This is a genomic window from Cognatiyoonia sp. IB215182 (genome assembly GCF_033963905.1).
Taxonomy (GTDB): Bacteria; Pseudomonadota; Alphaproteobacteria; order Rhodobacterales; family Rhodobacteraceae; genus Yoonia.
This window is the reverse complement of the sequence record NZ_JAXBMB010000005.1, coordinates 55722-171064: the sequence shown is the minus strand read 5'-3', so window position 1 is coordinate 171064 and position 115343 is coordinate 55722. Positions and strand designations below refer to the sequence as shown.

The following is a 115343-nucleotide window of genomic DNA, read 5'->3' as shown; positions in this document are numbered from 1 at the left end:
TCGGCGTTTTGGTCGAGCCAGGCACGGAATTCATCCGGCGGCATCGGTTTGCCATATCCGTAACCCTGGCCGAAGGCGCAGCCACGACTTCTCAGGTGCTTGGCTTGTTCGTCTTCTTCGACGCCTTCAGCAATCACGTGCAACCCAAGTTCGCCCGCCAGTGCCAGGATCGCGCGCACAACACTGTCAGCGCTGTGATCCGGTAATGGTGCGACAAGCGAACGGTCCAGCTTGATACCGCTAAGCGGAAGTTGCGTGAGCTTTGAAAGTGAGGCGTAACCGGTCCCAAAATCGTCAAGCTCAAGCGCGATCCCGCATTCTGCAAGGCTATCAATGTTTATTGCGGCCATGTCATCCTTGCCTTCAATCAAAGTGGTTTCGAGCACCTCGATCACAACCTGGTCAGCCTCCAGTCCTGATTTCTGGAGTTGGAAGAGGAACCGTTCAATCAGATAAGGGTCAGAGATTGTGTCCGGCGCCGCATTAAGCGAGATGCAAGGCCGCCACAGGCTTTCGTGCTGCCAGGTCTGAGCAAGGTTCATCGCAGAGCGCCAGATGCTGTGATCGACGTCGACCATCAGACCTGAATGCTCTGCAGCTGGGAGAAACTTGTCGGGCGTTAACAGGCCCCGTTTGGGGTGGCGCCAGCGGGCCAAAACCTCTGCGCCGTGTAATGTGCCATCAGACAGCCGGATTTGCGGTTGAAACCAGGGCTCAATCTCTCCGTTTTTGATGGCGTCGACCAGATCAAGTTGCAACTGGCGCATACTGCCGATTTCATCGCGGAGTTGATTGTGAAAATGCTGTGACCGGTTGCCACCTTGGTTCTTGGCGACCTGCAACGCCAAGCCGAGATCTGCAATCACGCTTAGCGGATCCTGTTTGCCGGCGGAGATCTCCATGTAACCGATGCTCATCGAAAGCGGGATACGCCGGGCATTCACCTCAAGCGGCTCCGCAAATGATGCGCGAATCCGGCCAACCAATTCCAGTGCGGCTTCGTCGGAAATCAACACAAACTCATCACCGCCGATCCGCGCAACGACGTGGTCATCGTCGACACAACTTTTGAGAACAAGCGCCATCTCGCACAGGACGGCGTCGCCAAAGTCATGACCCGCAGAATCATTGATCGACTTGAAGTCGTCCAAACCAATCAGGATGACACTCATCTCTGGTCCGTCCTGATCGGAGAGAGCGGCCTTCAACGATGTCATCAGCGAACTGCGATTGGGCAGCCCGGTCAGCGGGTCATGGTTGATCATGTAATTCAACCAGCTGTTGGCATCTTGCAGCTCTTCACGCGATGTTTGCAGACGTTCGCTTTGCTTGCGAAGCTTTTGGATATTGGCCGTGACCGTCAGTTGTGCGGGGGCGAAGACAATCAGGATTTCGATGACCAGCATTGCAACGGACAGCTTGATCAGCGTCGCTTGCAGATCTGACAATCGGTCAATTTCTGCCCGTGCCGTGCTTTCGATCAGTTCCGTTGCCGCCCGCAATTGCCCTTTCAAACCACGAGCCGTGTAGCGTTCATTCAAGGCTCTCTGAACAATGCTTTGTTCAACCGGCCCGGCCGTCGGTAAGCGCTTTGCAAGATCGGCAAAGATCCTAACGCGGTCATCCAACGGCCGCTCGGATTCGAAGTAGTGGTTCTGCAATGCATCAGACCAGATTGGCGATGAGATCACGTAAGCATGCGCTTGCTCAAATGCAGCGATGTTTTGATCAAGCGTCTGGAAGAGCCGGGCGTCGTCGTTGATCGCAGCTTCGGTTTGCAGCAGGATATCGTAACCCAGAAGCACCTGATTGCTACCAACGCTCATCACAGTTTTTGCGGCGGTTCCACGTTCGGTGATCGTGCGATTGACCTGATCTATCGCAAAGAGCAGGGCAAAGATGATGGACAACGCAAAGGCATAGTGCATCCAAAGACGCTCGGCATTCCGGCGCGACAAAAACTTGAATGCACGACGTGCAATTGACGTAAAAAGCTGCATCCAACGGGATCCTGCGAATTCTCACCGGATAGACCCTGACGCAGATTGATTAAGTTAGAGTTGAGCCAATTTTGACTTTTCGGGGTCACCGCCCTGCGGCAGATCGTAGCGCTTGCGCAGACGGTCAATGCGCGTGCCGTCGCGCAAGGGAACGTCGTTGAGACGATCGTAATCCTGAAATCCCAAACCGCTGTAGTAGCGTAGACCCGGCACATTATCGGCGCGAATCGTGGCATCTATTTTCTCAACGCCAGCGGCCTGCGCGCTTGCTCGTGTCGCTGCGAAAAGGTGTTGTCCAACCCCCTTTCCGGCCACGTCCTGGGCCACAAAGGTCGCGATGTAAGCCCATCCCGCCAACTCCGAATTGCTTTCCGGACCTGGCCTCACCAATGACTGAAACCCGGCGACCCGACCGTCAATTTCGGCCACATGACAGGCGATGTTCATCTCGGGCGCAATGTATTCCACCTGCATCCGCTGGTCATCAAAGGGCCGTTGATGGGCGGTCGTTCCGCCTGCCGCGATGATTTCGTTCAAAAGGGCCGTCATATCTGCCGCATCAGAGGGTTTGGCCAGACGAATGATCATAGTGATGCCATCAATGTATGATGCCTGCGTGTGAAATCATCGCGGACATCCATTGGCGGGCGCAATCTGATCTGAAACTCCGCCACCAGAGCCGCGTCTTGTTTGCCGAAGAACTTGTTCGCCTCCGTTTGCGTGAAACCCGCGATTTGCACCGCTTCAAGCCAAGCGGACAGTTTATCCGCGCGTTTGATCTGCTTCTTGATCGGCGCGGGAAGCAGAGCTGGAAGACCAAAGCGGCGATGGATCGCTGCGGTCAAACGTTCGTCGAGCGCGCCGTAATCCGGCCCGACCGCCGCCTTTACCGGGCTGATCATATCGCCGATCACGTATTCCGGGGCGTCGTGTAGAAGTGCGGCAAGCTGCCATTTGGTCGGCGCCTGAGGTTGCTGCCGGGCAAAGATATCGGCCACAAGTAAGGAGTGTTCAGCCACCGAGTAGGCATAGTCGCCCTTGGTTTGCCCGTTCCACCGGGCTACAAACGCCAGACCGTGGGCGATATCCTCTATCTCGATATCCACTGGTGTGGGATCCAAAAGGTCCAAACGCCGCCCCGACAGCATGCGTTGCCATGCGCGGTGTTGTTTCATGCGATTGCCTGCATTGCGATGCTCCGCAACCAAGCGGGATTGTTGTTGGCAACATCAGATAGAGGCGATTTCACGGCGATCGACATGGGGTTGTCATAGGCTGATCAGGCCCAGGGTTGCCAGCATAAACTGCGTAGTTTTCGCGGCAAAGGATGATGCGCTTGCGTGCGGATTCGATAAATGGCGACAGGTAAGGTGGTAAGAAAATGCCCTTGCTGCACTTCGCACCCCTTGGTTGTTAGGACGACATTAACCGCGAACTGCAATCGATGCGCATGGAGCGCCCTCTGGGCGTGACAATGGCACCATTGCCGCACCAGCACGGCCCTGCTATCAGCGCCGCAACCCACACTGACACGGCCCAGGAGGCGGGAATGAAAGACTACGTTGTCAAAGACATCGACCTTGCAGATTTTGGTCGCAAAGAGCTCGATATCGCTGAAACCGAAATGCCGGGCCTGATGGCCCTGCGCGAGGAATACGGTGAGAAAAAGCCTCTGGCTGGCGCGCGCATCGTTGGCTCTCTGCATATGACAATCCAGACGGCGGTTTTGATTGAGACGCTGGTGGAATTGGGTGCTGACGTGCGCTGGGCCTCGTGCAACATCTTCTCAACCCAAGACCACGCGGCGGCTGCGATTGCTGCAGGTGGCACACCGGTTTTCGCGGTCAAGGGCCAGACGCTGGAAGAGCATTGGGACTACCTAGATAAGTCATTCATGTTCCCCGAAGGCCCCAACATGATCCTCGATGACGGCGGCGATGCGACACTATACGTTTTGCTCGGCGCGCGTATGGAAGCGGGCGAAGATGTGCTGGCTGTTCCAACCTCGGAAGAGGAAGAAGTGATCAAGAAGCAAATCCAAAAACGCATGGCCGAAAGCCCCGGCTGGTTTGCCAAGACCAAGGCCGCGATCAAAGGTGTGTCGGAAGAGACGACCACCGGTGTGCACCGCCTTTATGATCTGCACAAGAATGGGCAACTGCCGTTCCCTGCGATCAATGTGAACGACTCGGTCACAAAGTCGAAGTTCGACAACAAATATGGCTGCAAAGAATCGCTGGTTGACGGGATCCGCCGTGCCACCGACACCATGATGGCCGGTAAAGTCGCTGTGGTTTGCGGCTATGGCGATGTGGGCAAGGGCTCTGCTGCCTCGCTGGCGGGTGCTGGTGCGCGCGTGAAGGTGACCGAAGTCGATCCGATCTGCGCATTGCAGGCCGCAATGGACGGGTTTGAGGTTGTGTTGCTGGAAGACGTGCTCGACTCGGCGGACGTCTTCATCACCACCACTGGGAACAAGGACGTGATCCGCATCGAACATATGCGCGAGATGAAGGACATGGCCATTGTTGGTAACATTGGTCATTTCGACAATGAAATTCAGGTGGCCGCCCTCAAGAACCACAAATGGACCAATATCAAGGAACAGGTGGATATGATCGAGATGCCATCGGGCAACCGGATCATCCTTCTGTCCGAAGGGCGTCTTTTGAACCTTGGTAATGCGACAGGCCACCCCTCTTTCGTGATGTCCGCGTCCTTCACCAATCAGGTGCTCGCCCAGATGGAGCTGTGGAACAACGGCGACGCGTACGAGATCGGCGTGCATATCCTACCCAAGCATCTGGATGAAAAGGTTGCGCGCCTGCATCTGAAGCGGATCGGCGTGAAGCTGACCGAGCTCAAGAAAGAGCAGGCGGATTACATCGGCGTCACCGTCGAAGGGCCGTTCAAGCCAGAGCATTACCGGTACTAAGCGCCCATGCGGCATGCCAGACGTCAGGCCATGGCGCAGGATGCCGCGAAGCAGACGCGAAAAAGTAGGGGTCGCAGCCTTGCGCTGATCAGGGGCTTGGCTGCGTTTGCTTTTGTGGGAGGGGTAGGGTTTGGCCTCTATCAGCTGTTTGTCCATCCCGGCACGCCATTGCCACCGCATTGGAATCCGACCAAGCCGCTGGTAGTCAGCCAGCCGGTGACCGCGCTGACCGAGTGGAAGCTGAACCGGGCTCTGGCCTCGACCGAAAGCTGTCTTGCGACGATTAACGGGTTTGCGGCACTGCAGCCCATGTCTGATTTGCGGGAAAGTGATCAATGCGGCATCACGGGTCGGGTCAACCTACGCGCGGTGGGCGATACGCGGATGAGCCCGATCGAGACCCGCTGCGCCATCGCGCTACGCATGGCGATGTGGGAGCGCCACGGGTTGCAGCCCGCGGCGCGCGATACTCTGGGAACGACTCTTGCCCGTGTCGATCAATCGGGCAGCTACAATTGCCGCACCATCCGCACCACCTCCGGCCCGTCAGAACGGATGAGCACCCATGCCACCGCAGATGCCATTGATATCACCGGCTTTGCCTTTGCGGATGGACGCCAGATCAGCTTGCTGCGTGATTGGGATGGCACAGGGCCGGAAGCTGCCTTTCTGCGTGCCGCGCGAGACAGCGCTTGCGACTGGTTCCGTGTGACCCTTTCGCCGGATTTCAACGCGCTCCACGCGGATCACTTTCACTTGCAATCAGTGGGCTGGGGACTGTGCCGATAGCAAAAGGGCGCGAACTGTGCCGCGCCCTTTCTGATGAGGCTGCGACCGATATCAGAAGTTGAAAGCGATCCGCGCTTTCAGCGTCGTCACACCCACATCGATACCTGAATTGTTGTAATCCTCGAATTCGTGGTTCAGCAACTCGGCACCCAGATCGATGTTTTCGGTGATGGGAAAATCGTACCCGATTCCAACAAGATAGCCTGTATCATCACCGAGTTCAGGCGACGTCGCACTGACGAAACCCAGCGTACCGTAGACCAGACCGCTGCCAAGTTCGGTACCCAAACGCCCCTTGATCCGTCCGGTCGAATCCACTTCAACAGCACCATCGCCAATGTCATATTCGGTTTCGTCATAATCGACTTCGATACCAGAGACGAGACCGCCGCCAAGGTTGAACAGGTAGCCCGCAAAGATACCGAGTGAGTTGCCGTCACCGTCAAGTTCGGCACCGTCGTCAGTGTCGATTTCAGCGCTGCCCGCGGCAATACCCGCATAGGGGCCATTCCAGTCGTTTGCAAAGCCAGCCGCGGGGACGGTGACAATGGCCGATGCCAGTAAGATATTTTTAAGTGTCATTACGATTTCCTTTATCTTTCGTTGACCATCGGTTTACGGCGCGATCCATGGGATGGATTTGCCTTCTTCTGGAACGTTTTTGTGAGGTCTTTCCGGCGGCAAATTCCTGGATTTCTCATGCCCCTGACCTAGGCAGAGCCCAAAGCAAAACATCGCCGCCCGCTTTGGTTTGGGCTTTACCGGAAGTCGCATCTGCCATTAACGTGCCCGAGCGTTGCTTTGGGCAGCGGATATTGACCAATAACACGAACAGCGGGGGACACTCTCATGGGTAAAAGAGACGAGTTGATTGAAAAGTACGCGGACGACCTCAAGAACAAATGTGGCATGACGCCTGACATGGACCTTTTGACCAAGGTCACAATCGGCTGCGGCCCGGCGATCTACAATGCCGATGCATCCACGGTTGCGAGCAGTCAGCCCGCCGAACTTGAGACGGTAAAGAACAACTTTTTGATCAAGAAACTCGGTCTGAAAGACAGCCCAGAACTTGATTCCGCAATCTCATCTGTCCTCGACACTTATGGCCAATCAGAGCGCAACAAGTATCGCGCGGTCGTTTACTACATGCTGACCAAGCATTTCGGAAAAGAAGCCGTCTACGGCTAAGTGACACGCAGTTGCGCCCGCTAACGGATCGGCGGGCGCGGTTCGTCTCTGCCGCTCATTTGAATAAAGTTTTCAAGGCTATTTCATTGCGCCAGAGAGCTGAATTTTTGTATGAATGGCGCAGGGTCAGAATGATCCGAACCTAGAGATTTCTTTGCGTGTGGTGGCTTGGTACGCGCGGGGTGAAAGAGGGTTCGGAGTTTCTCCGGACCCTCGTTTCATTCAAAGCGCTATTAACACGCCGCCGATGATTGCGGCAGCAAGGGTCGCATATCCACCGTCGATGACGGCTAGTTTCCAGGGCCGATCAGAATAGCCGGTATTGATGAAAATCCATGGAGTGATGAAGAACAGCCCGATGCCAAGGCCGGACTGAACGCCCTTGGAGATTGTGTCGATCCCGGAAAGCGCCAAGGTGTGCCGCATCATGCCAGCCACCAGAATAATGCAGATGAACGACACGATGTAGGGTGTTGGATTGCTGCTATTGACTGGTTTGCCGTCATCACCAACGGCAATCTGTGCGGCTTCCATCCATGGCTTTGACAGTACCATGTAATAGACAGCGCCGAACACGAATGCAGCGAAAGCCGCAACCAGCACCGAAAGAATTTCCATAACTATCCCCCATCTTTTGGATGGGACTATGCCGCGCCGACTTGTCGCAGGCTAGGGCTTTGTCGCACCCATCTCGCAGATCAGCTGCCATTCGTCCGCCGACACCGGTTGGACGGACAGGCGTGAATTGTTGACCAGCACCATGTCTTTCAACCGAGGTTCGGCCTTGATCATCTCAAGGCTGACGGGTTTTTCGAACGGCCGTACCGCTTTGATATCGACGCATTCCCAGCGGTCGTCGTCGGTGGTGCTGTCAGGATGGGCCTCGGCGCAGACTTCGACGATCCCGACAATCTCCAGCCCTGTGCGGGAATGATAGAAAAACCCGAGATCCCCCAGCTTCATGGCGCGCATGTTGTTGCGGGCCTGATAATTGCGCACGCCGTCCCATTCCTCGCCAGCCTCGCCCTTGGCCACCTGTTTGTCCCAGCCCCAGACATCGGGTTCGGATTTGAAAAGCCAGTATGCCATCAGCCAATCACCTTCTTCCACGCACGCAATGTCACCTCTTCGAACAGGCCAGCCTTGGCATAAGGGTCATTCGCAGCCCAATCCTCTGCCGCGGCCATGTCGGGCACCTCAAGTACGATAAGCGATCCACACATTTGCCCGTCATCATCCAGAAACGGGCCCGCCAAATCCACCACGCCGGTTTCGGCAACATAGTCGAGATGCGCCGCGCGATTGTCCATCCGGGTTTGCAATGCGCCAGGTTTGTCTTTGGTCATCAGTGCAAAACGCATTCATTCTTCCTTTAGTGGGCGTGACAACAAAGCATTCAGCGCGGTCGGCACGTCGGTTTGGCCATCTGTTAGGTCGGCGACAACTCTGCAGATCGGCATATCAAGATCAAGCTTTGCAGCCAATTGGCGTACGGCGCGCGCCGTCGCCGCACCTTCGACCGTTGTGCCTACGTCGAAATCCTCTCCACGACCAAGTGCCAGGCCATAGCGATAATTCCGGGATTGATCGGAGGTACAGGTCAGGACCAGATCGCCAAAGCCAGACAATCCTGCAAGCGTATCGGTCCGTGCCCCTGAAGCCATGGCCAGCCGCTGCATCTCGGGAAATCCTCGGGTGATCAGCGCGGCGCGGGCGCTTTCGCCGAAGCCAGCTCCAATCGTGACACCGGCCGCGATGGCCATCACGTTTTTCAGGGCTCCGCCGAGTTCCGCCCCTATGGTATCGGTTGTCCGGTAGAGCCGCATGCCAGTGGTCGACAGGGCAGTTTGCAGGATCGCCCCCGCCGCCTCGTCATTGCAGGCGATGGTAAGCGCCGTGGGCAGGCCGCGCGCGATGTCTGCGGCAAAGCTTGGGCCGGTCAGCATCGCGCCAATGGCGTCCGGCACCACATTGCGGATCATGCTTGCGGGGCCGGTCATGCGGGTCAGATCGATACCCTTGCAGCAGGCGACCAGGTATTTGCCATCCAGGTGAGCCTTATGTGTGGTCAGGAAATCTCGCAGCGTCTGTGCCGGGATCGCAAGCAGGATGATATCGCAGGCAAAAAGGGGTTCTAGCGCCGCGGAGAACGTCATCGTTTGCGGAAGCGCGACGCCGGGCAGTCGCGCGTTAGTTCGCTCGGCCCGCATTGTGGCCACGGCATCGGCGTTCCGCGCCCAAAGCACGACCTCATTGTGATCAAGTGCGAGGGCAACGCCCAATGCGGTGCCGAATGCCCCCCCGCCTGCAATCCCGATCTTCACGCCTTTGCCCCCTTTTTGCCAAAGCCCAGCATGGGGGCAGCCTGATCATCCAAAGGCCAACGCGGCCGCGCGGCAAGGGTGAGGTCATCCACCCTGCCATGCATTATCTTCTCAATCCCTGCATAGGCGATCATCGCGGCATTGTCGGTGCAGAGATGCAAGGGCGGCGCGATGAACGCGGTGCCCGATGCCGCGCAAAGTTGCAGCATCGCATCTCTGATCGGTCCGTTTGCCGCGACGCCGCCCGCAATGGCAAAGCTGGGCCTTGCGGGGCTCTGTGCCAGATAGATGTCGAGCGCGCGACGTGTTTTTTCGCACAACACGTCGGTCACAGCGGCTTGAAACCCGGCGCAGAGGTCCGCTTGATCTTCAATTGTCAGTCCACCATTTTCGGCAACGATGCCGTCCCGTGCCCGCAGGATCGCGGTTTTCAATCCGGAAAACGATAGATCACAACCCGGTTGGTTCAAAAGCGGGCGCGGCAGAACGAACCGATTGGGGTCGCCTGCCTTCGCCGCTGCCTCCACCGCTGGTCCGCCCGGTTGCGGTAGCCCCAGAATGCGAGCGGTTTTGTCGAAGGCTTCGCCCGGTGCGTCATCTATTGTGCCGCCCAGCCGCGTGTAGCTGTCATGCTCATTAACCAACAGGAACTGGCAATGCCCACCCGATACCAGCAGCATCAGGTAAGGGTAGGCGATCTGATCGGTGAGGCGCGGTGTTAGCGCATGACCCGCCAAATGGTTCACGCCGATAAGCGGCAATCCTGTCGCGGCGCAGATCCCCTTGGCGCACATGACGCCCGACAAGACCCCGCCGATCAGGCCGGGCCCGGCGGTCACGGCCACGCCATCAAGGGCAGCAAAAGACAGATTCGCCTCCCTCAAAGCCGCTTCAACACTGTGATCGAGCTTCTCGGCATGTGCGCGGGCAGCGATTTCGGGAACGACGCCCCCAAAATCGGCGTGCAGGGCGGTTTGGCCATAGACAATGGATGACAAAATCTCTGTCCCGCGCACAACGGCCGCTGCCGTGTCATCACAGCTGCTTTCGATCCCAAGAAGCGTCAGGTCTTTGGTCATTACCATCCGGTTGCGTGTTCCCCGGTGGCAGGTAACATTGCCCGCCAGTGCAAACAATGGTGCCCCATGACCCCAACGCTGATCGTGACACGCCCTGAAGCGCAGGGATTGGGTTTTGCACGGGCCTTGGAAAGCCGGTGGAGTGGGCCGCTGGACATCGTTCTGTCGCCTCTGATCGCGATCAGTTTCCAACCGATCGTAGATGATCTTTCGGATGTCACCGACCTTGTTTTCACATCCGCCCATGGGGTGACCGCCGCTACCAATCTCGGCCTTGGTCCTGGTCTTCGTGCGTGGTGTGTAGGGCCGAAAACGGCCGAATTGGCTCGTTCGTCAGGTTTTGAAACCGTCACCGGCCCCGGAGATGCTGCGGCACTCGCCAATCTGATCATTGCACAGTCGCAGAAGGGAGAATTTGCGCATCTGCGGGGTAGGCATAGCCGTGGCGACTTGGTTTCAGAGCTTGGGGTTGCAGGCATCCCATGCCGCGATGTCATCGCGTATGACCAGATCGCCCAACCGCTCACGGTTGAAGCACAAGAGGTTCTGAATGGATTCCGGCCTGTTCTCTGCCCCGTCTTTTCACCACGCACCGTGACGATCCTTAGCAAACAAGGTCCGTTCTCGGCACCGCTTGATATCGTTGCGATGAGTCAGGCGGTTGCTGATGCCGCGTATAAGGTCGCACCACGCTCGGTCACAATCGCCGCCCACCCGGATGAGGACGCGATGATCGCCGCAACACAGGTACAGCTTCATCGCATTTCACATGATGATGACTGACCGTTGGATCGCTTGAGGGTTGGCAAGGGTCGGGATAACATAATGTGTCACTTGCCCACTGGCGGGTCGGGGCGCAAAAAGGGTGAAAACGTGGCAAAACAGCCAGCCAAGGGGCGTAAGGTGCCCCCCAAGTCAGCAGAATCGGCACCAGCGCCACAGAACGCGACCGAATCGGACAATGCGCAAAAGCCGCTTTTTGATGCCATTCCCGCCGAAATTCTGATCAAACCGTCGGTTGAAGCCGCGTCTGCGGCGCCATCCGTTCCGGTTGTTGAAAAAACCGCTGATGATGCCCGGGCAGATCAGCCCGATGCGGCACCGGTTTCGGCCGAAGCCGCGCCGCCAAAGGAACCAGCACCCGCGCCGTCAAAGCCTGCTCCGGCGAAGCAGGGTGGCGGGTTCATTCCGCTACTGCTTGGCGGTCTGATCGCGGGCGGGATCGGCTATGCGGTGGCACAAGTGAACATGCCGCAACCGGATACGGAATTGCCTGCGCAGGTTGCAGCCCAGGCGGATGCGATTGCAGCGCTGCAGGATGCCGTGGATAACCCACCACCACCCGTTGACCTGAGTGGCATTGAGGCGGCGCAAGCCGCACTTTCCGATCAGATTGCCGAGATGACAGATCAGATCGCCACGCTCGATGACCGGCTGACGGCGCTGGAAAACCTGCCGCGTGGCGAAGGCACTGCCTCCGTGCCCGCTTTGGCCAATTATGAGGCTGAGATTGCAGCGCTCAGGGAAGAGATTGCCGCAATGGCAGGGGCGGCCCAAACGCAGCTTGATACCGCACGGGCCGAGGCCGCCGCCATTGAGGAGAACGCCGCATCTGCAGCGCGCGCAGCCGCCGGGCGCGCCGCACTGTCCCGGTTGCAAACCGGCATGGAAAGTGGCGCCCCGCTTGGAGCGGCTCTCGCCGATCTGGAAGAGGCATTGGGCGCGCCAGCCCCTGATGCCTTGACGGCGGCACAAGACGGCATCCCCACCCTAGCCAGTCTGCAGGACACATTCCCCGAAGTGGCGCGCGCCGCTTTGGCAACGGCGCGCCGCGAAGGCGTGTCGGGCGAGGAGACAACCGGCATTGGTGCCTTCCTGCGCAATCAATTCGATGTCCGCTCGGTCACGCCGCAGGAAGGAACAAGCGTTGATGCGGTCCTGTCGCGTGCCGAAGCAGCGGTGCGTACGGGGCGTCTGGCCGATGCCTTGGCGGAAATCAGTGCGCTGCCCGAAGTGGCGCGTGCCGAAATGTCGGAATGGCTGGCCCAGGCCGAAATCCGGGCCGACGCCGTGGCGGCCATCGATATGCTTTTCACCTCACTCAGCGATAGTTAGGGGCGTTAGATATGCTTTGGTCATTGATTAAAATCCTGGCGTTCGTCGCAATCGTCACCGCCCTCACCTATGGCGGCACACAGCTGATGGAGGTCGATGGCGGCGCCACGATCAGCGTGATGGGCTTTGAATTCACGCTCAGCCCGCTTGAGATGGTGTTTGCCTTTGTCGCCTTTGTCGTGGCGGTCTGGTTGGGGCTGAAACTGCTCGCGCTGTGTGTGGCGACATTCAAGTTTCTCAACGGGGATGAGACTGCAATTTCGCGCTATTTCGACCGCAATCGCGAACGTAAAGGGTATGAGGCCCTGTCCGAAGGGATGATGGCGCTCGCTTCGGGAGAAGGTCATTTGGCAATGACCAAGGCGGCACGTGCCGACAAATATCTGCAACAGCCGCAACTGACCAACCTGCTGACGGCGCAGGCGGCCGAGATGACGGGCGACCGGCGCAAGGCGGAGGAGACCTATAAGAAGCTGCTTTCAGACGACAAAACGCGGTTCGTTGGCGTGCGCGGGATCATGAAGCAGAAGCTTTCTGACGGTGATACTGATACGGCGCTGGCACTGGCGCAAAAGGCCTTTGCGCTGAAGCCCAAGCATGAGGAAACGCAGGATGTGCTCCTGCGTCTGCAGGCCGAAAAGTCAGACTGGGTGGGTGCCCGCAAGACGCTGAGTGCAAAGCTCAAATCAGGTGGACTGCCACGGGACGTACACAAACGCCGCGATGCCGTGCTGGCATTGTCAGAAGCGCGCGATGTGCTTGAGGACGGCAAATCCATCGAAGCCCGCGAAACCGCGATTGAGGCAAATCGCCTGTCACCTGATCTGATCCCCGCGGCGGTCATGGCGGCGCGCAGCTATATCGGCGAAGGCAATGCGCGCTATGCGACACGTGTGCTGACCAAAGCCTGGAACGCGCAACCACATCCTGACATCGCCGCCGCATTCGCAGAAATCGCGCCCGACGAAAACGCCGAGGCACGCCTGAAGCGCTTCCGCACACTGACCAAGACAACGGCCGATCATCCGGAAACCAAGATGCTGATGGCCGAGCTTTACATCTCGACCGAGGATTTTCCAGCTGCCAAACGCGTGCTGGGTGATCTTGTAGAGACCGATCCGACGGCGCGTAGCCTGACGCTGATGGCGGCTATCGAACGCGGCGAAGGTGCGGACGATTCCGTTGTCCGTGGCTGGCTGACCCGGGCATTGACGGCACCGCGCGGCCCGCAATGGATCTGCGACAATTGCCAGCACATTCAGGCGGGCTGGGCCGCGACCTGCAGCAATTGCGGATCGTTTGACACGCTGACCTGGCGCAAGCCGCCTGAAGGGGATGTCGCAATGCCCACGGGCACCGAAATGCTGCCGTTGATTGTCGGGACGCCCAAGCAAAATGAGGTGACCGTCCCAGATGATGTCGTGGAAGAGGCCGAAATTCTGACTGCTGACCCCGAACCCATTGATGACGCCGTTGCGTCTCAGGCCCAAAAATAGGTCTTTCCCGGCGCAAGGCGCGATGCTATCAGACACGCCGTTAAGCCGCTGTAGCTCAGATGGTAGAGCACGTCATTCGTAATTAGCGGGTCCCCGCGAGAATGGCTTGCGAAACCAAAGAGTTCGCGGCAAAGGATGAAGACTAGTAGGGCCATGGTAGGGTCTACGATGCCTCAATAGCTCAGCTGGTAGAGCAGGTCCTTCGTAAGGACAAGGTCGGGGGTTCGAGTCCCTCTTGAGGCACCACTACCATCCAATACTCATGATTTGCGGCTAGTTTCGGCCCTAACCGGACGCTGAGTGTGCGCTTCAATGCTGCATCGCAGCTTCTCGGAAGCAGACATTGGCAGATGGTAGCGGATGCACGTCCTCAACCTTCAACAGTGCCTGGTATACCAAGCTGGCGCGATGCCTGTGAGGGTACAACGACAACCATTCATCTGTCTTGCCCTCCAAAACCAAGCCAACTTTGGCACAGTTTGAGAGGGGCAAGACAAGGGGTGCGAGCTTCGGTGTTCGAAGGCAATGGTGTTGGGGTTTTGATACGCTGGATCATGCGTGGACCGTCTTCAAGCTGCTGGTGACGAGTGCCGATGGCGCGACGACGGTGAAGACGCTGGCGGAATTGGGTATTGTCTCGATTGATCTGACGGCGGATGCGACCAGTAGCGAACCGCCCGTTCGCTCGGTCATAAACGGCCAGACGACCTTTGCCCGTGATGATGGCGCGACCGGGACGGTGGCGGATGTGAATCACGTTGCTGAGGCGGGTGGGTGTTGGTTGGCGCGGGCGGCAGGGTTGTGGTTGGGAAGGGTGTTGGAGGCGGGAGATGTGTCGTCGATGCAGCGGATGGTGTAGTTGATGTAAATCCAATTTGTTATCATTCGAACAACAATAGTGACTAAAGACATGCTTTGTGCGTGAAACAGAAAGGGGGCTTTACAGTCTAGCGAGTCGCCGTTAACGATTTGTTAATGAAGTTTGTTCGCCCGTGGGTTTATTTTGTTGCCAGATATCCAAATCAGGATCATTTCTAACTTTGACTTGCTACTCGCCATGCACATTGTATGTGGGAAATGACCAATTTGATTTTATGCAAAACTTGCCTGTACATCTGGAAGTTCGACCTTAAATAGAGGTAAGAATGAATTTTAGTCTTTCTATAGTGCTGCTTCTCATGTTTGTTTCAGCATTTTCTATTCTTTATCCTTTTTATGTATTCGCGCGACTTCTTATCAATAATCCCGGTATAATTGGGAACTTTCTTTCTGGTCGACTTGGTAGGAACGAATACCGCTTAATTCGAGTTTTTGTAGGCTGCGCATTTTTGCTAGGTTTATCAACTGCTGCATTGGAATACATGAGGTGAATTTTGGAAGAGAATAATGGTGTTTTGGGCTTGTCAAATGACGGCCTATGGTCCTCAGAAAGTCCTTTCGCTCCCGGTTCAAGTGTTACTTCATCAGGTGCAAGCGTTAGTTTAGGTCTTGGTGTTGCTGGCGGAGTCTCAATATCCATTGTTAGTTCAACCAACCCAGATGAAACTGGTGGTTTGTTTGGCGGGGGAATGGATATCGCAATCACCAGATCACATGGGATTGGATTTGACATTGGGCTCGACGGGCATTTCGGTGATGAGCAGTTGGCTGAAGATATTTACGGTCATTCGGTGTCTGCTGCCGGAGGGGTTTTTATTGGTGTTGAGGTATATGACCCTATTGCGCCTGGTGCTAGCAGCGATTTGTCTGATTACTACGGTGAAGTTACGTCCGGGCTTAGTGTTGGTGTCGCAGCCTATAAGAATAAGACTTTCAGTTTGGCTTCTTCGCTCGAAAACTTTGCTTCCTTGTTCGAGGATTACAATAATAGGTCATCTGATGAACCAGTATATTCAACGGAGTCGCGACTGAACCACGGGCCGAACAATTATGGCATGGGCTCAGAGGTAGTCGCAAACGAACTCGGCGAGACAGTCGTTCAAAACGCCGATGGGTCCGTTACAGTAGTTACAGAGGACGTTCTAACTGGCCAGCAAACCCAAACGACATTCGTGCAGACACCCAGTGGCCCCGCACCGGTTTCAGTTGTGGACATCGGTGTCGACGATGGTGGCTATTCCTCGGACGGGAACGTTTGGGGCAATGACATGTACGACCCGCGTACAAATGTCATGGGCCCTGTAGCCGCTGCACCTGCTTCAACGACGAAGGCCTCTACCAAGGATCGGGACCGCGATAGGGATCGAGACCGTGATCGTGACAGGGACGACGATAGGGGCTCAGGCGTAAGTGTCCGTGACGTTGATGCGCCAGAGGCAACCCGTGATACAGGTACAACGAAATCGGCGACAAAAACTGAAACGACGAAAACGAAGCCAAGAACCGATACCAAGGGGAGAACTGACGACGATCCAAACTTCGAGGGCCCGCGTCCGATCCTTTTCGACCTTGAGGGCGATGGCATTCAGATCACCGAGTTGTCCAATTCCTCCATTTACATGGACGCCACGGGCGACGGCTTAGAAAACCGGACATCCTGGGCGGGTGCTGGGGATGCTGTGCTTTTCATCCACGATCCGGACAATCATGGTGAGATCACGGAAAAGCGGCAATATGTGTTCACCGAATGGGACCCGACGGCCAATTCGGATATGGAGGCGCTTGCCTCGGTCTTTGATACCAACGGTGACGGGGTGTTGTCGGGGGCTGAGCTTGACGACTTCCGGTTAATGGTAACCAACGCCGATGGCTCAACCACGGCAAAGACGCTGACGGAGCTGGGCATCGTCTCAATTGATCTGACGGCAGATGCAACGAACATTGAACTGCCCGATGGCTCGGTCATCACCGGCCAGACGACGTTCACCCGCGACGATGGCTCCACCGGCACGGTGGCGGATGTGACGCTGATCGCCGAGGCCGATGGGCATCGGTTGGAGCAGGTGGAGACCTGGGATGCGAGCGGCACGCGGACCGAGGTGACGACGGGCTATGACGCGGATGGCTCGATTGCCTTTGTGAACACAACCGTGGTGAGCGCGGATGGCACGCAGATCGCCAACAGCTATGACGATAATGGCGATGGCGTTGTGGATCGCCTGCAGACGATTGATACGGTGACGCAGCCCGACGGGTCGCAGGTGAAGACCGTCACGAACGCGCTGGGGGCCGCGGCGGCGACAGCAATCCTGCTGAACCAGACGGTCACGACGACAAGTGCTGATGGCAACACGATCACGATTGAACGGGACTCGACTGGTGGTGGCTGGTTCGACCAGACCGAAGTGCGGGTGACGGCTCCTGATGGCAGCATGACGATTGTCACGACAGATCAGGGCCAGGATGGCACGGTGATCCGGAGCGTGGACGAGGCTGTCTCCGCCGATGGGATGACCCGGACGGAAGCCATCGACAGTGATGGGGACGGTGTTGCCGACGTGACGATGACCCATGCGATTGTGGTCAATCCCGATGGCAGCCGATCCGAGACGGTGACGGTGCTGAACCAGGACGGCTCTATCCGGTCGGTAGCGACCGAGACGGTGAGCGCAGATGGCCAGACCAAGACAATCCAGCGCGATGTGGATGGCGACGGCCAGGTGGATACGGTTGAGGATACTGATATCACGACCGGCCCTACGGGCAGCACATCGACGATGGTGGTGACCAATAGCGATGGGTCGCTGCGTAATGCGACCACCTATGTGCAATCTGATGATGCGCTGACCAAGACATCGACCTCTGACCTGGATGGCGATGGCGATATCGATGTGACCACCGTGGACGAGACGGTGATCAATCCCGATGGCAGCCGGGTCCAGACAATCACGTCCACGAACAACGATGGCTCCATCCGCGGCATGCAGCAGACGACGCTGGGTGCGGACAAGGTGAGTTCCGAGACTTACGTTGATCTGAACCAGAACGGTGTGTTCGAGGCGACGGATCTGGTGCGTGAGGTGACGGTCGATGGCGGCACCGGTGACCGGACCGCGACCACATGGGATCGCAATGCAGACGGGTCGGTGAATGCGACATCGACCTCGATTACGAGCGCGGATGGCTTGACCAGCAGCACAGCGACGGATGCGGATGGGGATGGCGATATTGATACCAATATCGGCGACATCACGGTTGTGAATGGGGCCGGTGAGGCGACCCGGACGATCACGACGACCAATCAGGATGGCTCCCTGCGGAATGAAACCGTGGCGGTGACCAGCGCTAATGGTCTGACCACAACCACTACCTTTGATACCGATGGCGACGGGAGCCTGGACGGGACCACTGAGGTACGCCAGACCAACAATCCGGACGGCACAATTGTGCGCGAAAGCTCTACCTATGCTGGAGATAGCGTCACCCTCTTGTCGCATAGCGTGTCAACTGTGAGTGCTGACAGGCGCATTGTGACCACCGAGACAGATGCGAACGGTGATGGGCATATCGACAGCCGTGTTGTCTCGACACAGGCCGCAGACGGATCGCGGACCATTGAAGAGACCAGCCTGCATGCCGATGGCACCATTGCCGCGACGCAAGTCACGACGATCAGCGCGAACGGGCTGGAAAGCAGCATTGCGACGGATGCCGATGGGGACGGTATGGTGGAAACCACCGCGACCAGCACGACCGTCCTGACGGCAGATGGCGGTCGGACGCAGACGAGCGAGGTTCGCAACAATGACGGCAGCCTGCGCAGTCAGAGCATTGCCACAACCAGCGATGATGGCCTGACAACCACATCTCAGACGGATGCGGACGGCGACGGTAGCTTTGAGCGTGAGAATACCGCCACAACCACGCTCCACACGGATGGCAGCATCGCGACGCTGGCACAAACCCATGCCGAGAACGGCGATCTGATCAGCCAGACGCTCGCCGAGACCAGCGATGACGGGCTGATCGTGACGCAGTCGTCAGATACAGATGGTGATAGCACCTATGATCTGATCAGCACCACCACGACGACGCTTGAGGTCGATGGCGGAACAACAACCGTCAATGAGGTGCGCGACGCGGCGGGTGTCCTACGCAGCGGCTCCACAATGACAGCCTCTGATGATGGGCGTCATGTGACCCGGTCCGTGGACGTCAATGGCGATGGGAATGCCGATCAGGTCAGCGTCACAATTGAAGCCGATGATGGCACGCTGACATCGACGACATCGCAACTTGCGGCAGACGGCACGCTGCAATCCGCCACCGAAACGGTGGTCAGCGCCAATGGCTTGGAAACCTCGGTGACCGAAGATCGGGATGGCGACGGGCTTGTTGATCTGGTGATGACCGAGGCCACGGTCCTGAACAATGACGGGTCCGTCACGCAAACGACCCGCGATGAAGGGCGAAACGGTGAGGCCTACAGCACGGCGACTGTGACGACGAGCGATGACGGTCGTACAACCACACGCCACAATGACTTTGATGCGGATGGCACGGTTGATCAGACTGTTGTTGCCGTCACCGATCTGGCCGCCGATGGGACACAAACCCAAACAACAACCCGCGCGTCAGCTGATGGCTCGACGTTAGGTGTCCTGAACGTTGAGACCAGTGCTGATGGTCGCACTATCACGACCACGAACGATACCGACGGCAATGGAAATGATGACCTTCGGTCTGTTACCACGTTGGCAGACGATGGGACACGCACCACAAACACCGAGTATCTATCGACCGGCGGCGTGCTGGAGAGCACCTATCAGATTATCACCAGCGCCGATGGTCTGACGACAACACGCCTGACAGATCGCAACGGTGACGGCGAAGTGGATCGGCGCACGGTAGAGACTTCTGCGATTGGCGCCGACGGCACGGTCACACGCAGTGTGGAACATCGTGGGCAGCATCATGTGCTCGAAGGTCGTGAAGAATATGTTGTGAGCGATGATGGCATGTCATCGACAGCTTCACTTGATCTCAACGGCGATGGTCTCTTTGATTATGTGACCGATGTCGAAACGACCTATCGGGATAATGGCGACATCGTCCGTTCTGAAAAGACCCGGAATGAGGAATCTGATATCCTGGGTGAGGTCACAACCACGACCAGTGGTGACGGTCTGACGACAGATATCGTGACCGACTATTCCGGCGATGGCAGCGTTGATCGGAGCACCTCGATTGTGCGGGGTCCGGATGGCGGCTTTACCAGCCTTATCCAGCATTACGGTGCAGGCTATCAGCTTCAACGGACAGAAGCGCAGACGGTCAGTGCGGATGGACGGACGAGTATCCAGACGATTGACCTCGACGGGGACGGATTTGTCGATCAACGGGTGGAGTCCGTCATCGATCTGAGTGGCAATACGACCACGACCTACGAAGATGTGCGGATCAACGGTGCGGTGACGGGTTCTGTCACAGCTTACGAGGCGGCAAACGGCATGCAGATGTCCTACGCCTTCGATGTTGACGGAAACGGCAGTTCCGACATCACCCGCACGACCCAGATCACGTACGAAGATGACGGTGATATGGTGAGAACCTTTACCGAGAGCTTCGGGACCGGTGCAGTTGCGTACGAAGAGGTCACATTGACTGCAGCCGACGGTCTGTCCTCAACCAGTGCTTTTGATGTGGACGGTGATGGAGACATTGACGGGACGACAACTTCCGTCACGACGCTGAATACCGACGGCAGCCGCGAGACGGTGACGGAAACACATTACGCGGACGGAGACTTGCATTCCCGGACTGTCGAGACGGTGAGCGCCGATGGGCGCACCACAACGTACGAAGCGGACTATGACGGTAACGGGATTGCAGACAAAGTCTCAGAAACCGTTATTGCGTCCGACGGATCCCGTGTCGAAACGGAATCGTCTTTCAACGAAGCAGGTATCCGCAACAACACCTTCATTACAACAACCTCTGCCGACGGTTTGACGACAACCGTCATGCGTCAAGGCAATGTCCAAACGACAACACGCTCGCCACTCGATAATGGCAGCTACACCTGGGACAACGGTGTGGAAGGTGCAGGCAGCATCACAACGCATCACTCCATTGATACTCTGGGGGTAGAACGATGGACCCTCGTGACACCGACGAAGTTCTTTGAGGTTCGGCTTGATGCGGCAGCGAAACAGCGTGTCTTTGATGAGGCGGAGCGAATCTATGACAGCGTTCTGGACCGCGGTTTGGACTCAGTCGAGCGGGAAACGCTGATCGAGCACATGGCCGACGGCCAGCTCGACAAGGTTGCGTTGATCGATCATTTGATGGCGTCAGGTGAATTCTCGACCCGCTATGGGACGATGTCCGATGCCGAGTTCATCAATCAGATGTCTCTGAATTCTTTCGGCCGTGCTCCCAGCATGACGGAACTGGCGCAGCATCTTTATGTGCTTGATACCGGTTACAAGACACGCGCCGAGATTGCGCTTGAAATGGCCGATTCCGTCGAACACTTGGTCGTTGGCAATGGCCATATGATGACCAACAATTTTGATGTGATCATGAATCCTGCCGTGTTCGAGCGCAGCCTCGATAAGGCCTATGTCGAGGCGATGGTCACAAACCTTGTTGACGTCGTCTATGACCGCGACCCCACCGCCCAGGAGCTCAGCTATCTTTCCGAGCTTCTGCTCGAAGGTGACAAGTTGCCTGATGATATCGCTGGCATTCTCATGGGCGTTGAAGGGGATATCCAGGGTGTGTCATCGGCAAGCTTACATGATCTGTCCGGTGCAAATCTCGTCACACAGGCGTTCCAGAACGCACTTGGGCGTGCACCAACACAGGTCGAACTGGATCGATGGGTCGGCAACATCTCGGGTGGCATCATTACTGCAGAGCAGTTCGTGGCGTCACTTGCGCAGAGCACCGAGCACCTTGAGACCGGAAATGAGCATATTGCGACAATTCTGCCGGATGTGAACGTCATAACCGGAACAAGCGCAGCGCAGACACATAATGGTAGCGCCGGTGTTGATCATTTTATCGGACACGAGGGCGACGACAGACTCGTCGGAGGTTCGGGCAGCGACACCTACGAATGGTCTGTTGGTGATGGCGAAGACACGATTGATGATCGTGTCGCCAAACAGAGCGAAACTGATACTCTGTACCTAACAGACGTGCTTTCAAGTGATGTCGCTTTGCGCCGCAATAACGCCAGCGACAATAGCATTCGAGATGATCTGAAGCTCAAGATAAAGAGTACCGGCGATTGGTTGACTATTTTGGATCAGTTTGACACCGCTGATGGCAAAGGGATCGAGCGCATCATTTTTGCTGATGGCGAGATCTGGGACCATTCGGAAATCCTCGCTCAAACAATAATACGGGGGATATCCACGGCGCAGGGTCAAAACGGCGATGACAACCTGATTGGCCAAGATGGGGTAGATGACATCTATGCCCGAGCCGGTGATGATGTTGTGGAAGGTGGGACAGGTAATGACACACTGAGGGGTGGCACAGGAAACGATACCTATATCTGGACGTGGGGTGACGGAAACGACAGAATTGACGAGGAAAGCGACGACGCGGCCAACCTTGCCAGCTATTTGACCGACATTGATACGCTCGTTCTCGAAGGTGTGCTTTCCACTGAAGTTACTCTGACGCGTGGCACAAGCTCAACTGAAACCAAGAACGATCTTTACATTGTAATCAACGGGTCTGGGCCGAGCGCACAAATCAACGTGTGGGACCAGTTTGACGCGGAAGGTGAAGGCATCGAGAAGATCGTGTTTGCAGATGGTGTTGTTTGGACACGTCAAGACATCATCGAAAATACAACGCTTGATGGCAACGACAACAACAACACCATCACCGGCCTAGAGTCTGACGACAACATCCACGGCCATGATGGCAATGATACGCTTTCGGGTGAAGAGGGTAATGACCATCTTTTCGGTGGAGAAGGTGTAGACACCTTGCGCGGTGGACTGGGATCGGACACCTATCACTGGTTTGTCGGAGATGGGGATGACACGATCGATGAAGTGAGCGGTGCATCAGCAACCGACTTCGATCTCTTGATCTTACATGGCGTAACTTCAGACCAAGTGATATTGATGCGCGATCCGACCTCGGATCAACACCTTCGGATTGAAATTGGGACAACAAGCGGCTCGGAAGTCGTCACTGTCAAAAACTTCTACGCAACACCTGGTCGTTTCCTCGAAGAGATACGTTTCGCTGACGGGGTCAGTTGGTTCGAAGAAGACATCCTGTCCCGGACGATGCTCACACATGGAAACAACATCAGTCACATCACGGGTAGTCACTGGCGGGACAACCTCTTTGGCCTTGCTGGTGACGATATCATTCGTGGCGAAAGCGGCGATGACTGGCTCTATGGCGGTTTAGACGATGACACACTTTACGGCGGAACAGGTAACGACACCTACGTCTGGCAATCGGGCGACGGCAATGACACGATCCGCGACACCGGCTCAACCAATGCCGAAACGGATACGCTGCGGCTGACTGATGTGGCGTCTGATGGTGCCGCGCTCTCAAAATCCGGCGATGACCTGCTTGTGACGATCGGCAGCGAAGTGATCACCGTGGTCGATCGTTTCGATGTCGGCACCAATGGAGATGGGGATGGCGTTGAGTTCATTGCCTTTAGCGACGGCGCGTTTGTTGAAGTGCTCGGCGGGGCCCTGGCGCAGACCATTACAACCGGAACGGATGCTGCTAACACGCTCAATGGCTGGGGCCTGGAAGACATCATCTATGGTGAAGCGGGCAATGACACTCTCAGCGGCCAGGGCGGCGACGACACGCTGATTGGTGGTGCGGGTGTTGACACACTACGCGGTGGATCAAATTCAAATCAGAGTTCAAACGGCAATGATACGTACGTTTGGGCAATGGGTGACGGCAACGATATCGTCGAAGATAGAGGCTGGACCGCGACAGAGACTGACACCCTTCTTTTGTCAGATGTTGCATCAGATGGTGTGTCCCTGCATCGCGAAGAAGGTCAGGACGACCTTATTGTCACCATCTTACAGACCGGCGAACAGATCAAAGTTCTGTTCCAACATCACAGCTCATATGATGGCCATGGTATTGAAGCGATCGCGTTTGCGGACGGTGTGGTGTGGTCGCACGAAGAAATCTACGCGCAGACCATTGTCAGTGACGATAATGGGAATGGAGCCGTTGGTGGCACCCGACACAAGGACGTTATCCTGGGTGGTGATGGCAACCAGATCCTCAGCGGCCAGGGCGGCGACGACACGCTGATTGGTGGTGCGGGTGTTGACACACTACGCGGTGGATCAAATTCAAATCAGAGTTCAAACGGCAATGATACGTACGTTTGGGCAATGGGTGACGGCAACGATATCGTCGAAGATAGAGGCTGGACCGCGACAGAGACTGACACCCTTCTTTTGTCAGATGTTGCATCAGATGGTGTGTCCCTGCATCGCGAAGAAGGTCAGGACGACCTTATTGTCACCATCTTACAGACCGGCGAACAGATCAAAGTTCTGTTCCAACATCACAGCTCATATGATGGCCATGGTATTGAAGCGATCGCGTTTGCGGACGGTGTGGTGTGGTCGCACGAAGAAATCTACGCGCAGACCATTGTCAGTGACGATAATGGGAATGGAGCCGTTGGTGGCACCCGACACAAGGACGTTATCCTGGGTGGTGATGGTGACGAGACACTGAAGGGCCTTGCGGGCAACGACTATCTTTATGGTGACGCGGGCAATGACCGCTTGGAAGGTGGCGATGGCAACGATCACCTGTTCGGCGGAGATGGCGATGATGAGCTGTACGGCGGAGCAGGCGAGGATTTGCTGTTCGGCGGGGCAGGCGACGACCTCCTGAGCGGCGGCAGCGACGCGGATAGTTTCGACGGAGGTGACGGCGTTGATACGGTTGATTTCACCTACTCAACCAATCCAAACACGGTCGATCTCAGTCTCGGCATCATTGATTGGTTCGAAACGACTGGCGGTATTGAGCTGATCAAAAATGTCGAGAACGTGATTGGGAGTAGCGGAGACAATACGATCATTGGATCCGATGATGATAACAGGCTCGATGGTGGAGATGGAGACGACATACTCGAAGGTGGTCTCGGTAACGACAGGCTTATCGGCGGAAAAGGCAATGACACATATGTGTTTGAGCGTGGGTACGGTGCGGAGACCATCAGAGATAGCGGTAGTTCTGCGTGGGGTAGCGACGCGAACAATCCAAGTGGTGACAGGATAAAGTTTGGCGAAGGAATACGTGTTACTGACCTGACGCTGCAAGTGGATGGAGAAGTCCTAAAGATCTATGTGGCAAACGGAACAAGCCCGTCTGACAGTTTGCCCCAAACCTCCGATGTCCTCTCGATATACAACTGGAGTTTATCAAATGGTCGAATCGAGTTACTTGAATTTGCAGATGGAACTTTGGTCGATCTGACACAAGTCAGTCACGACTCATTCGGCGCAGACCTCACAGCACCTGTCACAGACCCTTATCAGTCACCATATCAATACATCGCGTCTTACAATGACCTGATCAATGCTCTTGGCGCAAATGCGAGCGCTGGCCGAAACCATTACACGGATCACGGTGCAGCTGAGGGGCGGTATGTGACATTTGATGCGCTCGGCTACATTGCCTCTTACAATGGACTAATGGGTGCATTCGGTACCGATGCCGAACTTGGGGCAAGGCACTACATTAATCATGGGTATTCGGAAGGGCGCGAGATCACTTTTGACGCAGATCAATACCTAGCGAACTATGCCGAAGTCAGGAATCTCTACGGATACGATCCGGAAGCTGCGACAGCTCACTACATCGAAGTTGGTCGATTGCAAGGGCACACTTTCGAAGCCATTGAAGGTGCACTGAGTGGCGACGCATGGCACGAATTTGCTGTTCGCGAGGGGGTTGATGACGTTATTTCAGGAGGAAGCGCTGCGGATTGGATCGATGGTTTCATCGGCAATGACACCATCAATGGGAATGGTGGCGATGATATTCTGTTCGGTCGGGCAGGCACGGATGCTGTAACCGGTGGGGCCGGCGATGACACCATTATTGGCGGCACTGACAACGATACGCTCACAGGCGGAACAGGCGCTGACACATTTGTCTTTGATTTAGGTGACGGCCTAGACACCATCACCGACTTCGAGGACGGCATTGATCTGATCAGCTTCAAGGGGGCGGGCCTGACCTTCGCTGATCTGTCGGTCCTTACCCGCAGCGATGGGTTGACGATCGTGGGTTATGGCACCGACTACAGCATTCAATTGCAAAACACCGCTGGATTGATTGATGAGAATGATTTCGTGTTCAATTGATTTAGTGCCTTGTAGCCTCCATCAGCAGCAGATCTGCTATTAGTCTGACTAATCCATGGCGACCGCCAACCGTGTCAGCGGCCCATTGAGTACACTCTCCGCCAGGTGTATTGCCCCATGTCCCGACGCTTTCCGCCAATATACAAGCACTGTATCCATTTGCCGCTGTCCTGAGACCGCTTGTGGAGCCACAAGCCTTGACCGTCTGCATACCGTCCGGCTGCGGCTTTCTTAGCGGTCATTTGGGTTAGCGCATTGAATTTCATGGAGGGCCTCCAATTGACAGACCCCTGTCTGGCCCCCTGTAGAATGCGAGAAACAGGGAGATGCCGTGAAGAACTAAGTTCAGGTGGTCGGAGTTAACGTAATGAAATCACTATATCTTGTTCAAGGATGAGAAGCGTGTTGCGGTTCATTCAGCGGCACCAGTTCCTTCCGATCATGATCGACCGGCCTGCACTTCGCAAAGACGCAGCTGCACAGCCTGCAACACCTGATCACCGACAAAAGTCGGAGCGGGTTGCTGCAAACCAACGTATTTTCCGGTAGATCAAAGCGATCCCCTTTTCCATTGGACAAACCGATGCGCATGAATAGAAAAGGAAAGGTTCGTTCTCCTTGAAGGCTGGCATCACGGCGGTTTGTTGTAGCTTTTGGACGGTCCAAGCGCTGGTCGAATAGGTTTGAAGGATGCACTCATGTCCGGATTTGTCCGCGCGCTGTTTCAGTCACAACTTGATTTGACCCTCGCGACCGGCAAAGAGTTTGAGACCCGGATCGTTGAGCGACCGGGTTTGTGGATGTCCAAGGACGAGCTGGCGGACCTTACCGAAGATCTGGTCACGGTTGCATCTAAGACTTTGGCGCGCGGTTCGTTGACTTACGGCGTCTTCTCAGGCGATCCGGAGCGGCTGAATGCGACAATCATCACATTGGTGCGGCGCAAGGATACCGGGCAGCCCATCGCGTTCAACGCGCTCGCGTTGATGGAGATCGACACGATGGCCGAACCGATGGAGGTGCTGCATCTGGGGCTGGTTATGGTTGATCCGGATCAGCAGTCCCGCGGGCTGTCCTGGGTTCTTTATGGCCTGACCTGCATTCTGTTGCTGTTCCGCAATCAGATGCGTCCCCTTTGGGTGTCGAATGTGACGCAAGTGCCAGCCGTCGTCGGCATGGTCGCGGAAACCTTCGGCGCTGTTTTCCCGACACCGCAGCAGCCTAAGCAAAGATCGCTTCAGCATCTCCTACTTGCACGCACCATCATGGCGGATCATCGACATGTTTTTGGGGTGGGCCCCGATGCGGGATTTGATGAAGATCGTTTTGTCATCACCAACGCATATACTGGCGGTTCGGACGATCTGAAGAAGACATTTGATGAGGCTCCGCAGCACCGCGATCAAATCTACAATGATTTTTGTCAGGACCTGCTGGATTATGACCGGGGCGATGATGTCTTGCAGCTTGGCCAGATCGATCTGCCAACGGCGGCGGGATACCTGCGAAACTCCGTACCACGGGCATCACTTGCTGGTGTAAGCGTGACGCTTGCGGCGATGATGCTGCAGCGCTTGATCCTGCCCACAATCCATTGGTTCGACAGTAGCCGGTACTTTGGCACCTTGCGCCCGAGAAAGGACCCGGTTTGACCTTTTCTTACGATGCGTTCACGACACGAAACATCGGGTTTGTCTCGGTCGATGAACAAGCAAAGCTACGTGATGCGCAGGTCTTCGTTTGCGGAACCGGTGGTATGGGCGGCGCTTGTGTCTTTGCATTGGCCCGGATGGGGGTTGGACGCCTGATCCTTGCGGATATTGATGAATTTGAAACATCAAACCTGAACAGGCAAGCCTTTGCGTTTCGGGACACAATCGGGCGTCACAAGGCAGAGGCGACACGGGATCTGTGTTTGCAGATAAATCCTGAGATGGAAATCACCGTCTATCACGACGATTGGCCCGATCAGGTGCAGGTCGCGATCTCCGAGAGCGCCATCGTGGTTAACGGCACAGATGATCTTGGCGCATCGCTATTGCTTTACCGGACAGCGCGCGCCGAAAAGCGGGCGGTTATCGATGCTTATGCATCGCCGCTGCCGTCGGTCTACGTAACTCAACCGGGTGATCCGATGCCGGAGGAACGATTGCGCTATCCCACCTTAGGCACACCTTGGGACGCGCTGAGCCAGGAACAGCGGGACCAGTCCTTTTTTCAAGAGGCGACATATGTGATCGTCCATTCCTCATCGCGCCACTACATCGATCTTGAACTGGCGGGCGAGGTCACCGCTGGTAAACGTAGTCGCATGTCCTTTGCCCCCATGGTCATTTCAACCGGCATGCTGATGGCCTACGAAGTGGCAAATGGAATTCTGGGTCGTAAGCCCGGCGCGGATCATCGGGGGTGGTTTTTCAACCCATATGCGGCACGGGTCGAGCATCCGCGCAATGTCTTGACCGCCTCACTTTTGCGGCCGGTCGTCACGCGCTTTTTGCGACGCATGATGGCATGACAGGGCTCTCTCCGGAATTGATCGCTGACAGCGTCGTCACGCTGGCAAGCCTGATTGGCCTTGCACTGTTTGCGCAAGTTCTGCGGATGCAGAGGCCCCGAACGACAGTCACCAACCGCTTCCTTTTTGCCATTCAGGTTGTGGCGGCATTGCTTGCCATCCGTCTTGTTCAATGGCTGACGGGTGTTGATTGGATTGGCCGTCTTACCTTTGCCGTTGCGGGCCTTGTACCGCTCGCCACGCTTCTGGTGGCCGAGGCTTTGCTGCGCCGTCATGCGCCGCTCGCCCTGAAAGTCTGGGCCGCAGGGGGCGCTGTTTTCTTTGCATTGGTCGCGGTAGTAGCGCGCGCAGATCACGGCCTTTTGGCCCTCATATCGCTAGCCGTTTTTCAGGTGATTGCATTTGTTGCGATGAGCATCTTTGTCATGGGGCGCGACCGGCAGAGTCTGTCGATAGCAGAAAACACAATGATCGACCGCTTGTCACTGTCGCTGGTTTTGATCGTACCGCTGGCGATGACCGATTTCAGGACACCCTTGCTGGATCTGCCTGTGCGGCTATCGGGAATTGCCATTCTTGCGATGTGCTGGCTCGGTTTGACGCTTCGGCGTAGCGACGCTGCTCAATCCGAAGTTATCTCGGTCACCGCAGCGCTTGCCGTTGGTCTTGTCTTTGCATCGCTTTGCATCATGGAACTTGCGGCGCTTGATGTACGCACGACTGTTCAGGTTATGGCGCTGGTTGTAAGCGTGGGATTACTGGCCTTGATCTTCAATCAGAACCGCCTCATCAGGCGCGAAGACAAGGTTGGACGGGTTCTTGATGTTTTGGCGGATACGTCGCTGACTGAACATGATGCCTTTCTTGAGGCCTTGCAAACCCGGGCGCTGACCTCTGGCGCGTTGATCCTGGACACTGACGGCCTGAGGGATTTCGACGCGGCATTTGAAGAACACTTCACGCATCAAACTCTCGTATCGTCTGAGGATCTTCAGCAGATGAAGGATCCGCAGCTGGCCGAGCAATTCGCATGGTTCTTTCGCAAGTTCGAGGCGAGCCATGTGATGCTGGTTTCAAAGAACCCGTTCCGAGTAATGGCGCTGAACGTACCCACGCTGGCGCAATCGCGGCAACTGGAACAGGAACTGCGGATCGCGCAACGCATTGCGGCTCTCTTGGCCGAACGGGGCGCGTCACATGGTTGACGTCGTCGAGCGCGATTTCGCGTCGTTCTTCGACGTGCCGTTTCAGGCATATGGCGACGCCACGCCTTATGTATCGCCGATGAAGTCTGACCTGCGGCGTTTTTTGCAGGCTGGCACCAACCCACTGTTTCTAGATGAGGATGCGTTCACCTATTTTACCGCCAGTCACGACGACCGACCGTTGGGCAGGATCGTGGTGCACGCGCATGTCGCCTCTAACGAGCTGCACGGCACAAACCGCGCCTCATTTGGTTTCTTTGATTGCGCCGATGACGCACAGGTTGCCAACGCCCTTCTGGACAGGGCCAAGACCTGGGCGCGCGACAGGGGATATGATGAGCTGGTCGGCAATTTCAATCTGACTGCGATGCAGCAGATGGGCGTGCAGACGGATCATTTCGAACGCCCGGCCTATACCGATATGGTGGTGAACCCGCCGCATATTCCCGACTTGCTGCGCCAGAACGGGTTTGCGCCATTCTTTCCGGTGACAACGTTTGAATTGGACCTGGCCCAAGCAAAAATCCCGCCATCTGAGCTGGGACCCGATTACAGCTTTGCCCCGATCAAGCGCAAAACCTTTGCCGCCCGCATGGAAGAGGCGAGGCAGGTGTTGAATGACGGGTTTTCGGAAAATCCGATGTTTGTGCCTTTGACGGCTGAGGAGTTCACATTTCAGGCCGGCGAAATGATGACAATTGTCGATCCTCGGCTTTCGGCCGTTTTGAAGCAGAACGATGTGCCCGTTGGTGTTGTCATTTGCATCCCCGACCTCAACGGTTTTCTGCGGGCCACACGGTCACGTTTCTCGATGATGACCCCTCTTCATTTTCTGCGCTACCGGTTGCGCCGCAAGCGCGCGGTGATCATCTTTTACTCCGTTGCCAAGGCGAGCCATGGTAACGGATTGATGAGCGCCATTCTCGCCCGGACGCTGAACCAGCTGCGCAGCGCTGGTTACGAACGTCTTGGCGTGACCTGGATTGCTGATGAGAACCATGCATCGCTTCGGATGATGTCAAAGATTGGGGCGGTGCCGTTGCATCGTCTGCACCTGTTCAGTGCGGATTTGACATGACCCCTGATCTTTTTCGACACCTGGTTGCGCAGGCCAGTCTGGCGCCGAGCGTTCACAACGTCCAACCCGCCCGCTGGCGGCTTGTCGGCGATACGGTTTTTCTGTTGGAGGACAAGACGGTGCGCCTACCAGCCGCTGACCCGACCGGTCACGACGCGTCAATGAGCCTTGGCGCCGCGTTTGAGGGGATGGTCATGGCCGCGGCGCAAGAAGGTTTGCGCATAACGCATCAACCCGTTGATGAAGAGGACAACGGCGATTTGCGATCCATCCTGCGGCTGAAATTCGCCCCCGGCGCCGCGAAAGATCCGCTGATGCAGTATGTCGACAAGCGGCAAAGCTGGCGGGGCAAATTCGGTACCGCCACGGATGACGACAAGAAGACGGCGGAGGCGTTGAGGGATGACGATTGCCTTGTGGTTACCGGACCAAACACGATCCGCGTCATCGCCAAGCTGCTCGATATGGCCAGTTTCTTGTTTGTTGTGCGGGACGACTTTCGCGCAGAGCTTTTGTCATGGATGCGGCTGGGGCGCCGCCATCCGGATTGGGCGCGTGATGGTCTGAACGCTGATGCAATGCGCCTTGGGTTCTTCGAAAAGATCGGAGCGGGCATTGTCATGGGGCGCGGCTTTCGGCCTTTGCTATTGTATGGGATCGCCGAAAAGCTGTTGTCGGAAGAGGAAAAGACGGCTGGCGCAACCGCCATCATGGTCTTTCACCGGCCTGAAGGTGAAGACCCATTCGAAAGCGGTCGCGCGTTCTATCGTGCATGGCTGCGGATTGATGCAGCCGGTTTTGGCGCTGCAGTTCTTGCCGCCCTGGCAGATGACCTCTCAAGCGCCGAGACCTTGGCTGCAATGGTGGAGTTGCCGAAGGGCCGGCGCATCGTCTCTGCGTTCCGGATCGGTCGTCGCCCGCCACACAAGCCGTTTCCGGCCGCAAGGCGACCGTTGGATGAACTGATCGTCTAAAGCTGCTTTAGAAATTCGATCAGCGCCGCTTTGTCGCCATCGCTCAGCGCCGCGCCAAAGTCGTGCCCTTGGTTGCCGAGACCGGACTGCGTTGTGTCGAGAATGACCGGTTGAGAGAAGCGTTCGTAATCCGCCGGATATCTTCTGTTATCCAACCGCACTCCCACGCGCGTGAAATCGAGCATGTGCCCGCCCAGTTCAAACGTCTCTGGCCGTGCATCGGGCGTGAGAAGATGCCATAGCGTTGGCACCGAGCCGTTATGTAGGTAAGGCGCTGACGCCCATAGACCGTCCAGGGGTGGAGCGACATAGGCGCCGGTCCGCGCAACGGCAATCTGGTCGCGATAAGGCGTATCCTGAAACGTTTCGACAAGCTCCTGTGTAAACGCCTGCGCCCGAAGTGGGTCCGTGCCGACATCACCCATCCAGTTCGGGAAAGAGACAAGTGTTAGGCGTTCATTCTGATGTGCGTATACGCCGTGGCACGCGCTGCACTGGTCGGCATAAATCGTCGCTCCGGCGAGCGCCAGATCGATATCAATGACACCAGGAAAGGGTTGTGACTGGTAGGCCTGATCCAGAAACGTATAGATGTCTTTTGCCACCGGTATCGCCTCAATGGCTTTATCGGGATGTACGCCCATGCTGGGCACGGTGAAGAATGTCGTAATCGTCGCTAGAGCGGCCCGTTTATCAGCTGTGTTGTCAGCGGCAGTTGTCTCTGTCTGCCGCTCGGTTTGGGGTATCGCATAAGCTCCGTCCGCCAGCAGAGAACTGCGCCAATGCCGGTGGCCAAGATCGGGGATGGACACGATCCCTGCATCGCCCGGCCCTCCGCCAAGAAGCGGCACATCGAATACATATTTGAGCGCCGCAACCCCGTTGGTGCTGCCTGGGACACCATTGGAAAACGGCAGCGGGCGATCACCAGTGATGTCATCCAGGCGTGCGCCCACCATCGGCAGGATGACCCATCGCAGCGTCTGGCGTTCGCGCCAACCCATCTCGGGGTAAAGCGTCGTCACTGCCTCCATCAACTGATCAGGCGTTTGTTGATAAGTCTTTAGCGTTTGGAAAATCGCCTGTGTATAGGCTTCGAGGTTAAGCGACGTGTTCGGCGCGCCGATCCATGCGGTTTTGGGGTCGGGTCGACCTTCGGCGTTGTAGGTGACACCGGCATGGCATGCAGCGCATCCCATATTCGCCACTTGCACCGGCATGCCGGCCATTGGAGAGATCGTACCGTGCGTGACGCCGAGCGGCAGCGTTTCGGGCCGATCCGACACACCAACAGGCATGTTTTGCACCCGCGCCTGCACAAGGAGCCCGAAGGCGCCCAATGCCTTGTCCAGCGTGTCCTGATCCAATGCCAAGGTTGGATCGCTATCCACCGCATCCAGCACCAATGCCGCTGTGACGAGTTTCCACGGCACGGCATGGCTTTGCAGCGTTTGCAGGCTCAGACCACCAAAATCCGCTCCGACAAACGCGGCCGCACCCCGTTCCACCGCGCCCGCGGACGCATTGACAACGGGCATCGCTTCCGAGCCGACCTCATGCCGCGCGCCGAACCAAAGACCAGCCGCGACTATCGCGATAAGTGCAAATGCCCGAAGTATGAGTTTCATTGGGTTCTCTGCCTAGAACGACGGGTCATAATACTTTTGGTGCTTTTCCGGGACACATGTTCCAAATCTGCTTTCTGTGAAGCCTTGCTGCGAGAATTGGATTTGAAACGCCCTTGCGAACATAGTGCGAGATCTACGGATGTGCTAGAAAATTAAGATTGATGTATTGTACTGAAATCGTCCCATCGGACCTTGGGCCGATGCACACATCCTTCGCAATCCACGCCCTGAACTGCGGTGCGCCGCGCAATGTGCTCCGGAAATGGATGGGTCACGTCGATATAGGGACAACCGCGATCAATGCGAACGCCTGTAGGGTTGACGAACAAGCAATTGCAGCGGAGATGTGGGTAGACCACTAGGGCAAACCTCAATTGGCGTAACCGTGAAAAACGGCCATTTGTAGGTTTTGGGCAAAGAAACCGAAAGAGCCGATAGTATTCTCCAATTCGTCAATGCATGCTTTCGGATTTCGTCCCTTCTGAGATTTGTTGTCGACCTTGTTCTCTTAGATTGGGGTCAGGACCCATTGAATTCCGATTGATGGCACGGTTCACGGTTCGAAAACGGGCGCTGAATATATCTGATCTTTTCTGGCTGACAGATGCGCAGATGGCGTGCCTTGAGCCTTTCTTCCCGGAGTCCCACGGTAAGCCAGGCTTCGATGACCGGCGTGTTCTGAGCGGGGTTATCTTCACCCCCGATCGAAATCGACGCAAGACAACTGCGAAATACGATAGGCGGCGGTACAATCGTCGCAACCGGATCGGGATCATGTTCGGCAGGCTCAAGGACTGGCGGGGCGTGGCAACCCGATATGCTAGATGCCCGAAGGTCTTCCTGTCTGCCATCGCACGTGCAGGAAGCGTCATCGACTGGTTACAAGTCCTGACCCTGGGCTGCCAAGCCGAAAAAACGGTCCCACCGAGCTGGGCAGGAGTCTACGCTGTGCCAATTGATATGGAGTGTCATTCCAGACTAGGCATTGAGCTTCTTGAGATTGGAGCAAGCGTTTTGGATGTGGCCGCAGCAACTAACAGGAGTCGATCAGGCGTGACCTCTTGCATCTAGGGCCGCTTATTTGGCGACGTTATCGGCTCCGCCGCGTTACGCTGGATGTCTTTCGAAGACGACGGCCCAAAACAGTCACTTGTCACGACACCAGATTGTTGCGTTTTTAGTCCTCGTTCCGCAGCTTCGCGACCGTTCCAAAATCGGGAGCAGATTGAACTTAGACGAAGCGGCACTGAGCAGATGTATGACCAGATCAATCGATCTGAATACCGATGCCACCGGACCCAATTGAGAACTTAGCAATAAAGGCACGAAGGCTCGCTCCACATACAATCACAGTTTTACCCAGCCCGCGTTCTTTGCCGAACTCCGTACACAAGCATCCACGAACTGCACCCCCTTTAGACCATCTTCGACCGTCGGAAAGACGACTTCTGGCTCGACCGCATTCAACTTTCGTTGCGCCAATATCGCCTTCGCGGCCTCGGTGTAGATATTTGCAAAACCTTCAAGATACCCTTCCGGATGACCGGGGGGGATGCGGCTCATCCGGGCGGCGGCATTGCCGGCACCGGCGCCACCGCGGGTGATCAGGCGCTTTGGCTCGCCGAAAGGCGTGATCCAGAGATAGTTGGGGTCCTCTTGCGCCCACTCAAGGCCACCCTTTTCGCCGTAGACACGAATGCGTAGCGCGTTTTCATTGCCCGGCGCCACCTGGCTTGACCAGAGCATGCCCTTGGCACCGCCCTGGAAACGCAGCATCACGTGAGCGTTGTCGTCCACCTGGCGACCGGGAACGAAGGCCTCAAGATCGGCGGCAAGCTCTTCGGCTTCGAGCCCGGTGATGAAGCATGCAAGGTTATATGCATGGGTGCCGATATCTCCGGTCGAGCCGCCTGCGCCCGACCGCGCCGGATCGGTGCGCCATTCGGCTTGTTTGAAATCCTGTTCTACGGTCAGCCAATCCTGAGCGTACTCGACCTGAACGACGCGGATCTTTCCGACCTCGCCCACTGCAACCATTTCACGTGCCTGACGAACCATCGGATAGCCCGTGTAGTTGTGAGTGAGAATAAAGAGCGCATCCGAGCTTTCGACGGCCTTCACCATCTTCTTTGCGTCCGACAATGTCGAGGTCAGCGGTTTGTCACATATGACGTGAATACCGCGTTTCAGGAACTCGCGCGCGGCCTGATAGTGAATGTGGTTCGGCGTGACAATCGACACGGCCTCTATCCCGTCTTTGCGGCGTGCCTCACGGATCGCCATTTGCTTGAAGTCGTCGTAGATGCGCGGCAGGCCCAGTGCCTCGCCGCTGGCCCGCGACTTCTCGGGCGTTGAAGACAAGGCGCCGGCAACAAGCTCGAAATGATCGTCGATGCGTGATGCAATTCGGTGCACGCCGCCGATAAAAGCATCGTTGCCACCGCCAACCATGCCCAGCCGAATGCGTCCGGTCAGGTTCTCGTTTCTTCCTTCAACCATTAGTCGATTCCCAGCATGTTGCGGTTACCTGCCTCATCTGTTCCACCGTCGGCAAAGTCGTCGAAAGCAACCTCGGTTGGACGGATGATGTGATCGCGTACGAAGGCAGCACCTTCGCGAGCGCCGTCTTCAGGATGCTTGATAGCGCATTCCCACTCGACGACGGCCCAGCCGTCAAAGCCGATTGCCGTCAGTTTCGAAAAGATGGCACCAAAATCCACCTGCCCGTCACCCAGCGAGCGGAACCGGCCCGCCCTATCGACCCAGCTTTGATATCCAGAATAGACACCTTGCCGTCCAGTGGGATTAAACTCAGCATCCTTGACATGGAACATCCGGATCCGGTCGGCGTAGATATCGATGTGATCCAGATAATCCAGACACTGAAGCACGTAATGCGACGGATCATACAGCATGCAGGCACGGTCATGATTGCCGGTGCGCTCAAGGAACATCTCGTAGGTCACGCCATCATGCAGATCTTCGCCGGGGTGGATCTCGTAACAAACGTCCACGCCACAATCTTCTGCGTGATCAAGGATCGGTTTCCAGCGGGCCGCCAGTTCGTCGAAGGCAGTTTCGATCAGGCCCGCGGGGCGCTGCGGCCAAGGATAGATGTAGGGCCAGGCCAGCGCACCGGAAAAAGTCGCATGTGCCCCGATCCCCATATTCTTTGATGCTGATAGTGCCTTTTTGACCTGATCAACCGCCCATTCCTGTCGCGCCTTTGGGTTGCCGCGGACACTTTCTGCCGCGAAGCCATCGAAAGCAGTATCGTAGGCCGGATGGACCGCCACAAGCTGCCCTTGAAGATGGGTCGAGAGTTCGGTCACTTCGACGCCGTTGGCCGCAGCGACACCTTTGAACTCATCACAATAGTCTTTGCTTTCAGCGGCCTTGGCCAAATCAATCAGGCGTCCGTCCCAACTGGGGACCTGCACACCGACGTAACCGCAATCTGCCGCCCATTTTGTTATGGAATCCCATGAATTGAATGGCGCGTCATCTCCGGCAAACTGGGCCAGAAATAACGCGGGCCCCTTGATCTGTTTCATCGCATCCTCCCTAAAATATTCAATTCATGGACGGTAGATTTTCGCGGATCACGATCTCGATCCGGATGTTTTCCTGGCTTTTGATGACAGGTGTATTGTCGCATTTCGCACGCAACACGCGCAGGGCGCTGCGGGCGAGATGACCGGTGTTTTGCGTAATCACGGCGTCAATGACACCATTCTGCAGAAGCCTCGCCGAATTCTCCGTCAGCTCATGATCGATGAGAACTGGACGGTGCGCCAGCTTTGCAGCGGCGATCGCTCGGGCGACGCCTTGAACGCTGGCCCCTACGGAATAAACTCCGATCGCATCCGGGTTTTGCTGCAGGGCGCGCAAGGTGACGCGTTCGGTATGCGCCGGGTCTTCTTGTCCCTCGACGCTCGGCAGCGGTTCAAGATGCGGAAATTCTTCGCCAACAACCTGATCAAATCCATGCCGTCGCTCGATCATGTCGCGCGACTGCTTGTTGGTGATGACAACCACGACCTTGCCTTGCTTGCCACCCGTAAACCGGCCCAAGAGCGTCCCGGCGGTGCGCCCGGCCGCGATATTGTCGATCCCGACAAAATGGTCACGGTCCGAGTTGGGCTGGTCCGAAACAAGGGATACGACAGGAATGCCACGTTTGCGCAGGTCGGCGATTGCGTCCCGCACCAACGGTGTTTCCTTCGCCATGATTGCAAGGCCATCGACTTCGGCTGGGTCAAGATCGCCCAGTGTCGCCACCAACTGTGTGTGGTCGTGATTGGGTACGCGGATCGTGCGCACTTCGGTTCGGTTTTGCGGGGCGTTCATGATGATTTCCGCGATACCCTGTTCGAGGCTTGCCAGAAACTGCCCCTTCCAGTCCGGCAGAACGAACACGAAGCGGTACGTTTTCTGCCGCGCCAGATTGGCCGCCGCGGTGTCGCGAACATAGCCAAGCTGATCGATGGCCGCGCGGACCTTCTTGATCGTGACCGAGCGGACGCCCGGTCTCTCATTCAGCACTCTGTCCACTGTCGCAAGGCTCACGCCGGCCACCCGGGCAATGTCATTGACCGTTGGTTTTGCGACGACGGTGAGGCTAGGTTTCGTCAGTTTAGTCCACCATTTCCTTTGCTAGCGCACCGAAGAGAAGTGCAACCGCTTCGGCGCCCGGATCGTTGTGGCCTCTCAGGTTTTCTTCGGGCACATATGCCGCGCGGCCAGCCTTGGCGCGATGAATAGCCGCCGTGCTGTCGGCGCCCGCGCGGGCGGCTTTGGCCGCTGAAGCAATACCGTTTGGCAAGGCGTCAAGCGCGGGGGAAAGGGCATCAATCATCGTCCGGTCGCCAATCGACGCGCCGCCAACCTGGCTTACACGATCCAGCCCATCTGAGAGCGCCTTTTGCACCGACGCCCCATTCGCGGAGGCATCACCAGCGGCATTGAAGTAGATCGCAAGGATCACGCCTGAAGAGCCGCCCATGGTCTGGCTCAGTTCGTTTCCCAAGGCCGGGAAAAGCTGTGTCAGATCGGCAAGCGGCATGCGGTCAAGGCTGGATTTGAGCGCGCGTGCCGCTGTGGCAAGTGTACTGCCGGTGTCGCCATCACCTGATTTGGCATCAAGCGCGTTGAGCTTTCCTTCTGCGGAGATCAGAAGGTCGGCAACCTTCTCAATGACTGCGCGGGTCTTTTCATTCTTTGAAGGGATGGGTTCAATCGGGGTCAGACCGTCAGGCAAGCCAACAACGAGTGGTTCCACGACTTCTGCCATACCTGGCCATGCGGACATCGAGACTGGTTTGGCCAGCGCGTCGTACTCAGCAGATGTTGCGTCCATGATTGACACGGAAAACCCGTGCATATCCAGTGACGTCATCAATGGCGCCGGGCCAATGATCTGTTTGACCAGACCAGAGGCTGTCAGGGCATGCGTCAGAACCGACATCTCCAGCGGTGTCGTCGATCCGAGGTTGTTTACGATCGCAACGGCATCTCCCGAGGAGTAAGTGCGAAGCTTGTCGACCACTGTCGTCATCGCGCTCATGGCGGTCGAAAAGTCCACCTGCTCGACACCCGGCTCACCGTGAATGCCAAGGCCAAGCTCTGCCTTGCCCGCCCCGATGCGGTTTTCCTTGCTAGATCCCGGTATCGTACATGTATCAAGGCTCATGCCGATGGATGCGACCTTGCCGATGACGTCTTTTGCGGCCTGCGTGACAGTCGCAAGGTCCGCGCCATCCTCGGCCAGTGCACCTGCAATCTTGTGAACAAAAAGCGTTCCGGCAACACCACGCGGCTGTGGCAGATCCGGGAGCGCGATATCATCGTCGACGACGACCATTTCAACCTTCCGACCAAGAGCGCGGGCGCGCTCGGCGGCAAGACCGAAATTCAACCGATCACCGGTGTAGTTCTTTACGATCAGAAGGCAGCCCGGATCGCCTGTAACCGCGAGGATGCCAGCGAGAACGGCCTCAACCGAGGGCGATGCGAAAACTTCGCCGCAGACCGCGGCCGTCAGCATTCCCTCACCGACAAACCCGGCATGGGCAGGTTCGTGCCCCGAGCCACCGCCGGAGACGAGGGCTACTTTGGATTTGTCCCAATTCGACCGGAACACAACCTTGATGTGGGGATACCCGTCCAATCGCGAAAGCGCGCCTCCGGATGCGGCGAGAACACCGTCGATGGCCTCGGTGACCAAATCCTCTTTGGCGTTGATAAACTGAACCATGGTGGTCCTCCCTTAAACGATCCGCGCACCGTTGGCGTCGAAGTAAAGTGGGTTAAGCGGGCATATTTTTATGATCGTGTTGGCAGAATAGTCTTGATGGGGGTCGGTCAGCGTCGTGATCGCGTGTCCCTTCAGGTTAAGGTGCAGCCGCGTCTGATCGCCCAGATGTTCGGCGCGAACAACAGACGCCTCGATCCCATCACCCTGCCGGATGTTCTCCGGGCGAAGTCCGATTTGCGCACCCTTGTGCTGTCCGGGGAAAAGCTCCGCTGGCAGAATGTTGATGCGCGGCAATCCTAACCGACTGGCCACATAAACGCTCTTGGGGTTCTCGTAGATCTGTTTGGGCGTTCCATACTGAACCAGCCGTCCCTCTTCGAGAACACCGATATGGGTGGCCATTGTCATAGCCTCAATCTGGTCATGAGTGACATAGAGAAGCGTCGACCCAAGGTCAGCATGGATACGTTTCAGTTCGACGCGCAAGTCAGCACGCAGTTTTGCATCCAGCGAGCTAAGCGGTTCGTCCATCAGGTAAATCTGCGGATCACGCACCAGAGCACGACCAATAGAGACCCTCTGCATTTCGCCGCCTGACAATTCGGTCGCCTTGTTGTCGAGTTTGTGGGGGATCTGCAGAACCTCTGCGATCTTTTTGACCTTCTCGGCGATCATGTCTTCAGGCGTTTTCAGGATCGGGGACCGAAGCGGAAATGCGAGATTGTCGCGCACGGTCATGTGCGGATAGAGCGAGTACTGCTGGAACACCATGGCGACGTCGCGCTGGGCAGGCGTCTCGGCGCCAACGTCCCGCCCGCCGATAAGTACGCTGCCGCTGTCGAGCTTTTCGAGGCCCGAGATCAGACGCAGCATCGTCGTTTTGCCCGCGCCGGTCGGACCGAGAAGAACGACGAATGCACCGTCTTCAATTGTCATTGAGATATCGTCAACGGCCTTGGTTTTGCCAAAGGCCTTTGAGACGTTTTTGAGCGCAACCTCAGCCATGGAGCACGCCCTCGTTCAATTCGGATTTCAGCGCCCGGCCGGTTTGACGATCGAAGAGCGTGATCGTGCCGGGGTCAAAGTCGAGCCCTACCGTTTCACCCATCTTCGCTACCTGCGTTGACGGCACGCGGGCTTTGATTTCGCCGCCCGCAGTATCAAGCGTGACGATTTGGGTGGTGCCCAGGTATTCGGTTGCCAAAATCTCTGCCCTGAAGCTTGCGTCATCTGACAACCTGATATGCTCAGGCCGGACGCCGAAGGCCATATCGCCTTCGAAGGGTTCGCGTGTCTGAGGCACGGCGAATATGCTGTCATGCATGGCCACGTCACTTGCGCCGCTTGCGATTCTTCCATGGAATTTCAAAAAGTTCATGGAAGGTGAGCCAATGAAATCGGCAACAAACATCGTGGCGGGCTTGTCGTAGATCTCCTGCGGGGTGCCGAATTGCTCGACCACGGCGTTGTTCATCACAACGATCTTGTCGCCCATTTGCATGGCTTCCAGCTGGTCGTGTGTCACGTAAACCGTGGTGGCACCCATGCGGTCGTGAAGCGCACGAAGTTCTTCGGCCATATGCTCGCGGAACTCGGCATCCAGCGCGCCAAGCGGTTCGTCCATCATAAATGCCTTTGGCTCTCGTACGATAGCGCGACCAAGGGCAACCCGCTGCCGGTCACCCCCGGACAGGCCACCAACCGGACGATCAAGGATGTCTTCGATGCCGAGTATCTTGGCGACCTCGGCAACCTTGGCCTTTACCGCATTTCGCGACATGCCCTGACTGACCAGCGGATAACTGATGTTCTTGCGGACGTTCATATGCGGATAGAGCGCAAACATCTGGAAAACGAAGGCGATGTCCCGTTCCGAAGGCGGGCGCTGCGAGATCTCCTCGCCATCAAGAAAGATATCGCCCGACGTCGGAAGCTCAAGCCCGGCGATCATCCGGAGCGTCGTGGTCTTGCCGCAACCCGAGGGGCCAAGAAGCATGAAGAACTCTCCATCCTCAATCGTGAAGGAGCTTTCGCGAACGGCAGTGAAATCGCCGAACTGCTTTTTGAGGTCCTTGATAACGATCTGCGCCATTCACTCGTCCTCCGGGAAATGGCTGACGATGATGAACATCACGGTCCCAATCAAAGTTACGATGAAAGAATAGGTGAACGCCCAGATGACGAAAGGCTGCATCAGCATGAAGACTCCCACCGCGATGATGATGGTGGCCACCATTTCCCAGGGGCCGCGACGAAGGTGGAGTAGACCGTTGAAGAATCTGCTCATTTGCGAACGGCTCCGAATGTGATCCCGCGCAAGAGGTGTTTGCGCAAGAGGATGGTGAAGATCATAACCGGCAACAGGAAGATAGTGACGCCCGCGGCGATGGCGGGCCAGTCGAGGCCGCCGATGCCAATGATGGTCGGGATGAACGGCGGCGCGGTCTGGGCGTTGGCCGTCGTGAGAAGCACGGCAAAGGCGTATTCGTTCCAGGCGAAGATCAGGCAGAAGATCGCGGTCGAAGCGATACCCGTCGCGGCTTGCGGTAAGACAACTTTGTAAAACGCCTGGAACCGGGTGTAGCCATCGATCAGCGCAGCGTCTTCGTACTCGGTTGGGATGCCGTCGATGAAGCTTTTCAGAAGCCAGACGGCGAGCGAAATGTTCACGCCCGTATAAAGCAGGATCATGCCCAGATGCGTATCCGACAGACCAAGGTTACGGTACATCAGAAAGATCGGGATCGCGACCGCGATAGGGGGCATCATCCGCGTCGACAGGATGAAGAACAGCAGATCATCGGCTAGCGGGATCTTGAAGCGGCTGAAGGCATAGGCGGCGAGCGTGCCGAGAAAGACACTGAGAAAGGTCGAGCCAAACCCGATGATGACCGAGTTCAGAAAGCGTTCACCGAACTTCGACGGACCAACGATGACCATATCGTACTGGCGTACTATTTCGTCGGCCCAGTTCTCGGGCGGGTTAGCATCGAGAAATTCCTGCGTCTGCCGCGTACGGGTCGTAAAGAGGTTCACGTAGCCTTCGAGCGTCGGCTTGAAGCCCGCCTCGCTGTCAGAACCAATGATATATTTCGGCGGATAGGCGATTGCGTCCGAGGGGCTTTTGAACCCGGTGATCGCAATCCAGACCAGCGGGATCATCGTGATGAGCGCATAGAGGATGACCAGCGTGCCTGCGAACCATTTCGTTCGGTTCGAGGGTTCATTGACGGAGAAACTGCTCATCTCTCTTTCACCTTGTTCAGGGCCTTGACGTAGATGCTGGCCAAGCCGAACACCGTCACAAATAAGATGATCGCATAGGCCGACGCATATCCCGTCCGCCATTTCTCGAACGCTTCGCGCTTGAGGTTGATCGATGTCAGCTCTGTAACAGAACCTGGTCCGCCGCCGGTCAACTGCACGACGAGGTCGAACATCTTGAAGTTCTCGATCCCGCGGAAAAGGACGGCAAGCATGAGGAACGGCAGGACCATCGGGATCGTGATGGTGAAGAACTGCCTAAGCTTAGACGCCCTGTCGATTTCGGCGGCCTCATAGATGTAGTCTGGAATACTTCGGAGCCCTGCCAGACAGATCAGCATCACGAAGGGCGTCCACATCCATGTGTCCACAATGACGATTGCCCAAGGCGCTAGATTCACCTGTCCCAGCATCTCAAAGCTGGACGGATCTTTCCCCGTGAAGAAGGCAACGATGTAGTTAAAGAGGCCAATTTGCGGTTGATACAGGAACTTCCAAAAGTTGCCGACTACGGCTGGCGACAGCATCATCGGCAGCACGATAATCGTGGTCCAGAGATCGTTACCTTTGAATTTCTTGTTGATGAGCCAGGCCAGCGTGAAGCCAATCAAAACCTGAAAGAAGATTGTCCAGAACAGAAAGTGCGCCGTGGCCTGCATGTTCAACCAGATGTCGCTATCCGTCAGGATTCTTTCGTAGTTCCTGAGCCCAATGAATTCCGGCTCCCGGTTCAGTCGGTTCGCGCGATAGTTGGTAAAGCTCAACCGGATCGTCCAGATCAGCGGAAAGATGTTGATCGCCAGCAAAAGGAAGATCGTAGGCGCCACGAAAATCCAGGCGATGGCCCGATCCGAAAGCCCCCTGATTTTGCGCGCAACTGGGGCGGGCGTTGCCGTCGCAACGCGATCTATTGTCCGGTTCGACATAGTGTTGGCCTGTTACTTCAAGTGGCGCCGGGACCGGAATGACCCCGGCGCGAAATGTCCACCGCGCGCGACCCCACGAGCCGCGCGCAGAAGGAGATCAGAGCTTGCCTTCGTCTTCGAAGACCTCGGTCCAGTCCTCGATGAGCTTGTCGAGTGCTTCCTGTGCTGTGCCCTGATCGGCCACGACATAGTCATGCACGCGCTTCTGCATCGCAAGGAGCAGTTCGGCGTAAGCCGGCTCCTGCCAGAAGTCCTGAACGCCGTCCATGGCCTCAAGGAAGTCGCCTGCGAATGGCTGGCTGTCGACAAAGCCCGGGTCCTGAAGGACGGAATTATGCGCCGAGTAGCCGCCAAGCTCCCACCATTTCGCCTGCACGTCCGGCTGTGCGAACCACTTGATGTATTCAAGTGCTGCGTCCTGTTTGTCGGAATAGCTGACGACCGAGATACCCTGACCACCGAGCGTGGACGCCGCGATGTTCTGAGGCGGGTTCACGAAGAAGTCGATCTTGTCGCCGCCGGTGGCGGGATCAGCGTAGAGACCCGGGAAAAAGGCGAACCAGTTCATGGCCATCGCCACCTGACCCGACTTAAAGGCGTCCAGCGATTCACCCATATAGGAGTTCGTGTAGCCCGGCGGTGTCGCAGTCTCATAGAGCTCCTTGTAGAACTCCAACGCTTCGACGGCTTCAGGTGAGTTCACCGCGCCTTCCATGTCATAGGAGCCGGGCTCGTTCTCGTACTTGAAACCCCACGCATAAAGCGCGCCTGTCGCCCCCATTGTGATACCTTCTGAGCCACGCTCAGTGAAGATGGCAGCACCATAGACCGTCTTGCCGTCGATCTCTCTCTCCTGGAAAAACTGCGCGATCTGCAGGAGTTCCCGCTGCGATTGCGGCTCGCGAAGTTCCTGACCGGTCGCGTCCTGATAAGCCGCCCGGATGTCTTCCCGCTCGAACCAGTCCTTGCGATAGAACCAGCCGTTCGCATCGCCCATTGCGGGCAGAGCGTAGTAGTTCGGCGTTCCCTTCGGCCAGGTCGAATACGCATAGACGGTCGCCGGAGCGAAATCGTCCATGGAAATGCCTTCGGCATCGAAGAAGTCGTTCAGCTTGACGTAATGGCCGTTCTCGGCACCGCCGCCAATCCATTGGCTGTCGCCGATCAGCAGATCACAAAGCTTGCCGCCCGAATTCAGCTCGTTCAACATTCGGTCCGCAAAGTTCGGCCAAGGCACAAATTCAAAATTCATCGTGTGACCCGACTGGGCCTCGAATTCCTTGGACAGCTCGACCAGCGCATTGGCTGGGTCCCAAGCAGCCCAGCAAAGTGTCAGGTCTTCGGCCTGTGCCGTCGATGCGATGCTTGTGGCAGCGATTGCGATGGCACTGGCGGTCGCCAGTTTCGATTGTAACATTCAATCCTCCCGTTTCTTCGCCGCACTGCGTCAAGACGAATCGCGGCATATACTGACGCTACATGAGGTACGCACCTCAAGTCTAAGAATTTCTGAGGTGCGTACCTCATTAATACTTTTATTTATATAAAACAATAAGTTATAAGCTACCCTCTGACATCCTGCTGTTTCTGATGGAATTGAAGGCGCGGCGGATTGATGCCTCTACTCTCACCTAAATCGGCCTCCTCGGAGAATCTCTCTGAGCCGTTTCAGACTGGATGTTGGAACTCTCTTTCAGTCAAATGTTAGAACACTGAACTCATGCAAAAGTGCGAAATCTGACTTCTGGGTTGGTCTCGGGCTGGACCTTTCTGGTCGATGCAAAAGGCGAATACCTCGAATGCGTCATACGTCTCGACATTCTGGATTTGACCGCCTTCAGTATCTTGGCCGTGGCATCTGATCTTGCGGAATGGGTTGCAGAAAATTTCCTTCAACAAGAAAAAGGTGACCTCGCCATTCGATTGTCAAACTCTCAAATCGTTCCTTTTGATGATGATCTTGGACTTGGCTAAGACGTTGCGGGTCAATTGATAGATTGCATGTTGATCTAAGGACCGATAGCGATACCTCAAAGCCGCCTATTGGGCTTCCCCCAATGCGATAGCAGCCATTGCCACGCATGCCGGTGAGGCACGACACCAACTTGTCGTCCTTTCGAAGGAGGTCCCTCAAGTTCTATCAGGTTGTTTGGCCCGACAGCTGGTCGGTCACACCCTCGTCGACGCGGTGTTGTCGACGGAATGTGCTGGGACTGTGCCCGGTTTCGGCCTTGAACGCAGCGTTGAAGGTTGAACGGCTGTTATAGCCCACTGCCAGAGCAATTTCGCTGATTGCGGTGTCTTGATGAAGGAGCAATCGCTTAGCCTCTTTGATCCGCCAATAGTTGAGAAACGCATAGAACGACATGTTCATCTGGGTGTTGAGGACTTGCGACACGCGGTGGGGGTTGGAACCAATGTGCTCAGACAATGCCGGTAAGCTGAGAAATGGGTTCTTATACATTTTTTCGTTGCACATTGCTGTGTGCAGCCGCTTTTTGATCCGGTCAGCTCCAATTGAATTGAGTGCTGACTTTGCATAGCGCGCTTGCGTGACACCTGCCCCACTCGGTTCTGCAAGATCTTGCGGCTCGGTACGATCCGGGGATTGCGTGGTGATCGCAACAATGATGTGCATCGATATCTGACCAACAACGAACCAAAGCGAAATCTCAAAGAGATCCACTGGCACGGGCATCACCAGTGGAACGCCGTAGAAAGCGTTCAGTGTGTAGTTCACGATCTCCGAGAAGACCATCAACAGATAAATGACACCGAGGGCAAGAAACAGTTTGAAGGCGCGTCGCGGCTTGCTGTCATCGCGGAGCCATAGGCTTGGTCTCCGCCAGTCGGTCGACAGGACCGAGAATGCATGGGCATAGAAAATCAGTGTGAATGGTACAAAGCAAAGTCCCATCGTCAGGAAGATCAAAAATCCTGCCGCACGCAATCCGCCCAAGATCGTCGGGTCGAGATCTGATAGCAAGCCCGCCGCGTCCGCAAAATAGATCAGTACGCAGGGCAAGAGAAGGAGCAACGCAATTCGCAAGAACCAATGACCGCGCAGAAGCTCTTTGAACATCTGCGGTTTCCCGTCGGCTACAAAACACTGGGCACAGAGCAAGACGATGGGTCCGAACAGGTATCCGATCGCTAGCTGCGCCGACTTCAGAGCGAGGAATGCCGCCTCGTCGTTCGTGAACAGGCTCGAGAGATTCACGATGTCGACAAGGACGGAGTATGCGCATAGCGCCGATAGCGCCGTCAGCGCGGTCGAGCGCTTGTGTGCCAAGAAGGCAATGCCCGTTATAATGAACAGCTTTAGAAGCACCTGCAGCAGTATTGCAGCTGTTTCAAAACTCACGGGTTCACTCCTTGCGGCCAGATCGCAGTATTCTTCGCTACTCTATGGTGAGACCAACACCAGTTCCAGCACATGGCCAGCACCCGCATTCCAAATGTCCGAGCCCATTGGCACGTCAGTGCATCTGTTGCGATTGGCATTTTCCGGGCTTAGCCATTTTCGCAAGAGGCGAGCAACACATCGCTTGAACTGAGCCTGTCCAGTGAATGGCCTGAATTGGAGAAGAACGTGCCAACACAATGCCCCGGCCACCAAGGCGCGCTTGACAGGTTTGAGTATATTTACATTTCGAACGGCTTTCCGTTCGGCGCAACAGAGGTGCCTTTCGCCGTCATCCGAAGCGCCAAAGCACTCTTATCATCACGCAATTTCGAGAGAGGATCTTGGGTTTTCCAATGCAACTGCTTCGTTTTCGTTTCGGAAGTCTGACCAGCAAACTGATGCTGGCCATCGCTTTGTCTGGATGTGGTGATCCGTTGGTGACATCACAGAATACAACGCCTGTCATACCAACCTACAAGCCGGCAGCGCAGTCTGTAGGTTTGCGTAGTCTTGAACTTGTTCCGTTCCGTGCATTCGATGCCAAAGGGGATGAAATCACGGGTGCAATTTGTTCGGTCGATACCGCATATTTCAGCCTTACCCTCTCAACGCCCGCTGTTGCGAACCTGCCAAGCTTTGGGCCCGAGACACCGCCGCTTGAAGTCGAATGCCGCATCGACGAACGATCTGTTCAGGTGACAGTGCCAACGTTCAACCTATCGGCAGAGCGCCGCGCGGTACGTGCTGCTGGTCTGGTCGGTGGTGCATTCGGGACCGTCGCTGGTGGGATTGCAACTGAGAGGGCCCTAAACTCCGGCATCCGAACGAACGACATTCTGTCCTACAAACCTGTCTCGATAACATTTCCCTAAACTAAGCATGGAGCGCAAAATGCGGTTCTACATTCCTTCCATCGCTGGTTTGCTGCTGGCCGGCTGTACCGGAACAATATCCGGAAGTGGCCTAACGAGCCAAAACGAAACAATCGCCGCCGTTGGTATCGAAGGTGGATCTAATACCGATGCGATCGAAATCTCATCAAACAGTGGCTGGTCCTGCCGCGGTGATCTGACCCCTGCGCAATCACGGCAACTGGGCGGTAGCGTGACCGTCCCACTTGATTGCAGTGATGGACGCACCGGGACAACGGCCATGACAACAAGTCTATCAGAGGGAAATGTTACTGGGACATTCAGATTGTCCGATGGCACGACCGGCCAGTTCATCCTGAACGTCGCTCGATTTGATTCTTGAGGCAGCTTCAGTCCTTCCTTGACTAGCCAGTCGGTCCAACCAATCCAACATTTCCGAGTAGCGGTCGCTTCTGACTGAAATGCGCTCGTTGTCTTCAGCCCTCAGATGGTCAGAGGGGATTCGACCATCTGCTTCATCCGACTGACGGTAACGACAAGACTGAAACAATATCGCGTTACCCAGGGGCGGTCATAGAATGGTAACGGCCTTTTGCGCGCGATGATCATAAGGTCGGCAGGGTGAGGTTCGATCAGCAGGGCGACAAACGACGCTAAGGGATTGGGATATCGTTCGGTGGGTTAGTGACTGAACAGGTGTTCCAAATCGGCCAGACTGATGCCCAAAAATCATTCCATCCGCGATCACCGTCCGAGCGTTTTGGGTGCAGCATGTAACCGAGCGTCGATCTCAAAAATCCAGAGTCGATTTAACAAATCAGAACGATTTTCCGTATAATCTAATCGTTCTCACATAGAAAAACAGTGAATATAGCAATATTTTTAACATTTTTCTGTACAAGCGTGGTCCATACCGATACCAGAATCTAAACGTTTAGATTCGAGACGATGAATGGTAAGCCTCAGGGACGTTAGCAAGAAGGTAGGGTTGTCGACGGCAACGGTCAGCCGCGCGCTAAACGGTTTCGATGATGTCCATCCCAAAACGCGCGCCCGTGTCGAGGAGGCCGCCCGCGAGCTTGGCTATGTCGCGAACCGTGCGGCGAAGCTGCTGGTCTCGGGCAAATCCAACATCATCTGCCTGATCGCTGATCTGGAACTCGTCCGCAAAACGCGGGATGCGGGCAGCCCTGATTTCCTCGAGCTGATCTCGCGCCTTTCGTGCGAACTGGCAGAGCGTGGCTTTGACCTGGTCTTTTCGGTCAAGTCGCCCAACGAAACCGCCGTTGCCAAATATCAGGACATGATCAAGCGGGGCATTGTCGATGCATTCATCGTCGGCGCGCCGATGCAGGACGACCCGCGGATTGCTTTCCTCAAAGAGGTCGATTTCCCGTTTGTCGTGCATGGTTTACCGCCGGTGGGCGCTGATCTGCCGTTCGTATCTGTAGACAACGCCCAGATCGTCCGCGATCCCTTGCTTGCACTCCTTGATCTCGGCCACAAACATATCGCGTTCGTACAGGGGCCGCCCGACACCACGCATGCCGTCCAGCGCCACGACACCTATCGTGAGGTGCTGAATGAGGCGGGGCTCGCGGCGGATGAACACATGATCATCATGGATGGGGACAATCCGTCAAAGCTGAAGGCGCAGCTCTTGGGGCTGTTTTCGGGCCGCCTTGGGCCGAAACCCACCGCGATCATGTGTGGGTCTGTCGCGCTGGCCCAAGATTGCGCCAACATTCTGGTTGAACTGGGCCTGAAGGTGCCAGACGACGTATCGCTTGTCGCCAATGATGATGGTGGTGATCCGGTGCGCCTTGATACCAGTATCCCGGAACTTTGCCGTACTTACTTTGATTGGAGCGACACAAGCGGTCCGTTGGCCGAAGTCGCAATCAATGTCAGCCAAAAGGGAATGAAGCCTGGGCCCGACCAATGTCGGAACCTGGCATGTGAGATGATCTTCGGAAAGTCGATCGGACGACCCAGCCCGGGTCTTGGAGGGGAAGCTTAGGGCAACGCACTAAGGGAGGGAATTTCCGCAAGGAGATGAAATCAACAGCGTCCGTCAGGACGCTGACCGATAGGTGTTGCCTGCGCTCCCCCACCGCAAACACATCCGGAAAGCCGGATCACATTGGAGGAAAGAATGAAAAGAATACTCACGGGAACAGCGCTTGGTCTGGCCATGCTCAGCGGTGCGGCGGCGCAGGCCGAAGTCAGCTATTCACAGACGGGCTATCTGCGGATAGGCGTTGGCGAAAGCAATGGCGGCGACTTTGCAGAGCTGCAGCTGAACGGGGCCTGGACTAACTATCGCCTTGGCAACGAGTCAGATTTCTACGGCGAATTTGGCGTCAACCTGACCAATGAGCTGAAAAACGGCAGCAAGATCGTCGGCGGCGTTCGCTACCACCTCTCCGGTGACAGCAATGATCTGCGCGTCAGCGGTGAAGTGGATGCGAACCTTGCGCTGAGAGAGGCTTGGCTCGGTTATGCGGGCATCGGTGATGGCGCTTTGAGCGAAAGCACTATCTGGGCCGGACGCCGTTACTACAAGCGTAAAGACATCCATATTATCGACTTCTACTACGAAGACTATTCGAACTTCTCCGGCTTTGGCGCGGGTGTTGAAAACGTCAAACTGGGCTTTGGTGATCTGTCGGTTGCCGCGTTCTCTGATCAGGACTCGACCGTTGTCACACTGGATTCACGGGTTGAAAACATCGCACTGGGCGAGGATCTGTTCGGCGAAGTGGGGCTGGCTTATGCCGTTGTTGATGAGGATGAGCCAGGCGAAGACGGATTTGCCGTGCGCGGTCACCTGCAGCGCAACAACTTCTTCGGCGGCTTTCTTAAGGCTGGTTTGATGTATTCCGAGGGGGCCGCTTGGGGCTTTTTCGGCGATGGCGCCTCTTTTGCGACCAGAGATCGTTCGCTGACACGTGCGCAGGTCCACGGTCTTGTCCCGCTCAGCGAACGGCTTGAGATGTTCTTCGTGGCACTGCATCAGATCGATGACGACGACGGTACGCAGACCGCGTGGAGCTCGGCTGGGGTCCGTCCGCAATACACAATCAACGATAATTTCGCCGTCGCTGTCGAGGTCGGTTTCGACTATGTGGATGACGAAGCCGCGGACGAAACCCGTGACCTGACAAAGGCCACCATCGCGGGCATCTACACCTTCGGCAAGCCAGGCTTCTGGTCGCGGCCGCAACTGCGCCTTTTTGCAACGCAAGGCAGCTGGAGCGACGTTGGCGCAATCAGCAATCAGGCCGCGTTCGATGACGATACCACAGGCACGACTGTCGGTGTCCAGTTCGAAACCTGGTTCTAAGTCAGCCGCTGTTTGATCGCTTTATCGATAGCGTCGCGTCACCCGAACGAATGCAATCGGGTGACGCCCCCCTTAAAAAAAATGATGGAAGGAAAGATCAGATGCGTCTTCGTGCAATTCCACTGAAGCTTCTTTTCATCCCCCTATTGCTGGCCTGCGCCGGGCCAACCCTTGGCGAGAGTGAGGGTGTCGCGGCCGCCGCAAGCTCGGACTGGAACCGCGAGATTGTCTACTTCGTCATTCCGGACCGCTTTGCCGACGGGAAGCCAAATGCGCATGAGGTTGACCGCAGCCAGCCGGGTTACTTCCACGGTGGCGATTGGAAAGGGCTGACCGATCAACTGCTCTATCTCGATGATCTGGGGGTCACCGCCCTTTGGATCACACCGATTGTCGACAATATCGACGGTTTCGTGGATGGCGTCGGTTTCCCGGACTGGGCCTATCACGGCTATTGGGCTGACGATTTCAACGCATTGGACGACCGTCTGGGGACAGAGGCCGAACTCAAGGCATTGGTCGATGGCGCGCATGCACGAGGCATGAAGGTTATCGTGGATGTGGTCTTTAACCATGTCGGCTATGACAGTGACTTTCTGGGCGCGCATCCCGATTGGGTCAGACAAGGTGTGCAATGCGGTCAGGATGACCAGACTTCTTGCTTGTTCGGTCTGCCGGACCTGCGCACGGAGCAAGCAGAGGTGACCGAACATGTACTGGCCGCACACGCGGATTGGGTGGAGCGGATCGGCTTTGACGGATACCGGATCGACACCGCCAAACATGTGGCACCTGCGGTGCTCGCACAGAACCAGCAGCTGGTGACCCAACGGTTCGGAGCCGATTTTCTGACCCTGGGCGAGGTCTGGGGTGCGAATGCCGCCACGCTCTCATCACAATACTTCGCCCCGGAGTTGATGAATGGCGGCATCGACTTTTCATTCCGTGGTGCGACCCGTGACTGGCTTTTGGGGCGGGGTCGGACCGTCGCCTACGGAAAGGGGTTCCTGCCCCGGCGTCATGCACACACATCCGGCGCTGTTCTGGGCCATTACTTGTCGAGCCATGACGAGCCCGGATTGCTGCTTGAGCTAGGCGGCGACCGAGAGCTGTTTAGACTTGCCGCTGGTCTGCAGATGACATCGATCGGCATGCCAATCATCTTTTATGGTGAAGAGGTGGCGCGTGATATCGGCGACTGGCCCGACAACCGCTCTGCCATGCCGTGGGGTGATCAGGGAATTTTGCCCGGTGCAGGGATCCCGCAAGACGACGACATGCTTGTGTTTTATCGCGATCTCATCGCAATCCGGCGGGCGACGCCCGCGCTGTCCATGGGAACTTATCGCCCGGTCTCATACGATGGTGACCTGCTGGTCTTTGCCAGAAGCTGGCAGGGCGAAGTGGCACTTGTGGCGGTCAATCGCGGTGCTGCCGAACAATCAGTAACCCTGACCGATGCAGCGTTTCAAGGTCAGGACAGATGGACCGAACGCCTGACCGGTCGTGATCTGATCGCCTCGGATGGACAGTTGTCACTTCAATTGCCACCACGCTCCATTTGGATCCTGACGCCAGACAGTGAATGAACCAAGGGAGATCGCCATGAAACGCGCCATTCTTGCATCCTTATCCGCATTGCTTTTGTCGACTGCCGCAGCAGCCGAAACCGTCTCATTCACTGATCCACGTGGCGACGATCATGGCGATGGGGCGTTGGTTTATCCAACCAATCCGGTTTTCCGACCCGGTGTCTTTGATCTCGTGACCTTCAAGGCAACGCCAGAAGGCGATGGGCTACATCTGGAATTCGAGATGGCAGCGCCGATCCGGAACGAATGGAACATGGCAGGTGGGTTCGATGTGCAGATGTTTTTCGTCTTCATCGACACCCAGCCCGGTGGGCATAGTGTGGGTTTGCCCGGATTGAACATCGCATTCGCCGAAAATAGCGGCTGGGAACGCGCAATCGTCGTCTCACCGCAACCTTTTGAGCGCGTCGTTTCAGAAATCCGGAAAGCAGGCGATCTGGCACCGAATGTCATTCCGGTCGAAGGCGTCTCAGCCGCTGATCATACAATCAGCGCCTATGTACCGCTGGACAAGCTCCCTGACTTGCCGCTGGAAAATTGGGGTTTTCAGGTGGTTGTTCAATCGAATGAAGGCTTCCCGGAAGACAACGACCTGCTGACGCGGCGCGTGAACGAATTCGAAGGTGAGTATCGCTTTGGCGGCGGCGTTGACGGGAATTGCGACCCCCATGTCGTCGATGTCTTGGGGGGCTCTGGGCAGCTGTCCTACGATTGCGGAACCACGATGGCGACAATTCAGATGATCCGTGCAAGCGATGGATAACGGATGGGTATTCATGCGCAGAGCTGAGGTTCAGTGACCCGCCTGATCATAGTCGAAGACAACGCGTGGGGATTTGACGAAAGACTGGCAGGTCAGCACATATCCCTGCTCGACCTCGTAATCCTCAAGCGCGTGGTTGGCGGCCATCTCAACCTCGCCCTCTTGCACCTTGGCCTTGCAGGTTGAGCAGACACCGGCGCAGCAGGCAAAAGGCGCATCAATCTGGTTTTTTCGCGTGGCTTCCAACAGGCTTTCTGACGGGTCCATTGTAAAACTCCGTGTCTCTCCGTCCAGCGTCACACGGGCGGTGATCCCGGCAGCGGTCGCTGCGCTGGGCTTGGGGCGGTTCTTGGCGCGTCCCGGTTGCGCGCTCGTGAACAGCTCTCGCCGGATTTTTTCCTTTGGTACGCCGTGGGCATGCAAGGCCCGCGTGACCGCGTCGGTCATCCCTTCAGGACCACAAAGATAGGCCATGGAGATGCTGTGTACATCAATCCACTGGCGGAAGAGTTCGGTACACTTCGCTTCGGTGATGCGCCCCTTAAACAGGTCGATATCCTCTGATCCATCTGTCAGGATATGCAGCACACTAAGCCGCCCCATGTAGATGTCTTTGAGATCCGCCAGCGTCTCGCGGAACATAATCGAGTTGATGTTGCGGTTGCCGTAGACGAGCGTGAACGTTGCCTGCGGGTTCTCATCGAGTTCTGTGCGGAGGATTGACAGGATGGGTGTGATGCCCGACCCCGCCGCGAAACCGACGATATGGGGGGCATCCACCTTCGTGGGTGCGTGAAAGCTGCCAACGGGTGGCATCACCTCTAGCGTATCACCAACCTTTAAATCGGTGTTGGCCCATGTGGAAAAGCTTCCGCCCTCGACCCGTTTGATCCCGACCTGCAAGGTGCCGTCCCCGCGACCGGAACAAATGGAGTAAGACCGGCGCAGCTCCTCGCCATCAAAACTGCGGCGAAACGTGAGGTGTTGGCCTTGGGTGAAGCTGAAATCAGCATCGTCTGTCGGGGTGAGCGACACGACGACGGCATCACGGGTCGTCTTCTCGATCGCAGTCACCTTCAGATCATGGAAGCTGGGCATCGGTGCGCCCTCCTAAATGCATTTGAAGTAGTCGAAGGGTTCGAGGCAGGACCGGCAGCGCCATTGTGCCTTGCACGGGGTGGAGCCGAACTGGCTGACCCGCTCGACGTCTTTCGACTGGCAATGCGGGCAGCGTTCCGGGCCGCCAGCGGGTTGCGGCGGGGCGATGCCGTAAGACTCCAGCCGCGCCCGGCCCTTGTCCGACAGCCAGTCGGTGGTCCATGCGGGCGCGATGCGGGTTTCGATGGTCAGGTTCGCGACGCCGCGTTTGGCAAGCTCCGTCTCAATATCGAGCGCGATGATCGCCATGGCCGGGCAGCCGGAATAGGTGGGCGTGATCGTCACCGTGACGCCCGCTTCGGTCACCGATACGCCGCGGATCACCCCCAGATCGACCACCGAGATTACTGGGATCTCCGGATCAGGCACGGCTTCGAGCCAGTCCCAGACCTGCGCCTCGGTCGGTTGATCAAGCACCGCCATGACTACCAGACCGCACCCGGATAAGAACGATGCAGCACTTGCATGGTTGCCAGCATATGGCCCAGATGCTCGGTGTGGCGGAAGCCAGAGCGCCCGCCGGAATGAGCAAAGCTGCCTTCTGGCGCGGTCAGATGGGCCTGCGTGAGCATATCGGTCACAGTCTGTTGCCATGTGTCGCGCATAGCGGATGGCAGCGGCGCGACCTCCGCCGTCTGCATGGCCGTATCAGTGGCGTCATCTGCAAACATCTCGCCCGTGTAAGGCCAAATGTAGTCCAGCGCCGCTTGCATCCTTTTGTTGCTTTCCTCGGTGCCGTCGCCAAGGGCAATCACTGTTTCGGCAGAGCGGTCCAGGTGATAGAGCGCCTCTCTCAGCGACTTGGCTGCGATATCGGCAACACGTTGGTCGGATGAGGTCTGAAGTGCCGTGAGCCACGGCACCTGAAACGCGTCGAAGAAAAACTGCCGCAAGAGCGTGCGCCCGAAATCCGCGTTCGGGACCTCAAGCATCAGCAGGTTCTTGAAATCATAAGCGTCTCGGCCAAAGGCGAGATCATTGGCGGTGCGGCCAGCGCCCTCAACCTCGGCTGCATAGCCCAGCCAAAGCTGGGTCTGACCGATCAGGTCCAGCGCTGTGTTCGCAAGCGCGATGTCCTCTTCCAGCGCGGGTGCGACGCCGCACCATTCAGAGGTGCGATGGCCGAGCACAAGCGCGTTGTCACCCTGCCGCAGGAGGAATGCGAAGAGGTGATCCATCACATTTTCCCCACATCCTTGGGGATGTCGTAAAAGGTCGGGTGGCGGTAGACCTTGTCGCGGGCGGGATCGTACATCGGGCCCTTGTCGGAAGGGCTGGATGCCGTGATCTGCGCGGCCTCCACCACCCAGATGCTGACGCCCTCATTGCGGCGCGTATAGACATCGCGGGCGTTTTTGATTGCATGTTCGGCGTCAGCGGCGTGGAGCGAGCCAACATGCCGGTGGCTCATCCCGTGCTGACCACGGATGAAAACTTCCCAAAGGGGCCATTCCTTGCTCATTCTGCAGCAAGCGGCGGGCACCGCTCCTCCCTCCAGCGCGTCGCGCCGGGCAAATCCGCCCAGCCAAACGCGGCTTCGCTCGGTCCGTCTTGTTCAAGTGTAGCGAGCTTGGTCGCTGACTCTTCTGGCGTCGGTCGATGACCTGGCGGCACCCACCACAAGGCGAAATGCATGGAGCCGAGCGCATCGAACCATTCCGCCCGGCGATGATAGAACTGGCGGTGGATCGTGCCCCAGACAAAGGTTTCCAGCGCCGCGGCATCGCGCCAGGTCGATGCGTTGTAGATCACCAGCGGATCATCATGAACCCGCGTTTCCGTTGCATTGCCGGTCTCGTCCACATGACGCCAGACAAAACCATCCATCCGCTCGGCAAGGGCATTGACGCGGTCGAGCGCGTCGACAAACTCCGCCACAACGGGTGAGCCGACCGGGGCCTTCAGCCTGGCAAGGTTGACCTCGGCCAACTGCCAGTCCGGGGAAGGGGGATTAATCATTCCGCTGCCACCTTTCGCGCACGTTTCTTTTCGGCATGGGCCATCATTGCATCGCGCACCCAGGCGCCGTCATTCCAGGCCTTCTGGCGTGCATTCAGGCGGTCGGTGTTGCAGGGGCCGTTGCCTGCGATGACGTCGAAGAACTCAGACCAGTCGGGTTCGGCAAAGTCGTAATGACCCGTCTCGTCATTCCATTTCAGCGTCTCATCGGGGATCGTCAGGCCCAGATACTCGGCCTGCGGTACCGTCTCATCCACGAATTTCTGGCGCAGCTCGTCATTTGTGTTCATCTTAATCTTCCAGGCCATCGACTGCGCCGAATGCACGCTGTCCTTGTCAGACGGGCCGAACATCATCAGCGCAGGGAACCAGAACCGGTTGAGCGCGTCCTGCGCCATGCGTTTCTGGTCAGCGGTGCCGTTCACCATGGCCATCATGATGTGAAAACCCTGCCGCTGGTGAAAGCTTTCTTCCTTGCAAATACGCACCATCGCGCGGGCATAGGGCCCGTAAGATGTGCGCTGCAGTGGCACCTGGTTCATGATGGCCGCCCCATCGACGAGCCAGCCGACCGCACCCATATCGGCCCAAGTCAGGGTCGGGTAGTTGAAGATGGAGCTGTATTTCATGCGTCCGTCGAGCAGCATCTCGGTCAGCTCATCCCGGCTGACGCCGAGGGTCTCTGCCGCGCAGTAAAGGTAAAGACCATGCCCCGCCTCGTCCTGCACCTTGGCCAGCAGGTTGGCCTTGCGTTCCAGTGTCGGCGCGCGGGTGATCCAATTGCCTTCGGGCAATTGGCCGACAATCTCGGAATGGGCGTGCTGGCCGATCTGGCGGATCAGCGTCTTACGATAGCCTTGCGGCATCCAGTCTTTCGGTTCGATCTTTTCGCCCGCATCGATGCGGGCCTGAAAGGCGGCGAGTTTTTCCGGGTCGTCCGGCGTCGCCTCGGATTTGATCATTTGTGCATACATGTCTCAGATCCTTTCCAAAATCAGTGCGACACCCTGGCCGACGCCGACACACATGGTGCAAAGGGCATAACGCCCACCCGTGCGGCGCAATTGGTAGGCCGCTGTCATCACCAGCCGCGCGCCCGACATGCCCAAAGGATGCCCCAGCGCAATCGCGCCGCCATTGGGGTTCACATGCGGCGCGTCATCGGGCAAGCTCAATTCGCGTAGCACGGCCAAACCCTGGCTCGCGAACGCCTCGTTCAATTCTATCACATCCATCTGGTCGAGCGTGAGGCCCGTCCGGTCCAGCACCTTGCGCACCGCAGGAACGGGGCCGATGCCCATGACCCGTGGTGCAACACCGGCGGCCGCCATGCCAACCACGCGCGCGAGTGGTGTGTGTTCCTTCGCCGCAGCCTCGTCCCCCAGCAAGAGGGCTGCGGCACCGTCATTGACGCCAGACGCATTGCCGGCGGTGACTGTCAGGTCAGGGCCATTCACGCCGCGCAGTTTGGCGAGCTTTTCGGTGTCGGTGCCGGGGCGCGGGTGTTCGTCTGTGTCGAAGGTGATCGGATCGCCCTTTCGCTGCGGGATGCTGACCGACATCAGCTCATCCGCAAAGAGGCCAGCCGCGGCAGCGGCCGCATACCGCGCCTGCGAGCGGGCCGCGAATGCGTCCTGATCGGCGCGGGACACACCGTAATCTTCAGCGACATTGTCGGCGGTCTCGGGCATGGAATCCGTGCCATATGCGGCCTTCATCTTGGGGTTCACAAAGCGCCAGCCAATGGTTGTGTCATAAACCGCGTTGGCGCGGCCAAAGGCGCTTTCCGCCTTGGGCATCACGAAAGGCGCGCGGCTCATGCTCTCAACCCCGCCAGCGATCACAAGCCGATAATCCCCCGCTTTGATCCCGCGCGCGGCCATGCCGACAGCGTCCATCCCCGATGCGCAGAGCCGGTTGATCGTTGTCCCCGGCACGGTTTCAGGCAAACCAGCGAGGAGCGCAGCCATGCGGGCAACATTGCGATTGTCTTCGCCCGCTTGGTTGGCATCCCCAAGGATCACGTCATCCACTTGCGCAAAATCGATACCTTCATTGCGCTTGACCAACTCGGCAATCGGTAGAGCCGCCAGATCATCGGTCCGGACGGACGACAATGCTCCGCCATAGCGACCAATCGGGGTGCGTACAGCGTCAAGGATGTAGGCGGACATTGATTCCCTTCTCCCATGGGATGTTGACACTCTAATACGTTACGTAAATCCACATCAAGAGAATTGTAGTAACGCTTTGGCCATTACATACCACTGGAAGGCGTGGGTTGAGTCTGTGCGAAGAACTGAACCATCGCCGCATGACATCGCGCCATTACCCCGTCCGGCATCAAGCCAATATGTGCCCATGTGCCAGGGCGCAAAGCCATCTTGCGCCAGAGGTGCAGGAACATCAGCCTCAGATGCGTGCCGTCATGACCCGCCGACAGATGGTCTTGAAACTTGGCTGTCAGCTCGACCAGCTCTCCTGCCTGCGCGCGCATATGGTCAGGCACAAGACTGGCTTCAATCCAGGTTGGCAACGCACCCGTCGGCTCAAGGATCAGGGCATCAGCAAGAATGTTCTGGCGCGCTGGCACAACATAAAGCCCTCTATCAACGGTCACATGCGGCCCCTCCGGCGCGGTCGCGCCCGGCGGCAAAACTGCGATGATCCAGCCCTCGTCCGCAAATTTTGCATCCCTGCGATAGACGTCCTCGCGCGCAGTGGTGGTCTCGGCCCGTCCATAGGGCGACAGGCTGTAGATCACCTCCCGCCCGCTTTTTTCAGACTGGATCCAGCCGTCTTTTTTCAGACGATGAAGCGCCACACGCATTGCCTCGGGCCGGATACCAAGTGGCCCAAGCAGGGCCCCGAGGTCTTTGCCGGATATCCGGTCCCCGTCCATGTCGCCGAATACTGTCACAATCAGTGACCATGTCTTGACGGGCTCGAGGCTAAGTAGCTGTGCGACGAGAGAGGGTTCGGGCAGGTCGGTCATTGTGGCCGAGCATAGCTCCGCCCCCTCTGATCACAAGTCAGCCCATGGCGAAGGCATTCATGGTCAGCAGATCATATTCCGCAACCAGATCGGCATCCTGATTGGTCAGCGTTACATGCCAGCGCACCTCGCCATATTGGTCATTGCGCGGGGTTTTATGCTTGACCGTCAGGCGGACCTTGATGCTGTCGCCTGGCACAACCGGCTTCATGAAGCGCAAATTATCGAGGCCTGTATTGGCCAGAACCGGCCCTTCATCGGGCTGCACGAAAAGCCCTGCCGCAAAGCTTAGCAAGAGGTAGCCATGCGCCACGCGGCCCGGAAAGAACGGGTTCCGCTTGGCCGCGTCATCATCCATATGCGCATAGAAGGTGTCGCCTGTGAATTCGGCAAAATGCGCGACATCGTCGCTTGTGATCTTGTGTGCAGGCGTATGGAAGGTTTCACCGATTTGCAGGTCATGGAACATGCGGGTGAAAGGGTGGGCGTCATGCGTGATCTCGGTTGCGCCGGGTACCCACTTTCCGCCAATGGCCGTCAGAATGTCAGGGCTCCCCTGAATAGCGGTGCGTTGCATATAGTGCATCACGCCCCGCAACCCGCCCATTTCCTCGCCCCCGCCTGCACGGCCCGGGCCGCCATGGACCATATGCGGCAGGGGCGATCCGTGGCCGGTACTCTCTTTCATCGACGTGCGATTGTTGAAGTAGAGCCGCCCGTGGTAGGCCCCGGCGCCAAGCGCGACTTGTTGGGCCACCGTGCCGTCGTTGGTGATGACAGATGCCACAAGGCTGCCCTGCCCGCGATTGGCGAGCGCGATGGCATGGTCAAGGTCGCGGTAGGGCATGATCGTGGAGACGGGGCCAAAGGCCTCAACCTCATGCACCATATTCGCCCCGTCCGGATCGGCACAGTGATAAAGCATCGGCGGCAGAAAAGCCCCATCATGATCTGCGCCTTGAAGGTCAAAGTTTTCCGGGTCGCCGAAAACGCACTCGGCCTCTGTCGCGATCTGGTCAGCCTTGGACAGCACATCAGCCTTTTGCGCTGCTGAGACCAGCGCACCCATCCGGGTCGCCGCGTCCCGCGGATCGCCGATTGTGGTCTTGGCAAGCTGGGTTTGTAGCGCCTCGATCACGGCGGGCACTTGTGCCTGGGGCGCGAGGATGCGGCGGATAGCCGTACATTTCTGCCCGGCCTTTGTTGTCATCTCGCGCGAGACTTCCTTGATGAAAAGGTCAAACTCCGGCGTGTCGGGCGTCACATCTGGCCCAAGAACAGAGGCATTCAGGCTGTCTTGTTCGGCAATGAAACGGATGGAATTGCGCAGGATATGCGGGGCTGACCGGAGCTGCAGCGCAGTATCTGCCGAGCCAGTGAAGCTGACAACATCTTGCGTCGTCAGGTGATCAAGCATGTCGCCCAATCCACCCGAGACAAGCTGTAACGCACCCTCAGGCAACAGCCCGCTATCGAGCATGATCTCGACAGCCAGTTCGGCGACGTAGCAGCTGGCCGTCGCGGGCTTCACTATGGCGGGGACACCAGCCAGAAGCGTTGGCGCCAGCTTTTCCAGCATCCCCCAGACGGGGAAATTGAAGGCGTTGATATGTACGGCGACACCTTGCAGTGAAGTACAGATGTGCTGGCCCAGAAACGTGCCGTTGCGGGACAACTGCTCGACCCCGCCGTCAAGATAGATATGGGCATCGGGCATTTCGCGCCGCCCTTTTGAGGCAAAGACCAACATCGTGCCGATGCCGCCGTCGATATCGATCAGATGATCTTTCTGCGTTGCGCCGGTAGCGAAAGAAATCTCATAAAGTCGGTCTTTATGCTGACCAAGATGCAGCGCGAGCGCCTTGAGCATACGCGCCCGTTGATGAAACGTCATCGCGCGCAAGTTCGGACCGCCAATCGAGCGGGCATGGGCCAACATCGCTGCGACATCAAGGCTGCCATTGCCTGCCCGTGCGATGACGTCACCTGTGATGGCCGAATGGATTTCACGCGCGGCATTGTCGACACCAACCCACTGACCGGCAACGAAACTTCTAATGTCCTGGACTGTCATGGCGCTCTCCTGCTCGTTCTAATTGTGCCCGTTCTGGAATGCCTTGGCGCGTTGCCACGAGCCGGGGCTGGCAGCCTCAAGGGCGTCTAGGGCGGAGCGCACCTCGGACATCCCAATGGTTTCGGCCCAGTGCATTGGCCCCCCGCGCCAACGCGGAAATCCGTATCCTGACGTTTTGACGACATCGACGGCAGCGGCATTTTCGGCGATGCCTTCGTCGACGATGCGTGCCCCCTCATTGGCCATGGCGGCCAGAAGCTGCGTCTGAATATCCGTTTCCGAGAAGCTGCACGGGGTCAGACCATTCTCATGTCGGTAAGCAGCTATGAGTTCGTCAACCAAGGGGTCTGGTTGACCCGTCTTTGCGCCATCGGGGTAGGCGTACCATCCTGCGCCGGCGCGTCGGCCGAAACGTCCCATGTCGCAAAGCTTGTCCGAAATCGTGACGTAACGCTCATCCGGGTTGCGCGTCGCATCCTGCCGCTGGCGATTGGCCTGCGCGATTTGCAATCCCGCCATATCCTGCGCCTCGAACGGGCCCATTGCCATGCCGAACGCGCGCATGGCTGCGTCAATCTGCTGTGGCAGAGCGCCATCTGCCAACATGTATTCTGCGGCCCTGCGATAGGCCGAAAGGATGCGGTTCCCGATGAAGCCGTCAAAGACGCCAGCGAGAACAGGTGTTTTGCGCAACTTGCCGGCAAATGCAAAGGCGGTTGCAAGGGCATGATCGCCCGTGTGGTCGGCTTTCACCACTTCGACCAGTTTCATGATGTGTGCGGGTGAGAAGAAATGGATGCCGAGGCAGCGCTCGGGCTTGTCAATGCCTGCGAAGATCGCATTCGGATCCAGGTAAGAGGTGTTGGTTGCCAGCAGTGTCTGCGGCCCCACGACCCTGGTGAGCGCTGCGAAAACAGCGCGCTTGGCGTCGAGGTCCTCGAACACCGCCTCGATGGCAAGATCGGCGTCAGTGGCGGCTTCATAGGTGTCCGTAGTTGTGAGGGCATCAATTTGCGCATCAAATGCCGATCGCGTGATCTTTCCCCGATCCAGTGCGCCCTGTAGGAGCTTCGTCACCGTAGCGCGGGCCGCATCAGCGGCTTGCCTGTCGCGTTCGATCAGCGTGACTTTGTAACCGGCGATCAGGCTCGCCGCTGCAATCCCGCTTCCCATCAGGCCGCCGCCGATGATGGCAATGTGCGCCAGGTCGTGCGGCGCGATGCCTTGCAGTGTCGCGGGGCGTGTAACAGCCCGTTCGGCAAAGAAGATATGGCGCAGCGCGATGCTTTCCTCAGATTTGCGGAGTTCAAGATGCAGCGCGCGTTCCTTTGGTTGCGCCTCAGCGAAAGGTTGGCTGGCCCATGTCAGCGCCGTCAGATTGTGCAACGGCGCCGCGCGTCCCTTGGCGAATTCACGGGCTTGCGCCTTAAAACGCGCGATTTCTGATGGTGGAATTGGCGCGATAGCGCGCTCTGACACCCGTTCTGGTGTGTGCCCCTTGAATTGGGCGATAGTGGCCTCGGGGTTGTCCGCGACGAGATCAATCGCACCGGCCGCAAATAGCGCCTCAGCAGTGAAGGTCTTGCCCAGGCAGGCCATCTGAAATGCCATCTCCCAACCCAGCAGGCGTGGCGCGCGTTGCGTGCCGCCAGCGCCGGGGATCAGACCCACATTCACCTCGGGCAGCCCAAAGCGTGTTCCGGGTCGTGCCACGCGAAATGCGCAGGCCATCGCAATCTCGAACCCGCCACCCAGCACATTGCCGTGCATCAGCGCCACAAAAGGCGTCGCGCTGTTTTCCAGTGCTGTTGTGACATCGGGCAGGTGCGGTTCTTGCGGTGGTGCGTCAAATTCCGACATATCTCCACCCGCGACAAAGGTCTTGCCCGCGCAACTCAGGACGGCCAATTCACATCTTTGCACCTTGCCGACAGCCTCCAAAAGCTCCGCGCGCACAGCCGTCGAGGTGGCATTGACCGGCGGGTTGTCCAATGTCACCCAGCCGATGCCATCCCTGATTTCGGTGCGCACAAGATCGGACAAATCGCGCCTTTCTTTCATTGACCAACCGGTCGGTTTATGCGAGATTGATTAGACCGAGGCCGGTGGGATTGCAAGGGAGAGTTCGGTGTCAGGGACGATTTTGTCGGTTGATCACGGCAACTGGGTCGAGGTGACGCTGAACCGGCCCGACAAGCTGAACAGCTTTAATGACGAGATGCATCTGGCTCTGCGGGCAGTGCTTGAGAGCGCGATTTCTGGTGGCTCCCGCGCCATTTTGCTTACTGGGGCTGGGCGCGGATTCTGCGCAGGTCAGGATCTGGGCGATCGCGATCCTTCCAAAATGGACGGGCGACCGGACCTGAGCCGCACGCTGACCACCTTCTACAACCCGCTGGTACGGTTGATCCGTGAGGCGGAGCTTCCGGTGGTCTGCGCCGTGAACGGTGTGGCAGCTGGCGCGGGCGCGAATATCGCGCTGGCCTGCGATATCGTGCTGGCGGCGGACAGCGCCAAATTCATTCAATCCTTTGCGCGCGTGGGTTTAGTGCCCGATGCAGGTGGGTCGTGGAGCCTCCCACACCTGGTCGGTCCGGCCCGGGCAAAGGCATTGGCCATGACTGGCGCGCCCGTGACGGCGCAGCAAGCCGCGGACTGGGGGATGATATGGCAGGCTTTGCCCGACCACACGCTGATGGAGAATGCGCGCGCGCTAACCGCGCAACTGGCCGATGGCCCGACAAGGGGCCTGGCCAGCACCAAGGTTGCGATCCACGCGGCTTCGGCAAACACGCTTTCGCAGCAACTGGAACTAGAGGCGCAGCTGCAAAAGCTCTGCGGCGAAAGCGCGGATTATGCTGAGGGCGTCTCTGCCTTCCTGAACAAGCGCGCCCCGGTATTCCAGGGAAAATGACCATAACACCCCAAGATAGGGCCGCACGATCCGCGCAGGCCATGTGGTCGGATGACAGGGCAAGTCCGTGGTTCGGCATGGAACTGGTGAGCGTGGGTGAAGGTACGGCAACGCTTTCGCTGAAGGTACAGCCGCACCATACAAATGGTCACGGTATCTGCCATGGCGGCGTGACCTTTGCGCTGGCCGACAGCGCGTTCGCCTTTGCCTGCAACAGCCGCAATCAGGCGACTGTCGCGCAACACAACACGATCACCTATATCGCGCCAGCCAGGTTGGACGACACGTTGACCGCCACTGCGCGTGAGGTCAGCCTGAACGGCCGCAGTGGTCTTTATGATGTGACTGTCACGCGGCAGGATGGTGAGGTGGTCGCGGAATTCAGGGGCTGTTCGCGGGCGATCCGCGGCACGCTTTTCGAAGAATGATTGGGAGGATGAGATGAAAGACCTGACCCCGAACCAAACATCGCTTGATCCCATTGAGATCGCCTCCACCGACGAAATCCGCGCCTTGCAGCTGAAGCGCATGAAGTGGTCATTGCACCATGCATATGACAATGTCCGCATGTTTCGCGACAGGTTTGATGCGGCGGGCGTGCACCCTGACGACCTGAAGTCTCTGGCAGACCTTTCCAAATTCCCGTTCACACAAAAGAACGACCTGCGTGACAACTATCCTTTCGGCCTGTTTGCCGTACCGCGCGAACAAATTGTGCGGCTGCATGCATCCTCGGGCACGACCGGCAAGCCAACGGTGGTGGGCTACACACGCAATGACATCGACATGTGGGCCGATATGGTTGCGCGGTCCATGCGTGCCTCGGGCACCCGGCCGGGGGACATTGCCCATATCGCCTATGGCTATGGGCTTTTTACCGGCGGGCTCGGCGCGCATTACGGGGCAGAGCGGTTGGGGTGTTCAGTCGTCCCGGTCTCCGGCGGGATGACCGAGCGACAGGTGACGTTGATCGAAGATTTCAGGCCGACAACGATCATGGTGACCCCGTCCTATATGCTCAACATTCTGGAGCAGTATCGCAAGGCAGGCATCGACCCGCGCAATAGCTCGCTTCAGGTTGGGATCTTCGGGGCAGAACCCTGGACAAACGCGATGCGGGCCGAGGTGGAAGAGGCGTTCGATATGCACGCCGTCGACATTTATGGCCTGTCCGAGATTCTTGGTCCGGGGGTGGCCAACGAATGCGTTGAGACCAAGGATGGCCTGCATATCTGGGAGGATCACTTCTACCCAGAGATCATCGACCCGGTCACCGGTGACGTTCTGCCCGATGGCGAAATGGGAGAGCTTGTGCTGACCACGCTAACGAAGGAAGGCCTGCCGATGGTCCGCTACCGCACCCGCGATCTGACCCGGCTTTTGCCCGGAACGGCGCGCAGCATGCGGCGGATGGAAAAGATCACGGGCCGGTCCGACGACATGATCATCCTGCGCGGCGTGAATGTCTTTCCGACCCAGATTGAAGAGCAGGTGTTGGCACTGCCCGACCTTGCGCCACATTTCCAGATACAACTGGTTCGTGAAGGGCACATGGATTGCATGGATGTCCACGTCGAAGCCTCAGAGGCCGCTGCGTCGGAAGATGCCCGGACACATGCGGCAGAGGCGCTGCGCAAGAAAATCAAGGATGTCGTCGGCATCTCGACGCGCGTGCATGTCGGAGTACCGGGCAGTGTCGAGCGTAGCCAGGGCAAGGCGCGCCGCGTGATCGATAACCGACCGAAAGGATAACGACTTGGCCAGAACGATTGCGAAAGACTACGATCAAAAGCGCCAGCACATCCTGACGGTCGCGGCCGAGGTTTTTGCGCGCGAGGGCATCGCGCGGGCGTCGATGAATGAAGTGGCGCGCGCCTGCGGCATCTCAAAAGCGAATATCTATCACTATTACGCCAGTAAGGACGAACTGGTCTTTGATATCCTTGATAGCTACCTCTCTGAGCTGCGCGACATCGTGGTTGCGACTGATCGAGCGGGCCAGACCCCAGCAGAACAGCTACACTCCATCACGCGCACGATCCTGTTGGCCTATGATGGGATGGATAATGAACACAAAATTCAAAGCGAGGGTCTGCCCCTGCTCGACGAGGCACAGCAAGAGGTTCTCAAGGGCTATCAGCGCGCCATCGTCGACGAGGTTTCGACGATCTTGAAAGACGTTGCACCATCAACGCTTGGGGCAGATGCGAAAGCATGCCGCCACGTGACGATGTCGGTGTTTGGTATGCTCAACTGGTTTTACATGTGGCATCCAAAGGCCACGCAAGACGCGCGCATCGACTACGCAAAATCCATCGCCAATCTGACATTGAACGGCATTTCACAAGGAATGCGGTAGCGCGAGACCAGGGGCAACACTATTGACCGACCGGTCGGTTTGTGAGAGTGTCGCACCCAGGATTTGCGGTATTTCGGGAGTTATTAGGGAGGACTTCATGAAACTAACGACTTTGGCATTTGCTGCCATCACGACTGTCGCGACAGCTACTTCGGCCATCGCGGAAAAAGAGATGATCATTTCTTCTTGGCTGCCGCCCAGCCATATCATGAACGAGATCGTCTGGCCCGAGTTCATCAACCGCATCGAAACCGCGACTGAAGGACGGGTGACCGGAAAGGTGGAATACCAGTTGGCGTCCCCACCTTCACAGATCGACCTTGTGGAGGATGGCGGCGCAGATGCGACATGGATCTTCCACGGCTATAACCCGGGGCGGTTCGTCACCACAAAGCTGATCGAAATTCCCGGCCTTGAAGGCGACAGCGCTGCGGCGTCAGCCGCACATTGGCGCGCGCACGAACAGGTCCTGGGTGCCGCAGACGAACACGAGGGCGTGGTGCCCGTGGCGATGATGGTCCATGCGCCGGGAATGCTGCACCTGTCGCAGGAAATCAGCTCTCTGGATGAAGTTTCCGGCCTGAAAATCCGGTCTGGCGGTGGTGTAATGGGCGACGTGTTGGCAGGCCTTGATATGGCCGGTGTTCAGGTTGCTGCGCCGAAGGTCTACGAAACTGTCGCAAATGGCGTAGCTGACGGCACGTTTTTCCCCGGTGACACGATTGCCATTCTGCGGCTGACCGAGGTGCTGCCATACACGTACCGTGTGCCGGGCGGCTTTTATCGCGGGTCCTTTTCGATCGTGATGAGCGAAGAGTTTCTCGACAGCGTTGGCGAGGAAGACGCCGCAGCCATCAAGGCAGCGCTGGGCGAAGATTTCTCGGCTTTTGCCGGAACCGCCTGGGATGAAGGTAACGAACGCGGCATTGCCGCTCAGACAGAGACGGGGCAGGTCATCGACTTGACTGCCGAGGGGGCTGCCAAATTCAGTGACCTCGTCCCGACAATCCAGGCATCAGTGCTGGAAGAAGTCTCAGCACGCGGCGTTGACGCCGAGGCCGCACTCGACATTATCCGTACTACCATGGCCGAATACAGCAGCCGGTAAACCATGGCCAAAACACTGCAGCGGGCGGGCCAATGGCTCGCCCTCCTTTGCGTCAGCCTGAGCGGCATCTGCCTGATCGCGCTCATGCTCTTGACCGTGGCCGAGGTGATTGGCCGCTATGGCTTTAACGCGCCAATCTTCGGGCGACAGGACATCGCGCAGATCCTGCTGGCCTGTTCGATCTTTCTGGCGTTTCCGGTTGTCACGCTGCGGGGACAACAGATCGATGTGGATCTGATGGACGGTTTCTTTTCTTCGGGCGTCGCCTTCTGGCGGGATCGTTTGATCCAGCTCTTAACCGCAGGCACGCTGCTAACAATGGGGTATTGGCTTTACCTGCGGGGCGTGCGCATCGAGAGACAAGGTCTAACGAGCGACCTCTTGTTCCTCCCTAAATATCCGCTGGTTTACGGCATTGCTGGGGTTGTCTTCACCACGGGCATTGCCTTGGCCATTTACGCTGTGGTCATCGCGATTAAGGGACGGCGTCCATGACAGTCGCGCTGATCTGCTTTGCCATCGTAATTGCGTTGGTGCTGGTCCGGGTTCCTATTGGGATCGCGATGGGGCTGGTTGGCGCCATCGGCTTTGTTTTTCTGCGGGACTGGCGCTGGTCTGCCGGGCTGGGACCCGCGGCGGATTCCATTCTGGATGTGACCCAGAATGACGCGCTGTCGGTCATTCCGCTGTTCATTCTGATGGGGATGTTGATCGCGCAAAGCGGGATGGCGCACGACCTTTACCGTGCCGCTTATGCCGCTGTTGGCCGTTTGCCCGGCGGCCTTGCCATGTCCACGATCCTTGCCTGCGGTGGGTTCTCGGCGGTATCGGGGTCGTCCCTCGCGACGGCGGCGACGATGTCGCAGGTCGCGTTGCCGTCGATGCGCAAATATGGCTATCACGACACGCTTTCGACTGCATCCGTCGCGGCGGGCGGAACGCTGGGCATCCTGATCCCGCCCAGTATCATCCTGATCATCTATGGGTTCCTGACCGGCCAATCCATTGGCAAGCTTTTCCTGGCGGGCATCCTGCCGGGCATCCTTGGTGTCGTGCTTTACCTGATCGCCGTGGCATTCGTCGTCTGGCACAAGCCCGAGGCAGGCCCCGCAGGTGCGCCCATGGATGCAAAAGAGGCGCGGCAGAGTATCATTCGGGTGATCCCCATCCTCATCCTCTTTGTCATCATCATCGGCGGCATCTATGCTGGCATCTTCACCGCCGACGAGGCGGCGGGTGTGGGGGCATTTGGTGCGATTGTCATTTCGGTCGCAATTGGGCGTTTCAGTTGGTCCGGGCTGGTCAAGGCGGTCTCCCAAACCGTGACGACATCGGTGGGGCTGTTTGTCCTTCTGATTGGCGCAGACATTTTCAACCGCCTGATCATCCGCACCGGACTGCCTGATGACCTGCTTGCCCTTGTCAATGACAACGGTTTTGGGCCATTTACCGTGCTCGCGATCATGATGCTGATCTATCTCGTCCTTGGCGCCGTTTTCGAAAGCCTGTCGATGATCACGCTGACGGTGCCGCTCTTCGCGCCGCTCATCGCTTCGCTGGGGTTCTTCGAAGGGGACGTCAGCGGAGAGATGGCGCTGATCTGGTTCGGGATCATCGTGGTGGTCGTGACAGAGATATCATTGATCACGCCGCCCATCGGGCTGAACGTCTTTGTGCTGCGATCCGTGGTGCCGGATGTGTCGACTGGCACGATCTTTCGCGGTGTGACGCCATTCTGGCTTGCAGATATCGTGCGGTTGATCATCTTGATCGCGCTACCCGCATTCTCGCTTTTGTTGCCGCTCGGCGTAGTCGGCTTCGGTGGGCTTTAGACACAGAGGACAAAACATGGCCAAAGCATTCGCATCCCAAGGCGATATGACCGAGAAGACGATCACCTTTGACGAGGTGGGCCGCGATCTTTGGGCCTTTACAGCGGAAGGCGACCCGAATTCGGGCGTGATCATCGGCGATGACAGCGTCATGGTGGTAGAGGCGCAGGCGACGCCCCGCCTGGCCGAAAAGGTCATCGAAAAGGTCCGCTCTGTCACCGACAAACCGATCAGCCATGTAGTGCTGACGCATTATCACGCGGTCCGTGTTCTTGGAGCTTCTGCCTACGGCGCTGATCAGATCATCATGTCAGAGGCGGCACGCGGCATGGTCGAGGAACGCGGGCAAGAGGATTGGGACAGCGAGTTCCAGCGCTTTCCCCGTCTGTTCGAGGGCCATGAGAGTATTCCGGGCCTGACCTATCCCACCACGACCTTCAGCCATGGGATGACGGTCTATCTCGGCAAACGTAGGGTGGATATCAAACATATCGGCCGGGCGCATACGGCGGGTGATGCTGTTGTCCATGTCCCCGATCAGAACGTGATGTTCACCGGCGATATCGTTGAGGATCATTCGGCCTGCTATTGCGGTGATGGGCATTTTGCCGATTGGGGCAACACGCTGGATGCAATCAAGGCCTACGATGTGGATGCAATTGCGCCGGGGCGTGGCGGAGCGTTGGTCGGCAAAGATACGGTCGAGCGCGCCATCGAAAGCACCCGCGACTTTGTCTATTCGACCTACAATCCCGCCGCCAAGGTCGCGGCACGCGGCGGGTCGCTGAAAGAGGCATGGGGTGCCGTGCGCGACGCCTGCGACCCCAAGTTCCAAGACTACGCCATCTACGAACATTGCCTGCCCTTCAACGTCTCGCGTGCCTATGATGAGGCACGAGGCATCGCGCATCCCCGCATCTGGACCGATAAGCGCGATCTGGAGATGTGGGCAGAGTTGCAGGGATAGGGACATCAGACATGGTTGCAGTGCGCTACGAGACGGCATTTCAGCTTTATCCTTATGAAAAGGTGCCTGCACAGTCGGCACCGGCGGTGCGGCACCCGGTCGTGATTGTGGGTGGCGGGCCCGTCGGCCTCGCACTCGCGCTGGACCTCGGTAAGAAGGGCACCCCAGCCCTGGTGCTTGATGATCATGACGGGGCAGGGTTGGGCAGCAAGGCAATCTGTTTTGCTAAGCGCACGCTCGACATCGCCACCCGTCTGGGCGCTGCAAGGCCAATGGTCGAAAAGGGTGTGGTGTGGAACCTCGGACGCGTTTTTCATGGCGACGGTCAGCTCTTCCAGTTCGACTTGCTACCTGAAGAGGGGCACCGCAACCCGGCCTTCATCAACCTGCAGCAACCCTATTTTGAGCGCTTTCTGGTCGAGGAAATCCGCGCCGCGCAAGCGCAAGGGGCGCCTATCGAAATTCGTGGCCGCAACAGGGTCACGGATATCGAACGGCATCAGGATTATGTCGTCCTTCAGGTCGACACGCCCGATGGCCATTACCAGATCGAGGCGGATTACCTGATTGCTTGCGATGGTGCCCGCTCCGGCCTGCGTGATATGATGGACCTGTCCTTTGACGGGCGCGTTTTTGAAGACAATTTCCTGATCGCTGACGTGCGCATGAAGGCGGATTTCCCGACCGAGCGCTGGTTCTGGTTCGCCCCACCTTTCAAGAACAGCGGCACTTCAGCATTGCTACACAAACAGCCTGACGATATCTGGCGGATCGACTTTCAGCTTGGCTGGGACATCGACCGTGAGCTTGAAATGCAGGAGGACCGCATTCGCGCACGCGTTGACGCGATGCTGTCGAGCCAGACCGGCACGGTGCCCGAATACGATCTGGTCTGGACATCGATTTATACGTTTCAGTGCCGCCGGATGCAGGCGTTTCGCCATGGGCCGGTCTTCTTTGCGGGCGACAGTGCGCATCAGGTTTCGCCCTTTGGTGCGCGCGGGGCTAATTCCGGGGTGCAGGATGCGGATAATTTGGCGTGGAAGCTGGATCTTGTCTGGAAGGGCCTTGCCGATGACGCACTCCTTGACAGCTACCATGACGAACGCGCCTTTGCCGCTGATGAAAACATCGTGAACTCATCCCGCGCGACGGATTTCATGACGCCCAAATCGCAGGTCAGCCGGACGTTCCGCGATGCGGTTCTGGCGCTCGCCGGTCGCTACGCCTTTGCCCAGCCCCTGGTCAATTCGGGTCGTCTTTCGACGCCCAGCACATATGCTGACTTTCCGCTCTTTGGTCCGGATGAAACGGGTGGTCCGGCGGTCAGCCGCCCTGGCGCGCCTTGCCCGGACGCGCCTGTCGGGAACGGGTATCTCCTCGAACACTTGCGTGACGGCTTCACCCTTTTGTGCCTCGGCGCGCCTACTGCCAATGATGTCACGACGCATGGTATCACAGCAGAGGTAGTTCACATCGCAGAGCCCTCTGCCGCGTTGCGCGCGCGCTACCTGGGTGATGGGACTGCAGCCATTTACCTCATCCGTCCTGATCAACACGTTGTTGCCCGTTGGCCGGCCTTTGACGCAGCGGCTGTGCATCATGCATTATGCAACGCTATCGGGAAGGAAGCCCTATGAACCTTATCCTCGCGCCAAACCTTTCTGACCCCGACGGCTTTTACGACGCGCTTATTAAATCTCACGAGGGGCTGAGCGATGAGGAAAGTGCTGCATTTAATGCCCGACTGATACTTATCCTTGCCAATCAGATCGGCGATATCGCTACCCTTGAGGCCGCGCTGAAAGCTGCGCGGGATATCGAAGAAGGTGTCTGATACATTGCTTTGCAGGGCAATATAACCGCGGGCATCAGACCAGCTTGAGTCGGGCCTCCGCCAATCCACGTGCAAGCAGGTCAAACACGATCCGGATGCGTCGGCTTGTTTGAAGCTCTCGATGGGTGACGAGCCAGATCGGAAACTCCAGCGACGGGAAGTCGGGCAACACCTTTTCCATGCCGGGTTCCCTATCGCCAAGGACCTCGGGCTGCATTGAAACGCCGTAGCCCGCCTTCACCAATTCCCACGCCACCACGCCGCTTTCGCTAGACATGACGAACCGATCGGCGTGGACAGGTATCCCCATGTTGTGAAGTGGCGCCATCAGGCGTTCGGGGTCGGCATTGCCTACAAAATCGTAAGCGGCGACGTCTCTGGGAACCTGAGGGCGCCCAACCCGGTCCAGATACGATGTCGTGGCATAAAGGTTCGCGCGGAAGTCGCCGACATGGCGGGCGATCAGGTCAGGTTGCTCCGGGCGCACGTGACGGATCGCGATATCGGCCTCACGCTGTGTCAGGTTCTGCATGTCGGCAGAGGCGACGATCCTGACCCTGATGCCGGGCGCTGTTTCGCGCAGCGGAGCAAACAGCCCCGGAAGCACTGAGGCCGACAAAAGGTCGGTTGCCGTGACGGTGACCTCACCCGTCACCTCTTGTGACTTGCCCGTGGCCACCATTGAGATGAGCGTCGCGGCGTCGCCCATTGCCCGCACATGATCGAGAAGATCGCGCCCCGCCTCCGTGAGCGACGGCCCCCGCACGCTGCGCTCCACCAGCGTGACGCCAAGCTTGGTTTCAAGTTCGGAGATCTGACGGCCAATTGTCGGCTGCGTCGTCTTCAATGCCCGGGCGGCACCGCTAAACGATCCTTCCTCAACCGTGGCAAGGAATGCGCGGACCTGATTCCAGTCGAAAGAGATCGCGTCCCAGTTCATATATGGGCGTATATCAAATGTAGAAATTTGGGCAATCGCCTGTTTGCCTGTGAACATCTAGATCGGCGTCAACCAAGGAGATGCCAATCATGCAAACCGCAATTTCTTACAACGATGCAGCACCATTTTGGGACAAGATCGCCCCAAAATATGCCAAGAAACCGGTCGCTGACCCAGCCGCTTACGAGGAAAAACTCGCCCGCGTTGGAGCGCTTCTGCGTGCCGAGGACCGGGTTCTGGAAATCGGATGCGGCACCGGCAGCACAGCCCTTCGGCTCGCCCCGCGTGTCGCGGAAATCACCGCGACGGATATCTCGAACGAGATGATAGCGATCGCCGAAAAGAAGCGCGCGGACGCTATGGTTGCCAACGTGTCGTTCCGAAAAGCGGCAGCAAATGAACGGCTGGTCGAAGCACCGTTTGACGTCATCACAGCGTTCAGCCTCTTGCACCTTGTTGACGATGTGCCGGAAGCTCTTGATGCCGTCTTTGCCCAAATAAGACCGGGCGGGCTGTTCATATCCAAAACCGTCTGCCTTGACGATGCACCTGTTTTCCTGCGCCTCTTTGTCCGAGCGCTACGGCTCATCGGGATTGCACCGAAGGTCACGATGTTGAGCAAAAATGATCTTCACAAGGCACTTGTCAAAGCGGGCTTTGACATCCTGGAAAGCCGATACTTCGGCAAAGGTCGCCTTAATCCCTTCATCATTGCAAAGCGGCCGATCTAAGCTGCGTCCTTCACATCGAAAGCTCTAACGATGCAAAGTCGAACACCTCCACAGGATCCGCGAACACTGCTTTCGGCGCTCTGGGTCTTTTTTCTGATGAACATCATCTTCCGGGACATCCATCAGTTCTTGTCGCCAGGCTATATGGATTGGGTCATCGCAGGCGAGATGTTTGGACGGCAGATAACCGACGAATTGCTGCTTTATGGCGGTTTTGCCGTTGAGGTTATGATCATCATGGTGATCGTGCCGCATATCCTGCCAAGACGGGCGGTGCGGATCGTCAATGCTGTTGCGGCGGTTTTCACAGTTGCACTTGTGTTGTTCACGCCGCCGATTGACCCGGATGACGTCTTCTTTCTGGTCGTCGGCCTTGCGACGCTGGCAGCAATCCTTTGGTTTGGATGGACGAAGTTCTCGCTTTCCATTGAGGAAACCAGTCCGTCCATGCCGCGCACAACCTGATCTGAGTGCTCCGTACGGCGGAGCGCCACCTACCCCACAATCGCAGGCAATCAACATGACCTTGGCCCCGACATATCAAGATCTGGCCGGCCTCTACGACCGGCTTGCCCCCGACTACGACAAGCTGCACCACCGTTGGTTGCGCTACGCGGGTGGTGAGGCGCAATCGGCGCTCGAAGCGGCAGTGCGCGTCCTTGCTTCTCCTACGACGCATATTCTGGATGCGGGCTGTGGCACCGGTGCCTTTGCGCGAAGGTTGTTTCGGGAAAAGGTGATTGCACCCCATCAGGTTTCTTTGATGGATCCGTCCGATGCAATGCTGCTGCGTTGCGCTGACCTGCCGTGCCTGAAAGCGCGGGGGCGGTTGGAGGCGATGCCGTTTGAGGATGCCAGGTTTGACCTGGTGACCTGTGCCTGGGCGCTTGAGACGGCGACGCATCCTGCGGCTGCTATTGAAGAGATGTATCGGGTCCTGCGGCCCGGCGGCACGCTCTGCCTTGCGTTCTGCGCAGATCAACCTGCGCGCGGGGTGGTTCAAAAGGCCATTCGCCAAACGCTCAGCCTTCGCGGCACGGGTCGGTTTCTTTCGTTGAAGGCGGTGCGCGCGGCAATCATGGCTACCGGTGCGGGCCATGTTGTTTCGGTACCGGTGACAGGTCCGGTCGCAATGCTTGTCGCCAAGCGCGAGGGCTGAGGCAGAAGGTGCAGTTCCCCGAGTTCGGGCCAATTCTGACGGAGGTCGATCTGCTCTCAATTCCCATTTGGCTCGTCAAACACCGGGAGCTTCGGACAAGCCGGCGGATCAGGGTTGTTTTTGATTTTTTGGCCAAAGAACACGCGCCATAGTAAAGCTGCGGCCTACTCAGGGCATCCACAACTCAAACGGTGTTCGGCCGCGATTGATACCAAAAGAAGTTCGCATGACCTCTGAAATCACATTTGTCCGGCTGTCCGAAATCCCTCCCGAGGAGATTGCCGCGCATATGTCCGACCCGCGGGTTGCGGAGCACATGCCGCTTTTGACGTTTGCATGGGACGCGGGGACCGCAGCCAAGTTCATTGCCAAAAAGGAGGAGTGCTGGGCGCGTGACGGCCTCGGACACTGGGCGTTTCTGGCTGACAACAGATATGTCGGTTGGGGCGGCTTCCAGAAGGAAGGGGACGAATGGGATTATGGCCTCGTCCTGCGACCGGACGCTTTCGGTCTCGGCAGGCGGATTTCGAAGAAGGCAATTGATTTCGCCGTCGCGGATGAGCGGATTTCATATGCCACATTCCTCTTGCCACCATCTCGGCAGAATCTGGGTGCGCTCAAGCGGCTTGGCGCCACGCATGTCGGTGATGTTGAGTATGGCGGTGCGGCGTTCCGCAAGTTTCGCCTGGAGACGGTCTGATCGGGGACACGCTTATTGCGGTCTGGGGCGTCAAACGAAGTCTTGCGGGTCACTATTCTGCAGGTGCCACCGCACGCTGATAGAGGTGCCACGTCGTGTGACCAAGGATGGGCAGCGTCAGGATCAGGCCCAGAAATGCCGGAAGTAATGACAACAGCATGGTGACCGAGACGATCGCCGCCCATGAGAGCATGACCACCGGGTTTTCCATGACGACGCGAATAGAGGTGATCATGGCAGAGACGAAATCGATCTCGCGCTCGAGCAGCATTGGCATGGCGATCACGGTCACCGAAAACAGGACAGTGAACAGGAATGCGCCGACACAGGTGCCAATCACAAGAAAGGTCCAGCCCTCGGGCGTGAAGAATACCGTGTTCAGAAACCCGTCAAGATCCGAGAAGGATGCGTCCTGGAGGATGATCACTAGCAGGGTCCGAAACTGGTAAAACCACACCCAGAGAATGAACAGGGTGACAAAAGCCATCCAGCCCATTTCGCGCTTGCGTTGATTGGCCATGACGGTGAGGATTTCGGACCAGCCGAAGGGCTCTTCCCTTTGCAGTCGGCGGGACATCTCATAAAGTCCGGCTGCCGCAAATGGCGCGACCAAGGGAAAGGCGACCGTTGCAGGAATAATCATCCAGATGCTGCCGAGCCAAAACAGGCACCAAACAAAAAGGATTCCGAAGACTGCATAAAACAGGCCGAAGAAACCGCTCATGAGAGGGCGCGCCAGAAAGTCAGCGTACCCTGCCTTCAATGACATGGTGATATCGTTGGCAGTCAGCACATTTGCCTGAGGCGGCGTTTGTTGCCGCGTCAGCTTTTCGGGTGGCGTTGGTTCTGCCTTCTTAGATGTCATTGCCTCGCTCCCCAAAGACATCGCCGCGCTGCTCAGACCAGCAGCCGACCTTGCGGTGATACAAGCCGTCCTCCTTCTCCGCGAAGCTTGCATCAGCAAGGCCCGAGGGGCAAGTAACGGAGCAGACCACCATCTGGCACCTATTGCGTTTACCTCGAATGCCTGAGCAGTGGTGTCTGTTCTCACTCGCGCGTTGCGTAAGAGACGGGGCGAAGTCCGGCAGCGCTGTTCAAATGCGTATCCGCCCCCTCCACACGGTCTGTGTTTTGGCAAGAGACGATGCGGAATCCGCCCGGTTCACGGATTGTAACCATGGAGATGACAGCGATGCGTCGCCCGGCCGAAACCTCATTCACGCTCGTCTGACCGTCCAACGTCGAAACGGTGTGCACAATGTGAATGTCAGTCGTCAATTCCCGAACTTTCAGTTCCATGATCGTGAGCTGTGCGTTCTGGAATATGCGCCGGAAGCCATAATCATGCGCCTTGCGGATCTGACGGGCAGAGGTCCACCAGATCCCGACGACGTTCACAAAATCAGCGTCCGGCGTGAAAAGACTGGCAATGGCATCAGCATCGCCAGCATTCCAAGCGTCAAAGAATGCGCGCGCGACGGTTTCACCTGTTGGATAATCAGTTGTCATCGCGTGCCTCTGTTACTCAGTCGGTCCAGTCCAATCTGTGCGAGTGGCCTTATACTTCCTTCTTCGCAGCTAGGTTCAGATGACCGGGCAAATCACTGTCGTCTCATAACCTATGCCATGTCATTTGGCGGGCGGCCACATTCGCCCAAGGGGCGTTCCATGGTTCTGTCCCAATTTCCTGTAGTGGCGGCTGCATCGAAGGTTGATTGCAGAAACGACATCAGCACATTGCCGGGCTCATCGGCGTCTCGCACGACTTTGTAGGGAAGCAGAAACTCACCGAGTTCGGCATGCCAAAACGCGCCCTTCGGCAGAACGTTCTGTGTCGAAAACCCTTCTGGAACGGGATAGGCGTAGGAGTAGAACATCGGCTCACCGTAGCCATTGCCGGGCCAGAACCCTGCTGATGACACCTCGTGGCTGTAAGCCTCGCGTGTAATCGGATCCGGCAGGAAGGGAATGCCACCCGGATGCGGAGGTGCCGCACGACCCGAGAAACGCGTCACCGCGAAATCGAATGACCCCCAGAACAGGTGAGCGGGCGACACCTTGCCGTGAAATCCTGTTCGAAACCGGTTAAACACATCATGGATCCGCAGAAGCGCCTGATGAAATCTTTCCACCGCATCCGCATCGTAGGGGCGTTCCACATGATCCTCGAGGAACGGCGTTGGGTCGGGCAGTTCATTCGGGCGCCCATGAATGCGGCAATCACCGCCGACAGCCTCGACAGATTCTCCGAACTTCTTTCGAAAGTCCGCAACGCTCATCGGCTCAAGGTCAAAATCTTCGACCTGCCCGCCCGCCGCTTCGACCTTCAGTTTGTGATCACAGAAGTCGAAAGTTGCTGTAACGGGCGCTACCGGGTCGGGTATGGGGCCAGTTGTCAGGCCGCGCGCGGTTACATAGAGGGTCGCATGCCAAGAATGGTTGACCCAGAAAGAGTGTCTCAGCCGATATTTTCCGACAATCTGACACCAAAGATGAAGCGCCTCGCAGGTATCCTGCCACGGTGCGAATGGGATATCCGGCCAGCTCAGCTCTTTGCTTGTCGTCATCGCGTCCGTTCTCTTGCTACCGCCTGTTTGCCGAAAACCTCACACCTTATGACAACAGTTCCATATAGGTTTGCCCACACAATCATTGTGATCAAGGACGAGCCATGACCGCGCTTGCGCATCAGCCGCTGACAGCCCCCGGTTACCTCACCACATAGACCGAGCAGTTTGAGTGGCGCACAACGCGCGCGGCATTGGGGCCGAGAAGGTAGTCCTTCAAGTCAGGGCGGTGGGCGCCAATCACGATCAGATCTGTACCGGCATGTTGCGCGGTTTTGAGGACCTCTTCATAGACGCTTCCCACCGCAACGATGTGTCGGACCTTGTTATCAGCATCCTTTCCCAGTGTTTCCGCGATAAATCCGCTCAGGACTTCACCGGCACTATCGCGTGCGGTGTGCACGTGATGCTCCTGAAAGTAGGCGCCGACCACGCTGGCGCCGAAATCGGGCACAACCGTGATCACATCCAATTGGGCCCCATCGAGATCAGCCATGCGTTTGGCAGTTTCCAGAACGCGCGTTTCCTCCTCCGGACGGTTTACATCGACGGCACAAAGCACACTCTTAATCATGCCAATTCTCCTTGCGGTTCACGCACCGGTTCGGCGCGGCGGCTTTGCAAAAGCGCGATGAACGCCAAAAGCAGAAGTGCGGGGATCCAGATCAGTTCTTTGGGCAACTGATCTGATGTTGCCTGCACCGATGAAATCGTCACCGGATCATCCCCGTAGAAGTCGAACGATGACAAGGCATCGGCCAGTTCGGTACCGAAACCGGGTTCATCCATCTGCTGCACGTCACCGTCCGGGATGATGATGAAGCCAAGCGCATCAAGACGCGCATCGCCCCCTTCCACCTCAGGCACAGTCAGCGGCACGGTGATTTCCTTCATCTCAAACGTATCGAAATCGGGGCCAGAGATCACGGCGCGCAGGGTGCTGCCAGGCGCGGCCTCGCCAAGCGCCTCGGCGAAATTGGCCGGAGCGATATCGGTGAATGGCGGCTGGATCTGGTTCACGAAGAAACCGGGCCGGAAGAGCGCAAAGGCAATGGCGAGCATCGCGACCGTCTCCCAAATCCGGTTTTTGGTCAGGAACCAGCCCATCGTGGCCGCCGTAAACACAAGGATGCCGATGGTTGAGACAATGAAGACGATAATCCCTTGTGTCCATGTCACATCGATCAGCAGAAGGTCGGTGTTGAAGATGAACACGAAAGGCAGTGCCACGGTCCGCAGGCTATAGAAGAACGCGGTAAAGCCTGTCCGGATTGCGTCGCCGCCAGAAACGGCAGCCGCCGCAAAGCTCGCCAGCCCCACCGGCGGCGTCACATCGGCCATGATCCCGAAGTAGAACACAAAGAGGTGGACAGCGATCAGCGGCACGATCAGACCCGATTGTGCGCCGAGTTCCACGACAACGGCCACCATCAGGGATGAGACCACGATGTAGTTCGCCGTTGTGGGCAGCCCCATACCAAGGATCAGCGAAAGGATCGCCACAAAGACCAGCATCAGGATCAGGTTGCCGCCTGACAGGAACTCTACGAAATCCGCCATCACCTGACCGATGCCCGTCAAGGATACCGTGCCAACGATGATACCGGCCGTCGCTGTTGCGAGGCCGATGCCGATCATGTTGCGCGCGCCGTCGATCATGCCGTTGATCAGATCGATCAGGCCATCCTGCAGACGGCTGATCGCGTTTGCCTCACCCCGGAACATTGCTTTCAGCGTTTTCTGGGTCAGCAGGATGCCAAATAGCAGGAATGTCGCCCAGAAGGCCGATAGGCCTGGAGATTTACGCTCAATCATCAGGAAGTAGACCAGCACGATGATCGGCAGCAGGTAGTAGAGCCCGGATTTATAGATCTTCGCCAGATCCGGCAGTTCGACGACATCGGCGTTGGGGTCATCTGGCTCAAGGTCTTCGGTCTGTGCTGCAAGGTAGATCAGCGCGACGTAAACCAGCCCCAAAAGCCCTGCGAGGATCCAGCCAGAGCCTTCGGGGAAGAGCGAGGTCACAAACCTGACGGGGTATTGCGTCGCGTAACAAAGCAGTGCAAAGCCTGCGAAGAACGCGAACATGCCGCCAATGGTGCGGCCCATGCTGACCACCTTGTTGCCGATGGTCGGCATGTTGTTCTTCACCGCTTCGAGGTGAACGATATAGACCAGCGCGATGTAGGAAATCACCGCAGGCAGGAAGGCGTGGGTGATCACCTCAACGTAGGAAATGCCGACATACTCCACCATGAGGAACGCCGCCGCCCCCATGACCGGTGGCATGATCTGGCCGTTCACGGACGAGGCAACCTCGACCGAGCCTGCCTTTTCTGCCGTGAAGCCCACACGCTTCATCAGCGGGATCGTGAATGTCCCGGTCGTGACCACGTTGGCGATGGACGAGCCAGAGATCAGGCCTGTGGCGGCAGAACCAACAACCGCTGCCTTCGCAGGGCCACCCCGCAGGTGGCCGAGCGCACCAAAGGCCATCTTGATGAAATAGTTCCCGGCCCCCGCCTTATCGAGCAGCGCGCCGAACAGGACGAAGAGGAACACGAATTTGGTCGAAACGCCCAATGCGATGCCGAACACGCCCTCTGACGTGATCCACATATGGCTCATCGCCTTGCGCAGCGATGCACCCGCCCAACGGATTTGGTCCGGCACCACTTCGGACGAGCCGAAGAAAACGTAGCCGAGGAAGACCACCGCGAGGATCACCATGACCGGGCCCAAAGTGCGGTAAGCTGCAATGAAAAGGAAGATCAGACCGGCCAGACCGAAATAGGCATCGGTCGTGTCGGCAAGGCCACCGTTCTGCACGATCTTGTCGTAAAAGAAATATCCGTAAAGCGCCAGAAATGCGCCGCCCACGCCGAGGATCCAGTCATACCATGGGATGCGATCGCGCGGGCTTGATTTGAAGAGCGGATAGGCCATCGCGGCAAGGAATACGGCAAATGCCAGATGGATTTGTCGTGAGTTGTTGATCAGATCGCCTGGGAGGACATAAGGCGCAACCGGTGAGGCAAGCAGGACCTGAAAGATCGACCAGATCAGTGCCGTCACTGCGATCATGGTGCCAATGGCACCTGTCGGACTGCGCGCGCCGCTGTCGCTGGCGGCAACGAGTTCCTGAAGCTCTTCTTCGCTGAGCTGGCGGTTCTCTGCGTTGGTCATATGTCCCCCTGTCACCGGTTCCCGGCTGATCATTGTTGAGGTCCGGGGCCAGCACCGCCGCCCCCGGAATTGTCACGTGCGGTTGTGGATTACTCCATCAAACCCGCTTCTTTATAGTAACGTGCTGCACCATCATGGATCGGTGCAGACAGACCGGCAGATGCCATTTCGGCTGGTTCCAGATTGGCAAATGCAGGATGCAGGCCCTTGAAGTCGTCGATATTGTCAAAGACCGACTTTACCAGTGTGTAGACCACGTCATCAGACACGCTGGCAGAGCTTACAAAGGTCGCGCCAACACCAAAGGTGGTCACATCACTGTCGTTACCGCGATACATCCCACCGGGAATGGTGGCGGAGCGGTAGAATGAGTTGTCGGCGATCAGCTGATCAACAGCCGGACCCGACACTTCGACAAGAACAGAGTCGCACGCGGTTGTTGCTTCAGAGATCGAACCGGATGGATGGCCAACAGTGTAAACCATCGCATCAATCTGGTTGTCGCAAAGTGCTGCCGATTGCTCTGCCGCTTTCAGCTCGGTTGCAAGCGCGAAGTCGTCCATCGTCCAGCCAAGCGCACCCATCAGCACTTCCATCGTGCCGCGCTGGCCGGAGCCTGGGTTGCCGATATTCACGCGCTTGCCCTTCAGATCTTCGATCGTCGTGATGCCTGCATCAGCACGGGCGACAACAGTAAAGGGTTCTGGATGGACCGAGAAAACGGCGCGGAGGTCTTCGAATGCGCCATTTTCCTCAAACCGGGAGGTGCCGTTAAAGGCGTGGAACTGCCAGTCAGACTGGGCCACGCCGAACTCCAGCTCACCTTCGCGAATGGTGTTGATGTTGTAGACCGAGCCACCGGTGGACTCGACCGAGCAGCGGATGCCGTGGTCGCGGCGGCCCTGGTTCACCAGACGGCAAATCGCGCCACCGGTTGGGTAATACACCCCGGTGACACCGCCGGTGCCGATGGTGATGAACTCTTCCGCCATCGCGGCGGGTGCCATCATCGCGGCGGTCGCCACCCCGGCTGCAACAATTCTTAACTTAGCAAACATCGTGTTCTCCCTTGTGATGTGTTGGTTACTCTTGCGCTACTGGTCCCATACTTCGGCCAGCACTTGCGTTGTTTGTTCGACCTCTGCGATGCGGGCCTTTGCGGTATCCCCGGAGCGGCTGACGATCAGGCCAATCAGCGCCTCAACGAAAAACAGCGTCGTCACATAAGACGAATAGAAATGCGGGCTGGTCGTTGGCAAAACGAACCCTGCACTGGCCACCTGCAAAGCAGGGCATCGATGTGTGTCAGTAATGACTATGACATAGACCCCCCGGTCACTTGCGAACCGCGCTGCCCTGATCGCACGATCAGAAAATGGCGGCTTGGTCACAATCAGAAGGGCATCACGGTTGTCGAGCCCCGTCAACCCGCCACCGAGTGACGCCCCCATGCGACTGGCCATTGACCAGTTGTCAGCGCAGAAATTAGCCATGTAAGACAGGTATTCGACCACGCCGGTGGACCCAAGTGCACCCATTAAAACGACTTTCCGAGCCTCGCTGAGTTTCAGGGCCGCCCGTTCCAGCAATGCGCGGTCGATCTGCGCAACCGATTCGAGATTCGCCTGGCAGGCCGCAAGATGAGCATCGAAAAAGCTGCTCGTATCCGCATGGTATTGCTGCTGCAGCCGCTCTGCACGATGCGCGAAATTGTCAATTTTACGGGTGATCTTATCACGAAATTCATCGCGCAACGCTTCGATATCGTCGTAATCCAGCGCCCGGATGAGCCGCGTGAATGCTGCCGGGGACACTCCACTTTCCTTGGACACCGCACGCAGTGGGCGCGTCGCGACGTCGACCGGATTATCTTCGAGATACCGCGCCGCCTGTCGCAATGCCTCTGACAGGCTGTCGTATCGCTCTGCCAGACGCGTTTCAAACGACATCACTGTTTCCCCTGATTCCACACTTGAGTGTTTCCTTTGTTTCATACAAAGTCAAATAGCGTTTCATCTGTTTCAACGCTTGCTCGAACAGGATTCCCGATGTCTCACGTCTTTGCCCGGCACTGTCGCTCTGCCCTGCCTGTCGCCACGCGCGCAGAAGGCGTTTACGTCTACGATGCGCAAGGTAAGGCTTATCTAGATGGCTCTGGCGGTGCCGCAGTCTCTTGCCTGGGCCACAGCGACCCTGACGTGATCGCGGCGATCCAAGCGCAGGTCGAGACCCTCGATTTTGCCCACACCGGGTTCTTCACCTCCGAACCAGCCGAAAAGCTGGCCACAAAACTGATCACCCACGCGCCCGAGGGAATTGAACGCGTCTATCTTGTCTCTGGCGGGTCAGAGGCAGTTGAGGCCGCACTGAAACTCGCCCGGCAATACATGATCGAAATCGGTCAGCCCGACCGAATAAGGTTTATTGCCCGGCGCCAAAGCTATCACGGCAACACGCTTGGCGCGTTGGGAACTGGAGGCAACATGTGGCGGCGTGCCCCGTTTGATCCGGTGATGGTCTCTGCCAGTCATATCGCGCCCTGCTACGCCTATCGTGATCAGGGCCCTGATGAGAGCCTTGCAGCATATGGAGAGCGCGTCGCAAACGAGCTGGAAGCCGAACTTCTGCGCCGCGGCCCCGAGACGGTGATCGGCTTTCTGGCCGAGCCCGTTGTCGGCGCAACTGCTGGGGCAATCCCGGCCGTCCAAGGCTATTTTGGCCGTATCCGCGAGATCTGCGACAAATACGGCATCCTCTTGATGCTTGATGAGGTCATGTGTGGCATGGGCCGGACGGGTACGCTCTTTGCCTGCGAACAGGACAATGTGCGGCCCGATATCGTCACCATCGCCAAAGGTCTGGGGGCCGGTTACCAGCCCATCGGGGCGATGCTCTGCAGCGGCGCGATTTACGATACAATCGCGAGCGGCAGCGGCTTTTTCCAGCATGGCCACACATATCTTGGCCATCCGGTTGCTTGTGCGGCGGCACATGCGGTTGTCACGAAACTCACCGATGGCGGTCTGACGACGCAAGCGGCAGAGCGTGGCGACTACCTTTTGGGCGCGCTGCAATCCACCTTCGGCCAGCACCCGCATGTGGGCGATATCCGCGGACGCGGCATGTTCCGGGGCCTGGAATTCGTTGCTGACCGGGAAACCAAGACGCCCTTTGCACCGGAAAAGAAGCTAGCCGCGCGGCTTAAGGGGGCCGCCATGGAAAACGGGCTTATCTGCTATCCGATGAACGGAACCATTGATGGCAAATCCGGGGATCATGTGCTGCTGGCACCGCCATTCATCAGTACTGAGGCGCAGATCGATGAACTGGTGGACAAACTGGCGGCTAGCCTCGCAGCAGTCATCTGATGCGGTTGCCGCAAATCATGGTCGCGCCAAATGGCGCACGCCTGCAGAAAGCTGATCATCCCGCACTTCCGGTCACGAACGGCGAGATTGTCGCCTGCGCCAAATCCTGCTTTGCCGCTGGCGCTGGCGCCATCCATGCCCATATTCGGGACAATGAAGGTCAACATATACTGGACAGTGGCGCCTATCGCGAATTGGTTGCTTCACTGCGCGAAGCCGTGCCCGACATGGCCGTGCAAATCACAACCGAAGCTGCTGGCCGATACGTCCCGCAGCACCAGATGCAGGTTGCGCTAGATGGCGGGGCCGACATGGTCTCTGTCTCCATCCGCGAGATTTGCCGGGCATCTGCCAGGGAAGTGACGCATTTTGTTCAGGAATGTGCGCAACGCCAGATCACGCTGCAATACATCCTTTATGACCGCGATGACTGCGCCTTGCTTGAACAGACATTGCCAGAGCAAGACGTGAGCGATCCCGACTTGCAGGTCCTGTTTGTACTTGGCCGATACGGGCGGCGCCCAGCGCAGCCGACAGATTTGGCCCCGTTCTTGGACTGGATGGAAACACGCGCATTGGCACCCGACTGGGCCGTGTGCGCCTTCGGTCCGCGTGAACCGGATTGCCTGAAAGAGGCAGCCGCGAAGGGTGGGAAATGCAGGACAGGGTTTGAAAACTCATTGCACCTGTCGACGGGCCGCATCGCGTCGGACAATGCCGACAAGGTCGCAGATCTTCGCACATTGCTAAGCAATTCAGGGGAATTGATGCAAGGGCATTAACTCTCCAAACGCGTCTTCTATTCTTGGTCGCCTCAACCCTTCCCCAGATCGGGTGATGGCTTTGGGACGGCACCACCTGCCAGTGTGCCGCAGACAAGCGCCAGTTCTGACCCTTGCTAGCAACAAGAGATTTAAGACAATGGAAATTCATTCATCGGTTGCGGAACCCATGAACCCGAGGCACCGCACATGAGCGGGGCAAATCATGCCGTCACGTGTTGGGATCCGATCCTGGGCGAGGTTCAGGCCAAGCCGCCGATCGAAACAGCCGTAAAGGTCCACCGGCTTGATGGCGTCGTGCGTGCACTGAACGGGCCCGTAATTTTGGTGATGTTGATCGGTTTTGGCGTCGGAGTTCTCAGCGAGACGTGGCGTTTTTACGGGTTGGGGGCCTTTTGTCTTGGCTTCGTCTACTTTTTTCTGGGCGATCAGATCACTGGTGCCACACGAAACAGCCATGCCCGCATCCGCAACGCGGTCGCCGCGAATGGTCATGTTGGTGGAACGAAGATCGCCGAGACAAAGATGGGGGCCTTCGCTCGCCGTATCCGCAGCCTGATGGTCTTGCGTTTTGGTGGCTCGATTCCGCTGGTCATTGATCACGAGCTATGGGGGAAGACGGATGCCGGTATCCCCTTTTGGATGGGTCTGTCGTTATCGCAATCTGCCGTCTATGGCAGCGGGCCCAGCGCGAACATTCGTACCGCGGGGTCGAGTGCCCATGGCGAATTCGCATCGTTTCTTGTGGCCTATAAGCTGGATCGTGACACGCGCGTGCGTGCCGAGATTATGCCGGAATTTGCGACTGCCATCGGCCCTCTGGATCGCGACATCAAAACCGAAAGCACCGAATTCAACGACAAATACAACATCCGCCTGACTATGAATGTGGGTGAGGAGGTGCGGGCGAATGATGCCACGGCAGAGCTGTTGCAAGTTCTGACCCCCGCCTTTCAGACTGTGATGATCGGGCTGGCGGACACCTATGCCGCACGGGTCATTATCGACCACGACACTGTCTTTTTCGGCGGTTACCGCAACCTGCAGACCACGCTGGAGGATGAATTGGCCGCGCTGCTGAAGCAGGCCATCACCGATTTCGCCGATGCGGCCACCGCCTTCAAAGCTTACGCAGAATAACGGATTTTCAGATGTTTCTTACAATTCTCATTCTTGTCATTATCGGCGTGCCCGTGACCTGGGCCATTTGTCAGAACGGGCTGGTCGCAGCGCGTGAAAAGGTGTCCGAAGGTTGGTCAGGGATCACCGTGCAGCTCAAACGTCGTCACGCATTGATCCCCAATCTGGTGCAGGCCGCCCAGACCGCGATGAACCATGAGAATGAGATTTTCGATAAGCTGCTAGAGGCTCGCACGACGGCCGCAGCCGCGCTGACCTCAGGTGCCCAGGACGAGGTCAATCAGGCAGAGGCTGCGCTGACAGCGGCACTTAGCCAGTTTGCAGGTTACGCCGAGGATACGCCCGAGATTACCGCCAACGACAACATCCAATTGCTGCAAAAGCAGTTGGAAGAGACAGAGGATCAGATCGCCGCTTCACGCCGCCTCTACAACGGCAATGTGGCCGCGTACAACACACGGCTTGACCAGATCCCGTGGAGCTTCGTGGCAGCGCGGGGCGATTTTGCAAAGGCGAAACTGTTCGAGGTGTCGCAGGCCGAGATGGAGACAATTTCGCAAGATGTGGCGCTGTCTGATCTGGGTTTTGGGGCGAAGTCATGAGGGCGTTGCTTGCCGCGCTACTGCTTACACCGGTTGCCGCTCATGCCGCCTGTACGAACGATTTGCCTGGATCCGGTGTGCTGAACTTTCATCCTAACCCGACATCGGACGGGGTTATCGGCGGCGTCAGTCCCAACCAGTGCGGGATCGAGGTCACCGATTTCTGTGAGGCTGGCCGCTGTCTTGCCTTTTACGAGGGGCTGAGCGGTTACATCGACGTCACCGGTCTGCAAAGCGGCACCATTGATCCTGCGCCAACTGCCTTTGTCTATGACGTGACCGGCGCGGACGGTACGATGACCTCACTGGGCCAATCCACGCCCTTTGCGTGGGAACCGGGTCCACCGATCCGCATTGAACCGGGCGCCGATCACGTGAACCTGTTCCTGCCGCACCCTTTTCCCAAACCGATCCGCATGGAAAGCACCGGCAGCAGCGGGTGGGAGGCGGTGCTGCCTGATTGGGCCGGTGTTCCGATCCCGGTTGTGATGTATTTCGACAAGCTCGGCGCGCAGTCGGCCCGGCTGGAGATGTTTACCGATGACGAGATTTTCCAACTCGACGCGGTGCTGTTCCTGCAGCGGGTGATGGGCGACACCGAAGATGTGATCATCGGGGCTGATGGCCCGCCGCCTTGCGTTCTGGTCAACGATATGGCGCAGCGCGTCGGCGCGATCGGGCAGGAGCAGATGATCGATGACTTTTACACCGCCGTGGACCGTGCAGGCATCACCGATTGGGACAACATGACCCCGGGCATGTGTGCGGTGTTGCTGGATGAATTGAACGCGGTTGCGATGGAACTGCAGATCGAGGTTGCGGAAGATTACGCCGCAACCGATGGGCAGTAGAAAGGACAGAACACATGATACACAATTTGACCAAGGCTGTCGTTGCGCTTGGAGCCTGCCTTGCCACGCCCGCGACCGCGGAAGGCTACAACACCTTTGTGATCACAATCCCCTACGAAATCTCGCTTCCCTCAGAATATGTCAGTGTAGAAGTTGAATGCTGGTATCAATTTGACGCCACCGATGCGTCAGGCCAAATCATTGAAGACGGCAATGTAGCTGTTGAAATCATCGACCTTACGCAGGGCCAAGCCTCCGGAACGTTGAAGTTCGGCTACGATGTTTTGGGGCAAGAGCAGGGCTTACTTGATCTGGGAGACCGCGAGCAAATACTACGCGAAACCGTGGCTTATCCCGATTTCGATGTAGAGCTAAGTTGTAGCCATAGAAAGGCTAGAACGGCCACCGACACATTGTGGCTGTTCGAATCTGGCGGCGTCTACTCGCTTCGCAGTAACCGAAATCATGTTCTCCATCTTGACAACCATCCCAACGCACCAGCGTTTACTACAAACTTTAAAATGGCCGACAACCAATTCCAGCGGGGAGTAGAAGGAACACTGGCGGTTCCCAATACGCTGACGGTCCCCAACACCGTGCCATCACAGTCGGATGGGCTGAATAGCCTGCGCACCATTCTTGACGGGCAATGATCATCAGGACGTTTGCTTTTCTGTTGGCTTTTGCAGCGGATCAGGCATGGGCGGAGAAGTTCACCGCCCGCGCACTCGATCTGCGTCTTGCGGCTGAGGCCTCTCGTTACGCGTCTGAAACGCCCCTTCTTCGGCTGTCTTCGCGCAGCCACCGATTTGCGGCGACCACACCTGCATTGAGTCTGCAATCGGACAGCGCGCGCTTTGTCGCGACAGCGCCACCGCTCACGCTGACCGCCAGGTCCCAACACTTTGCTGCGACAACACCAAGGCTCAGCCTGAACACAACATCGCAAGGTTTCGCAGCCCAAGCCCCCTTGTTGCAACTCACTGGCACAGGTCGCCAATTTGTCGCCGACACACCGGCCTTACACCTGGGTAGTCGAAGCCGTCAGTTTGTTGGAGCAACACCGATCCTGCAGTTAAATGCCCGACAAACCGGCTTTGCGAAGACGACACCCGTGCTGGCGCTACGGGCAGAAGGGATTGATGACAACGAGACCAGCGACAGCGTTGAAACGCTCCTCAATTTTGACCGCTGCATCCCGCTTGAAAACTACGCCATTGCCCTCGAAGAACGTGCAAATGCGGGGGTGAATACCGACTGGCACGAACTGCGCCTGCCAATCATCCTGATGGGCGCAAATCATCACATGTTTGCCGGGCGCATGGATTTGTGGTGCGACCATGTTGTCGCACGCCTGCCTCCACTGCCTTAAGATGCGTTGACCTAGGGTTAACGATTACTAAGCTAAGCGCCTGAGATACCGCCTTGCGAATATGCGGGGCCGAGTTGGATGCGCGTGTGAACCTACCTACAGATCCTGAACGGGATGTCGAAAAGAATGTTTTTGAGGATGACAGCACCCTCGACGTAGTGCAGGCCATGATCCAGATGGTCTATCAGGTTGCGGTTGATCCAGATAAATTCGAAGACCTGCTCGCAACCTGGGACACGTTTTATGCCAAGGCAGCCTCGTCTTCGAACTTTCTGCTTCTGGCCACCCATTTCGAACAGGCGATTTCTATTGCAACGGATCCGAAACTGGATCGATCGCAAGATTTGCCAGCCATTCTCGACATGATCACGGCTCCGGCAATTCTGGTGGATAAAGAGGGTCGGTATCTTTTGGCGAATGGTCGAGGCGAGGCTTTATTGGCGGCGCATAAGCCCAACGACCCGCTTGCACCGTTTTTCGTTGGCGACTGGCAGCCAAAGTCAGAAACGGATACGCCCCATTTTCAGTTCAGGCGCGAGAACGACGAACTTGCCATGGCATCGAGCCGCCTGATCCCTTTGCCCAACGGTGGCGCACCCCAATGCCTGATCCTGCTCGCGGCCTCTGGCTGGACCGACGCGCTGACGGAAACACTACGCGACAGCTACGGGCTGACCGATGCAGAAATCGCTGTCGCCCGTCTTTTGCATCAGGGTCAGTCAGCAGTGGATATCGCCGAGGCGCGTGAGCGCAGCCTCGAAACGATCCGCACCCAGATAAAATCAATCATGGTCAAAACCGACACGCGCAAGCAGGCCGGATTTGTTCAGTTTCTGTCGCACCTGCAATACGTCGTCGGCATGCCAACAGCGGACATAACGCTGCCACCAGCCAAAGCCGCTGATCGTACCGCATTTGAAAGGCGCAGCATCGCCATGCCATGTGGGCGCAGCCTGTCTGTGTTCGAATACGGTACACGACACGGCAAACCGGTCATTTATTGCACAACGTCCAGCCGGCCTGAGGAAACGGCAGAATGGCGCGAGGCCATTTTTGACGCCAATCTGCGGGTCATTGCGCCAAACCGTCCTGGCTTTAGCGGTTCTGATCATGTTGGGCCTTGGGATGATACTGCGGCCTATCTTGCTGATGCGTGCCGAGATCAACTTGGTCTCGATAAAGCCGAACCCACACTATTTGTCGGCCACCGCGAAGGCGGTATTCTCGCGGCAGATGTTGCATCCCGACTTGCCGATACGCAGTCCATTTCCGGCGTTGTTCTTATTTCAACCGGTGCGCCTGGCAGCGACGTGTCAACGCACACGATGCGGCGAAACCGACATGTTATTCATACGATGCCTGCTGGCCTGCGCCTTGGATATTCGGCGGCACGTCGCATATTCGCGTCTGGTACCTTGGGCGAGCGGCAGATCGTGTCGTTCTTCGTCAAGGATAGCCCCCGCGATCAGCTCGTGATCAGAGACCCGCAGATGCATCAGATACTCAGAGACAACATCGCCTATTGCTTTCAGGACACCGATATCATTGTGGATGACGTGGCCCGATGGACATCCAATTGGGCAGAGCCCATTCGCAAGCGCGGTCAGCAACCGCCTTGGCTGTTCATTCATGGTGATGCACATGATTTCATGCAGTTGAAAGAGGTCGAAGCCTTTTGCGCAAACCACGACAATTGCAGCTTTCATGCTCTTTCCAATGCAGCGCAAATGATGCTCTACACAAATGGCGCCGATATTGTGCAGCACCTTGAGCGCACGAAGCCAGCCACTGGTGATTGATGAACTCTATTCGGGCGCCATGGCACAGTCGCTTGGGAAGAAAAGCTTTGTACACAATGTGTAACCCGTATCAGGGATCAGGGTCACATCGATAGCTTGGCCAGCCGCCGGACGGCCAATGCTTTGCATCGCGACAACCTTGTTATCCATGCGCAAGCTGACCGCGAATTCAAGATCGGCGGGGTCATTTGGCAATGGGGCGAAGGGTAGCACAGCGCTGGTCCCACCTTCGATACCGTGTGTTGTGTAGGGAAAACCGCGGTCGCTCGCTTCAACCACCTGTACCTCGGGCCAACGCGCATCGGTCATGTCGATAGCCGAAAAGTCAACGTTCACGCGGGCGTAGTCCCAGTCAAAGTTTTCTGTCTTCGCTTCGGCATCCAGCGTCACGTTCGCTGGCAGGGGCGGTTCCATCACACCATCAGCGTTTAGACTGACCACGTAGTCACCATACACAAGTCGATCAAAGACGGCGCGACCATCCGCCGTCAGTAGTACCTCGTCCAGATAATCCCCGTCAGGGGTCGAGAGCGTCGCCCGCCCACCGGGCAGGGTAGCATCCCAGTTGGGTAGTGCGACGGTCAGCTCTCCCTGACGGAAATCCAGCGTGATCTCTTCGATGACACCCTCAGCCAGATCGACATTGGCGCTGACATCAGTCACTTCATCGGTCACGCCGACACGATAAGCGCCAGCAGGGACGGCGACATAAGTGGGCTCGTCCGGTGCGATCCCACCGCCAATGCCGCCACTGTCGTAATCAACGTAGAACCGCATGTCGTTCATATCGCCGCCAATGACAGTCACTTCCAAAAGTCCTGCATTCAACGTGAATGTCTCGGTTGTCTGGCTTCGTGTAGTGGGTGTGATGCGCTTTTCGTAAGGTTGAAGGCCAAGGACCACCGCCTCGACAGTGTGCAAGCGGCCACCACTTACTGCAAAAACATTGGGTCGGTCAGGCTGGGGCGAGACACGCTCCACATCCGACATCGCAAAACCGTCGACCGCATCCTCGGCAAGCACCTCCAATACGGACCAATGCACCTTGTCGGTTACGTCCAATCCACCAGCGGTCAGCTCTGCCCGCAAGGTCAGTTCGGTCGGACGGGTGAAGTACCAGCCTGCCCCGCCCGCGGCGACCAGCGCAGCAACAATCAGAATAGTGCGACCCAAAATACGCTCCTCTCAAATCATGTTCTCGGGGCCAGGATGCTCTCTATCGCCGAACTCAACCATCACCCGTTCGGGTGAAAGGGTCACGATACCGCCACGTGCCAGCCCTTATGAGCCGCTTGATCGCGGCGCGTCCCCAGATGTGGTGATTTATCGACATTGCCATCTACGCGACCTTTCCGAAACCCGACGCAGCACAGATTTCGCGTTGCCAGATAGGATAGAGACGGAGCCTTTTTCATGTTTTCCAAATGCACCCATTGGCTCGCTATTTTCGCGATGCTCTCAACGGCAGTTCCACAACCTTTGGTCGCGCAAGACCTGTCGCCGGACCTGCGCGAGCAGTTGGAAGAGATGACGGATATATTGGCCGATATTGCCGACGTCACGTCTGATGGTGCGGATCTGCCGGGGGTGGTCTTGCAGGCGGTAGGCACCGATGCAGCGGCACTGGTGGACTACGTGGGCTCACGGATCGCCTATGTCCCCTATACCGGTGTGCTGCGCGGCGCCGACGGCACCCTGCGCAGTGGCTATGGCAACAGCTACGATCAAAGCCTCGCGCTGATCACGCTCCTGCGGCGGGCAGGCTACGAGGCGCAAATCCTGGTCGGGCCGGAAACCGAGGGTGCATTCTCGACAACCCGGCAGGACTTCCCGGTGCCCGACAACAACGCCGAGGTGCAGGACCTGATCGCAGAGCTTGAGGAACTCACCCAGGAACTTGTTGACAGCGGAGCTGTGGATGCACCTCCTGCACTTCCAGAACCCGAGGTTGCCGCATTCGACACTACAATCGCGCCGCAGGCTGCTGCTGCCGCTGTTGATCTTCTGGACCTTACCCCGGTAACACCAACGCCCGAGGCCGCAGACATCTACGCTTTGGTCCGTTATCGCCAGGGACCGTCTGATTCCTGGGCCTATGCGGATGCGGCGAAGAACACGGTGTTCGAAACCTTGGACACCGAGGCCTACCTGAAACTGAACGAACAGGTCCCGACAGAGCATCAGCACAGGACTAAGGTCACGGTTGTGGTGGAATCAGCCTTGGGGTCAGTGCCTGTCGCAACTTTGGAAGCACCTTCCGCAAACATCGCGGATCGCCCTATCAGCTTTGGCTTTGCCCCGTCAGGTCGTGTCTTCGGGGTCGAGGGAATCTCACCATTTGATCCGTGGCAGGATCTCGTCTTTATGTCCGATACCCTGCCTCAATCCGTGATCACTTTGGAAGGTCAATTGATCCCGCTTGATGTTGCAGCCAACGCCATGGCCGGGGTCTTTAAGACCGGCGCTGGATTGCTAAACGATGCCGCAGCATCTTTGGAGAGTGGTGAAGAGCAAATGCGTCCATTGCTCGACCGGATCACCTTTCGCGTTACGACCATTGCACCAGGCGGGCAAGACATACGCGGGGCTGAACGCATCCTGATCGACCGGGCCGGCGTCCTGGAACAGGTTGAAGAAAACGACGAAGCATTTGTCCGCTCCACAATGCTGGCGGCGGCAAGTGGGACTGTCATGCTGTACTCTGGCGTCTCACCGCGGACAGAAGCAGAGCGTGAAGCGGATCAAATCCAAGCTCTGACCAAGTTTATTGCTTCGCTACTTAATGACCCGGATGACACCCAGTTTTCACGATTTGCTGCAGAATACATGAACGTCGTTCTACAAGAAGCACTCGCATTTTTCTTCGCTGACGAAACAATTGCCGTACATGTCTCCAGTTCGGTGGCGGCACTACGAACCGTGTCAGTTGTGACCTCACAAAGCGAAATTCTCGAGTTTGCATTAATGACCGATATCCTGATTGATGGTCGACTAGCAAAGGATGTTGATAGTGCCCTTAGCTTGGCAGTCGAAGCGGCAGGCCGGGAGCACGAGATAGTTACAAGACTAGCGAGAACACTGGAGTTACCGAGCTCGAGGCTCGGAAGTTTTGAAGCACTTCAATCAGCAATCGGGAATGAAACGCAGCCTATCTCACTCTCCAGTTTCGTTGATGATATGCCTTCCAACCCTAATTATGAGCGGCAAGCCCAGATAGACTTTCTATTGTCGCAGGAGCAGGCCGGAAAAAGTATCTCGATCTGGCCGGGTGCCACTCCGGAAGAAACCGTCTGGCTGGAATTCGATCAAGCTAATGGCACTGCGCGTCTTGCGTCCGGTGGTGGCGCTGGGAACGCAACCGAAAAAATCGCTGTCACGACCCTAACTGCATTGGCTCTCGTTTCCGCCCTCTTCATTGGAATTGCGAAATGTTACAATGCGCCAGGTGGTCCGAAAGTGGGGTGTGGACGCTGCGTTATGGGTGCATTTGTGCTCGGCATAGGTGCTCCAATCGCTGCTTCCTTTGGCGTAGCCGCGTCCGTCATTAAGGCAGTTGGATTTACTGGCGGCAGTGTCCTACTCGCGGTCTGCTGATGCTTGGTATACGCTTATTACTCGCTTGGGCCTTGCTGCCGGTATCGAGCCTGCAAGCGCAGACCGTCAATCTAAATGAAACGTTGCACATTGGCGGTGACACCCAGCCCGCCAAAACCGTTACAGAGAGTCTAAGTCTCGATCTCGCAGGACACCCCCTCGTTGCCGAAAATCCAGTCACTTTTGAAGTCGATGGCGTCTTTTTCATCCCGCTTGACCCTTCAGCAGCAGGTCAGGTTTGGACGGTGACCATCGACCGGGAGCCACGTACACGGGTCGCGGTTAGCCCTTCGTTATTCGAAACCACAGATGACGGGCTGATCGCGGATATCGAGACGCTCGACAGGGTCTCGACCGACGAAGCTGCACCGCCATTCGACCTGGCGATCCCCTCTCAGGCAGAGCACCTCGAAATCGCGACCTCTGGACCGGCAACCATCACCCTGACGCCGCGTGCACCCATAGCCGTTGGTTCGCCAACTCTCGACGTGACGTTCGGGGCGCAGGCGGCCGCGCGAGTGGAATTCCCGATCTCCTATGACGTCCCCGCAGACCGCATCAACCTCAGCGCCGAATTGGGGTCTCCCGCGAACTTGAACGCCGTCGTCGAAATGCGTGTGGCTGGCACTTGGCTGCGCTACGCCCCCGGCACGGCACTTGCCGCCGATGATCCCGTCACTGATATTGCCATCCGCTTTGATCGGGCGCGCGCCTTTGCCGATGACCCCTGGCCAGTCGTGCCCCTGACACTTGCTTTAGCCCCCATCGACACGGATGAGGTCGAGCCAAATCAGGACTTTGCCACCGCGACGCCCATCGACTGGCCGGACAGCAAACGGCGCACGCGCGTCGACGGGCGTCTGGCCGATGGTAACAACTTTGATATCTGGCGGCTGGATCACAATCGCGATGATGCTCTCGAAATCTCGCTGGAGCTGGGGTCCGGATCTGCGCGTCTCGCCCTTTTGGCAGAGGACAACACGACCCTGACTGAGACCTTCGGCGGCGGAACCCTCGAAATCGCTCCGGTTGTCTTGCCCCAAGGTACTTATTTCCTACGGATCGATGGCGGGCCAGAGGCATTCACCCGCTACAGCCTCAAGCTGAAATCCCGCCGCGTGCCGGGAGCAGACAATGAAATCGAACCGAACGACGTGCTTGCACAAACCCAGTCCTTAACGGTGGATGAGACTGTTGCTGGCACCCTGTCTCGCGGGGATATTGATCATTTCAGCTTTCATGTGACAACGGCGGGGCGGATGTGGGGTGCCGTCACACCGGGCCGTGCGGAGATGCGCCTGATGACCACATCCGGCGTCGAAATCACCAAGGGCGAGGTGGATGCCACCGCCAACGTCATGCGCCTGCCCGCGGTGGCTTTGCCAGTCGGCACTTATGTGATCGCGCTGACTGGCGCTGGCGAATATGATCTCACGCTACGCGACATGGGACCAAAGCCTGAGGATTGGGAGGATGAACCCAACAGCGATGTTCATGCCTCGAACCATTTGGCGATTGGCGACCAGATGCGCGGACAGCTCTCCGATAATGACAACGACCACATCCATTTCGATGTGCCCTCAGACCAGTATGTCGGTATCTACGTTCGCACCCCGGATGATGCGGAAATGAATGTCGCCCTGCTTTATCGTAACACTGAAGCTTTTGAGCGTTTTCGCACCGGCCCTGGCGACGAGATTGATCAGGTCTTCTGGCTGGAAGCGGGCGAATACACCCTGCTGCTGAACCGATGGAGCGAGGGCATCTCGCAGGATGCGTGGATCGTGAGACTGTCTGCGCCTGACGCGGCTGAGGTCTCCGCGTCCGAGATCGAACCAAACACGCGCGTCTTTGCCCGAGTGACAGCGGGCGCTCGGATCATGGGGCAGAATTTCGGCATGGACCCTGCTGATGGATATGCCGTGCCGCTTCCTGCGGAAGTAGGCGATGTGTTCTACAATTGTCGTCAGGCAAGCGGAGATATCACCTGGGGGATTGGGCCGCTCGCGGCGCGAGGTGACGAAGTCCGTCGTGAAACGCACCGAAATGATGTACTGCGAACGCTCACCCATGACGGCGCAGCGGACCAAGCGCTGTTTGTCCAGCATCGGCCCGGCAATGGTCTCGATTATGACTGCGCGGCCCATTGGGCCACGGCGCAGACGCGGGATGTGGCGCTGGGTTCGCTTCCTGATTTGGAAGTGCCCTGGGCTAGCGGTTTTGGGATGGGAGAACCGCGCTTCGTCAGGGCACCTGCGGGTGTTGGGCTTGATTTCACTGCTGAAACGCCTCGCCAGATCATTTCCCTTGGCATGCCGCAGCCCGGACAGATCACGCTGGTTTGCGATGTACCGGATTTGCAGGCCGCGATCTACAACGCAGCGGGCCAGCGGCTGGCATCAGGCCGCCCTACGGATCGCCCACTGACCGCCGATATCGACATGGCCGGCGGCTACCTGACATTTTTCGCGCGCATCACTGATCCCCTGACTGCTCGCTGCGACGTCACAATGGATGACACTCCAGTCGATGGACCGCCCATGCCGGCTGGTACGCCTTTCGCCGACCGCCCGGTGGTCAGCGTGAGCACGCCGGGCACCTATGCAGGGGACATCTTGCCGGGGGATTTGTTAACACGACCGGAATTCGTTCTTGAGTTGGATGACGTTAACGCGGTCTTTTCCCACTGTGCGCTTACCAATGCGGATGGGGAGGTGATCCAGACCGAAGATGTTATTGATACGCGTAGGCGCCAAGTCATCCGCCCGGACATTGCGCAGGGCCTAACCAATTTCGCTTGCAGTTTCGCTCCGCTCTCAGACCTGCCAACCTTACCGCTCACCAATACATCAATGTCAGATACTGCATTGCCTGCTGTCACGTATGAAACGCGTGATGGCTGGCAGGTGCCGACTTCTTTCGCTGGTGGTCTCAACGTCGCGCTGTCCCGCTTCGGGGGCCGCATCTCGGCAGTGGGCGACAAGCAGTTAACCGATGCTGACACAATCCTGATTGACGGCACCGCGCCATTCGGTGGCATGCCGCGTGTGGCAGATGGGGTCGATAGCATTACATTTGATCTGGCGGGTGACGCGGCCTGGCCCATTGTCGGGCTGCATTACACACATCGCGGGCCCACTGTCTCGCTGCATGATCCGATGCGCGCTGTGATTGTTGCGGCATCCACCGACGGGGCAAACTTTGCTGAGGTTGGCACCTTCCCCCTCTCGATCCAGGCGCACCGGCAATACCTGCCCTTTGCCGCGCCTGTCGATGCCAGTCATATCCGCGTTCAGGCCGCTGATTGCGATGTGCGGTTCTGCATCGCCATGTCGGAACTTGGCGTGATTGCGGTGCCGGGCGCTTATCCCGATACACTGTCGTCAACGCCAAACATCGCTGACCCCGCGTTGGGAGGGCGACTTATCTCGACCACTGCCGACATCGGGCTGCGTACGGAACTGGAGATTTTCAACGACCGGACATTGCGGCTCAACGTTACCGAAAAGCAAGCGCTGGACCCAACCGATATCATCATCGGCTTCTGGCGTGACCGGATGGCGCAGATCACTCGGGTTGAATGGGCAGTCCCTGCAGATAAGGAATTGTTGGAGGTCACATCATTCGAGGTGCTGGCCATCGATAGCATCCTCAGACCCCCGATCTCGCTGGGTACGCTGGCAGCACCGGCGCCGGGCAGTGTCGGCACGCTGGAGCTGCCCGTTGGGACCTCAGCCCGCTATCTGATCCTGCGCGCCGACTTGCCTGAGGGGCGCAATCACGTGGCCGGTTCCATTCGCGTGATCGAAGCGACAGCGGAAGAGGGTGGCTATCGTTCAATCCTCGGCACGTGGGATGAGGACGACCCGAAAGGCCCGGTCGACTGGTTCGACGGGCCGGAAAGATCGCCGTTGCCTGACAAGGTTCGGTCCAGCGCGACTGATCCCGCCCTTTTGCCCAGTCAAGAGACAGCAATGTCGGTGACGCGGAAGGAAGATGACCCCGACTGGTACAGCCTGCCGCCGGGGGAAGCTACGACAGAGGAAGTCTGGCGGGTTATCACCCTCAGCGCACCGGAAATCGTTGAGGTTGGGATGACCTTGTTAGATCCAAGTGGTGCCGAAGTCCCTCTGATCCCGCTCACGACCTTGCCCGAGGAACTGAAAACGCTGGAAGAGGATATCGCGGCACTCGATTTTCCCATTCCAGAGGGCTGGCAGGACAACCTTACCTTTCTGGCCCGTCTCAATCCCGCCCAGTCCTACCAGTTGCGCGTCGCAGAAGAGGCGCGGCTTTTGATCATGCGACGTGAACGGACCGACATGCTCAGCAATGTCGATGTTGCGCGGCAGCGGGCCTATGCAGAACTCGCCGACATCCTTGGTGACGGGAAAGACGCCATTGATATCGGTGTGCCCTCAGTGACCGGCGAGACGTTGCTGCGCGGGCGTGAGAACATCCTGCTCGGCATGACCCGTCTGCCCGATCCCAACCAGGATGACGGTGTTGGCACCGCTGATTTCGGTACGGCGGTTGCCGCCTCCGCCGAAACCCTGCGGCTCTGGCCCGGTGGCAAAACCCTGGTCTATTTTGGCATGGGGGCGGGAATGATGCAGATCGAGGACATGGATTGGGTTCATCAGGTGCAGGATGTACCGGTGCGCACGATCTCGATCTTTGCGCCCTGCAACGAAGGGTCGTTTTTCTGTCCCGATCCAGCAGTTGCCGAATTGAACCCCATGACATTCGCCGCAAGCACCGGGGGCAGTTTTGTTCGCACGACCTCTAAATCCGAACTGCGCGATGCGCTATTTGACGCGGCACTTGGGATGCAGGAACCAAAGGCCTATGCGGTGGGATGGCAGGATATCCCGGCACAACCAGCGATGGCGACACTAACTGTGCGTCTTGCTGAAACCATCACCGAAGAAGTGCAGGAAGCGGCCTCCGCCGGCCCGCCCGCGCTTGCGCTGATCCTTGATGCCTCCGGGTCCATGCTCAAGCGACTGGAAGGGGAGCGACGGATTACGATCGCACAATCGGCCTTGGTCGATGTTGTCGAGAATGGTGTACCAGATGAAACGGCAGTGAGCTTCCGCGCCTTCGGATTGGCGGAGGATTCTTGCGACACGCGAAACCTCTCGCCCCTGTCGCCGCTTGATCGTGCCAGCTTGCGCGCAGCGATCAATGACGTGGCGGCGATTAATCTGGCCAAAACGCCCATTGCGGCAAGCATCCGCGCTGCAGCTGCGGAAGACCTTGCAGATGCAACGGGCCCGCGCGCGATCATTCTTTTGACCGACGGTGAAGAAACCTGTGACGGCGATGTTGCTGGCACACTGACAGAATTACGCAATCAAGGCATCAATATCACGCTCAGCATTGTGGGTTTTGCCATTGAGGATGACGCGCTGAAAGCCGATTTCGACAACTGGGCGGCGCTTGGCAACGGCGCCTATTTTGATGCCGGCGACAGCGACGGGCTGCAAGCAGCACTTAGCGCCGCCCTTGAAACCGTTGCAGCTGAACCCGTGCCAACCATGGTCGAAATTCATCCGCTCAGTGATGCAGTGGCGTCAGAACGTGGCGTGCCGCTTGGCGAGACCGTCAGTCTGGCGCCAGGGCGATATCGGATCACATTGGATACCGGCCAGTTCCACGAGATCGAATTGCAGCCAGGACAAGTGACTGAAGTGCGGACAGATGCGTTTCGGTAGTTTGCAGCGCCTCCTTGAAGGTCGCGAGGGACCCGGATAACCCACATCCTGAATGTGGCTTGCTGAACGGGTTAAATCAGAATGGCTATACGAACTGTTGTTCTTGCGGGCGGAGTAGTCCTGGCGCTTGCGCTGACCATCGCGCTTGTTCTGATCCAGCCAGCATCGGCGCCTGATGCAAGTGAAGACCTCGCAGCGAAGAGCTGCGATCTGGTAGACGATGGGCGTCTGAAACCGATCAATCAAGTACGCTTCACGCCGAGCCATCCGGAAAGACAAAGTCGCATGTTCGGTGTCGGCATCACAGACAGGCTTTCCGAGGCTTGCAATACGCTGCTAGACGCCGGGTTCACAGTGCGAGACCAAGACAACGCGCGTGTTCGGATCAACGATATCGGAGAGACGGAGGCCGTATTTGCAACCTACACCAATGTCGTGATGCTAGATGGTTCTGCCATCAATCCCTTGGATGGATTGCCGTCAGAGGTCGCCGTAACCTTGGTTGCATCCTCCCCCGCGACTTATGGGTCGGTCGAATACTTTTCGGTTTCGTTTACGCATGCGGAGCCTATCCCACTTGAGCAATGGTCCGCCGCGCTTGACGACTATTTCGGAGCGGCGACCCCGTCGGAGGCGGGTTACTCACCTTATTGGATTGTGTCCGGAAACGCGTTGGATGACGAAGCCTCTCAAGAGGAATGCGATCCAAGACTGTTCAATTCGCGCGCCCGCTTTTTTGATGCGCTGCCTCCCATCGATGTCAGAGCGGATTTCGAAGGGAGTATCCCTGCACATGATGGGCAGAAGTGCACTATCTTCGTGGGTGCCGAACCGGTCGGCGGCGATCAAGCTGGTGTCGATCGTACCATGATCTTCTTTGCGGACCTGCAGTCGATTTCAGCAAATCGCCGTGCCGAGAATGCGCATGTTAGAAGACTGCTATATCCGGTTGATTAACCCGTCTGGCCCCACTCAGCACCCCCGAGCATTGGCGGCTGAGCGAGCAGAGTTTTCACGCCGCGCGGATTGTTGGATGTCCGGATTGGGCTGAAATGCCCTGGAAGAGGGCAGTGTCAAGGCCGTGTCAGTCTTGCCCGGCAAACAATCGGTTACATTTGATGAGGGTTCTGGGCGCTTTCTGACTATTTTTATCAGAAAATCTTTACAGTCCTGAAACAGCCGCTAAAACACTTTCCTGAGTAAAACACTCATAAAAGGATTCGACAGGATGACCTCTCTGACAAACAAGGCAATACTTGCTGCGACCGTCTCGATCATGGCGACAAGCGCCGTCGCTGAAGGTGTGCTAAACCTCTATTCATCGCGTCACTACGACACGGATGAGCGGCTTTACTCCGACTTTACCGAGGCAACCGGCATCACCATCAACAGGATTGAAGGCAATGCGGACGAATTGATCGCCCGGATGCAGGCCGAGGGGGCAAACTCACCAGCAGATATCCTATTGACTGTCGACACATCGCGGCTTGAGCGCGCGAAGGCGGCGGGCATTCTGCAACCTGTGGAAAGCGCGGTTCTTGAGGCGCGCATTCCCGAGGCCCTGCAAGACGATGACAACCAGTGGTTCGGGTTCAGCCAACGCGCGCGGATCATCTTTTACGACAAGAATGATGTGACGAACCCGCCGCTTGATTACGTGTCTTTGGCTGACCCGGCTTATGAAGGCATGGTCTGTCATCGTTCTTCGACCAATGTCTATTCGCAGACGCTGCTATCTGCTGTGATCGAAAATCATGGTGAGGAGGCTGCACAGGCATGGGCCGAAGGCGTAGTCAACAACTTTGCCCGCGCGCCGCAGGGCGGGGATACAGACCAGTTGCGCGGCCTTGTGTCGGGCGAATGTGATATCTCGATTTCAAACACCTATTACTTTGCCCGTGCATTGCGCAAAGATGTTGATGGCCTCGGAGCAGAGGCGCTGGCTGATATCGGTTGGGTCTTTCCCGCCCAGAACGCCGAAGGGGCACACATGAACCTGTCCGGCGGCGGCGTGGCGGCCAATGCCCCCAACCGTGAAAACGCGATCGCGTTTCTTGAATACCTCGCCTCCGATCAGGCGCAGGAATACTTCAGCGCAGGCAACGACGAATATCCCGGCGTGCCCGGCGTCGGTCTGTCACCGTCGGTGGCGGCCCTTGGTCTCTTCCGCCCCGATGCGGTGGACCTCAGCGAGGTGGCCAAGAATGTCCCCGCCGCGCAGGTCATCTTTAACGAAGCTGGCTGGGAGTAAGCCGCATAATGACATACCCAACCCTGGGCGCGGCTTCGGCTGCGCCCTTTTTTACCGTGCCTCGCGTCCGATGCGGCGGCAAAGCAGGATGACCGGGATCAAGCCGATTGCCGCAATCACGAGGCTTGGCACGGCAGCGCCGCTGAGGCGTTCGTCAGAGGCCAGACGGTGCGCCTGCACGGCCAGTGTATCGTAGTTGAAGGGCCGCATGATGAGCGTTGCGGGCAGCTCCTTCATCACGTCCACAAAGACGATCAGCCCAGCGGTCAGCAGGCTGGTCTTCAGCATCGGCATGTGAACGCGCCGCACCATCCCCGGCATGTCCTGGCCCAAGGTACGTGCGGCTGCGTCCATGTTCGGCCCGACGGCAGCGATGCCCCCGTCATAGGCCCCGATGGCGGCCGCCAGAAAGCGGATCATGTAGGCGCAGATCAAAAGCCAGATGGAGCCTGTGAATAAAAGGCCGGTTGAGATCCCGAATTGCGCCCGCATCCATGCATCGAGCGTGTTGTCGAAAAGGGCAAAGGGCACGAGCAGGCCAACCGCGATCACCCCTCCCGGCACGGCATAGCCGATACGGCCCATGTAAAGTGCGAATGCCGACAGCCGGGTGGTATGTACCCGATGCACGGTCCCAAGCAGAAGGGCCGCCATCACCGTTAGTATTGCAGCAATCCCGGCAAGTGTGATCGAGTTCTGGATAAAGCCGAGGTAACGGGGGCTGAGCAGGTTCTGCTCTGACCCGATGGCCATTGTCCCCAGCGTGATCACTGGCACCAGCACGCCCAGCGCCACGGGCACGGCGCAAAAGAAGAAGGCAATTGCCTGTTTTTGCGGGCCAAGTGCGATGCGCTGCATCGGTGCCTTTTTGCGACCATCCGTGTAGGCCGCCCCGCCACGGCTCGTCCGTTCAAGAAACGCGATCAACAGCGCAAAGGCGAGAAGTCCCAGCGCCAATTGTGCCGCCGCTGCGCGGTCAGCCATTGTGAACCAGCTTGTGTAGATGCCCACTGCAAAGGTCTGCACACCGAAATAGGCGACCGTGCCAAAGTCAGCGATTGTCTCCATCGCGACCAGCATTACGCCCGAGGCGATGGCTGGTCTCGCCATGGGAAGTGACACCGTCAGAAAGGCGATGAACGGCGATTTGCCCAGCACCCGCGCGGCAAGAAAAGCGGTCGCCCCCTGTGCTGCGAAAGCGGCGCGCGCCAAAAGATAGACGTAAGGATAAAGGACAAGCGTCAGCATCGCCGCAGCACCACCCAGTGACCGGATTTCAGGAAACCAGTAGTCTCGCGGCCCCCAATCCATCACATCGCGCAAGGTCGATTGCACGATACCAGGATGATCAAGGATATGGGTATAGCCGTAGGCCAAGACATAGGCCGGAAAGGCAAGCGGGATTGCCAGTGCAATTTCCAGCCAGCGCCGCCCCCAGAAGTCTGTCATCGTCACGAGCCAGGCCGCCCCTGTGCCGATCATTGCGCTGCCAATCATGACGATGATCAATAGGGCAAATGTCGTGCTCGTGTAGCGAAGCAGCACTGTCTCGGCCAAATGCAGCAGCGTATCGAATGAGCCTGTCAGCGCCGCTGCCAGTACGCCCAGATACGGCAGAACACATATCGCGGTGACAAAGCCGACAATCCCGTAGATTGCGGGTGTCAGAAGGCCGCGGAACGAACGGCGTTTGAGAACCTGAATGCTCATCCCATGTCGCTTACCGCGTTTTGGCCCACACGGGCAATCCGGTTAATTCAGTCGGGAAATGGATGTTCCGCTAGCGTGGCGGTGGCCCCAGCGATGCACGCAGCCTCAACTCCGTATGCAGTTCCTGGCTTTCGAGCGGCGCGTCATCGTTCAAGTGCCGCACAAGCGCGCGCGCAGCTCTTTGCCCCATATCTCGGTGAGGCACGTGGACAGTTGTCAGCAGCGGATAGGTGACTTGCGAAAGCTCGATATCGTCAAATCCTATGATCGAGACATCACCCGGCACGTTCAGCCCCATGTCGCGGGCGCCGCGCAGTGCGCCGACGGCCAGAACGTCGTTACCGCAAAAGATGGCGGTGGGTTTTGTTGAGCCCTGCATCAATGCCGCAAAACCGATGGCCCCGTTTTCGATCCCATAGGGGTATTCGACAATCGGCAGCGCGTCGGAGTTCAATCCAAACTCCACCATCGCGTCCTTCAGCCCCAGCAAACGGGCCTGTGCCCGGTCATTGCGGGCCAGGGGGGCAGTCATCATAGCCAAACGCTGATGCCCGAGCTCCAGGACCTTGCGGGCCATGTCGCGCATCGCGGCACAGTTGTCGAACCCCACCGACGGGCGAGCTGCCGACGGGTCATACGTCCATGTCACCAGTGACGGGATCTGCTGCGCGTCAAGAAGCGCATAGATCTGCGGGTCGCGAATATGCCCGATCAGCAGCAACGCATCCGCCCCGCGCGCCACGAGCGATCGGACCTGCGCCACCTCCAACTCGCGCTGATATGATGAGCTTGCAACCATCAGGTTAAAACCCAGTCGCCACAGTTCCTCCTGAAAGGCCTGCAGGCCTCGCGCAAAGATGGCGTTTTCCATTGTGGGGATGACCGCGCCAATGGTGTTGGTCCGCTGCGTGGCCATCGCGCGTGCCCCGAAATTGGGCGAATAACCAAGGGCCGTGACTGTTGCCATGACCTTCTCTCGCGTTTTGGCCGTTACCTTTTCAGGTTCGTTCAGGCAGCGCGACACCGTGGCGGTCGACACCCCGGCCTGCATGGCGACATCGTTCAGCGTTGGGCTCTGCGCCTTCATCATGGTCTTATTGACTAGGGTTGACTTTGGGTAATGTAAAGGCTTGCATTGCGTCAATGTAAGGGCTTACAACGACAACAGACCTGCTTTCTGTCGCTATCGAGTCGCGCGTTGGGATCTAGCTGAGATCGCATTTCCGCTCGCGCTCGCGCATGAAAGACTGGCCGCTGACCTCGAAGAATGGGACCAATCGAAATGGCAAGAGAATACCTCAAAAGGGCCACGCTCACCGCTCAGTCGGATGCGACGGATGTGCATGAAATCGTCAGCGGTATTCTGGCCGATATCGAAAGTGGCGGCGATGATGCAGCGCGAGAATATGCTGCGAAGTTCGACAAATATGAAGGCAACATCATCCTCACTAAGGAGGAAATTGCGGCCGCCGCTGACCTTGTCCCGGAAAAGCTGAAGGCAGATATTCAGTTTGCCCACGACAACGTCCGCCGCTTTGCAGAGGCACAGAAGGCTACGGTCAGCAACGTCGAGGTTGAGATTGTGCCGGGTATGATTGCCGGCCAAAAGGCGATCCCGGTTGATGCGGCGGGATGCTACGTGCCGGGCGGGCGGTATAGCCACATCGCCTCTGCCATCATGACCGTCACTACGGCCAAGGTTGCCGGGTGCCGCCATATCACCGCCGCCTCGCCACCGCGCCCTGGTGTCGGTGTGGCCCCCGCCGTTGTCTATGCCGCGCATGTTTGCGGGGCGGACACGATCATGGCGATGGGTGGTGTGCAGGGCGTTGCTGCGATGACCTTTGGCCTCTTTGGTCTGCCAAAGGCCAATATCCTCGTCGGTCCTGGCAACCAGTTCGTGGCGGAGGCCAAGCGCATCCTCTTTGGTCGCGTGGGCATCGACATGATTGCGGGGCCAACGGACAGCCTGATTCTCGCCGATGGTAAGGCGGATCCGATGATCGTCGCGGTTGACCTCGTCAGTCAGGCCGAGCATGGCTACAACTCACCGGTTTGGCTGGTGACCGACAGCCGCGATCTGGCGGAAAAGGTGATGGAGCTTGTGCCGGCGCTGATAGACGATCTTCCGGAATTGAACCGCGAAAATGCCAAAGCAGCCTGGCGTGACTATGCTGAAGTGATCCTGTGCGCGGACCGGGAAGAAATGGCGGCGACGTCAGACGATTACGCGCCAGAGCACCTGACCGTCCAGGCCGAGGACCTTGATTGGTGGTTGGAGCGGCTGAGCTGTTACGGGTCGCTGTTTCTGGGCGAGGAAACGACGGTGTCCTACGGCGACAAGGCGAGTGGGACGAACCATGTTCTGCCGACCTCTGGGGCCGCCTCCTATACCGGTGGATTGTCTGTCCACAAATATATGAAGATCGTAACCTGGCAGCGCGCGACGCGCGACGGGTCCAAACGCGTGGCCCTTGCCACCGCCCGGATTTCACGGCTTGAGGGGATGGAGGGTCATGCCCGTGCGGCTGATGTGCGTTTGGCCAAATACTTCCCTGGTGAGAATTTCGATCTCAGCGCAAATGAATGACCCCCGTCAGCTTTTTGACCTGACGGGACGCGTGGCCTGCGTAACAGGGGCGAGTTCCGGCTTGGGTCGACGGGCGGCGAGCGTTCTGGCAGCAGCTGGGGCGCGGGTTGTCGGTGTCGCCCGCCGGGCAGAGGCTTTGGCGGAGTGGGTGGCCGCGACGGGGGACAGGGCCAAGGCAGTGGCCGCTGATCTGTCGCAGCGTGACAGGCTTGGCGATATCGCAGCGGACGTGTCCGATGCCTTTGGCCCACCAGACATCGTGGTTCATGCGGCGGGCATCAACACACGCGAAGCGGCTGATGATGTCACACCTGGCGCGTGGGACATAACAATGAACCTGAACCTCGCCGCCCCATTCTTCCTCAGTCAGGCTTTTGCCCCGGCAATGAAGGCCAAAGGGTGGGGGCGGATCGTCAGTTTTGCCTCCCTCCAGACAACGCGCGCCTTCCCCGGTGGCCTCAGTTACGGCGCATCCAAGGCCGGCATCGCCCAACTGACCCGCGCAATGGCCGAAGCTTGGTCAAAAGACGGGATCACTGCGAATGCGCTAGGCCCCGGATTTTTCCCAACGGAGTTGACCGGCCCAGTCTTTGCAGACCCTGACCGCGCCGCGCGCAATGCCGCGCAGACCTGTGCCGGTCGCAATGGCGAACTCGCAGATATCGACGGGCCGCTCTTGTTCTTGTGCTCGGACGCGTCGGCTTATGTGACGGGGCAGGTTCTGATGGTCGACGGGGGGTTCACTGCGAAATGAAGGCGCTGGTTTACGAAGGCCCCGAACAACTCAGCCTGCGCGACGCGCCGGACCCTGTGCTGACGGAGGATCAGCACCTGGTCAAGGTGGTGGCGGTCGGCATCTGCGGCTCTGACATGCATGCCTATCTGGGTCATGACGAACGCCGACCGGCGCCTCTGATCCTGGGCCACGAGGCGGCAGGAGTGATCGTCGGTGGGCCGCGCGATGGGGAGCGTGTGACGCTGAACCCGCTGGTCACATGTGGCATCTGCGAGGCCTGCTTGACAGGGCGGGATAACCTTTGCCCCGAACGTATGATCATCTCCATGCCCCCGCGCGAGGGGGCGTTTGCCCAATATGTGGTGATGCGGGCTGAGAACCTGATCACTGTGCCGGGGCATGTCTCATTGGAAAAGGCTGCCCTGGCAGAGCCGATTGCCTGCGGCTGGCATGCCGTGCGGCTGGCGAAGGAGCGGCTGGGCGCGGGCAGCCACACAGCGCTTGTTCTTGGCGGTGGTGCGATTGGCCTCGGCGCTGCATTGTCGCTGGTGGCACAAGGTGTGCATGACATCACAATGGTCGAGCCGAACGAAGGCAGGCGAGAATACCTGACCGACAAATGCCGACAACACGCCATCGCGCCCGATGATCTGACCAGCGACATGATGTTCGACATTGTCATCGACGGCGTTGGCTATGCAAAAACGCGCGCCACCGCCTCGGCCCATGCAAAGCCCGGCGGTGTGATCGCCCATATCGGGCTGGGCGAGGCGACGGGTGGTCTGGATGTCCGGCGGATGACCCTGCAAGAGATCACGTTCATCGGCACCTACACCTACACCGCGCAAGACTTTCGCGACACGGCACAAGCGATCTTTGACGGTCGCCTCGGTCCGCTCGATTGGGTCGAGACGCGCGCGCTTGCTGACGGCCCTGCCGCGTTCGCCGATATCCGTGCGGGCCATGTCGCGGCACCCAAGATCATCCTTCACCCCTGAACCTGCTATACCAACAGGAGAACACCAGACGTGGACATCAATCAGAAAATCGTCGACGACTTTGTCGCCAACGATGTCTCATTCATTACAACAGTGCCGTGCAAGCAGCTGGCTGGTGTCATCGACGCCGTTGAGGCGCATGACAGCATCTATCACATCCCCTCAAACAAGGAGGATGAGGGGATGGGCCTTTGCGCTGGTGCCTTCATGGGCGGCAAGCGCCCCGCGATCATCATGCAGAACACCGCGATTGGCGTAACGATCAACACGCTGACCACGCTGATCCAGTATTACCGGATGCCGTTGCCGATGCTGATCAGCTATCGGGGCGAACTGCGCGAACCGATCGCCTGTCAGGTCGAGATGGCGGTGCATACGAAGGCGCTTCTGGCGCAGTTGAACATCCCCACCTATCACTTCCACTGGCAGAAGGATGTCGAAGAGTTCGACAACATCCTGAAATACACCTTCATGTGCAACAAACCCGTGGCCATCCTGACCGATGCCAATTTCTGGGGAGGCTATGGCGACCAATGATCCGTTCTGAAATCCTGCGTGAGATCGCACCTATCATTCGTGACCATCTGGTGATCTGCAACATCGGCCTGCCCAGTCAGGAACTTCATTCCATCGACGACCAGCCCACCAACTTTTACATGTTGGGGACGATGGGCTTGTCGTCTTCAATTGGCCTTGGGCTGGCCCTGGCCCAGGACAAGACGGTCATTTCGATTGATGGCGACGGCTCCGTGCTGACAAATATGGGAACACTGCCCACCATCGCGAACAATGTGGCCGACAACTACATCCTTTTGATCATCGACAATGGCTCTTATGGCTCCACAGGGGATCAGCCGACCTACACGGGCAAGAAGACCTCTTTGACGGCGGTAGCCAAGGCGTGCGGCTGCGAGAACGTGATTGAGGTTCAAGACAAAGACCTTGGACCGGTCCTGCAAAAGGCGATTGATGATCGCAAGATGACCGTGATTGTGTGCAAATGCGACAGCGGCAATATCAAACTGCCTGTCATCACGATGGACCCAGTGGTCATTCGCGACCGTTTCATGAAAGCTGTCGCCAACTGAACGCGCCGCCAGCCCGGGCGGAAAAGGAAACCTGATGCAGCCGCTGCGGGGCATTCTCTACAAAGTCATGTCCGTGGCGCTGTTCATGGGCATGGCAAGCCTGGTCAAGGCGGCATCGGCAGATGTGCCGCCAGGCCAGGCCGTCTTCTTTCGGTCATTCTTTGCATTACCAATCATCTTTGGCTGGTTGGCCCTGCGGGGAGAGTTGCGCGACGGCTGGAAGACAAAGAATCCGATGGGCCATTTCTGGCGTGGGCTGATCGGTACCAGCGCGATGGGTCTGGGCTTTACCGCGCTGGGGCTCTTGCCGCTGCCCGAGGTGACGGCCATCGGTTATGCCGCGCCGATTTTTGTGGTGATCTTTGCCGCGATGTTTCTGGGGGAAAAAGTGCGCGCGTTCCGCCTGTCTGCGGTAGGGCTTGGCATGATCGGCGTCCTGATCGTGCTGTCGCCACGGCTGAGCCTTGGTGGGACGCTCGACGTTGCGCAGACTTTGGGCGCGGTCGTGGCATTGATGGGCGCGATTTTTGCCGCGCTTGCGCATGTGTTCGTGCGCAAGATGGTGGCGACCGAGACCACCGCAGCCATTGTGTTCTGGTTTACGGTGACGTCCTCGGTTCTGGCGCTTTTCACTCTGCCCTGGGGCTGGGTGATGCCGGACCTGTCAGTCGCCGCGATGCTGGTCAGCGCGGGGCTTTTAGGCGGGGTCGGCCAGATCTGCCTGACCTCGAGCTACCGTTACGCCGATGCCTCGCTTGTCGCACCGTTTGATTACACGTCAATGATCCTGGCGCTGACCATTGGATATCTCGTCTTTGATGAAGTTCCGACAGGCACGATGCTAATAGGTGCAATGATTGTGATGATCGCCGGAGTGCTGATCATCTGGCGTGAACGGCGGCTGGGTCTCCAACGTGCGCAGCAGCGCAAAGCCACCGGGCATTCGGGCAACTAACTCGCCCGGCTCGGCACCCCGAAGCGAAAGAAGAAATCGCGGATATGCGCCAGCTTGCGGGCAAGTCCCGGCGGCGCTTTGTGCACACGCAAGCCAAGCTCAGAATAGATTGGCCAGAGATGCACTGACTCATCAGGTGACAAATGCGCGGCAAGTTGCGATGGACTGCCGCCTTCCGGATCCAGAAACCTGCGCGGAATGTTGAAGGGCAGGGATCCGCGTGCGCGGGCCATGACTTTTTGATTGATACGCACCAGTTGGCGCGGATCCACATCCTGCCTTTCGACCGCCAATTGATGCGACCGGTAGTAACCTGTGTCCCAGTTCAAAAGAAGCTGCGCAAAGATGTCAGATGGGCCGGGTCTGGTCGGCAGCGGGCGCGGTACATCCAGATACTGGCCGGGATCGCTGCGAAAGAAGGCATGGACGGCGACGGCAAAGTCGCATTGTGTTTGACTGATCATCCAGTGGACCAGCGTATCATGCTCCGGACCACGGGTGCGGCGGATCGTTTCAAGCCACAGTTCCTGCGGCGACGACTTCAAAATGTTGCGAAGCGTCTCTTCTGTATGGTTCGGAAATAATGGTCTGGTGCGGATCTGTGTCATGTTTTTATAGGTGTGGTTAGCGTCAGCCTTAGCGCTTAATCCGGGCCGAACTTGGGCCAAGATAAGACTTTGCTTTGCCGTCAATCTCGTCTGGTTTGAATACATGTCGTTTGATTAGACGCGCGAATCTGTCTGCGTCTGTGCTATAATGCACGTATCAGACCGAGGAGGAGACCATGAAAAAGCATATTTTGGATCGCCCGCGGACAGCGCGCAAAAGCTGGCTCGGCCAAGCGTTGCGCATCGAAAGAGGGGCGCTACCCAGCCGCCACAGCCTGCGTTTGCAGCGCCGCCTTCGGGCAACGAGTGCCAAGCGACGGGTGCTGCACTTTGTCAGGATCGCACGGCAGGATGAAAAAGAGCGCGGCGCTCAGGTCTAGCGGGTAATACGCACCATGCGGACGCTGTTTCGCATGGTGCTTGCGTAACGCCCCTAGAGGCGGACCGTTTTTTCGTATTCCTCAGCAATATCGCGTGTCATTGCGCCGACCTCAAAGTTGTAGTCGCCGATCTGGCCGACAGGTGTGACCTCGGCGGCGGTGCCTGTGAGCCAGCACTGCTCGAACCCTTCGAGTTCTTCCGGCATTATCACCCGCTCATGCACCTTGATCTGGTGGTGCTCCAGCATGCCGATCACCGTCTGGCGCGTGATCCCGTTGAGGAATGCATCGGGTGTCGGGGTATGAACTTCGCCATCCTTGACGAAAAAGATGTTTGCGCCCGTCGCTTCAGCCACATAGCCGCGATAGTCGAACATCATCGCGTCCGAGCATCCTTTGGCCTCGGCGGCGTGTTTTGACATGGTAGCGATCATGTATAGCCCCGCCGCTTTGGCCTGTGAGGGCGCGGTTTCAGGGCTGGGGCGTTTCCATTTGGCGATATCGAGCTTGGCGCCTTTGTATTTCGCATCGCCATAATAGCTGCCCCATTCCCAGCAGGCCACGGCCAGATGGACGGGGTTAGCAGCAGATGCGACACCCATCATGTCCCCCGCACCACGCCAGGCGACCGCGCGGACATAGGCATCTGTCAAACCATTGGCTTCCAGTGCAGCTACCTTGGCGGCTTCAATCTCATCAACAGTGTAGGGAATTTCCACATCAATCAGCTTGCCTGAACGGATCAGACGTTCCGAATGTTCGCGTGATTTGAAGATCTTGCCGCCATAGCAGCGCTCACCCTCAAACACCGAAGAGGCGTAGTGCATCGCGTGGGTCAGGATGTGAACATTGGCCGAGCGCCAGTCCACCAGCTGCCCATCCATCCAGATTTTGCCGTCCCTGTCATCATATCCGCCAGTCATCACAGCCTCCGCTTGATTTGCAATAATTACGTCGATAGGTCCGTTTCGGACATAATATTGCGCAATTTCTGCGTTTCGCTATCAGTTGATTCTTGGAATGTCAACAAAGCTGACGTATTGTGATGGGCAGTATCGCGGGAGGGCCGCAATGGCGGAAGGGTTGCAACCCCAGCTTGGACAAAGTCTTCTGTTCCTGACGGATGAGCAGTTGCGCAAGGGGATCGAGGCGATGTTTTTTGCCTATCGCGGCTTCACTGCTGACCCTGATCGCATTCTGGCGCAAAAGGGCTATGGCCGCGCGCATCATCGCGCCATTCACTTTATACACCGCAGCCCCGGCACGACCGTCAATAACCTTCTGTCGATCCTTGGCGTGACAAAACAATCGCTTAATCGTGTGTTGCGCACATTGATCGAGGACGGTTTGGTAGAAAGCACCGTGGGCACCCGTGACAAGCGCGAACGCCATTTGCACCTGACAGAGGAGGGTGCCGCGTTGGAACGGGCATTGTCGGACGCGCAGCGGGACCGGATGCGCGCGGCTTATCGCGCGGCTGGTCCTGTCGCTGTGGCTGGATTTCGGCAGGTGCTTGAGGCAATGATGGATGAAGAGACGCGCCACCATTACGAGGCGATGAAGGACAAGACCGAATGAGTGTTGATGATGCCCACCTTTTAATTGTTGACGATGACGAACGCATTCGGGGCTTGCTACAAAAATTCCTGATGCGCTCTGGCTTTCTGGTCAGCACCGCGCGTGACGCCGCCCATGCCCGCAGGGTGCTGTCGGGGCTTGAGTTTGATCTGATCGTGCTGGACGTAATGATGCCAGGTGAGGATGGCATGGCGCTCTGCCGTGATCTGCGCAAATCGATCACCACGCCGATCATGTTGCTGACCGCCAAGGGTGAGACCGATGACCGGATCACGGGGTTGGAGGCCGGGGCGGATGATTACCTCGCCAAACCGTTTGAACCCAAGGAATTGCTCTTGCGGATCAACGCGATCCTGCGCCGCGTTCCTGCGACCGAGCCTGCAGTCGTTCTTCCGAAGGTGCTTAACCTTGGGCCTGTCCGTTATGACATCGAGCGCGGCGAGATGTGGCAGGGCGACCAACTGGTGCGCCTGACCGCCACCGAAAGCCAGTTGATGCGGATATTCTCCGGTTGCCCTGGTGAGGCCGTCACCCGCGCGCGTCTGGTCGAGGAACTCAGCCGCTCTGGCGGACAAACGCAGGAGCGTGCGGTGGATGTGCAGATCACAAGGCTCCGCCGCAAGATCGAAGCCGATCCGAAGCAGCCGCGCTATCTGCAAACGGTGCGCGGGGCCGGGTACATGCTGGCGCC

Annotated in this window: 99 protein-coding genes, 1 tRNA gene and 1 pseudogene (2 of these 101 cut by a window edge); 57 read left to right on the top strand and 44 right to left on the bottom strand. The window is 57.6% G+C overall.

The genetic code is table 11. From position 1 onward, the window contains the following. The 3 genes in view from SLH47_RS11645 to SLH47_RS11635 are tightly spaced (at most 54 nt apart) and all read right to left on the bottom strand, a layout consistent with a single transcriptional unit that may run on beyond the window. Positions 1-2000, bottom strand: the 5' portion of a protein-coding gene (locus SLH47_RS11645) for a bifunctional diguanylate cyclase/phosphodiesterase (RefSeq protein ID WP_320239681.1). The gene continues 52 nt to the left of window position 1, outside the view; the window shows 2000 of its 2052 coding nt (coding positions 1-2000); the start codon lies at positions 1998-2000; the stop codon falls past the left edge of the window. A 54-nt stretch (positions 2001-2054) separates the two neighbouring features. Next, positions 2055-2588, bottom strand: a complete 534-nt coding sequence (locus SLH47_RS11640) for a GNAT family N-acetyltransferase (RefSeq protein WP_320239680.1) — start codon at positions 2586-2588, stop codon at positions 2055-2057. Then, positions 2585-3175: an HD family hydrolase gene (locus SLH47_RS11635; RefSeq protein WP_320239679.1), complete on the bottom strand. Its 591-nt coding sequence runs from the start codon at positions 3173-3175 to the stop codon at positions 2585-2587. Before SLH47_RS11635 ends, SLH47_RS11640 begins: the two co-directional genes overlap by 4 nt. A gap of 374 nt (positions 3176-3549) precedes the next feature. On the opposite strand from SLH47_RS11635, the gene ahcY reads away from it, so the two are divergent. Both ahcY and SLH47_RS11625 read left to right on the top strand, forming a co-directional pair. Then, a complete protein-coding gene (ahcY, locus tag SLH47_RS11630) occupies positions 3550-4935 on the top strand; it encodes an adenosylhomocysteinase (RefSeq protein ID WP_320239678.1) in 1386 nt (461 codons plus the stop codon). Between the two features lie 96 nt (positions 4936-5031). Further along, a complete protein-coding gene (locus SLH47_RS11625; protein ID WP_320239677.1) occupies positions 5032-5724 on the top strand; it encodes an extensin family protein in 693 nt (230 codons plus the stop codon). Positions 5725-5775: 51 nt separating this feature from the next. Here SLH47_RS11625 and SLH47_RS11620 read toward each other — a convergent pair whose 3' ends face one another. After that, a complete protein-coding gene (locus SLH47_RS11620; RefSeq protein WP_320239676.1) occupies positions 5776-6306 on the bottom strand; it encodes an outer membrane protein in 531 nt (176 codons plus the stop codon). 267 nt (positions 6307-6573) lie between these two features. Here SLH47_RS11620 and SLH47_RS11615 point away from each other — a divergent pair, with 267 nt between their 5' ends. Beyond that, positions 6574-6915, top strand: a complete 342-nt coding sequence (locus SLH47_RS11615; protein WP_320239675.1) for a DUF2853 family protein — start codon at positions 6574-6576, stop codon at positions 6913-6915. A 222-nt stretch (positions 6916-7137) separates the two neighbouring features. Here SLH47_RS11615 and SLH47_RS11610 read toward each other — a convergent pair whose 3' ends face one another. Genes SLH47_RS11610 through tsaD form a run of 5 tightly spaced genes read right to left on the bottom strand, consistent with a single transcriptional unit; the run spans position 7138 to position 10318 of the window. Further along, complete coding sequence (locus SLH47_RS11610; protein ID WP_320239674.1) at positions 7138-7533, bottom strand: DUF1761 domain-containing protein; 396 nt, start codon at positions 7531-7533, stop codon at positions 7138-7140. Between the two features lie 51 nt (positions 7534-7584). Next, entirely contained in the window at positions 7585-8004 is a 420-nt protein-coding gene (locus tag SLH47_RS11605; protein WP_320239673.1) for an EVE domain-containing protein, read from the bottom strand. Further along, positions 8004-8276 carry a YciI family protein gene (locus SLH47_RS11600; protein ID WP_320239672.1) on the bottom strand — a complete coding sequence of 91 codons (273 nt, stop codon included), beginning with the start codon at positions 8274-8276 and terminating at the stop codon, positions 8004-8006. The genes SLH47_RS11605 and SLH47_RS11600 overlap by 1 nt, the downstream gene beginning before the upstream one ends. Then, the gene (locus tag SLH47_RS11595; protein ID WP_320239671.1) at positions 8277-9239 is read right to left on the bottom strand and encodes an NAD(P)H-dependent glycerol-3-phosphate dehydrogenase; all 963 of its coding nucleotides are present in this window, start codon (positions 9237-9239) and stop codon (positions 8277-8279) included. Then, positions 9236-10318: a tRNA (adenosine(37)-N6)-threonylcarbamoyltransferase complex transferase subunit TsaD gene (tsaD, locus tag SLH47_RS11590; RefSeq protein ID WP_320239670.1), complete on the bottom strand. Its 1083-nt coding sequence runs from the start codon at positions 10316-10318 to the stop codon at positions 9236-9238. The genes SLH47_RS11595 and tsaD overlap by 4 nt, the downstream gene beginning before the upstream one ends. 66 nt (positions 10319-10384) lie before the next feature. On the opposite strand from tsaD, the gene SLH47_RS11585 reads away from it, so the two are divergent. The 11 genes from SLH47_RS11585 (at position 10385) to SLH47_RS11535 (ending at position 31994) form a co-directional block, all read left to right on the top strand. Then, positions 10385-11101, top strand: a complete 717-nt coding sequence (locus SLH47_RS11585) for a uroporphyrinogen-III synthase (protein WP_320239669.1) — start codon at positions 10385-10387, stop codon at positions 11099-11101. A 90-nt stretch (positions 11102-11191) separates the two neighbouring features. Continuing rightward, positions 11192-12433, top strand: coding sequence for a hypothetical protein (locus tag SLH47_RS11580; protein WP_320239668.1), 1242 nt, complete (start codon positions 11192-11194; stop codon positions 12431-12433). An 11-nt stretch (positions 12434-12444) separates the two neighbouring features. Further along, complete coding sequence (locus SLH47_RS11575; RefSeq protein WP_320239667.1) at positions 12445-13929, top strand: heme biosynthesis protein HemY; 1485 nt, start codon at positions 12445-12447, stop codon at positions 13927-13929. A gap of 170 nt (positions 13930-14099) precedes the next feature. Beyond that, positions 14100-14175, top strand: a tRNA-Thr gene (locus tag SLH47_RS11570). A 223-nt stretch (positions 14176-14398) separates the two neighbouring features. Beyond that, positions 14399-14788, top strand: coding sequence for a hypothetical protein (locus tag SLH47_RS11565; RefSeq protein ID WP_320239666.1), 390 nt, complete (start codon positions 14399-14401; stop codon positions 14786-14788). A 709-nt stretch (positions 14789-15497) separates the two neighbouring features. After that, on the top strand, positions 15498-26219 hold the full coding sequence (locus SLH47_RS11560; protein WP_320239665.1) for a calcium-binding protein: 10722 nt from the start codon (positions 15498-15500) through the stop codon (positions 26217-26219). 698 nt (positions 26220-26917) lie between these two features. Further along, positions 26918-27871 carry a hypothetical protein gene (locus SLH47_RS11555; RefSeq protein WP_320239664.1) on the top strand — a complete coding sequence of 318 codons (954 nt, stop codon included), beginning with the start codon at positions 26918-26920 and terminating at the stop codon, positions 27869-27871. Continuing rightward, a complete protein-coding gene (locus tag SLH47_RS11550; RefSeq protein WP_320239663.1) occupies positions 27868-28737 on the top strand; it encodes a HesA/MoeB/ThiF family protein in 870 nt (289 codons plus the stop codon). The genes SLH47_RS11555 and SLH47_RS11550 overlap by 4 nt, the downstream gene beginning before the upstream one ends. Then, positions 28734-29942, top strand: a complete 1209-nt coding sequence (locus SLH47_RS11545; protein ID WP_320239662.1) for a hypothetical protein — start codon at positions 28734-28736, stop codon at positions 29940-29942. The genes SLH47_RS11550 and SLH47_RS11545 overlap by 4 nt, the downstream gene beginning before the upstream one ends. Continuing rightward, the gene (locus tag SLH47_RS11540; protein ID WP_320239661.1) at positions 29935-31020 is read left to right on the top strand and encodes a GNAT family protein; all 1086 of its coding nucleotides are present in this window, start codon (positions 29935-29937) and stop codon (positions 31018-31020) included. Before SLH47_RS11545 ends, SLH47_RS11540 begins: the two co-directional genes overlap by 8 nt. Beyond that, positions 31017-31994 carry a hypothetical protein gene (locus SLH47_RS11535; protein WP_320239660.1) on the top strand — a complete coding sequence of 326 codons (978 nt, stop codon included), beginning with the start codon at positions 31017-31019 and terminating at the stop codon, positions 31992-31994. The genes SLH47_RS11540 and SLH47_RS11535 overlap by 4 nt, the downstream gene beginning before the upstream one ends. Here SLH47_RS11535 and SLH47_RS11530 read toward each other — a convergent pair. After that, positions 31991-33622, bottom strand: a complete 1632-nt coding sequence (locus tag SLH47_RS11530) for a hypothetical protein (protein ID WP_320239659.1) — start codon at positions 33620-33622, stop codon at positions 31991-31993. The genes SLH47_RS11535 and SLH47_RS11530 overlap by 4 nt on opposite strands. A 699-nt stretch (positions 33623-34321) precedes the next feature. On the opposite strand from SLH47_RS11530, the pseudogene SLH47_RS26375 reads away from it, so the two are divergent. After that, positions 34322-34504: pseudogene (locus tag SLH47_RS26375) on the top strand (IS5/IS1182 family transposase); the annotation flags it as partial. Positions 34505-34969: 465 nt separating this feature from the next. Here the strand turns inward: SLH47_RS26375 and SLH47_RS11520 are convergent. The 10 genes from SLH47_RS11520 to SLH47_RS11475 form a co-directional block, all read right to left on the bottom strand. After that, the gene (locus SLH47_RS11520) at positions 34970-36121 is read right to left on the bottom strand and encodes a Gfo/Idh/MocA family oxidoreductase (RefSeq protein ID WP_320239658.1); all 1152 of its coding nucleotides are present in this window, start codon (positions 36119-36121) and stop codon (positions 34970-34972) included. Then, a complete protein-coding gene (locus SLH47_RS11515) occupies positions 36121-37176 on the bottom strand; it encodes a sugar phosphate isomerase/epimerase (RefSeq protein WP_320239657.1) in 1056 nt (351 codons plus the stop codon). The genes SLH47_RS11520 and SLH47_RS11515 overlap by 1 nt, the downstream gene beginning before the upstream one ends. A gap of 19 nt (positions 37177-37195) precedes the next feature. After that, positions 37196-38209 carry a LacI family DNA-binding transcriptional regulator gene (locus SLH47_RS11510; RefSeq protein WP_320239940.1) on the bottom strand — a complete coding sequence of 338 codons (1014 nt, stop codon included), beginning with the start codon at positions 38207-38209 and terminating at the stop codon, positions 37196-37198. 49 nt (positions 38210-38258) lie between these two features. Beyond that, a complete protein-coding gene (locus SLH47_RS11505) occupies positions 38259-39878 on the bottom strand; it encodes a dihydroxyacetone kinase subunit DhaK (RefSeq protein WP_320239656.1) in 1620 nt (539 codons plus the stop codon). Between the two features lie 12 nt (positions 39879-39890). Then, complete coding sequence (locus SLH47_RS11500; RefSeq protein ID WP_320239655.1) at positions 39891-40883, bottom strand: ABC transporter ATP-binding protein; 993 nt, start codon at positions 40881-40883, stop codon at positions 39891-39893. Then, entirely contained in the window at positions 40876-41970 is a 1095-nt protein-coding gene (locus tag SLH47_RS11495; protein WP_320239654.1) for an ABC transporter ATP-binding protein, read from the bottom strand. The genes SLH47_RS11500 and SLH47_RS11495 overlap by 8 nt, the downstream gene beginning before the upstream one ends. Further along, positions 41971-42165, bottom strand: coding sequence for a hypothetical protein (locus SLH47_RS11490; protein ID WP_320239653.1), 195 nt, complete (start codon positions 42163-42165; stop codon positions 41971-41973). It abuts the gene before it with no gap. After that, positions 42162-43124 carry a carbohydrate ABC transporter permease gene (locus SLH47_RS11485; RefSeq protein ID WP_320239652.1) on the bottom strand — a complete coding sequence of 321 codons (963 nt, stop codon included), beginning with the start codon at positions 43122-43124 and terminating at the stop codon, positions 42162-42164. Before SLH47_RS11485 ends, SLH47_RS11490 begins: the two co-directional genes overlap by 4 nt. Then, entirely contained in the window at positions 43121-44068 is a 948-nt protein-coding gene (locus tag SLH47_RS11480; RefSeq protein ID WP_320239651.1) for a sugar ABC transporter permease, read from the bottom strand. Before SLH47_RS11480 ends, SLH47_RS11485 begins: the two co-directional genes overlap by 4 nt. 97 nt (positions 44069-44165) lie before the next feature. Next, positions 44166-45485, bottom strand: coding sequence for an ABC transporter substrate-binding protein (locus SLH47_RS11475; protein WP_320239650.1), 1320 nt, complete (start codon positions 45483-45485; stop codon positions 44166-44168). 434 nt (positions 45486-45919) lie between these two features. Here SLH47_RS11475 and SLH47_RS11470 point away from each other — a divergent pair, with 434 nt between their 5' ends. Then, entirely contained in the window at positions 45920-46042 is a 123-nt protein-coding gene (locus SLH47_RS11470) for a hypothetical protein (protein ID WP_320239649.1), read from the top strand. A 166-nt stretch (positions 46043-46208) separates the two neighbouring features. Here SLH47_RS11470 and SLH47_RS11465 read toward each other — a convergent pair whose 3' ends face one another. After that, on the bottom strand, positions 46209-47432 hold the full coding sequence (locus SLH47_RS11465) for a helix-turn-helix transcriptional regulator (protein WP_320239648.1): 1224 nt from the start codon (positions 47430-47432) through the stop codon (positions 46209-46211). Between the two features lie 395 nt (positions 47433-47827). Here SLH47_RS11465 and SLH47_RS11460 point away from each other — a divergent pair, with 395 nt between their 5' ends. From SLH47_RS11460 to SLH47_RS11435, 6 genes are all read left to right on the top strand, one after another. Continuing rightward, the gene (locus SLH47_RS11460) at positions 47828-48346 is read left to right on the top strand and encodes a hypothetical protein (protein WP_320239647.1); all 519 of its coding nucleotides are present in this window, start codon (positions 47828-47830) and stop codon (positions 48344-48346) included. A 19-nt stretch (positions 48347-48365) separates the two neighbouring features. Further along, on the top strand, positions 48366-48728 hold the full coding sequence (locus SLH47_RS11455; RefSeq protein ID WP_320239646.1) for a hypothetical protein: 363 nt from the start codon (positions 48366-48368) through the stop codon (positions 48726-48728). A 570-nt stretch (positions 48729-49298) separates the two neighbouring features. Then, positions 49299-50366, top strand: a complete 1068-nt coding sequence (locus SLH47_RS11450) for a LacI family DNA-binding transcriptional regulator (protein WP_320239645.1) — start codon at positions 49299-49301, stop codon at positions 50364-50366. Positions 50367-50501: 135 nt separating this feature from the next. Continuing rightward, complete coding sequence (locus SLH47_RS11445; RefSeq protein ID WP_320239644.1) at positions 50502-51692, top strand: carbohydrate porin; 1191 nt, start codon at positions 50502-50504, stop codon at positions 51690-51692. Positions 51693-51793: 101 nt separating this feature from the next. Next, positions 51794-53281: an alpha-amylase family glycosyl hydrolase gene (locus SLH47_RS11440; RefSeq protein WP_320239643.1), complete on the top strand. Its 1488-nt coding sequence runs from the start codon at positions 51794-51796 to the stop codon at positions 53279-53281. Positions 53282-53297: 16 nt separating this feature from the next. Then, positions 53298-54047 (top strand): glucodextranase DOMON-like domain-containing protein, encoded by a 750-nt coding sequence (locus SLH47_RS11435; RefSeq protein ID WP_320239642.1) that lies wholly within the window; start codon positions 53298-53300, stop codon positions 54045-54047. A 30-nt stretch (positions 54048-54077) separates the two neighbouring features. Here the strand turns inward: SLH47_RS11435 and SLH47_RS11430 are convergent, their stop codons facing one another. The 10 genes from SLH47_RS11430 to SLH47_RS11385 all read right to left on the bottom strand — a co-directional run bounded on the left by SLH47_RS11430 (position 54078) and on the right by SLH47_RS11385 (position 64294). Continuing rightward, on the bottom strand, positions 54078-55145 hold the full coding sequence (locus SLH47_RS11430) for a 2Fe-2S iron-sulfur cluster-binding protein (protein ID WP_320239641.1): 1068 nt from the start codon (positions 55143-55145) through the stop codon (positions 54078-54080). A gap of 12 nt (positions 55146-55157) precedes the next feature. After that, positions 55158-55628, bottom strand: coding sequence for a 1,2-phenylacetyl-CoA epoxidase subunit PaaD (paaD, locus tag SLH47_RS11425; RefSeq protein WP_320239640.1), 471 nt, complete (start codon positions 55626-55628; stop codon positions 55158-55160). 2 nt (positions 55629-55630) lie between these two features. Beyond that, entirely contained in the window at positions 55631-56383 is a 753-nt protein-coding gene (paaC, locus tag SLH47_RS11420; protein WP_320239639.1) for a 1,2-phenylacetyl-CoA epoxidase subunit PaaC, read from the bottom strand. After that, positions 56383-56667, bottom strand: coding sequence for a 1,2-phenylacetyl-CoA epoxidase subunit PaaB (gene paaB, locus SLH47_RS11415; RefSeq protein ID WP_320239638.1), 285 nt, complete (start codon positions 56665-56667; stop codon positions 56383-56385). Before paaB ends, paaC begins: the two co-directional genes overlap by 1 nt. Continuing rightward, positions 56664-57164: a DUF3291 domain-containing protein gene (locus SLH47_RS11410; RefSeq protein ID WP_320239637.1), complete on the bottom strand. Its 501-nt coding sequence runs from the start codon at positions 57162-57164 to the stop codon at positions 56664-56666. The genes paaB and SLH47_RS11410 overlap by 4 nt, the downstream gene beginning before the upstream one ends. Further along, positions 57161-58138 (bottom strand): 1,2-phenylacetyl-CoA epoxidase subunit PaaA, encoded by a 978-nt coding sequence (gene paaA, locus SLH47_RS11405; RefSeq protein ID WP_320239636.1) that lies wholly within the window; start codon positions 58136-58138, stop codon positions 57161-57163. The genes SLH47_RS11410 and paaA overlap by 4 nt, the downstream gene beginning before the upstream one ends. A 3-nt stretch (positions 58139-58141) precedes the next feature. Continuing rightward, on the bottom strand, positions 58142-59338 hold the full coding sequence (gene pcaF, locus SLH47_RS11400; RefSeq protein WP_320239635.1) for a 3-oxoadipyl-CoA thiolase: 1197 nt from the start codon (positions 59336-59338) through the stop codon (positions 58142-58144). Between the two features lie 83 nt (positions 59339-59421). Beyond that, positions 59422-60159, bottom strand: coding sequence for a hypothetical protein (locus SLH47_RS11395; protein ID WP_320239634.1), 738 nt, complete (start codon positions 60157-60159; stop codon positions 59422-59424). Between the two features lie 37 nt (positions 60160-60196). Next, on the bottom strand, positions 60197-62233 hold the full coding sequence (gene paaZ / locus SLH47_RS11390; protein ID WP_320239633.1) for a phenylacetic acid degradation bifunctional protein PaaZ: 2037 nt from the start codon (positions 62231-62233) through the stop codon (positions 60197-60199). Positions 62234-62251: 18 nt separating this feature from the next. After that, positions 62252-64294, bottom strand: a complete 2043-nt coding sequence (locus SLH47_RS11385; protein WP_320239632.1) for an FAD-dependent oxidoreductase — start codon at positions 64292-64294, stop codon at positions 62252-62254. Between the two features lie 67 nt (positions 64295-64361). On the opposite strand from SLH47_RS11385, the gene paaG reads away from it, so the two are divergent. The 10 genes from paaG (at position 64362) to SLH47_RS11335 (ending at position 73250) form a co-directional block, all read left to right on the top strand. Beyond that, positions 64362-65147, top strand: a complete 786-nt coding sequence (gene paaG, locus SLH47_RS11380; protein WP_320239631.1) for a 2-(1,2-epoxy-1,2-dihydrophenyl)acetyl-CoA isomerase PaaG — start codon at positions 64362-64364, stop codon at positions 65145-65147. A gap of 2 nt (positions 65148-65149) precedes the next feature. After that, complete coding sequence (paaI, locus tag SLH47_RS11375; protein WP_320239939.1) at positions 65150-65575, top strand: hydroxyphenylacetyl-CoA thioesterase PaaI; 426 nt, start codon at positions 65150-65152, stop codon at positions 65573-65575. 13 nt (positions 65576-65588) lie between these two features. Further along, positions 65589-66899: a phenylacetate--CoA ligase PaaK gene (gene paaK / locus SLH47_RS11370; protein ID WP_320239630.1), complete on the top strand. Its 1311-nt coding sequence runs from the start codon at positions 65589-65591 to the stop codon at positions 66897-66899. 4 nt (positions 66900-66903) lie between these two features. After that, on the top strand, positions 66904-67506 hold the full coding sequence (locus SLH47_RS11365; protein ID WP_320239629.1) for a TetR/AcrR family transcriptional regulator: 603 nt from the start codon (positions 66904-66906) through the stop codon (positions 67504-67506). A gap of 97 nt (positions 67507-67603) precedes the next feature. Then, complete coding sequence (locus SLH47_RS11360) at positions 67604-68614, top strand: TRAP transporter substrate-binding protein (protein WP_320239628.1); 1011 nt, start codon at positions 67604-67606, stop codon at positions 68612-68614. Between the two features lie 3 nt (positions 68615-68617). Continuing rightward, entirely contained in the window at positions 68618-69109 is a 492-nt protein-coding gene (locus tag SLH47_RS11355; protein WP_320239627.1) for a TRAP transporter small permease, read from the top strand. Beyond that, positions 69106-70446, top strand: coding sequence for a TRAP transporter large permease (locus SLH47_RS11350; RefSeq protein WP_320239626.1), 1341 nt, complete (start codon positions 69106-69108; stop codon positions 70444-70446). The genes SLH47_RS11355 and SLH47_RS11350 overlap by 4 nt, the downstream gene beginning before the upstream one ends. 16 nt (positions 70447-70462) lie before the next feature. After that, positions 70463-71413, top strand: coding sequence for an MBL fold metallo-hydrolase (locus SLH47_RS11345; protein WP_320239625.1), 951 nt, complete (start codon positions 70463-70465; stop codon positions 71411-71413). Between the two features lie 11 nt (positions 71414-71424). After that, positions 71425-73053 (top strand): FAD-dependent oxidoreductase, encoded by a 1629-nt coding sequence (locus SLH47_RS11340; protein WP_320239624.1) that lies wholly within the window; start codon positions 71425-71427, stop codon positions 73051-73053. After that, positions 73050-73250, top strand: a complete 201-nt coding sequence (locus SLH47_RS11335) for a DUF2783 domain-containing protein (protein WP_320239623.1) — start codon at positions 73050-73052, stop codon at positions 73248-73250. Before SLH47_RS11340 ends, SLH47_RS11335 begins: the two co-directional genes overlap by 4 nt. Positions 73251-73284: 34 nt before the next feature. Here the strand turns inward: SLH47_RS11335 and SLH47_RS11330 are convergent, their stop codons facing one another. Then, positions 73285-74190 (bottom strand): LysR family transcriptional regulator, encoded by a 906-nt coding sequence (locus SLH47_RS11330; RefSeq protein WP_320239622.1) that lies wholly within the window; start codon positions 74188-74190, stop codon positions 73285-73287. An 89-nt stretch (positions 74191-74279) separates the two neighbouring features. Between SLH47_RS11330 and SLH47_RS11325 the strand changes: the two genes are divergently transcribed. From SLH47_RS11325 to SLH47_RS11310, 4 genes are all read left to right on the top strand, one after another. After that, the gene (locus SLH47_RS11325) at positions 74280-74921 is read left to right on the top strand and encodes a class I SAM-dependent methyltransferase (RefSeq protein ID WP_320239621.1); all 642 of its coding nucleotides are present in this window, start codon (positions 74280-74282) and stop codon (positions 74919-74921) included. A gap of 30 nt (positions 74922-74951) precedes the next feature. Further along, a complete protein-coding gene (locus tag SLH47_RS11320) occupies positions 74952-75386 on the top strand; it encodes a DUF6326 family protein (RefSeq protein ID WP_320239620.1) in 435 nt (144 codons plus the stop codon). Positions 75387-75441: 55 nt separating this feature from the next. Then, a complete protein-coding gene (locus SLH47_RS11315; RefSeq protein ID WP_320239619.1) occupies positions 75442-76080 on the top strand; it encodes a class I SAM-dependent methyltransferase in 639 nt (212 codons plus the stop codon). Between the two features lie 226 nt (positions 76081-76306). Beyond that, positions 76307-76780, top strand: coding sequence for a GNAT family N-acetyltransferase (locus tag SLH47_RS11310; RefSeq protein ID WP_320239618.1), 474 nt, complete (start codon positions 76307-76309; stop codon positions 76778-76780). A 52-nt stretch (positions 76781-76832) separates the two neighbouring features. Here the strand turns inward: SLH47_RS11310 and SLH47_RS11305 are convergent, their stop codons facing one another. The 7 genes from SLH47_RS11305 to SLH47_RS11275 all read right to left on the bottom strand — a co-directional run bounded on the left by SLH47_RS11305 (position 76833) and on the right by SLH47_RS11275 (position 84482). Next, positions 76833-77645 (bottom strand): DUF2189 domain-containing protein, encoded by an 813-nt coding sequence (locus SLH47_RS11305; RefSeq protein WP_320239617.1) that lies wholly within the window; start codon positions 77643-77645, stop codon positions 76833-76835. A 182-nt stretch (positions 77646-77827) separates the two neighbouring features. Beyond that, positions 77828-78289, bottom strand: coding sequence for an SgcJ/EcaC family oxidoreductase (locus SLH47_RS11300; protein ID WP_320239616.1), 462 nt, complete (start codon positions 78287-78289; stop codon positions 77828-77830). A 110-nt stretch (positions 78290-78399) separates the two neighbouring features. Beyond that, entirely contained in the window at positions 78400-79347 is a 948-nt protein-coding gene (locus SLH47_RS11295; RefSeq protein ID WP_320239615.1) for a DUF5996 family protein, read from the bottom strand. A 142-nt stretch (positions 79348-79489) separates the two neighbouring features. Beyond that, positions 79490-79921 carry a universal stress protein gene (locus tag SLH47_RS11290; protein WP_320239614.1) on the bottom strand — a complete coding sequence of 144 codons (432 nt, stop codon included), beginning with the start codon at positions 79919-79921 and terminating at the stop codon, positions 79490-79492. Continuing rightward, the gene (locus SLH47_RS11285) at positions 79918-82533 is read right to left on the bottom strand and encodes a TRAP transporter permease (protein WP_320239613.1); all 2616 of its coding nucleotides are present in this window, start codon (positions 82531-82533) and stop codon (positions 79918-79920) included. The genes SLH47_RS11290 and SLH47_RS11285 overlap by 4 nt, the downstream gene beginning before the upstream one ends. Before the next feature lie 89 nt (positions 82534-82622). Next, the gene (locus SLH47_RS11280; RefSeq protein ID WP_320239612.1) at positions 82623-83591 is read right to left on the bottom strand and encodes a TAXI family TRAP transporter solute-binding subunit; all 969 of its coding nucleotides are present in this window, start codon (positions 83589-83591) and stop codon (positions 82623-82625) included. A 36-nt stretch (positions 83592-83627) separates the two neighbouring features. Continuing rightward, complete coding sequence (locus SLH47_RS11275) at positions 83628-84482, bottom strand: MurR/RpiR family transcriptional regulator (RefSeq protein ID WP_320239611.1); 855 nt, start codon at positions 84480-84482, stop codon at positions 83628-83630. A 99-nt stretch (positions 84483-84581) separates the two neighbouring features. Here SLH47_RS11275 and SLH47_RS11270 point away from each other — a divergent pair, with 99 nt between their 5' ends. The 8 genes from SLH47_RS11270 (at position 84582) to SLH47_RS11235 (ending at position 92447) form a co-directional block, all read left to right on the top strand. Further along, the gene (locus SLH47_RS11270) at positions 84582-85901 is read left to right on the top strand and encodes an aspartate aminotransferase family protein (RefSeq protein WP_320239610.1); all 1320 of its coding nucleotides are present in this window, start codon (positions 84582-84584) and stop codon (positions 85899-85901) included. Then, positions 85901-86683 carry a 3-keto-5-aminohexanoate cleavage protein gene (locus tag SLH47_RS11265; protein WP_320239609.1) on the top strand — a complete coding sequence of 261 codons (783 nt, stop codon included), beginning with the start codon at positions 85901-85903 and terminating at the stop codon, positions 86681-86683. The genes SLH47_RS11270 and SLH47_RS11265 overlap by 1 nt, the downstream gene beginning before the upstream one ends. A gap of 189 nt (positions 86684-86872) precedes the next feature. Then, positions 86873-87823, top strand: coding sequence for a hypothetical protein (locus SLH47_RS11260; RefSeq protein WP_320239608.1), 951 nt, complete (start codon positions 86873-86875; stop codon positions 87821-87823). Between the two features lie 11 nt (positions 87824-87834). Next, entirely contained in the window at positions 87835-88425 is a 591-nt protein-coding gene (locus SLH47_RS11255) for a LemA family protein (RefSeq protein ID WP_320239607.1), read from the top strand. After that, a complete protein-coding gene (locus SLH47_RS11250; protein ID WP_320239606.1) occupies positions 88422-89276 on the top strand; it encodes a hypothetical protein in 855 nt (284 codons plus the stop codon). The genes SLH47_RS11255 and SLH47_RS11250 overlap by 4 nt, the downstream gene beginning before the upstream one ends. A gap of 14 nt (positions 89277-89290) precedes the next feature. Continuing rightward, a complete protein-coding gene (locus tag SLH47_RS11245) occupies positions 89291-89929 on the top strand; it encodes a hypothetical protein (protein ID WP_320239605.1) in 639 nt (212 codons plus the stop codon). Next, complete coding sequence (locus SLH47_RS11240) at positions 89926-90648, top strand: hypothetical protein (RefSeq protein WP_320239604.1); 723 nt, start codon at positions 89926-89928, stop codon at positions 90646-90648. Before SLH47_RS11245 ends, SLH47_RS11240 begins: the two co-directional genes overlap by 4 nt. 86 nt (positions 90649-90734) lie before the next feature. Next, positions 90735-92447, top strand: coding sequence for a hypothetical protein (locus tag SLH47_RS11235; protein WP_320239603.1), 1713 nt, complete (start codon positions 90735-90737; stop codon positions 92445-92447). A 6-nt stretch (positions 92448-92453) separates the two neighbouring features. Here SLH47_RS11235 and SLH47_RS11230 read toward each other — a convergent pair whose 3' ends face one another. Then, the gene (locus SLH47_RS11230; RefSeq protein ID WP_320239602.1) at positions 92454-93620 is read right to left on the bottom strand and encodes a hypothetical protein; all 1167 of its coding nucleotides are present in this window, start codon (positions 93618-93620) and stop codon (positions 92454-92456) included. Positions 93621-93860: 240 nt separating this feature from the next. Between SLH47_RS11230 and SLH47_RS11225 the strand changes: the two genes are divergently transcribed. The 4 genes from SLH47_RS11225 to SLH47_RS11210 all read left to right on the top strand — a co-directional run bounded on the left by SLH47_RS11225 (position 93861) and on the right by SLH47_RS11210 (position 104009). Then, entirely contained in the window at positions 93861-96041 is a 2181-nt protein-coding gene (locus SLH47_RS11225; RefSeq protein WP_320239601.1) for a transglutaminase-like domain-containing protein, read from the top strand. Then, a complete protein-coding gene (locus tag SLH47_RS11220) occupies positions 96041-101758 on the top strand; it encodes a VWA domain-containing protein (RefSeq protein ID WP_320239600.1) in 5718 nt (1905 codons plus the stop codon). Before SLH47_RS11225 ends, SLH47_RS11220 begins: the two co-directional genes overlap by 1 nt. An 81-nt stretch (positions 101759-101839) precedes the next feature. Continuing rightward, the gene (locus SLH47_RS11215) at positions 101840-102715 is read left to right on the top strand and encodes a hypothetical protein (RefSeq protein WP_320239599.1); all 876 of its coding nucleotides are present in this window, start codon (positions 101840-101842) and stop codon (positions 102713-102715) included. A 271-nt stretch (positions 102716-102986) separates the two neighbouring features. Then, on the top strand, positions 102987-104009 hold the full coding sequence (locus SLH47_RS11210; RefSeq protein WP_320239598.1) for an extracellular solute-binding protein: 1023 nt from the start codon (positions 102987-102989) through the stop codon (positions 104007-104009). A gap of 51 nt (positions 104010-104060) precedes the next feature. Here the strand turns inward: SLH47_RS11210 and SLH47_RS11205 are convergent, their stop codons facing one another. Both SLH47_RS11205 and SLH47_RS11200 read right to left on the bottom strand, forming a co-directional pair. Continuing rightward, entirely contained in the window at positions 104061-105719 is a 1659-nt protein-coding gene (locus SLH47_RS11205; RefSeq protein ID WP_320239597.1) for an iron ABC transporter permease, read from the bottom strand. 70 nt (positions 105720-105789) lie between these two features. Next, positions 105790-106806 carry a LacI family DNA-binding transcriptional regulator gene (locus SLH47_RS11200; protein ID WP_413785637.1) on the bottom strand — a complete coding sequence of 339 codons (1017 nt, stop codon included), beginning with the start codon at positions 106804-106806 and terminating at the stop codon, positions 105790-105792. 195 nt (positions 106807-107001) lie between these two features. Here SLH47_RS11200 and hisD point away from each other — a divergent pair, with 195 nt between their 5' ends. Genes hisD through SLH47_RS11170 form a run of 6 tightly spaced genes read left to right on the top strand, consistent with a single transcriptional unit; the run spans position 107002 to position 112086 of the window. Next, a complete protein-coding gene (gene hisD, locus SLH47_RS11195; protein WP_320239938.1) occupies positions 107002-108309 on the top strand; it encodes a histidinol dehydrogenase in 1308 nt (435 codons plus the stop codon). Next, entirely contained in the window at positions 108302-109063 is a 762-nt protein-coding gene (locus tag SLH47_RS11190; protein ID WP_320239595.1) for an SDR family NAD(P)-dependent oxidoreductase, read from the top strand. Before hisD ends, SLH47_RS11190 begins: the two co-directional genes overlap by 8 nt. Continuing rightward, a complete protein-coding gene (locus tag SLH47_RS11185) occupies positions 109060-110043 on the top strand; it encodes an alcohol dehydrogenase catalytic domain-containing protein (protein WP_320239594.1) in 984 nt (327 codons plus the stop codon). The genes SLH47_RS11190 and SLH47_RS11185 overlap by 4 nt, the downstream gene beginning before the upstream one ends. A 30-nt stretch (positions 110044-110073) precedes the next feature. Continuing rightward, entirely contained in the window at positions 110074-110580 is a 507-nt protein-coding gene (locus SLH47_RS11180) for a thiamine pyrophosphate-binding protein (RefSeq protein ID WP_320239593.1), read from the top strand. Next, on the top strand, positions 110577-111131 hold the full coding sequence (gene comE / locus SLH47_RS11175) for a sulfopyruvate decarboxylase subunit beta (RefSeq protein WP_320239592.1): 555 nt from the start codon (positions 110577-110579) through the stop codon (positions 111129-111131). Before SLH47_RS11180 ends, comE begins: the two co-directional genes overlap by 4 nt. A 34-nt stretch (positions 111132-111165) precedes the next feature. After that, positions 111166-112086, top strand: coding sequence for a DMT family transporter (locus SLH47_RS11170; protein ID WP_320239591.1), 921 nt, complete (start codon positions 111166-111168; stop codon positions 112084-112086). Here SLH47_RS11170 and SLH47_RS11165 read toward each other — a convergent pair. Beyond that, on the bottom strand, positions 112083-112631 hold the full coding sequence (locus SLH47_RS11165) for a hypothetical protein (RefSeq protein WP_320239590.1): 549 nt from the start codon (positions 112629-112631) through the stop codon (positions 112083-112085). The two genes, SLH47_RS11170 and SLH47_RS11165, sit on opposite strands and share 4 nt — an antisense overlap. A 239-nt stretch (positions 112632-112870) precedes the next feature. Between SLH47_RS11165 and SLH47_RS11160 the strand changes: the two genes are divergently transcribed. Then, positions 112871-113074 carry a hypothetical protein gene (locus SLH47_RS11160; RefSeq protein WP_320239589.1) on the top strand — a complete coding sequence of 68 codons (204 nt, stop codon included), beginning with the start codon at positions 112871-112873 and terminating at the stop codon, positions 113072-113074. 53 nt (positions 113075-113127) lie between these two features. On the opposite strand, the gene SLH47_RS11155 is transcribed toward SLH47_RS11160, so the two are convergent. Then, positions 113128-113997 (bottom strand): branched-chain amino acid aminotransferase, encoded by an 870-nt coding sequence (locus SLH47_RS11155; protein ID WP_320239588.1) that lies wholly within the window; start codon positions 113995-113997, stop codon positions 113128-113130. A gap of 148 nt (positions 113998-114145) precedes the next feature. Here SLH47_RS11155 and SLH47_RS11150 point away from each other — a divergent pair, with 148 nt between their 5' ends. Then, the gene (locus tag SLH47_RS11150; RefSeq protein ID WP_320239587.1) at positions 114146-114652 is read left to right on the top strand and encodes a MarR family winged helix-turn-helix transcriptional regulator; all 507 of its coding nucleotides are present in this window, start codon (positions 114146-114148) and stop codon (positions 114650-114652) included. Further along, positions 114649-115343: the 5' portion of a response regulator gene (locus SLH47_RS11145; RefSeq protein WP_320239586.1), read on the top strand. Its footprint extends 7 nt past the window's final position; only the first 695 of its 702 coding nucleotides appear in the window; its start codon is at positions 114649-114651; the stop codon falls past the right edge of the window. The genes SLH47_RS11150 and SLH47_RS11145 overlap by 4 nt, the downstream gene beginning before the upstream one ends.

What these genes read in the sequence shown, in the direction of transcription:
- SLH47_RS11435 (WP_320239642.1), top strand. Translation starts at nt 53,298, where the DNA reads ATGAAACGCGCCATTCTTGCATCCTTATCCGCATTGCTTTTGTCGACT.
- SLH47_RS11280 (WP_320239612.1), bottom strand. Translation starts at nt 83,591, where the DNA reads ATGTTTGCTAAGTTAAGAATTGTTGCAGCCGGGGTGGCGACCGCCGCG.
- SLH47_RS11310 (WP_320239618.1), top strand. Translation starts at nt 76,307, where the DNA reads ATGACCTCTGAAATCACATTTGTCCGGCTGTCCGAAATCCCTCCCGAG.
- SLH47_RS11540 (WP_320239661.1), top strand. Translation starts at nt 29,935, where the DNA reads ATGGTTGACGTCGTCGAGCGCGATTTCGCGTCGTTCTTCGACGTGCCG.
- SLH47_RS11270 (WP_320239610.1), top strand. Translation starts at nt 84,582, where the DNA reads ATGTCTCACGTCTTTGCCCGGCACTGTCGCTCTGCCCTGCCTGTCGCC.
- SLH47_RS11430 (WP_320239641.1), bottom strand. Translation starts at nt 55,145, where the DNA reads ATGCCCAGCTTCCATGATCTGAAGGTGACTGCGATCGAGAAGACGACC.
- SLH47_RS11530 (WP_320239659.1), bottom strand. Translation starts at nt 33,622, where the DNA reads ATGAAACTCATACTTCGGGCATTTGCACTTATCGCGATAGTCGCGGCT.
- SLH47_RS11485 (WP_320239652.1), bottom strand. Translation starts at nt 43,124, where the DNA reads ATGAGCAGTTTCTCCGTCAATGAACCCTCGAACCGAACGAAATGGTTC.
- SLH47_RS11185 (WP_320239594.1), top strand. Translation starts at nt 109,060, where the DNA reads ATGAAGGCGCTGGTTTACGAAGGCCCCGAACAACTCAGCCTGCGCGAC.
- SLH47_RS11610 (WP_320239674.1), bottom strand. Translation starts at nt 7,533, where the DNA reads ATGGAAATTCTTTCGGTGCTGGTTGCGGCTTTCGCTGCATTCGTGTTC.
- SLH47_RS11500 (WP_320239655.1), bottom strand. Translation starts at nt 40,883, where the DNA reads ATGGCTGAGGTTGCGCTCAAAAACGTCTCAAAGGCCTTTGGCAAAACC.
- SLH47_RS11450 (WP_320239645.1), top strand. Translation starts at nt 49,299, where the DNA reads ATGGTAAGCCTCAGGGACGTTAGCAAGAAGGTAGGGTTGTCGACGGCA.
- SLH47_RS11265 (WP_320239609.1), top strand. Translation starts at nt 85,901, where the DNA reads ATGCGGTTGCCGCAAATCATGGTCGCGCCAAATGGCGCACGCCTGCAG.
- SLH47_RS11410 (WP_320239637.1), bottom strand. Translation starts at nt 57,164, where the DNA reads ATGATTAATCCCCCTTCCCCGGACTGGCAGTTGGCCGAGGTCAACCTT.
- SLH47_RS11605 (WP_320239673.1), bottom strand. Translation starts at nt 8,004, where the DNA reads ATGGCATACTGGCTTTTCAAATCCGAACCCGATGTCTGGGGCTGGGAC.
- SLH47_RS11300 (WP_320239616.1), bottom strand. Translation starts at nt 78,289, where the DNA reads ATGACAACTGATTATCCAACAGGTGAAACCGTCGCGCGCGCATTCTTT.
- paaB (WP_320239638.1), bottom strand. Translation starts at nt 56,667, where the DNA reads ATGAGCAAGGAATGGCCCCTTTGGGAAGTTTTCATCCGTGGTCAGCAC.
- tsaD (WP_320239670.1), bottom strand. Translation starts at nt 10,318, where the DNA reads ATGACCAAAGACCTGACGCTTCTTGGGATCGAAAGCAGCTGTGATGAC.
- SLH47_RS11620 (WP_320239676.1), bottom strand. Translation starts at nt 6,306, where the DNA reads ATGACACTTAAAAATATCTTACTGGCATCGGCCATTGTCACCGTCCCC.
- SLH47_RS11495 (WP_320239654.1), bottom strand. Translation starts at nt 41,970, where the DNA reads ATGGCGCAGATCGTTATCAAGGACCTCAAAAAGCAGTTCGGCGATTTC.
- SLH47_RS11460 (WP_320239647.1), top strand. Translation starts at nt 47,828, where the DNA reads ATGCAACTGCTTCGTTTTCGTTTCGGAAGTCTGACCAGCAAACTGATG.
- SLH47_RS11445 (WP_320239644.1), top strand. Translation starts at nt 50,502, where the DNA reads ATGAAAAGAATACTCACGGGAACAGCGCTTGGTCTGGCCATGCTCAGC.
- SLH47_RS11585 (WP_320239669.1), top strand. Translation starts at nt 10,385, where the DNA reads ATGACCCCAACGCTGATCGTGACACGCCCTGAAGCGCAGGGATTGGGT.
- SLH47_RS11170 (WP_320239591.1), top strand. Translation starts at nt 111,166, where the DNA reads ATGCAGCCGCTGCGGGGCATTCTCTACAAAGTCATGTCCGTGGCGCTG.
- SLH47_RS11330 (WP_320239622.1), bottom strand. Translation starts at nt 74,190, where the DNA reads ATGAACTGGGACGCGATCTCTTTCGACTGGAATCAGGTCCGCGCATTC.
- SLH47_RS11575 (WP_320239667.1), top strand. Translation starts at nt 12,445, where the DNA reads ATGCTTTGGTCATTGATTAAAATCCTGGCGTTCGTCGCAATCGTCACC.
- SLH47_RS11215 (WP_320239599.1), top strand. Translation starts at nt 101,840, where the DNA reads ATGGCTATACGAACTGTTGTTCTTGCGGGCGGAGTAGTCCTGGCGCTT.
- ahcY (WP_320239678.1), top strand. Translation starts at nt 3,550, where the DNA reads ATGAAAGACTACGTTGTCAAAGACATCGACCTTGCAGATTTTGGTCGC.
- SLH47_RS11150 (WP_320239587.1), top strand. Translation starts at nt 114,146, where the DNA reads ATGGCGGAAGGGTTGCAACCCCAGCTTGGACAAAGTCTTCTGTTCCTG.
- SLH47_RS11355 (WP_320239627.1), top strand. Translation starts at nt 68,618, where the DNA reads ATGGCCAAAACACTGCAGCGGGCGGGCCAATGGCTCGCCCTCCTTTGC.
- SLH47_RS11455 (WP_320239646.1), top strand. Translation starts at nt 48,366, where the DNA reads ATGCGGTTCTACATTCCTTCCATCGCTGGTTTGCTGCTGGCCGGCTGT.
- SLH47_RS11240 (WP_320239604.1), top strand. Translation starts at nt 89,926, where the DNA reads ATGATCATCAGGACGTTTGCTTTTCTGTTGGCTTTTGCAGCGGATCAG.
- SLH47_RS11320 (WP_320239620.1), top strand. Translation starts at nt 74,952, where the DNA reads ATGCAAAGTCGAACACCTCCACAGGATCCGCGAACACTGCTTTCGGCG.
- SLH47_RS11155 (WP_320239588.1), bottom strand. Translation starts at nt 113,997, where the DNA reads ATGACTGGCGGATATGATGACAGGGACGGCAAAATCTGGATGGATGGG.
- SLH47_RS11220 (WP_320239600.1), top strand. Translation starts at nt 96,041, where the DNA reads ATGCTTGGTATACGCTTATTACTCGCTTGGGCCTTGCTGCCGGTATCG.
- SLH47_RS11285 (WP_320239613.1), bottom strand. Translation starts at nt 82,533, where the DNA reads ATGACCAACGCAGAGAACCGCCAGCTCAGCGAAGAAGAGCTTCAGGAA.
- SLH47_RS11440 (WP_320239643.1), top strand. Translation starts at nt 51,794, where the DNA reads ATGCGTCTTCGTGCAATTCCACTGAAGCTTCTTTTCATCCCCCTATTG.
- SLH47_RS11190 (WP_320239595.1), top strand. Translation starts at nt 108,302, where the DNA reads ATGAATGACCCCCGTCAGCTTTTTGACCTGACGGGACGCGTGGCCTGC.
- SLH47_RS11475 (WP_320239650.1), bottom strand. Translation starts at nt 45,485, where the DNA reads ATGTTACAATCGAAACTGGCGACCGCCAGTGCCATCGCAATCGCTGCC.
- SLH47_RS11535 (WP_320239660.1), top strand. Translation starts at nt 31,017, where the DNA reads ATGACCCCTGATCTTTTTCGACACCTGGTTGCGCAGGCCAGTCTGGCG.
- SLH47_RS11160 (WP_320239589.1), top strand. Translation starts at nt 112,871, where the DNA reads ATGAAAAAGCATATTTTGGATCGCCCGCGGACAGCGCGCAAAAGCTGG.
- SLH47_RS11360 (WP_320239628.1), top strand. Translation starts at nt 67,604, where the DNA reads ATGAAACTAACGACTTTGGCATTTGCTGCCATCACGACTGTCGCGACA.
- SLH47_RS11615 (WP_320239675.1), top strand. Translation starts at nt 6,574, where the DNA reads ATGGGTAAAAGAGACGAGTTGATTGAAAAGTACGCGGACGACCTCAAG.
- SLH47_RS11275 (WP_320239611.1), bottom strand. Translation starts at nt 84,482, where the DNA reads ATGTCGTTTGAAACGCGTCTGGCAGAGCGATACGACAGCCTGTCAGAG.
- paaA (WP_320239636.1), bottom strand. Translation starts at nt 58,138, where the DNA reads ATGTATGCACAAATGATCAAATCCGAGGCGACGCCGGACGACCCGGAA.
- SLH47_RS11295 (WP_320239615.1), bottom strand. Translation starts at nt 79,347, where the DNA reads ATGACGACAAGCAAAGAGCTGAGCTGGCCGGATATCCCATTCGCACCG.
- SLH47_RS11245 (WP_320239605.1), top strand. Translation starts at nt 89,291, where the DNA reads ATGATACACAATTTGACCAAGGCTGTCGTTGCGCTTGGAGCCTGCCTT.
- SLH47_RS11555 (WP_320239664.1), top strand. Translation starts at nt 26,918, where the DNA reads ATGTCCGGATTTGTCCGCGCGCTGTTTCAGTCACAACTTGATTTGACC.
- paaC (WP_320239639.1), bottom strand. Translation starts at nt 56,383, where the DNA reads ATGGATCACCTCTTCGCATTCCTCCTGCGGCAGGGTGACAACGCGCTT.
- SLH47_RS11520 (WP_320239658.1), bottom strand. Translation starts at nt 36,121, where the DNA reads ATGGTTGAAGGAAGAAACGAGAACCTGACCGGACGCATTCGGCTGGGC.
- SLH47_RS11225 (WP_320239601.1), top strand. Translation starts at nt 93,861, where the DNA reads ATGTTTTCCAAATGCACCCATTGGCTCGCTATTTTCGCGATGCTCTCA.
- SLH47_RS11385 (WP_320239632.1), bottom strand. Translation starts at nt 64,294, where the DNA reads ATGAAAGAAAGGCGCGATTTGTCCGATCTTGTGCGCACCGAAATCAGG.
- paaZ (WP_320239633.1), bottom strand. Translation starts at nt 62,233, where the DNA reads ATGACAGTCCAGGACATTAGAAGTTTCGTTGCCGGTCAGTGGGTTGGT.
- SLH47_RS11305 (WP_320239617.1), bottom strand. Translation starts at nt 77,645, where the DNA reads ATGACATCTAAGAAGGCAGAACCAACGCCACCCGAAAAGCTGACGCGG.
- SLH47_RS11600 (WP_320239672.1), bottom strand. Translation starts at nt 8,276, where the DNA reads ATGCGTTTTGCACTGATGACCAAAGACAAACCTGGCGCATTGCAAACC.
- SLH47_RS11250 (WP_320239606.1), top strand. Translation starts at nt 88,422, where the DNA reads ATGAGGGCGTTGCTTGCCGCGCTACTGCTTACACCGGTTGCCGCTCAT.
- SLH47_RS11325 (WP_320239621.1), top strand. Translation starts at nt 74,280, where the DNA reads ATGCAAACCGCAATTTCTTACAACGATGCAGCACCATTTTGGGACAAG.
- SLH47_RS11210 (WP_320239598.1), top strand. Translation starts at nt 102,987, where the DNA reads ATGACCTCTCTGACAAACAAGGCAATACTTGCTGCGACCGTCTCGATC.
- pcaF (WP_320239635.1), bottom strand. Translation starts at nt 59,338, where the DNA reads ATGTCCGCCTACATCCTTGACGCTGTACGCACCCCGATTGGTCGCTAT.
- SLH47_RS11480 (WP_320239651.1), bottom strand. Translation starts at nt 44,068, where the DNA reads ATGTCGAACCGGACAATAGATCGCGTTGCGACGGCAACGCCCGCCCCA.
- SLH47_RS11200 (WP_413785637.1), bottom strand. Translation starts at nt 106,806, where the DNA reads ATGAAGGCGCAGAGCCCAACGCTGAACGATGTCGCCATGCAGGCCGGG.
- SLH47_RS11350 (WP_320239626.1), top strand. Translation starts at nt 69,106, where the DNA reads ATGACAGTCGCGCTGATCTGCTTTGCCATCGTAATTGCGTTGGTGCTG.
- SLH47_RS11515 (WP_320239657.1), bottom strand. Translation starts at nt 37,176, where the DNA reads ATGAAACAGATCAAGGGGCCCGCGTTATTTCTGGCCCAGTTTGCCGGA.
- SLH47_RS11395 (WP_320239634.1), bottom strand. Translation starts at nt 60,159, where the DNA reads ATGACCGACCTGCCCGAACCCTCTCTCGTCGCACAGCTACTTAGCCTC.
- SLH47_RS11260 (WP_320239608.1), top strand. Translation starts at nt 86,873, where the DNA reads ATGAGCGGGGCAAATCATGCCGTCACGTGTTGGGATCCGATCCTGGGC.
- SLH47_RS11290 (WP_320239614.1), bottom strand. Translation starts at nt 79,921, where the DNA reads ATGATTAAGAGTGTGCTTTGTGCCGTCGATGTAAACCGTCCGGAGGAG.
- SLH47_RS11640 (WP_320239680.1), bottom strand. Translation starts at nt 2,588, where the DNA reads ATGATCATTCGTCTGGCCAAACCCTCTGATGCGGCAGATATGACGGCC.
- SLH47_RS11505 (WP_320239656.1), bottom strand. Translation starts at nt 39,878, where the DNA reads ATGGTTCAGTTTATCAACGCCAAAGAGGATTTGGTCACCGAGGCCATC.
- SLH47_RS11635 (WP_320239679.1), bottom strand. Translation starts at nt 3,175, where the DNA reads ATGAAACAACACCGCGCATGGCAACGCATGCTGTCGGGGCGGCGTTTG.
- SLH47_RS11560 (WP_320239665.1), top strand. Translation starts at nt 15,498, where the DNA reads ATGGATATCGCAATCACCAGATCACATGGGATTGGATTTGACATTGGG.
- SLH47_RS11315 (WP_320239619.1), top strand. Translation starts at nt 75,442, where the DNA reads ATGACCTTGGCCCCGACATATCAAGATCTGGCCGGCCTCTACGACCGG.
- comE (WP_320239592.1), top strand. Translation starts at nt 110,577, where the DNA reads ATGATCCGTTCTGAAATCCTGCGTGAGATCGCACCTATCATTCGTGAC.
- SLH47_RS11335 (WP_320239623.1), top strand. Translation starts at nt 73,050, where the DNA reads ATGAACCTTATCCTCGCGCCAAACCTTTCTGACCCCGACGGCTTTTAC.
- hisD (WP_320239938.1), top strand. Translation starts at nt 107,002, where the DNA reads ATGGCAAGAGAATACCTCAAAAGGGCCACGCTCACCGCTCAGTCGGAT.
- paaD (WP_320239640.1), bottom strand. Translation starts at nt 55,628, where the DNA reads ATGGCGGTGCTTGATCAACCGACCGAGGCGCAGGTCTGGGACTGGCTC.
- SLH47_RS11255 (WP_320239607.1), top strand. Translation starts at nt 87,835, where the DNA reads ATGTTTCTTACAATTCTCATTCTTGTCATTATCGGCGTGCCCGTGACC.
- SLH47_RS11345 (WP_320239625.1), top strand. Translation starts at nt 70,463, where the DNA reads ATGGCCAAAGCATTCGCATCCCAAGGCGATATGACCGAGAAGACGATC.
- SLH47_RS11340 (WP_320239624.1), top strand. Translation starts at nt 71,425, where the DNA reads ATGGTTGCAGTGCGCTACGAGACGGCATTTCAGCTTTATCCTTATGAA.
- SLH47_RS11205 (WP_320239597.1), bottom strand. Translation starts at nt 105,719, where the DNA reads ATGAGCATTCAGGTTCTCAAACGCCGTTCGTTCCGCGGCCTTCTGACA.
- paaK (WP_320239630.1), top strand. Translation starts at nt 65,589, where the DNA reads ATGAAAGACCTGACCCCGAACCAAACATCGCTTGATCCCATTGAGATC.
- SLH47_RS11545 (WP_320239662.1), top strand. Translation starts at nt 28,734, where the DNA reads ATGACAGGGCTCTCTCCGGAATTGATCGCTGACAGCGTCGTCACGCTG.
- SLH47_RS11490 (WP_320239653.1), bottom strand. Translation starts at nt 42,165, where the DNA reads ATGAGCAGATTCTTCAACGGTCTACTCCACCTTCGTCGCGGCCCCTGG.